Source organism: Stenotrophomonas sp. YJH_SMC_8, assembly GCF_059371315.1.
Genome location: NZ_JCAFUL010000002.1, coordinates 281389 through 396731, shown reverse-complemented (window position 1 = coordinate 396731; position 115343 = coordinate 281389). Strand labels below are relative to the sequence as shown.

Annotated in this window: 94 protein-coding genes and 1 tRNA gene (1 of these 95 running past the window's edge); 50 read left to right on the top strand and 45 right to left on the bottom strand. The window is 66.8% G+C overall.

Going from position 1 to position 115343, the window contains the following annotated elements; genetic code table 11:
* On the top strand, nucleotides 1–118 hold the 3' end of the coding sequence (locus AC5P88_RS03735; protein WP_049426796.1) for a RidA family protein. 230 nt of this gene lie to the left of the window's left edge; the window shows 118 of its 348 coding nt (coding positions 231–348); its start codon lies beyond the left edge, outside the window; its stop codon occupies nucleotides 116–118.
* Between the two features lie 13 nt (nucleotides 119–131).
* On the opposite strand, the gene rnfB is transcribed toward AC5P88_RS03735, so the two are convergent.
* The 9 genes from rnfB to AC5P88_RS03690 all read right to left on the bottom strand — a co-directional run bounded on the left by rnfB (nucleotide 132) and on the right by AC5P88_RS03690 (nucleotide 9307).
* Entirely contained in the window at nucleotides 132–584 is a 453-nt protein-coding gene (rnfB, locus tag AC5P88_RS03730; protein ID WP_106551107.1) for an Rnf electron transport complex subunit RnfB, read from the bottom strand.
* Between the two features lie 24 nt (nucleotides 585–608).
* Nucleotides 609–1199: an HAD family hydrolase gene (locus AC5P88_RS03725; protein WP_495224324.1), complete on the bottom strand. Its 591-nt coding sequence runs from the start codon at nucleotides 1197–1199 to the stop codon at nucleotides 609–611.
* A gap of 76 nt (nucleotides 1200–1275) precedes the next feature.
* Nucleotides 1276–3357 carry a methionine--tRNA ligase gene (metG, locus tag AC5P88_RS03720; protein WP_495224323.1) on the bottom strand — a complete coding sequence of 694 codons (2082 nt, stop codon included), beginning with the start codon at nucleotides 3355–3357 and terminating at the stop codon, nucleotides 1276–1278.
* A gap of 102 nt (nucleotides 3358–3459) precedes the next feature.
* Nucleotides 3460–3903, bottom strand: a complete 444-nt coding sequence (locus AC5P88_RS03715) for a DUF2147 domain-containing protein (protein ID WP_049426799.1) — start codon at nucleotides 3901–3903, stop codon at nucleotides 3460–3462.
* Between the two features lie 414 nt (nucleotides 3904–4317).
* Entirely contained in the window at nucleotides 4318–4722 is a 405-nt protein-coding gene (gene gloA2, locus AC5P88_RS03710; protein WP_495224322.1) for an SMU1112c/YaeR family gloxylase I-like metalloprotein, read from the bottom strand.
* On the bottom strand, nucleotides 4719–5789 hold the full coding sequence (locus tag AC5P88_RS03705) for a serine hydrolase domain-containing protein (RefSeq protein ID WP_495224321.1): 1071 nt from the start codon (nucleotides 5787–5789) through the stop codon (nucleotides 4719–4721). The genes gloA2 and AC5P88_RS03705 overlap by 4 nt, the downstream gene beginning before the upstream one ends.
* Before the next feature lie 16 nt (nucleotides 5790–5805).
* Nucleotides 5806–7746, bottom strand: a complete 1941-nt coding sequence (locus AC5P88_RS03700) for a DUF885 domain-containing protein (protein ID WP_495224320.1) — start codon at nucleotides 7744–7746, stop codon at nucleotides 5806–5808.
* Nucleotides 7747–7841: 95 nt separating this feature from the next.
* A complete protein-coding gene (locus AC5P88_RS03695) occupies nucleotides 7842–8627 on the bottom strand; it encodes a queuosine precursor transporter (protein ID WP_106550582.1) in 786 nt (261 codons plus the stop codon).
* Nucleotides 8624–9307 carry a DUF502 domain-containing protein gene (locus AC5P88_RS03690; protein ID WP_106550583.1) on the bottom strand — a complete coding sequence of 228 codons (684 nt, stop codon included), beginning with the start codon at nucleotides 9305–9307 and terminating at the stop codon, nucleotides 8624–8626. Before AC5P88_RS03690 ends, AC5P88_RS03695 begins: the two co-directional genes overlap by 4 nt.
* 76 nt (nucleotides 9308–9383) lie before the next feature.
* On the opposite strand from AC5P88_RS03690, the gene AC5P88_RS03685 reads away from it, so the two are divergent.
* The gene (locus tag AC5P88_RS03685; RefSeq protein ID WP_495224319.1) at nucleotides 9384–10700 is read left to right on the top strand and encodes a hypothetical protein; all 1317 of its coding nucleotides are present in this window, start codon (nucleotides 9384–9386) and stop codon (nucleotides 10698–10700) included.
* Between the two features lie 8 nt (nucleotides 10701–10708).
* On the opposite strand, the gene AC5P88_RS03680 is transcribed toward AC5P88_RS03685, so the two are convergent.
* The 5 genes from AC5P88_RS03680 to trxA form a co-directional block, all read right to left on the bottom strand.
* On the bottom strand, nucleotides 10709–11425 hold the full coding sequence (locus AC5P88_RS03680; RefSeq protein WP_495224317.1) for a hypothetical protein: 717 nt from the start codon (nucleotides 11423–11425) through the stop codon (nucleotides 10709–10711).
* Nucleotides 11426–11472: 47 nt separating this feature from the next.
* Nucleotides 11473–11925, bottom strand: coding sequence for a DUF4442 domain-containing protein (locus AC5P88_RS03675; protein WP_049427725.1), 453 nt, complete (start codon nucleotides 11923–11925; stop codon nucleotides 11473–11475).
* A 74-nt stretch (nucleotides 11926–11999) separates the two neighbouring features.
* Entirely contained in the window at nucleotides 12000–13625 is a 1626-nt protein-coding gene (locus AC5P88_RS03670) for a CHASE2 domain-containing protein (RefSeq protein ID WP_106550586.1), read from the bottom strand.
* Nucleotides 13622–15277 (bottom strand): FecR family protein, encoded by a 1656-nt coding sequence (locus tag AC5P88_RS03665; protein WP_495224316.1) that lies wholly within the window; start codon nucleotides 15275–15277, stop codon nucleotides 13622–13624. Before AC5P88_RS03665 ends, AC5P88_RS03670 begins: the two co-directional genes overlap by 4 nt.
* 153 nt (nucleotides 15278–15430) lie before the next feature.
* A complete protein-coding gene (trxA, locus tag AC5P88_RS03660) occupies nucleotides 15431–16288 on the bottom strand; it encodes a thioredoxin (protein ID WP_106550588.1) in 858 nt (285 codons plus the stop codon).
* Nucleotides 16289–16412: 124 nt separating this feature from the next.
* On the opposite strand from trxA, the gene AC5P88_RS03655 reads away from it, so the two are divergent.
* The 9 genes from AC5P88_RS03655 (at nucleotide 16413) to AC5P88_RS03615 (ending at nucleotide 24406) form a co-directional block, all read left to right on the top strand.
* Entirely contained in the window at nucleotides 16413–17015 is a 603-nt protein-coding gene (locus AC5P88_RS03655; protein WP_495224315.1) for a DUF998 domain-containing protein, read from the top strand.
* 105 nt (nucleotides 17016–17120) lie between these two features.
* Nucleotides 17121–19763, top strand: a complete 2643-nt coding sequence (gene leuS / locus AC5P88_RS03650) for a leucine--tRNA ligase (protein ID WP_106550604.1) — start codon at nucleotides 17121–17123, stop codon at nucleotides 19761–19763.
* A 136-nt stretch (nucleotides 19764–19899) separates the two neighbouring features.
* Complete coding sequence (locus AC5P88_RS03645; protein WP_106550590.1) at nucleotides 19900–20484, top strand: LPS-assembly lipoprotein LptE; 585 nt, start codon at nucleotides 19900–19902, stop codon at nucleotides 20482–20484.
* Between the two features lie 9 nt (nucleotides 20485–20493).
* Nucleotides 20494–21531: a DNA polymerase III subunit delta gene (holA, locus tag AC5P88_RS03640; protein ID WP_111112142.1), complete on the top strand. Its 1038-nt coding sequence runs from the start codon at nucleotides 20494–20496 to the stop codon at nucleotides 21529–21531.
* On the top strand, nucleotides 21532–22200 hold the full coding sequence (nadD, locus tag AC5P88_RS03635) for a nicotinate-nucleotide adenylyltransferase (RefSeq protein WP_005410537.1): 669 nt from the start codon (nucleotides 21532–21534) through the stop codon (nucleotides 22198–22200).
* Between the two features lie 58 nt (nucleotides 22201–22258).
* Complete coding sequence (gene rsfS, locus AC5P88_RS03630) at nucleotides 22259–22669, top strand: ribosome silencing factor (RefSeq protein ID WP_005410536.1); 411 nt, start codon at nucleotides 22259–22261, stop codon at nucleotides 22667–22669.
* Nucleotides 22670–22733: 64 nt separating this feature from the next.
* Nucleotides 22734–23204 (top strand): 23S rRNA (pseudouridine(1915)-N(3))-methyltransferase RlmH, encoded by a 471-nt coding sequence (gene rlmH, locus AC5P88_RS03625; protein WP_005418108.1) that lies wholly within the window; start codon nucleotides 22734–22736, stop codon nucleotides 23202–23204.
* Nucleotides 23205–23226: 22 nt separating this feature from the next.
* A tRNA-Asn gene (locus tag AC5P88_RS03620) sits at nucleotides 23227–23303 on the top strand.
* Between the two features lie 149 nt (nucleotides 23304–23452).
* Nucleotides 23453–24406 carry an alpha/beta hydrolase gene (locus AC5P88_RS03615; RefSeq protein ID WP_495224339.1) on the top strand — a complete coding sequence of 318 codons (954 nt, stop codon included), beginning with the start codon at nucleotides 23453–23455 and terminating at the stop codon, nucleotides 24404–24406.
* Nucleotides 24407–24455: 49 nt separating this feature from the next.
* Here the strand turns inward: AC5P88_RS03615 and AC5P88_RS03610 are convergent, their stop codons facing one another.
* The 4 genes from AC5P88_RS03610 to AC5P88_RS03595 all read right to left on the bottom strand — a co-directional run bounded on the left by AC5P88_RS03610 (nucleotide 24456) and on the right by AC5P88_RS03595 (nucleotide 30623).
* Entirely contained in the window at nucleotides 24456–25877 is a 1422-nt protein-coding gene (locus AC5P88_RS03610) for a basic amino acid/polyamine antiporter (RefSeq protein WP_495224314.1), read from the bottom strand.
* Between the two features lie 130 nt (nucleotides 25878–26007).
* Nucleotides 26008–28821, bottom strand: coding sequence for a TonB-dependent receptor (locus tag AC5P88_RS03605; protein WP_495224313.1), 2814 nt, complete (start codon nucleotides 28819–28821; stop codon nucleotides 26008–26010).
* A 197-nt stretch (nucleotides 28822–29018) separates the two neighbouring features.
* Nucleotides 29019–29669, bottom strand: coding sequence for an energy transducer TonB (locus tag AC5P88_RS03600; RefSeq protein WP_495224311.1), 651 nt, complete (start codon nucleotides 29667–29669; stop codon nucleotides 29019–29021).
* A 216-nt stretch (nucleotides 29670–29885) separates the two neighbouring features.
* Nucleotides 29886–30623 (bottom strand): SIMPL domain-containing protein, encoded by a 738-nt coding sequence (locus tag AC5P88_RS03595; protein ID WP_106550596.1) that lies wholly within the window; start codon nucleotides 30621–30623, stop codon nucleotides 29886–29888.
* Between the two features lie 130 nt (nucleotides 30624–30753).
* Between AC5P88_RS03595 and AC5P88_RS03590 the strand changes: the two genes are divergently transcribed.
* The 4 genes from AC5P88_RS03590 to tldD are packed head-to-tail and all read left to right on the top strand — an operon-like array spanning nucleotide 30754 to nucleotide 38232.
* Nucleotides 30754–31362, top strand: coding sequence for a Maf family nucleotide pyrophosphatase (locus AC5P88_RS03590; RefSeq protein WP_111112145.1), 609 nt, complete (start codon nucleotides 30754–30756; stop codon nucleotides 31360–31362).
* Nucleotides 31355–32842, top strand: a complete 1488-nt coding sequence (gene rng / locus AC5P88_RS03585) for a ribonuclease G (protein WP_099555021.1) — start codon at nucleotides 31355–31357, stop codon at nucleotides 32840–32842. Before AC5P88_RS03590 ends, rng begins: the two co-directional genes overlap by 8 nt.
* Before the next feature lie 30 nt (nucleotides 32843–32872).
* Nucleotides 32873–36727 carry a YhdP family protein gene (locus tag AC5P88_RS03580; protein ID WP_495224310.1) on the top strand — a complete coding sequence of 1285 codons (3855 nt, stop codon included), beginning with the start codon at nucleotides 32873–32875 and terminating at the stop codon, nucleotides 36725–36727.
* 59 nt (nucleotides 36728–36786) lie between these two features.
* Nucleotides 36787–38232, top strand: a complete 1446-nt coding sequence (gene tldD, locus AC5P88_RS03575) for a metalloprotease TldD (protein ID WP_106550599.1) — start codon at nucleotides 36787–36789, stop codon at nucleotides 38230–38232.
* Nucleotides 38233–38273: 41 nt separating this feature from the next.
* Here tldD and yjgA read toward each other — a convergent pair whose 3' ends face one another.
* Entirely contained in the window at nucleotides 38274–38861 is a 588-nt protein-coding gene (gene yjgA, locus AC5P88_RS03570; protein ID WP_106550600.1) for a ribosome biogenesis factor YjgA, read from the bottom strand.
* Between the two features lie 68 nt (nucleotides 38862–38929).
* Between yjgA and pmbA the strand changes: the two genes are divergently transcribed.
* Both pmbA and AC5P88_RS03560 read left to right on the top strand, forming a co-directional pair.
* The gene (pmbA, locus tag AC5P88_RS03565) at nucleotides 38930–40297 is read left to right on the top strand and encodes a metalloprotease PmbA (RefSeq protein ID WP_049428314.1); all 1368 of its coding nucleotides are present in this window, start codon (nucleotides 38930–38932) and stop codon (nucleotides 40295–40297) included.
* Between the two features lie 87 nt (nucleotides 40298–40384).
* A complete protein-coding gene (locus tag AC5P88_RS03560) occupies nucleotides 40385–40759 on the top strand; it encodes a DUF4870 domain-containing protein (RefSeq protein ID WP_106550602.1) in 375 nt (124 codons plus the stop codon).
* A gap of 81 nt (nucleotides 40760–40840) precedes the next feature.
* On the opposite strand, the gene AC5P88_RS03555 is transcribed toward AC5P88_RS03560, so the two are convergent.
* The 5 genes from AC5P88_RS03555 to AC5P88_RS03535 form a co-directional block, all read right to left on the bottom strand.
* Nucleotides 40841–41719 (bottom strand): polyprenyl synthetase family protein, encoded by an 879-nt coding sequence (locus tag AC5P88_RS03555; RefSeq protein WP_106550603.1) that lies wholly within the window; start codon nucleotides 41717–41719, stop codon nucleotides 40841–40843.
* Nucleotides 41709–41969 (bottom strand): exodeoxyribonuclease VII small subunit, encoded by a 261-nt coding sequence (locus tag AC5P88_RS03550; protein WP_005410522.1) that lies wholly within the window; start codon nucleotides 41967–41969, stop codon nucleotides 41709–41711. Before AC5P88_RS03550 ends, AC5P88_RS03555 begins: the two co-directional genes overlap by 11 nt.
* A gap of 36 nt (nucleotides 41970–42005) precedes the next feature.
* Nucleotides 42006–43292, bottom strand: a complete 1287-nt coding sequence (gene tilS / locus AC5P88_RS03545; RefSeq protein ID WP_286073969.1) for a tRNA lysidine(34) synthetase TilS — start codon at nucleotides 43290–43292, stop codon at nucleotides 42006–42008.
* A gap of 538 nt (nucleotides 43293–43830) precedes the next feature.
* Nucleotides 43831–44376 carry a WG repeat-containing protein gene (locus tag AC5P88_RS03540; RefSeq protein WP_286073968.1) on the bottom strand — a complete coding sequence of 182 codons (546 nt, stop codon included), beginning with the start codon at nucleotides 44374–44376 and terminating at the stop codon, nucleotides 43831–43833.
* On the bottom strand, nucleotides 44373–46079 hold the full coding sequence (locus tag AC5P88_RS03535) for an alkaline phosphatase (protein WP_111113552.1): 1707 nt from the start codon (nucleotides 46077–46079) through the stop codon (nucleotides 44373–44375). The genes AC5P88_RS03540 and AC5P88_RS03535 overlap by 4 nt, the downstream gene beginning before the upstream one ends.
* A gap of 153 nt (nucleotides 46080–46232) precedes the next feature.
* On the opposite strand from AC5P88_RS03535, the gene AC5P88_RS03530 reads away from it, so the two are divergent.
* Nucleotides 46233–47567 carry a dicarboxylate/amino acid:cation symporter gene (locus AC5P88_RS03530; protein ID WP_142806487.1) on the top strand — a complete coding sequence of 445 codons (1335 nt, stop codon included), beginning with the start codon at nucleotides 46233–46235 and terminating at the stop codon, nucleotides 47565–47567.
* 509 nt (nucleotides 47568–48076) lie between these two features.
* On the opposite strand, the gene AC5P88_RS03525 is transcribed toward AC5P88_RS03530, so the two are convergent.
* The gene (locus tag AC5P88_RS03525) at nucleotides 48077–48850 is read right to left on the bottom strand and encodes a C40 family peptidase (RefSeq protein ID WP_053091939.1); all 774 of its coding nucleotides are present in this window, start codon (nucleotides 48848–48850) and stop codon (nucleotides 48077–48079) included.
* A 131-nt stretch (nucleotides 48851–48981) separates the two neighbouring features.
* Nucleotides 48982–49521, bottom strand: a complete 540-nt coding sequence (locus AC5P88_RS03520; RefSeq protein WP_049430125.1) for a C40 family peptidase — start codon at nucleotides 49519–49521, stop codon at nucleotides 48982–48984.
* Nucleotides 49522–49632: 111 nt separating this feature from the next.
* Here AC5P88_RS03520 and AC5P88_RS03515 point away from each other — a divergent pair, with 111 nt between their 5' ends.
* From AC5P88_RS03515 to AC5P88_RS03485, 7 genes are all read left to right on the top strand, one after another.
* On the top strand, nucleotides 49633–50115 hold the full coding sequence (locus AC5P88_RS03515) for an FKBP-type peptidyl-prolyl cis-trans isomerase (RefSeq protein WP_099554997.1): 483 nt from the start codon (nucleotides 49633–49635) through the stop codon (nucleotides 50113–50115).
* Between the two features lie 99 nt (nucleotides 50116–50214).
* Nucleotides 50215–51459, top strand: coding sequence for a DUF418 domain-containing protein (locus AC5P88_RS03510; RefSeq protein WP_286073967.1), 1245 nt, complete (start codon nucleotides 50215–50217; stop codon nucleotides 51457–51459).
* A gap of 3 nt (nucleotides 51460–51462) precedes the next feature.
* A complete protein-coding gene (locus AC5P88_RS03505) occupies nucleotides 51463–52713 on the top strand; it encodes an FAD-dependent oxidoreductase (protein ID WP_495224307.1) in 1251 nt (416 codons plus the stop codon).
* The gene (gorA, locus tag AC5P88_RS03500; protein WP_495224306.1) at nucleotides 52710–54068 is read left to right on the top strand and encodes a glutathione-disulfide reductase; all 1359 of its coding nucleotides are present in this window, start codon (nucleotides 52710–52712) and stop codon (nucleotides 54066–54068) included. The genes AC5P88_RS03505 and gorA overlap by 4 nt, the downstream gene beginning before the upstream one ends.
* 158 nt (nucleotides 54069–54226) lie before the next feature.
* Nucleotides 54227–55147, top strand: coding sequence for a DMT family transporter (locus tag AC5P88_RS03495; RefSeq protein WP_495224305.1), 921 nt, complete (start codon nucleotides 54227–54229; stop codon nucleotides 55145–55147).
* Nucleotides 55144–55482 carry an MGMT family protein gene (locus tag AC5P88_RS03490; RefSeq protein ID WP_224329410.1) on the top strand — a complete coding sequence of 113 codons (339 nt, stop codon included), beginning with the start codon at nucleotides 55144–55146 and terminating at the stop codon, nucleotides 55480–55482. Before AC5P88_RS03495 ends, AC5P88_RS03490 begins: the two co-directional genes overlap by 4 nt.
* Before the next feature lie 93 nt (nucleotides 55483–55575).
* Nucleotides 55576–56250, top strand: a complete 675-nt coding sequence (locus tag AC5P88_RS03485; protein WP_005410509.1) for a rhomboid family intramembrane serine protease — start codon at nucleotides 55576–55578, stop codon at nucleotides 56248–56250.
* Between the two features lie 179 nt (nucleotides 56251–56429).
* Here AC5P88_RS03485 and AC5P88_RS03480 read toward each other — a convergent pair whose 3' ends face one another.
* The 7 genes from AC5P88_RS03480 to AC5P88_RS03450 form a co-directional block, all read right to left on the bottom strand.
* Nucleotides 56430–58013 carry a phytoene desaturase family protein gene (locus tag AC5P88_RS03480; protein ID WP_495224304.1) on the bottom strand — a complete coding sequence of 528 codons (1584 nt, stop codon included), beginning with the start codon at nucleotides 58011–58013 and terminating at the stop codon, nucleotides 56430–56432.
* Between the two features lie 77 nt (nucleotides 58014–58090).
* Nucleotides 58091–58585, bottom strand: coding sequence for a VOC family protein (locus AC5P88_RS03475; RefSeq protein ID WP_495224303.1), 495 nt, complete (start codon nucleotides 58583–58585; stop codon nucleotides 58091–58093).
* 126 nt (nucleotides 58586–58711) lie between these two features.
* Nucleotides 58712–60721 carry a M13 family metallopeptidase gene (locus AC5P88_RS03470; RefSeq protein WP_111113546.1) on the bottom strand — a complete coding sequence of 670 codons (2010 nt, stop codon included), beginning with the start codon at nucleotides 60719–60721 and terminating at the stop codon, nucleotides 58712–58714.
* 493 nt (nucleotides 60722–61214) lie between these two features.
* Entirely contained in the window at nucleotides 61215–63317 is a 2103-nt protein-coding gene (locus AC5P88_RS03465; protein WP_106548857.1) for a M13 family metallopeptidase, read from the bottom strand.
* 170 nt (nucleotides 63318–63487) lie between these two features.
* A complete protein-coding gene (locus AC5P88_RS03460; RefSeq protein WP_106548853.1) occupies nucleotides 63488–65515 on the bottom strand; it encodes an alpha/beta hydrolase family protein in 2028 nt (675 codons plus the stop codon).
* A gap of 91 nt (nucleotides 65516–65606) precedes the next feature.
* Nucleotides 65607–68579 (bottom strand): TonB-dependent receptor plug domain-containing protein, encoded by a 2973-nt coding sequence (locus AC5P88_RS03455; RefSeq protein ID WP_106548852.1) that lies wholly within the window; start codon nucleotides 68577–68579, stop codon nucleotides 65607–65609.
* A 382-nt stretch (nucleotides 68580–68961) separates the two neighbouring features.
* Nucleotides 68962–71769 (bottom strand): TonB-dependent receptor plug domain-containing protein, encoded by a 2808-nt coding sequence (locus tag AC5P88_RS03450; protein ID WP_049433599.1) that lies wholly within the window; start codon nucleotides 71767–71769, stop codon nucleotides 68962–68964.
* A gap of 212 nt (nucleotides 71770–71981) precedes the next feature.
* Between AC5P88_RS03450 and apbC the strand changes: the two genes are divergently transcribed.
* Nucleotides 71982–72836 carry an iron-sulfur cluster carrier protein ApbC gene (apbC, locus tag AC5P88_RS03445; protein WP_106548851.1) on the top strand — a complete coding sequence of 285 codons (855 nt, stop codon included), beginning with the start codon at nucleotides 71982–71984 and terminating at the stop codon, nucleotides 72834–72836.
* A gap of 72 nt (nucleotides 72837–72908) precedes the next feature.
* Here the strand turns inward: apbC and AC5P88_RS03440 are convergent, their stop codons facing one another.
* Nucleotides 72909–75968: a TonB-dependent receptor gene (locus tag AC5P88_RS03440; protein ID WP_495224301.1), complete on the bottom strand. Its 3060-nt coding sequence runs from the start codon at nucleotides 75966–75968 to the stop codon at nucleotides 72909–72911.
* A 421-nt stretch (nucleotides 75969–76389) separates the two neighbouring features.
* Between AC5P88_RS03440 and dcd the strand changes: the two genes are divergently transcribed.
* Entirely contained in the window at nucleotides 76390–76962 is a 573-nt protein-coding gene (gene dcd, locus AC5P88_RS03435) for a dCTP deaminase (RefSeq protein WP_005410499.1), read from the top strand.
* 94 nt (nucleotides 76963–77056) lie between these two features.
* On the opposite strand, the gene AC5P88_RS03430 is transcribed toward dcd, so the two are convergent.
* The 3 genes from AC5P88_RS03430 to AC5P88_RS03420 are packed head-to-tail and all read right to left on the bottom strand — an operon-like array spanning nucleotide 77057 to nucleotide 78330.
* A complete protein-coding gene (locus tag AC5P88_RS03430) occupies nucleotides 77057–77224 on the bottom strand; it encodes a LiaI-LiaF-like domain-containing protein (RefSeq protein ID WP_005410498.1) in 168 nt (55 codons plus the stop codon).
* A 15-nt stretch (nucleotides 77225–77239) separates the two neighbouring features.
* A complete protein-coding gene (locus AC5P88_RS03425; RefSeq protein ID WP_106548850.1) occupies nucleotides 77240–77662 on the bottom strand; it encodes an HIT domain-containing protein in 423 nt (140 codons plus the stop codon).
* Nucleotides 77659–78330, bottom strand: coding sequence for a dienelactone hydrolase family protein (locus AC5P88_RS03420; RefSeq protein ID WP_033834542.1), 672 nt, complete (start codon nucleotides 78328–78330; stop codon nucleotides 77659–77661). The genes AC5P88_RS03425 and AC5P88_RS03420 overlap by 4 nt, the downstream gene beginning before the upstream one ends.
* Before the next feature lie 203 nt (nucleotides 78331–78533).
* On the opposite strand from AC5P88_RS03420, the gene rimO reads away from it, so the two are divergent.
* Nucleotides 78534–79895 (top strand): 30S ribosomal protein S12 methylthiotransferase RimO, encoded by a 1362-nt coding sequence (rimO, locus tag AC5P88_RS03415; protein WP_495224300.1) that lies wholly within the window; start codon nucleotides 78534–78536, stop codon nucleotides 79893–79895.
* Nucleotides 79892–80728 (top strand): DUF3025 domain-containing protein, encoded by an 837-nt coding sequence (locus AC5P88_RS03410; protein WP_495224299.1) that lies wholly within the window; start codon nucleotides 79892–79894, stop codon nucleotides 80726–80728. Before rimO ends, AC5P88_RS03410 begins: the two co-directional genes overlap by 4 nt.
* 157 nt (nucleotides 80729–80885) lie before the next feature.
* Here AC5P88_RS03410 and greB read toward each other — a convergent pair whose 3' ends face one another.
* Complete coding sequence (greB, locus tag AC5P88_RS03405; RefSeq protein ID WP_111112469.1) at nucleotides 80886–81392, bottom strand: transcription elongation factor GreB; 507 nt, start codon at nucleotides 81390–81392, stop codon at nucleotides 80886–80888.
* A 125-nt stretch (nucleotides 81393–81517) separates the two neighbouring features.
* Nucleotides 81518–83023 (bottom strand): helicase HerA-like domain-containing protein, encoded by a 1506-nt coding sequence (locus AC5P88_RS03400; RefSeq protein ID WP_099554939.1) that lies wholly within the window; start codon nucleotides 83021–83023, stop codon nucleotides 81518–81520.
* A 122-nt stretch (nucleotides 83024–83145) separates the two neighbouring features.
* Between AC5P88_RS03400 and AC5P88_RS03395 the strand changes: the two genes are divergently transcribed.
* Together AC5P88_RS03395 and AC5P88_RS03390 are read left to right on the top strand one after the other, a co-directional pair.
* Nucleotides 83146–84750, top strand: coding sequence for a transglycosylase SLT domain-containing protein (locus tag AC5P88_RS03395; protein ID WP_106548845.1), 1605 nt, complete (start codon nucleotides 83146–83148; stop codon nucleotides 84748–84750).
* 24 nt (nucleotides 84751–84774) lie between these two features.
* Nucleotides 84775–85122, top strand: a complete 348-nt coding sequence (locus AC5P88_RS03390) for a ribonuclease E inhibitor RraB (protein ID WP_111112472.1) — start codon at nucleotides 84775–84777, stop codon at nucleotides 85120–85122.
* Between the two features lie 129 nt (nucleotides 85123–85251).
* On the opposite strand, the gene asd is transcribed toward AC5P88_RS03390, so the two are convergent.
* Nucleotides 85252–86094, bottom strand: a complete 843-nt coding sequence (gene asd, locus AC5P88_RS03385) for an archaetidylserine decarboxylase (RefSeq protein WP_106548843.1) — start codon at nucleotides 86092–86094, stop codon at nucleotides 85252–85254.
* A complete protein-coding gene (locus tag AC5P88_RS03380; protein ID WP_106548842.1) occupies nucleotides 86091–86741 on the bottom strand; it encodes an SCO family protein in 651 nt (216 codons plus the stop codon). Before AC5P88_RS03380 ends, asd begins: the two co-directional genes overlap by 4 nt.
* Before the next feature lie 122 nt (nucleotides 86742–86863).
* On the opposite strand from AC5P88_RS03380, the gene prmB reads away from it, so the two are divergent.
* From prmB to AC5P88_RS03315, 13 genes are all read left to right on the top strand, one after another.
* The gene (gene prmB, locus AC5P88_RS03375) at nucleotides 86864–87793 is read left to right on the top strand and encodes a 50S ribosomal protein L3 N(5)-glutamine methyltransferase (protein ID WP_495224298.1); all 930 of its coding nucleotides are present in this window, start codon (nucleotides 86864–86866) and stop codon (nucleotides 87791–87793) included.
* Nucleotides 87790–88893, top strand: a complete 1104-nt coding sequence (gene aroC, locus AC5P88_RS03370; protein ID WP_099554931.1) for a chorismate synthase — start codon at nucleotides 87790–87792, stop codon at nucleotides 88891–88893. The genes prmB and aroC overlap by 4 nt, the downstream gene beginning before the upstream one ends.
* The gene (locus AC5P88_RS03365) at nucleotides 88886–89923 is read left to right on the top strand and encodes a 2-hydroxyacid dehydrogenase (protein WP_106548841.1); all 1038 of its coding nucleotides are present in this window, start codon (nucleotides 88886–88888) and stop codon (nucleotides 89921–89923) included. Before aroC ends, AC5P88_RS03365 begins: the two co-directional genes overlap by 8 nt.
* A gap of 93 nt (nucleotides 89924–90016) precedes the next feature.
* Complete coding sequence (locus tag AC5P88_RS03360) at nucleotides 90017–91045, top strand: aspartate-semialdehyde dehydrogenase (protein WP_012511725.1); 1029 nt, start codon at nucleotides 90017–90019, stop codon at nucleotides 91043–91045.
* Between the two features lie 130 nt (nucleotides 91046–91175).
* Nucleotides 91176–93218, top strand: a complete 2043-nt coding sequence (locus AC5P88_RS03355) for a motility hub landmark protein FimV (protein WP_495224296.1) — start codon at nucleotides 91176–91178, stop codon at nucleotides 93216–93218.
* A gap of 26 nt (nucleotides 93219–93244) precedes the next feature.
* On the top strand, nucleotides 93245–93607 hold the full coding sequence (locus AC5P88_RS03350) for a VOC family protein (RefSeq protein ID WP_049429540.1): 363 nt from the start codon (nucleotides 93245–93247) through the stop codon (nucleotides 93605–93607).
* A gap of 32 nt (nucleotides 93608–93639) precedes the next feature.
* Nucleotides 93640–94410: a tRNA pseudouridine(38-40) synthase TruA gene (truA, locus tag AC5P88_RS03345; RefSeq protein WP_049429514.1), complete on the top strand. Its 771-nt coding sequence runs from the start codon at nucleotides 93640–93642 to the stop codon at nucleotides 94408–94410.
* A complete protein-coding gene (locus tag AC5P88_RS03340) occupies nucleotides 94407–95063 on the top strand; it encodes a phosphoribosylanthranilate isomerase (RefSeq protein ID WP_049429515.1) in 657 nt (218 codons plus the stop codon). Before truA ends, AC5P88_RS03340 begins: the two co-directional genes overlap by 4 nt.
* A 168-nt stretch (nucleotides 95064–95231) precedes the next feature.
* Nucleotides 95232–95903 (top strand): hypothetical protein, encoded by a 672-nt coding sequence (locus tag AC5P88_RS03335; RefSeq protein WP_495224294.1) that lies wholly within the window; start codon nucleotides 95232–95234, stop codon nucleotides 95901–95903.
* Nucleotides 95903–97921 (top strand): flotillin family protein, encoded by a 2019-nt coding sequence (locus tag AC5P88_RS03330; protein ID WP_495224293.1) that lies wholly within the window; start codon nucleotides 95903–95905, stop codon nucleotides 97919–97921. Before AC5P88_RS03335 ends, AC5P88_RS03330 begins: the two co-directional genes overlap by 1 nt.
* An 84-nt stretch (nucleotides 97922–98005) precedes the next feature.
* Complete coding sequence (locus AC5P88_RS03325; protein WP_495224292.1) at nucleotides 98006–103402, top strand: DNA repair ATPase; 5397 nt, start codon at nucleotides 98006–98008, stop codon at nucleotides 103400–103402.
* Nucleotides 103402–104106: a hypothetical protein gene (locus tag AC5P88_RS03320; RefSeq protein WP_495224290.1), complete on the top strand. Its 705-nt coding sequence runs from the start codon at nucleotides 103402–103404 to the stop codon at nucleotides 104104–104106. Before AC5P88_RS03325 ends, AC5P88_RS03320 begins: the two co-directional genes overlap by 1 nt.
* Nucleotides 104107–104146: 40 nt before the next feature.
* Entirely contained in the window at nucleotides 104147–105256 is a 1110-nt protein-coding gene (locus tag AC5P88_RS03315) for a toxic anion resistance protein (RefSeq protein ID WP_106548836.1), read from the top strand.
* Between the two features lie 77 nt (nucleotides 105257–105333).
* Here the strand turns inward: AC5P88_RS03315 and AC5P88_RS03310 are convergent, their stop codons facing one another.
* On the bottom strand, nucleotides 105334–106221 hold the full coding sequence (locus tag AC5P88_RS03310; RefSeq protein ID WP_495224289.1) for a LysR family transcriptional regulator: 888 nt from the start codon (nucleotides 106219–106221) through the stop codon (nucleotides 105334–105336).
* Nucleotides 106222–106317: 96 nt separating this feature from the next.
* On the opposite strand from AC5P88_RS03310, the gene trpB reads away from it, so the two are divergent.
* The 6 genes from trpB (at nucleotide 106318) to AC5P88_RS03280 (ending at nucleotide 112207) form a co-directional block, all read left to right on the top strand.
* Complete coding sequence (gene trpB, locus AC5P88_RS03305; protein WP_088435905.1) at nucleotides 106318–107535, top strand: tryptophan synthase subunit beta; 1218 nt, start codon at nucleotides 106318–106320, stop codon at nucleotides 107533–107535.
* Nucleotides 107532–108212, top strand: a complete 681-nt coding sequence (locus AC5P88_RS03300; protein ID WP_495224288.1) for a hypothetical protein — start codon at nucleotides 107532–107534, stop codon at nucleotides 108210–108212. The genes trpB and AC5P88_RS03300 overlap by 4 nt, the downstream gene beginning before the upstream one ends.
* 1 nt (nucleotide 108213) lies before the next feature.
* Entirely contained in the window at nucleotides 108214–109023 is an 810-nt protein-coding gene (trpA, locus tag AC5P88_RS03295; protein WP_495224287.1) for a tryptophan synthase subunit alpha, read from the top strand.
* Between the two features lie 207 nt (nucleotides 109024–109230).
* Complete coding sequence (gene accD / locus AC5P88_RS03290) at nucleotides 109231–110106, top strand: acetyl-CoA carboxylase, carboxyltransferase subunit beta (protein WP_005410473.1); 876 nt, start codon at nucleotides 109231–109233, stop codon at nucleotides 110104–110106.
* Nucleotides 110106–111467: a phosphoglucosamine mutase gene (glmM, locus tag AC5P88_RS03285; protein WP_106548832.1), complete on the top strand. Its 1362-nt coding sequence runs from the start codon at nucleotides 110106–110108 to the stop codon at nucleotides 111465–111467. The genes accD and glmM overlap by 1 nt, the downstream gene beginning before the upstream one ends.
* Before the next feature lie 257 nt (nucleotides 111468–111724).
* Nucleotides 111725–112207 carry an RcnB family protein gene (locus AC5P88_RS03280; RefSeq protein WP_106548831.1) on the top strand — a complete coding sequence of 161 codons (483 nt, stop codon included), beginning with the start codon at nucleotides 111725–111727 and terminating at the stop codon, nucleotides 112205–112207.
* Nucleotides 112208–112226: 19 nt separating this feature from the next.
* Here AC5P88_RS03280 and galE read toward each other — a convergent pair whose 3' ends face one another.
* The 3 genes from galE to AC5P88_RS03265 form a co-directional block, all read right to left on the bottom strand.
* Nucleotides 112227–113267: a UDP-glucose 4-epimerase GalE gene (galE, locus tag AC5P88_RS03275; RefSeq protein ID WP_111112483.1), complete on the bottom strand. Its 1041-nt coding sequence runs from the start codon at nucleotides 113265–113267 to the stop codon at nucleotides 112227–112229.
* 68 nt (nucleotides 113268–113335) lie between these two features.
* The gene (locus AC5P88_RS03270; RefSeq protein ID WP_005410470.1) at nucleotides 113336–114193 is read right to left on the bottom strand and encodes a polysaccharide deacetylase family protein; all 858 of its coding nucleotides are present in this window, start codon (nucleotides 114191–114193) and stop codon (nucleotides 113336–113338) included.
* Nucleotides 114186–115331 carry a glycosyltransferase family 4 protein gene (locus AC5P88_RS03265; RefSeq protein ID WP_495224286.1) on the bottom strand — a complete coding sequence of 382 codons (1146 nt, stop codon included), beginning with the start codon at nucleotides 115329–115331 and terminating at the stop codon, nucleotides 114186–114188. The genes AC5P88_RS03270 and AC5P88_RS03265 overlap by 8 nt, the downstream gene beginning before the upstream one ends.
* Nucleotides 115332–115343: the final 12 nt, after the last annotated feature.

The window sequence follows — 115343 nt, the reverse complement described above, 5'->3', positions numbered from 1 at the left end:
CAAGGCATGGGATGAGTGGGTGGTGGAAGGTGCGACCCCGGCGCGCGCCACGGTCGAGGCCAAGCTGGCCCACGCCGAGTGGAAGGTCGAGATCGTAGTGACGGCAGCGGTGCCGTAACCGTCTTGCGGGGTCAGATCCCTTTTCCTCCGGAAAAGGGATCTGACCCCAGCTGCACGGGCAGCATCTCGATGCAGTCCACCGGACACGGCGGGATGCACAGCTCGCAGCCGGTGCACAGGTCGGCGATCACCGTGTGCATGTACTTGGCGCCGCCGACGATGGCGTCCACCGGGCAGGCCTGGATGCACTTGGTACAGCCGATGCAGTCGGCTTCCACGATCAAGGCCACCTGCGGCGCCTTGTGCTGGCCGCGCGAGCGATCGAACGGAATCGCCGGGACACCCAGTACCTGTGCCAGCGCACGTGCACCGGCATCGCCACCCGGTGGGCAGCGGTCCACGCCTGCCTCGCCACGCGCCATCGCCTGCGCATACGGGCGGCAACCGTCGTAGCCGCATTGCCCGCATTGGGTCTGCGGCAGCAGGCGGTCGAGGCGTTCGGTCAGGGGCGGGATCAGGCTCATGCGTGGCGAAGGCTGCGCGTTGTGTTACTTCAGGGGTTTGCCGCGGAACCAGCGCTCGTGGGCCAGCGCCAGCATCGGCTTGTCTTCGGAACTGTCACCGTAGGCATGGATGCGCACGCAACGCGACAGATCGAACTGGCGACGGATGTGCTCGACCTTGCGTGGGCCGCAGTCGCCACCGGCATAGCGGCCGGTCAGGCGGCCGTCCTGGCTTTCCAGCCGGTTGCAGATCAACTGCAGGCCCAGCTGCTCGCACCACGGCCGCAGGTACAGGTCCAGCGAGCCGGACACGATCACCACGGTGTGCTGCTGTTCCTTGTGCCAGCGGATCTGCTCCAGCATTTCCGGGCGCACCACGTCGGGCAGGAACTCGCGCGAGAAGCCGGCGGCCAGGGTGGCGATGTCGTCACTGTGGCGGTCGCTGAAGGTCAGGCGGGTGACGCGCGCGCGGATGCGTTCGGCCGAGATCAGCTTCAGCTTGTACGCGAGCAGCCACGGGCCGACCTTCCACCACGCCTGCGCCAGTTGTTCGGCGGTGGCCACGCGGCGCAGGAAACGGCCGTAGGTATCGCAGGTGGTCACGGTGTGGTCGAAGTCGAACAGCGCCAGTTCCATTCCGTTGCCTCCCATCGCGTTGCCCCGTGGCCGGTGCCGCCGGCGGGCGTGGCCGCAACCACGCCCGCTGCAGGCATCAGCGGACCGGCATGCCCGGCTGTGCGCCGCTGTCGGCGTCCAGCAGCGCCAGCGCGCCACCGTCGAAACCGGCCGACAGGATCATGCCTTCGCTCAGGCCGAAGCGCATCTTGCGCGGGGCCAGGTTGGCGATGAACACCACGCTGCGGCCGACCAGCTTCTCCGGCTCGCCGTAGCTGGCACGGATACCCGAGAAGATCTGGCGCTTGCCCAGTTCACCGGCATCCAGTTCGAAGCGCAGCAGCTTGTCCGAACCGTCCACGAACTCGCAGACCAGCACCTTGCCGATGCGCAGGTCGAGCTTGGCGAAATCGTCGATGCCGATGTAGGCCGGGGCGTCGGCGCTCCTGGTTTCTTCCTTGGCCGGTGCCGGTGCGGCCGGCTTGACCGCTTCGGTCTTGGCGGCGGGGGCGGCGGCAGCGGCCGGCTGCAGGGTGTCCTTGGAGGCGTCGATCATGGCGTCAATCTTCTTCGGGTCGATACGGGTGAACAGCGGGGTGTAGTCGGTGATGCGGTGGCCCAGCAGCGGCTGCGCCAGCTCGGTCCAGTCGCTGACCGGCGCGGTCAGGAAGGCCTCGGCCTGTGCGGCGGTGGCCGGCAGCACCGGCTTCAGGGCGGTGACCAGCACGCGGAACAGGTTCAGGCCCTGGCTGCACACGGCCTGCAGCTGCGCGTCGGCGCCTTCCTGCTTGGCGATCACCCACGGCTTGACGTCGTCGATGTAGCGGTTGGCTTCGTCGGCCAGGGTCATGGTCAGGCGGATCGCCGCGGCCGGGTCGTTGCGCTCGTAGGCTTCACGGATCGGCGCCAGGCCGTCGACGAAGCGCTGGTACTGCGCCGCATCGGGCAGCTGCGCGGCCAGCTGGCCATCGAAGCGCTTGCTGATAAAGCCGGCGCAGCGGCTGGCCAGGTTGACGAACTTGCCGACCAGGTCGGCGTTGACGCGGGCGATGAAGTCACCCAGGTTCAGGTCGAGATCGTCGACGCCACCGCCGGACTTGGCCGCGTAGTAGTAACGCAGCGCTTCCGGTTCCAGCCCGGCGTCGAGGAAGGTGCGCGCCATCACGAAGGTGCCGCGCGACTTGCTCATCTTGGCGCCGTCCACGGTCAGGTAGCCGTTGACGTGCAGGCGGGTCGGCGCGCGGTGGCCGGTGCCGTGCAGCACCGCCGGCCAGAACAGGCCGTGGAAGTTGACGATGTCCTTGCCGATGAAGTGGTGCAGCTCGGTGCTGGTACCGGCGCGCAGGTGCGCCTCGAAGTCCTCGCCGAGCCTGCCGCACAGGGTCTGGAAGCTGGACAGGTAGCCGATCGGCGCGTCCAGCCAGACGTAGAAATACTTGCCCGGCTGGCCGGGAATCTGGAAGCCGAAGTACGGCGCATCGCGCGAGATGTCCCACGCGCGCAGGCCACCTTCGGCATTGAGCCATTCACCGAGCTTGGCCTTCACGCCCGGCAGGGCGACGTCGCCGGCCAGCCATTCGCGCAGGAACGCGTCGAAGTGGCCCACCTCGAAGAAGAAGTGCTCCGAATCGCGCATTTCCGGCGTCGCACCGGAGATCACCGAACGCGGCTCCTTCAGGTCGGTCGGTGCATAGGTGGCGCCGCACACTTCGCAGTTGTCGCCGTACTGGTCGGGGCTGCCGCAGTTCGGGCAGATGCCCTTGACGTAGCGGTCGGGCAGGAACATGCCCTTGGCCGGGTCGTAGAACTGCGCCACCGAACGACGGCTGATGTGGCCGGCCGCTTCCAGCTTCAGGTAGAACTGCTCGGTCAGCGCCTTGTTGGCCGCCGAATTGGTCGAGTCGTAATGGTCGAAGGCGACGCCGAACGCGGCGAAGTCACGTTCGTGGCTGGCCTGGATGTTGGCGATGAAGGTTTCCGGGGTGACCCCGGCCTTTTCCGCAGCCAGCATGATCGGCGTGCCATGGGTGTCGTCGGCGCAGACGAACCAGGCCTTGCCGCCGCTCATTCGCCGTGCACGCACCCAGATGTCGGCCTGGATGTAGCCGACCAGGTGGCCCAGGTGCAGCGGGCCGTTGGCGTAGGGCAGGGCGGTGGTGACGAGGGCGGTACGGGTCATGGTCGCGGGGTGAAGCCGAGGGGAACCGCAGAGTATCGCATGCCCGCAACGAGGTGACCCGGCCGGGGCCGGGTCACGGGGATGGAGCGGGGGCCAGGACGCTTATTCGCGCTGCCAGGTCTGCGCGCGGCAGATGAAGGCGATGCAGCCGGACACGTCAAGCCTGGTGCCGCCGGGCTGCAGTTCCATCTTCGACTTGTAGGTCTTGCCATTGGCCGGATCGAGGATGGTGCCGCCGGACCACTTGTTGGCGCCGTCGGCCTTCAGGTTCCAGAGGATGGTCATGCCCTTCACCGGCTTGTTCTTGTTGGCACCTTCACAGCCGTCACAGACCGGGTTCGGGCCCTTGTCCGAGTGCAGGATGTCGACCACCTTGCCGGTCAGGGTGCCGTTGGCGGCCTGGGTGATCTCGACGATCGACTTCACCTTGCCGGTCTTGTCGTCGATGGTCTTCCAGCGGCCGGCGGCACCATCGGCGGCCTGCGCCGAGAGCGCGGCCAGGCACAGCGGCAATGCCAGCAGCAGGGTCTTGAAGGTCTTGCGCATGGTCCCCTCCCAGGGTTCATTCCGGCACGATGCCGGTACGGGTCGACTGTATACCCATTCGGCGGGGTATGGGGAAGAGGGGCGTTGGCCGGGTTGCACCCGGCACCCGCAGAGGCGAAGGCAACAGCAACAGCCAGCATTCCGCGGGATGGCGGGGTGGGTCCGGTTGCGGGGGACGCCGTGAACCCGTCCCTGGGGGCTTGGCCGCGGCATCCATGCCGCGGACACCCCCGCAACCGGACCCATCCCGCCTTCGACAGTTTCCGGAGATCTGTCGGAATGGCACGGCCTCTCTTGGTGGGTGTCGACCTTGGTCGACACGTAGATCCATGCCGCGCGTGGATGGCGTTTCCGGTGGCGGCGATGGGGTCAGATCCCTTTTCCGACGGAAAAGGGATCTGACCCCGAGGGGCATCAACCGGCTTCGTACAGCTCCAGCGGCAGGCCGTCGGGGTCGGCGAAGAAGGTGAAGCGGGCGCCGGTGTATTCATCCACGCGGATCGGTTCGCAGTCCACGCCGTGGCTGGCCAGGCGTTCGATGAACGGCTCCAGCGCAGCGACCCGGAACGCGAGGTGGCGCAGGCCCTGGGCTTCGGGGCGGCTGGGCCGGGGCGGCGGCGCGGGGAAGGAGAACAATTCCAGCTGGCTACCATCGGGCAGCGCGAGGTCCAGCTTCCAGGAGTCGCGCGCGGCGCGGTGGTTCTCGGCCAGTACGCGCAGGCCGAGGATCCGCACGTAGAAGTCTTTCGAACGCGCGTAGTCGCTGCAGATCAGTGCGGCGTGGTGGATGCCCAGCAGGGCGTCGGAAGCGGCAGTCATTGCAGGGTGTCCAGCCAGCGCTGGGCAATCTTCAGCGCCAGCGGATAGGGTTCGGGGTCGTTGCGGTTGGTCAGCACGATCACGGTCAGGTGCTTTTCCGGGTGGCGCACGATCACGTTGCGGAAGCCGATGCTCTCGCCGCTGTGCCATTGCGCCGGACCGTTCAGGCGCCAGCCGAAACCGTAATGCGGCACGTCCGGTTCCGATGTGGTCGTGGCCGGGCTGAACATCGCGCGGCGCGAAGCCTTCGACAGCAGGCGGTCGTCATACAGCGCGGCGTCCCAGCGGGCGAGATCGTCCAGCGAGGAATAGATGCCACCATCGCCGAGCACGGCGCTGGTGGTGCTCTGGTCGGTGCGCTGCCAGCGGCCGTCGATCCAGCTGTAGCCGTAGGCACGTGCTGGCACCGTATCGACACCGTCCTGATGGGCCACGGTGTGGGCCATGCCGAGCGGCGCGAAGATGCGCTGCTGCAGGAAGGTGGCGAAATCCTGGCCGGACGCGCGGCCCACGATCAGTGCCAGCAGTGCATAGCCGCTGTTGCTGTAGCGGTACTGCGTGCCCGGTGCGAAGTTCAGCCGGTCCTGGCGCGACAGCAGGGCCAGCACATCGGCATCGTGTACCTGCCGTGTGTCCGCCGGGTCCATCAGGTCTTCGTAGTCGAGCAGGCCGCTGGTGTGCGACAGCAGCTGGCGCAGGGTAATGGCCGCTGCGGCCTGCGGCAGTTCCGGAAGCCAGCGCCGCGCCGGCTGGTCCAGCCCGAGCCGGCCGTCTTCCACCAGCAGCAGCACCGCCGCAGCGGTGAACTGCTTGCTGACCGAGGCCAGCCGGAAGTTGCTGGCGGCGGTCACGGCAGTACCGTCTTCCACCACCGCCAGGCCATAGCCGCGACGGAACACCGGTTGCCCGTCGTGCAGTACCAGCACTGCGGCGCCGGGCACCTGGCCATCGTAGGCCTGCATCAGGCCGTCGATGCCGGCATCCGGTGGGGTCAGCACCGGTGCGGCGGAGGTGGCCAGCGGCAGCAGGCCCAGCACGACGGCGAACAGGACGACGGCAGGGCGCATGGCGGCTCCGGAAGGGTCAGGGGGAAGGTGTGGGTGTAGCGCTGGCCGGCTGCGCCATCCAGCGCTCCATCTTGCGGTCCAGCACGTCCAGCGGCATTGAGCCGTCCTTCAGCAGTTCGGCATGGAACCGGCGCAGATCGAAGGCTGCACCCTGGCGTGCCTTGGCCTTGTCACGCAGGGCAACGATGGTGGTCAGGCCAGCGACGTTCGACAGTGCCTGGCCGGGCTGGGCCATGATCCGCTCGACTTCAGCGTTGGCATCATCGCTGCTCATGTCCACCGTCTTCTGCAGGTAGGCCACGGCCTGCTGCTTGCTCCAGCCCTGTGCATTGACGCCGGTGTCGGCGACGACGCGCGCGGCGCGCAGCAGGCGTGAGTACAGGTAGCCGATACGGTCGTAGGGATCGGTGTAGACGCCGAGGTCTTCACCCAGCGTTTCGGCGTACAGACCCCAGCCTTCGACGAACGCAAGATCGCCACCGAGGCGACGGAAGCGCGGCAGCTTGGCCAGTTCCTGCTGCAGGCCCAGTTGCACGTGATGGCCGGGAATCGCTTCATGCAGGTACTGCACCGGCACGCTCCAGCGCTTGCGGCTGGGCAGGTCGCGGGTGTTGATGTACAGCACGCCCGGCTGCCCGGCCGGTGACGGCTGGTAAGCGGCCGCGGCGGCGGTCAGCGCACGTTCCGGTTCCACCGCACGCACTTCCAGTGTGGACTTCGGCAGCGTATCGAGCACTTGTGGCAGGCGCGCATTGACCTGCTGCTGCACCTGGCGGTAGCGGCTGATCAGCGCATTGGCATCGCTGTACTGGAACTGGCGATCGTTGCGCATGCTGCGCAGCAGCTTGGTCGGCGTGCCGCGCAGCTTGGCGTCCTTCATCACCGTGGCGATCTGTGCCTGCAGTTCCTGCACGCGTTGCTCGCCCAGCGCGTGCAGCTGCGCGGCGGTCTGGTCGCTGGCGGTGGTCTGCACGATCAGGTTGGCGTACCAGGCCTGGCCGTCGGGCAGCGCGCCCATGCCGCTGCTGGCGCGGGTGGCCGGCAGGTACTCGGTGGCGATGAAGCCGCGCAGCGCGCGGTAGGCCGGCATGATGCGCAGCTCGATCATGCGCTTGTATTCGGCGCTGATGCGCGCCTTGTCTTCGGCTGCAATCGTGTTCGGCATGGTGCGGATCGGCGACCAGAAGATGCTCTCTTCAGCGGTCGGCTTGATCACCGCATCCAGCTGCGGCAGCACCTTTTCCATCAGGTCGCGCGGCTGCACCACGCCGGCCTTCATGCCCTGGCGCATGTTGTCGATGGCCTGGTCGAACAATTCGGGAATGCCGAGCGAGCGGCGCGACCAGGTGTCGTAGTCCTGCACGGTGTTGAACGGCTGCGCGCCGGCGCCGGAGCCGAGGATCGCCATGATGCTGCCGATGTTGTAGTACTGGCTGATCGGCATCATCCAGCTTGGGTAACGCTCGGCAGCCAGCGAGGCGCGCGCGTCACGTACGAAGATCTCGTAGCTGAGCAGGTCCTGGCCCTGCAGGCCGTCGCTGCCGAGTTTTTCGACCTTGCCCAGCCACTGCGTGGTGAAGTCGTGCGACTGCTGGCGCCAGGTGGCGGACAGGATGTTGGGCAGCTGGTCGTTGTAGCGCGGTTCGCCCTGGAACGTGGCCTGCAGCGGGTTCAACCGCATCGAGGCATCCCAGTACTCGTCATACAGGCGCTCCAGCTGTACCTGCTTGGGCACGGCACGGGCCGGTGCGACCGGACGCGGCGCAGCGCGGCGCGCCGAACTGCCACGGGCCGGTGCGGTGGCCCGGGCGGGCCTGGCCTTGGGCTTGGCGGCCTGGCGGGTCTGCGCAGCGGCAGGGCGGCTGGCCTTCTTCTTCGCTGCTTCGGCCGGCGGCACGGCACTGAACAGGAACAACGCAGCAATGGCAGCGGCCAGGACGCGGGGGGAATACGGCATCAAGAAGCTTCCGTGGAACACAGACCGTGGAGCTTGCACGATCCGCGCGCGTACGGCCAGCGTGAAGGCGCAGTCAGCTTGGTGGCGCTGGGGCTTCAGTCAGCCGCGGCGGCGGCACGCAATGCCGCCGCGCGATCGGCGCCCAGGTAGCGGGTGATCGCACGCCGCATCAGGTACAGCAACGGAATCAGGGCGATCGCAAAGCCCATCTTGTACACGTAGTTGACGCTGGCGACCGCAAGGAACAGCGAGGTTGGCCAGTGCTGCGGGCCCAGCACGAAGGCGATCCAGATCACCACGAAGCTGTCCACCACCTGCGAGACTGCGGTGGAACCGGTCGCGCGCAGCCACACATGGCGTTCGCCGGTGGCCTGGCGGATGCGATGGAACACCGCCACGTCGATCAGCTGGCCCAGCAGGAATGCCACCAGCGAACCGGCAATGGTCCACATGCCCTGGCCGAACACGGCTGCGAATGCGGCCTGGTAATCGGGCACGCCGTGGCCGTCCATCGAGGTGACCCACCAGCTGGCCGGCGCCAGCGAAATGGCGGCGAAAGCGAACAGGAAACCGTAGCCGATCAGCACCACCGCCAGCCACGAGATGAAGCGCACGCCGCGCTTGCCGAAGAACTCGTTGATGGTGTCGGTCATGATGAACACCACCGGCCACAGCAGCGTACCGGCAGTGAAACTGAGCGAGCCGGTCTGGCCGAACAGGTTCCAGTTCAGCGGATCGATGCCGAGGGTATCTTCCAGCGCGAAGATCTTCACGCCGATCAGCTCGGCCAGCACCGCATTGCCGCAGAAGAACGCGGCCAGCACGATGAACAGCAGCACCGCTCGGTCCTGCAGCGGGCGCTCGATCGGCGCTGCGGTCATTCGTCGCGTTCGCCGGCGCGGGTGAACGGCACGCTGGACGGTGCGACGGCGCCGCCGGAAATGATGAAGCTCATCGCCTGGTCAACGGTCCAGTCGGTGGGCGTCAGCAGCTCCACCGGCACGATTTCCAGGTAGCCCGAGGTCGGGTTCGGCGTGGTCGGCACATACACCGCGGCCAGCTCACGGTCGGTGCCGTGTTCCTTGATCACGCGGGTGACCAGACCGACCGACTTCATGTCGCGGTGCGGGAAGTCGATCAGCACCACGCGCTGGGTGCTGCCCGGCTCGGTCTGCAGCATGTCCAGCAGTTTCTTGGCGCTGTCGTAGATGATGCTGGCCAGCGGGATGCGCTTGATCACCGCGCCGACCCAGCGCAGCAGGCGCTGGCCCAGCACGCGGCGGCTGGCCACGCCCACCGCCAGGATCACCAGCAGGGTGGCCAGCAGGGCGATGGTGTCCTGGATCCACTCGGCGCGGACCCAGCCCAGATAGTGCGGGAAGCTGGTTGCGATCTGTTCGGACAGCGGCACCACCAGCGGGCTGGAGATGCCCGACAGCAGTACGAACACGAACTTGACCACGACCCAGGTCAGCCAGATCGGCAGCAGGGTCAGCAGGCCGGTCAGGAACAGGCGCTGCAGGGAGGGGCGGGGGACCAGGGCGGGGGCTTCGAGCGACATATGCGCATTGTAGCGGTCACTGCCGGTCGATTACGCTGGTGGATCGACTGCGGCAACGAGCCATGGAAGGGAAGCTGTGTTGAAGATTCTGCGCGGACTGGGATGGACCCTGGCGGGCCTGCTGGTGCTGGCCATCGTGGTGTGGTGCGCCTCACGCATGTGGCCGGTGCCGGAATCGCGGTTGCAGGCGCAGCAACGGCTGGAAGCGCGGCTGCCGGCGGGCGGGCGCAATGGCTATCCGCTGTTGTGGACACTGGCTTTTGACGACCTGGATGCCGGCCAGCGCGAGCAGGCGTTGGCCGAGGATGTGCGGCGCTGGGACGCCGACCCGCACGGTAGCAGTGTTGCCCACCCTCATCAGGCCGCCGGCCACGAAGGATTGCGCTCACGGGCGGCCGCCGGTTGCGGGCCGGCTGCCCGCGATTGCCTGGCCCAGGTACGCGCCGACCCGCAGCGCTTCGTCGACGCCCATGCGGGCCATCGCCAGTTGCATGCGCGGTTGGATGCGCTGGCCGACGCGGACCACTTCGTGTCGCCGTTCCAGCCGAAGCGGGAGGGCATCCTGGTGCCGATGCCGACCTACGGGCTGGTGGTCGATGCCACCAGCGCACGCGCGCTGGCGTTCGTACAGGGCGACATCGACGGTGCGCTGCGCGGCAGCTGCCGGGGAGTGCAGCTGGGCCGGCGGCTGGTGCCCGGTGGCAGCTATCTGGTCGACAGCATCATCGGCGCCAGCCTGGTGCAGGCCAATGCGCAGCTGCTGGCCGACATGCTGGTCGAACTGCCTGCCGATTACCCGCTGCCGGCCGAATGCGAACAGGCCATGCAGCCGATGCGGGCCGACGAGCAGAGCCTGTGCCGTGCGATGCAGGGCGAGTATGCGATGAACCAGGTGGCGATCGAGACCTCGGCGCGGGAATTCGGCGGCGTGCTGGTGCTGGACCGCAGCAGCACCCTGGCCCGTGCGGCCGGCAATCTCGGCTGGGCCTGTGGCGCGACGGCGACCGCTGCGCTGGAGGCGGACCGTCCGTTGCCGGTACCGGCGCCGCCGCAGCGTGACTTTGGTTGCCTGTCGAACCTCATGGGTTGCCTGTTGACCGACATTGCGGGTCCGGTCTATCCGGCCTATTCGTCGCGCCCCCAGGACGCGGCGGCGATGCTGCGCCTGCTGGGCGCACAGCGCTGGCTGCGGCAGCAGCCGGGGGATCCGGTGGATGCCCTGCAGCGGTTGCCGGCGCAGTTCGCCTCGCCGGTGCGGGCGCCGCAGGTGTCGGCGGATGGCCGCCATCTGCAGGTGCCACGCCGCTCGCCGTCCCGCAGCAACGACGAAAGCCCGTGGCTGTCGGTGCCGTTGGTGGCCGGCGCCGGCTCAGCGTCGGCTGCCCGCGACTGAGCCGCGGGTCAGTCGTCGCCGGCCTGCGGATCGAACGCCCAGCCATCACCAACGGTCTGCAGCGTCCAGCGGCGGCTGCCGCGCAGTGGCTGCCAGCGCACGCTTTCCTTGTCGTCCTCGATGCTGCCCTCGGTATGCTTCACCTTGCGCGTGGAAAAATTCACGCTCACCGAGGTGGCCTGTCCTGAATTGCGCATCACCGAGTTCTGGTCGTAGCCGATCAGCGCGAAGGCATCGTCCTGCCAGCGGAAGGTGAAGGCGGTGGTACCCATCGACCAGCTTCCCGCGCTGGAGAAGGAAAACAGCGCCACCCTCAACGTGCCGCGCTGGATGCTGACACCGCCATCTTCAAGCGGGTCGCTCATCACCGGGTTGTCCGGGCGAGGAATCAGCTGGTGGTCCTGCACTGCCAGCACATAGCCGGCCGGGCGTGACCACGCCACGGCGAGAATGCGCGGGTTGCTGTCGTAAGGCGATGGGCCGAAGCCATCGTGCTCGATGACATTGCGCGGATCCTGCTGGCGCAGCACCAGCACCAGGTCCGCGCGGCCATCCCGGTCGAGATCGCCTTCGATGCTGGAATCCAGCGTCCAGCCCTCGGGTACGAAGCCGGCGGCAGTGGCAGCCTGGGCCGGCAGCGTCGGGTACTGCACCGGCGGCAGGTCGAGTGCATGGGCCGCGCACGGCAGGGTGCCCAGCAGTGCTGCAAGGGTGTAGGGACGCATCGGAGCCTCCATGGCAGGGGGCCAGAGGATAGCGCCTGTGCGGTGGATCAGCGCGCGTGCGGCTTCAGGCGCAGGTACACCTGCTTGCGGACCTGTGCGACCACCTCGCCGCTTTCATCCACCACGTCGTTGCTGAACCAGCGCAGCACCTTGTCGCCGCTGGCGGCCTCGGCGCGAAGTTCGTCCAGCAGCGCGTCGTCGATGCGGAATGATGTGCGTACGGTGCCACGGCCGGGCTTGAGGAAGTCGATGGCGCCTGCGCGGTCCCACACGTAGTAATCGCGGCCGAGGATGTGCAGCAGGCCGAGCATCCAGAACGGATCGGTCATCGCGAACAGGCTGCCACCGAAATGGGTGCCAACGTAGTTGCGGTTCCATGGCCGCAGGCGCAGCTCGACATCGATCTGCCGGTAGTCGGGAGTGATGCGGGTGACGTGGATGCCGGTGAACAGGAAGGGCGGCCAGAGGTTGATGCCGAAGCGGAACAGGCGGGCATTCATGCGGATCCGGGGACGCTGGGCGAGGTGTCCAGTCTAACCATTCGCATGCGTATGTTGCACCCCGCTGGCGCCGGTCACGCGCCGCGGTCGATCACATACCCGTCGCGCCCATTCGCTTTGGCCTGGTACAGCGCTGTGTCGGCCCCTTCGACGAAATGGTGCGGTTGCAGCTCGCCTTCCGGTACCCGGGTGAACACGCCGACGGTGAGCGTCACCCGGTCGTCGCTGCCATCACCATGTACCGGCAACGCACGCACGCAGTTGATCAGGTCCTGGATGACAAGCCGTGCGCCCTCGGCCGGGGTATCAGGCAACACCAGCGCGAATTCATCGCCACCGTAACGCGCGGCCATGTCGCGCGGGCGCCGCGCATGCGCGCCGATCAACCGGGCGACGTCCCGCAGCACGCGGTCGCCGACCTGGTGGCCATGGCGGTCGTTGTGGCGCTTGAAGTGGTCGACGTCGATCAGCGCCAGGCTCAGTGGCTTGCCGTTGCGTCGCGCGGCGTCGCATTCCTGCTGCAATGCCTGTTCGAAGCGCAGGCGATTGCCAAGGCCGGTCAGTGCGTCGCGGTTGGCCTGCCGGTGCCAGGCCGAAATCCGCCAGATCGCCCAGGCCAGCAGTACCAGCAGGACGCCCAGCAGGGCGGTGGCCGGCGCCCACCAGAGGTTGCTGGTGCGCAACAGCAGCCAGCTCAGCAGAGGGGCAAGCGGCAGCGAACACAACGCCGCCAGCCACGGCAGGCGCAGGCCGAGCAGGATCACGCACAGCGCCACCAGCACAGCACTGATGGTGTGCTGCCAGAAGCGGGGCAGCACCTCGATCTGCTTGTGCTGCAGCAGCATCGAGGCGATGTTGGCCTGGTACTCGCTGCCGCTCATCCAGAACTCGCGGGTGGTCGGGGTCAGCAGGCGCGGCGCGATGCCGCTGGCGGTCATGCCGACGATGATGCGGCGGCCATGCAGCATCGCCATGTCCACGTGGCCATCGAGTACGTCTGCGTAGGAAACCTGCGGCAACTGCTCGGGGGGACCGGCATAGCGCACCCGCACGTAGTCGTTGCGCCGCCATTGGTAGGGCGAACCCACCTCGGGATCAGGGTCGGGCAGGCCGCGCACCGCGCCCGCGGGCAGGCCGGTCAGGGCCAGCCCGAGCGCCGGCCAATGCGCCTTGCCGATGCCTGCATGCAGGTAGATGCCGCGGGCGACGCCGTCACTGTCCACCTCAACATCGGTGTGGCCGATGGCGGCGGCACTGGCCGCGATCTGCGGAACCGGCAGCATTTCCTCGGCCATGCGATCACCGGCTGCCGGTGCGGCCAGCACCGGCAGCACCACCCGGCCATTGCGACGGATGGCTGCGGCCAGCGCCTCGTCCTGGCGGCTGTCACGGCGGTCCGGCTCGGACAGCATCAGGTCCAGCGCGACCCGTTCGGCACCGGCATCGGTCAGGCGATCCAGCAACCGGGCGTGGACCGAGCGCGGCCACGGCCATTGGCCGATGCGTTGCAGGCTGCCTTCGTCGATGGCCACGATCAGCACGCTCGGGTCGGGTCGATAGTCCCAGTTGCCGACCATCGCGTCGTAGGCGGCCTCGTCCTGCCGCCACAGCCATTGGCCTTGGCTGGCGACGATGGTCAGTATCCCGGCCAGCATGGCCAGCAGGATCCGCTTCGACCACGGCAGCGGCGAACGCCTCACAACAGCAGCCACAGCAGCAGGGCACCACCGCCGGTGCCATAGCAGAGGCGACACGGCAGGGCGATCTGCTGGGCAGGCGAGAACTCGCCGGCATGGCCATCATCGTCGATGTACTGCACGCGCACGTGCAGGGTGCCGCGCCACGGACGCTTGAAGCTGACCTGCGGTTCGGCCACGGTTTCGTCGACCAGTGGTGCCTTGAAGTCGCTGCGGCGGTCGACCTGCACGCGATAGCGCTGGCCTTCGCTGCCGGCCTGCCAGCGCAGGGTCAGTTCACCATGCGCGGCCTCGGGCGGTTGCAGCGCAGGATCGACCGGTTCGTTGCTGAGCTGCAGCGGCAGGGCCTGGCCATAGCGTCCCTGGTGGCCGTTGGCATCGCGGGAGGCGACCCGCCAGAAGTAGTGACCCGGCGGCAATGGCTGCGCCAGGCGCAGATCGGTACCGGTGCTGGTCTGTTCCTGCAGTGGCTGTACGAAGGTGGAATCGGCCGCGATCTGCAGCACGCTGCTGCGCGCACCGGGGGCCTGGCTCCAGCGGAAACGCGGGCGGTCGCTGTTGATTGTCTGTCCATGCAGCGGGGCCAGGGTCAGCGGCGGTGGGGGCTGGTCGCTGAGTTCGAAGTCGGTGCTGGCGTCGATGCCTTCCACACCCTGCGCATCGACCGCGCGCAGCAGGATGCGCAGCTGGCCCGGCGGCAGATCGCCGATGGCCAGGCGCGTATCGGTGGTGGTGGCAGCGAACAGCAGGATCTCCGGCGTGGCGGCCTGTACCACTTCAACGCGGTAATGGGCGGCGCCGGTGACCGGAGTCCATGCCAGCAGCGTCGGCAACGGGGCCAGGCGCAGTTCATCGCTGCGCAGCTGCGGTGCCGGCAGCAGTGCGGAGACCGCATCCGGTGCGGCGTCGGCGCTGGCGCTGCGGGTGGCCTGTCCCGGCTGGACCATGCGCTGGCCATGGGTGTTGCCGACCTGCACCTTGCCCTGCAGGACTTCGGTGGCCGCGACATCACGACCGTCGCCGGCACTGACCCGGAAGACGGTACCGCGCACGCTGCTGGTGGCGGTGGGCGCATCGATGATGTAGCGCGATGCCGGGCCGCGCGCGGGCGTCACCCGATTGCTGGCGCGGCCCTGCTGCAGGCGCAGGCGGGTGTCGACCATGCCGGTGTGGCCATAGCGGCTGAGCTGGTCCAGGCGCAGGCGCGAGTACTCACGCAGCTGCAGGCGCGAGGCATCGGCAAATTCCAGCGTGACGCTGGATTCGCCCTCGGTCTGCACGGTGTCACCGATGTGCAGCTGCTCGCCGGCCTGGATGACGCGGCTGGCGCTGCCGTCTCCGCCGGACAGTTCGACCTTGCCGCGGACCGAGAGCACCCGCGCCGGCGCCGGTTCGGTGCGCAGCCAGCTGATGGGAAAGCGCAGCAGCTGGCCGGGCGGCAGCCGGTAGGGGTTGTCGATGCGGTTGTGCTGCTGGAGCTGTTGCCAGCGCACCGAGGGTTTCAGATACACGCCACCCAGATCCCACAGGGTGTCGCCGGGACGGACCCGGTAGTTCCAGTCCTGCGCGGCGGCGATGGCCGGCAGCAGGAGGAGGGCAAAGAACAGGGCGCCCTGGAAGCGCATGGCAGACGACAGCGAGCGGACGAAGGTCACAGTTTTGCAATCCCGGCAATGCGGGGGTGCAGCTGCAAGACCCCATGGCCCCGACCTCATCCCCCCGAACGGATCGTGGCGGCCGTACGGCCGCCATCGCGCGCATTATTGCCTGCGTCCAGTGCAGGGATTCTGAACGAACCCGGCTCCCGTTCAGAACAGCAGGGAGGCCATCCTGCGGCGGTACTGCCCGACCAGGTCCTCGTCGGAGATCACATTGAAGGCGTCGATCAGCGCCTTGCGCGGCAGGCCTTCCTCGAAACTCCGGTCGATCCGCAGCATTTCCAGGAACTGCGCCAGCGCCGCTTCGTCATGGCCGCCGAGCAGCAGCTGCACGCCGCGCAGGTGGCGGGCCTTGAGGTCCTTGCCGTCGGCGGCGATACGCGCGTCCAGCACCTCGGCGGCCGGGGCGTCCTTCAGCGCCGCAGCAAAGGACAGGCGGGCGCGGGCGCGCACGGCGCGGTCGTCGGTGGCCAGGTTGGCGGGCAGGCCGTCGATCAGCGTGCCGGCTTCGTCCACGCCGCCGATCTGCAGCAGGGCCAGGGCCAGGTCGAGCTTCAGCTCGTCCTTGTCCGGCTCGGCGGCGATCTGCGCACGCAGTACATCCACCTGTGCCTGCGGATCCAACGGCGCTTCGTCCTCGGCGGCAGTGTCACCAATGTCGGCCGGCACGATGCCGTGCTGGGCCAGGAATTCACGCAGCTGGCCTTCCGGAATGGCACCCGGGAAGCCGTCCACCAGCTGGCCGCCCTTGACCAGGAACACGGTCGGCACCGAGCGGATCTGGAAGGCGGCCGCGATCTGCTGTTCCTTGTCGACATCGACCTTGGCCAGCTCGAAGGCGCCGTTGTATTCGGCGGCCAGCTTTTCCAGCATCGGGCCCAGGGTCTTGCAGGGGCCGCACCACGTGGCCCAGAAGTCGACCAGCACCGGCGTCTGCAGCGACTTCTGCAGGACTTCGGCCTCGAAGGTCGCAGTGGTGGCGTCGAATACGTAGGTCGTCTCGGTCATGGGGGAGGCATCGATTGGCATCTGGAGACCGATTCTATGGTGACGATCGATGCCCGTCTCAACCCGGACTGCGGCAAATGCCCGACAATGCGTCGTTCCCGCCGCCGTTGCTCCCGGAGCCTGCATGACCTCCCTGCCTTCCCTGTTGTGCCTGTCCGGCCTCGCCGCCGCACTGCTGTTCGTGCTGGCGGTGCTGGGCTTCGGCGCCGGCCTGGACGGCTATGCACAGGCCCGCCACCCGGTGGCCCTGCTGGGCGCACACGGCGTGCCGCACGCGCTGGCCTTCAATCTGCTGGGCTTCGTGTTGCCCGGCCTGCTGGCGGGGGTGGTGGCCGAGTGCCTGCGCCGGCGGCTGCCTGCCACGGCCGGCTGGGCGCCGCGGGTCGGCAGCCAGATGCTGCTGCTGGCCGGGCTCGCATTCGCTGCGATGGGCCTGCTGCCGCTGGATGTGGACGACCTGCACGGGCCGGCCAGCCAGCTGCATGCCAGCGCCTGGATGATCTGGGTGCTGGGCTTCGTCGCCGGCACCCTGCTGCTGGGCATTTTCAACGTGCGCCAGGGGCACGGGCGTGTCCAGGGGGGACTGTTGGTGGCCTGCGGGGTGCTTGCGGCACTGGCCGCCTTCGCCCTGCAGGGCCTGGTGCCGGCACCCCTGGCACAGCGCGTGGCCTTCGCCTGCTGGGCGCTGTGGCTGGTGGTTGCGCTGCCGCTGTCGCGACCGCGCTGAGACGGATCGTGGGTGCCGGCGGCGGCACTGGCCGGCGGCCGGGATTGGAGCCCCATGCCGCACTGCGGTACGCTGTACCGCTTTGCCGCCGCATCCGCGTGTTCCATGACCAGCGCTGAAACCAACGCCTACGACCCGCAGCAGGTTGAATCCGCCGCCCAGCAGTACTGGGACGCCACCCGTGCCTTCGAAGTGGACGAGTCTTCGGACAAGCCGAAGTACTACTGCCTGTCGATGCTTCCGTACCCGTCCGGTGCGCTGCACATGGGCCACGTGCGCAACTACACGATCGGCGACGTGATCAGCCGCTACAAGCGCATGACTGGGCACAACGTGCTGCAGCCGATGGGCTGGGACGCGTTCGGCCTGCCGGCAGAGAACGCGGCAATCAAGAACAAGACCGCACCTGCGGCCTGGACCTACAAGAACATCGAGCACATGCGTGGCCAGTTCAAGGCCATGGGCTATGCGGTGGACTGGTCGCGCGAATTCGCCACCTGCCGCCCGGACTACTACGTCCACGAGCAGCGCATGTTCACCCGCCTGATGCGCAAGGGCCTGGCCTACCGCCGCAATGCGGTGGTGAACTGGGATCCGGTCGACCAGACCGTGCTGGCCAACGAGCAGGTCATCGACGGCCGTGGCTGGCGCTCCGGCGCGCTGGTCGAGAAGCGCGAGATCCCGCAGTGGTTCCTGCGCATCACCGATTACGCCCAGGAGCTGCTGGACGGCCTGGATGAACTGGACGGCTGGCCGGACTCGGTCAAGACCATGCAGCGCAACTGGATCGGCCGCTCCGAGGGCCTGGAAATCCAGTTCGACGTGCGTGACACCGACGGCGGCGTGCTGGATCCGCTGCGCGTGTTCACCACCCGTCCGGATACCGTGATGGGCGTGACCTTCGTGTCGATCGCCGCCGAACATCCGCTGGCGCTGCACGCGGCGAAGAACAACCCGGAACTGGCTGCGCTGCTGTCGGAAATGAAGCAGGGCGGCGTGTCCGAGGCCGAGCTGGAGACCCAGGAAAAGCGCGGCATGGACACCGGCCTGCGTGCCATCCATCCGGTCACCGGCGAGAAGGTGCCGGTGTGGGTCGCCAACTTCGTGCTGATGGGCTACGGCACCGGTGCGGTGATGGCTGTTCCGGGCCATGACCAGCGCGACAACGAAGTGGCCAACAAGTACGGCCTGCCGATCGTGCAGGTCATCGCCCTGAAGGACCCGCGCAACGACGACGAGCGCACCTGGGACGGTGCCCGCTGGCAGGACTGGTACAGCGACAAGAGCCGCCAGACCGAACTGGTCAACTCGGCCGAATTCGATGGGCTGGATTTCCAGGGCGCCTTCGAAGCCCTGGCCGAACGCTTCGAGCGCAAGGCCCAGGGCCAGCGCCGCGTCAACTATCGCCTGCGCGACTGGGGCGTGAGCCGCCAGCGCTACTGGGGCTGCCCGATTCCGGTGATCTACTGCGACAAGTGCGGTGCGGTGCCGGTGCCGGAAGAGCAGCTGCCGGTGGTGCTGCCGGAGGACGTGGCGTTCTCGGGGACCGGTTCGCCGATCAAGACCGATCCGGAATGGCGCAAGACCACCTGCCCGGAATGCGGCGGCGCGGCCGAGCGCGAGACCGACACCTTCGACACCTTCATGGAGTCAAGCTGGTACTACGCCCGTTACACCTCGCCGGGCGCCCGTGATGCGGTCGACAAGCGTGGCAACTACTGGCTGCCGGTCGACCAGTACATCGGTGGCATCGAGCACGCGATCCTGCACCTGATGTATTTCCGCTTCTACCACAAGCTGCTGCGCGACGCGCGGATGGTGGACAGCAACGAACCGGCACGCAACCTGCTGTGCCAGGGCATGGTGATCGCCGAGACCTACTACCGCCCGAACCCGGACGGCTCGAAGGACTGGATCAACCCGGCCGATGTGGAAGTGCAGCGCGACGAGCGCGGCCGCATCACCGGCGCCACGCTGATCGCCGATGGCCAGCCGGTGGTGGTCGGTGGCACCGAGAAGATGTCCAAGTCGAAGAACAACGGCGTGGACCCGCAGGCGATGGTCGACAAGTACGGTGCCGACACCGTGCGCCTGTTCTCGATGTTCGCTGCCCCGCCGGAGCAGTCGCTGGAGTGGAACGAGGCCGGTGTGGACGGCATGGCGCGCTTCCTGCGCCGCCTGTGGGCCCAGGTGCAGAAGCACGCCGCTGACGGTGCCGCACCGGCGCTGGACGTGGCCGCGCTGGACGCCAACCAGAAGGCGCTGCGCCGCAAGACCCACGAGACCATCGGCAAGGTCGGCGACGACTACGGCCGCCGCCACAGCTTCAACACCGCCATCGCGGCGGTGATGGAACTGATGAACGCGCTGGCCAAGTTCGAGGACAGCAGCGAGCAGGGGCGTGCGGTGCGCCAGGAAGCGCTGCAGGCGATCGTGCTGCTGCTGAACCCGATCACCCCGCATGCCAGCCACGCCCTGTGGCAGGTGCTGGGCCATGGCGAAACGCTGCTGGAAGACCAGCCGTTCCCGCAGGCCGACGCCGGTGCGCTGGTGCGCGACGCGCTGACCCTGGCCGTGCAGGTCAACGGCAAGCTGCGTGGCACCATCGAGGTGGCCGCCGATGCTGCACGCGAGCAGGTCGAAGCACTGGCCCTGGCCGAGCCGAATGCGGCCAAGTTCATGGAAGGCCTGACGGTGCGCAAGATCATCATCGTGCCGGGCAAGATCGTGAACATCGTCGCTGCCTGATGCATCCTGGGCCGGCCACCTCCGCGGTGGCCGGTACCTTCCCGGTGCGGGGCCATGCACTTGATGGCCCTGCATTCACGCGGCTTCGGGCAGGCTGTGTGTTGCCGTGATCGCCCGGCTCCGCCAGACTGTCTCCATGACCCGAATCCTGCTTGCCCTCGTTCTTGTCCTCGGCCTTGCCGGCTGCGGTTTCCATCTGCGCAACAAGCTGATGCTGCCGACCGACACGGCGCCGGTGAAGGTGGTCTCCACCGCGCCTTACAGTGAACTGGTCAAGCTGCTCAATCGCAGCCTGCTGGCATCCGGTGCCAAGCTGGCAGACGAGGACAGCAAGGGGCCCAGCACCCAGCTTCAGGTGCTGTCCGAACGCTGGGGTGACCTGCCGATCGCCATCGACTCGCAGGGCCGTGCGCAGGAGTACAGCCTGCGCTATGCGGTGATCTTCATCTTCCGTCGCGAGGATGGCAGCGAGCTGGTGCCGCAGCAGGTGATCGAACTGTCGCGCGACTACGTGTCGCCGCCGACCGACGCCACCGGTACCACCACCGAACGCGAAATCCTGGCCGATGAGCTGCGACGGGAAATGTCCGCGTCGATCATCCGCCGCATCGACAGCGTGGTGCGTGCCGAGATCGAGAAGGGCGGCAGCCTGACGGCGCCGAAGGCCAAGCCGGTTGAAGGCGCGGAGCCGGCCGAGCCGGTTCCCGCAGCCAAGCACTGAGTCGCGACGATGGAACTGCGTCCGGAGCAGCTGGCCAGCCAGGGCGCTGACACCCCGCTGGCGCCGGTCTACCTGATTGCCGGCCCGGAAACCCTGCGCGTGCTGGAGGCGGCTGACGCCATCCGTGCGCGCGCGCGCGCTGCCGGAATCGGCGAACGGGAAGTGTTCGACGCCGATGGCCGTGATTTCGACTGGAACCAGCTCGACGCCAGTTTCAATGCGCCCAGCCTGTTCAGTGCCCGCCGCCTGGTCGAGGTGCGCCTGCCCAGTGGCAAGCCGGGCAAGGATGGCGCCGAGGTGATCAGCCAGTTCTGCGCCAACCCGGCACCGGACGTGGTGCTGATGATTACCGCCAACGAATGGAGCAAGGCCCATCAGGGCAAGTGGGCCGAGGCGGTCAACCGCATCGGCGTGCTGTCGGTGGCCTGGGCGATCAAGCCCCACGAACTGCCGGACTGGATCGAGCGCCGCCTGCGTGGCAAGGGCCTGCGTGCCGACCCTGCCGCGGTGCAGCGGTTGGCCGAGCGGGTGGAAGGCAACCTGCTGGCCGCCGCACAGGAAATCGACAAGCTGGCGCTGCTGGCCGACGGCCAGCCGCTGGATGTGGAGCGGATGGAATCGCTGGTGGCCGACGCCGCGCGTTATGACGTCTTCCGGCTGCTGGAAGCCACGTTCTCCGGCCAGCCGCCGGCGGTGCTGCGCATGCTGGCGGGCCTGCGTGGCGAAGGCGAGGCGGTGGCCGCACTGATGCCGATGGTGATCCGCGAGCTGTTGGCCGGTGCCGGCCTGGCCCGGGTACAGGCGCGCGGCGGCAATCTGGCCGCCGAAATGAAATCGCGCGGCATCTGGGAATCGCGGCAAGCGCCCTACAAGCGTGCGCTGCAGCGGCACCCCGAGGGCAAGCGCTGGGAACGTTTCGTGGCCGAGGCCGGACTGGTCGACCGTATCGCCAAGGGGCGCGCCGACGGCGACGCCTGGCTGGCGCTGGAACGCCTGCTGGTAGCCGTGGCCGAACCGCGTGCCGTGCGCCTGCTGGCGCGGGCCTGAGTGATGAGCCTGCGGATCTATTACGGGGGCACCTTCGATCCGGTGCACCTCGGGCACCTCGCCATCGCACGTGCTGCCCGTGATGAACTGCAGGTCGCTGTACGCATGCTGCCAGCGGCTGATCCGCCGCATCGCGCGGTGCCGGGTGCAACCGCTGACCAGCGCTTCACCATGCTCTCGCTGGCCATTGGCGATGAGCCTGGCCTGCTGCTGGACCATCGTGAACTGGACCGTGCCATACGCTTTCCCGGCCGCCCGTCCTACACCGTCGACACCCTGCGCGAACTGCGCGGCGAGCTGGGCCCCAGCCGGCCATTGGCCTGGCTGGTCGGGGCCGACAGCCTGCTGGGCCTGACCCGTTGGCATGAATGGGAGGCGCTGTTCGGGCTGGCCCATTTCGTGGTGGCCGAGCGCCCGGGCAGTCCCCTGCAGGCCTCGGTGGATGGCGAACTGGGCCGCGCGCTGGAAGGGCGCTGGGCCGACAACGAGCAGGCCCTGTTCGCCAGTCCGGCCGGGCGCATCCTGCGCCTGCATCACCCGCTGCGCGAGGAATCGGCCAGTGCCGTGCGTGCGCAGATCGCCGCCGGCGGACCCTGGCGGGCGTTGCTGCCGCCGGCCGTGGCCGACTATGTGGCCGCGCATGGCCTGTACCGCTCCCCTACGCCGTGAATGCCGCCGCCCCGGCTTGCCCGTATAATCGCCCCCACGTTTATCGAGTCGATCCACTTTGAGCAACCAGACCCAGCCCCAGACCATCAAGGTCGATCTGCCCAGCCCGCCGCCGTCCGTGCCGGAACTGCTGGCCAGCGTCCGCCAAGCCACCGAAGACCTGAAGGCCAAGGACCTGGTCGAGATCGATGTGCGCGGCCGGTCCAGCGTTGCCGACTACATGATCGTCGTTTCGGGCACCTCGACCCGCCACGTCAAGTCGATCGCCGATGAAGTCGTGCGCTTCGCCAAGAATCTCGACGTGATGCCGCTGGGTGTTGAAGGCGAGCGCGAAGCCGAGTGGGTGCTGGTCGACCTGGGCGACGTGATCGTGCATGTGATGCTGCCGCGCGTGCGTGAGTTCTACGCACTTGAGCGCCTGTGGACCGTTGGCGACCAGCCGCCGTCCAGCGACGACGAAGTGGCCTGAGCCGCACGTTGATGCATCCCTTCGACGGCGCCGATGGCGCCGTCGACGTTTTGGAGGACCGTTGATGAAAGCCCGCCTGATTGCTACCGGTGAACGCGCACCCAGTTGGGTGGCGCAGGGTTTCGCCGAGTACCAGAAGCGGCTGTCGCACTGGCTGCCGTTCGAGCTGGTGGAAATCGAGCCTGGCCTGCGTGGCAAGGGCCGTGATCCGCGCCGCGCCACTGAAGACGAAGGCAAGCGCGTGATCGCCGCACTGCCGAAGAATGCCTATGTGGTCGCGCTGGATGTGCCGGGCCGCCAGCTCAGTTCCGAGCAGCTGGCACAGCGCCTGGAGCATTGGCGCGGGCAGGGCAGGGACCTTGCCTTCCTGATCGGCGGCCCGGAAGGGCATTCGCCGGAAGTCTCCGCGCTGGCCGATGAGAAGTGGTCGATCGGACCGTTGACGTTGCCCCACATGCTGGTGCGCCTGGTGGTGGCCGAGCAGTTGTACCGGGCCGCCGCAATGATTGCGAATCACCCCTACCATCGCGCGTGAAGAGTGGTTATACTAGTCGTCTGCCCGAATAGCTCAGCCGGTTAGAGCACTTGACTGTTAATCAGGGGGTCGTTGGTTCGAGTCCAACTTCGGGCGCCACATTGAAGAGACCTGCATCGCAAGATGCAGGTCTTTTTTTTGCCGTGTTGTAGAGCCGAGCCCATGCTCGGCTTCGAGGATGCAGCCGAGCATGGGCTCGGCTCTACAATCTGCTGCTCCAACCATGGAAGTTGATCGTGCGCGCACTCCTGTCCCTGGGTTCTCTGCTGCTTGCGATGTTGCCGTTCGCTGAAGCGAACGCAGCACCACCAACCTGGCATCCGCCGCAGGGCACCACCGAGCTGCCGTTGTGGCCGCAGGGCACGGTGAAGGCGCCGCCAAAACTGAAAGGTCCCGAGCAGGTTGGCAAAGCAGTTTCCAAGGCCAGCGGAGAACGCTGGACGATGCTGCAGAACGTGGCCGTGCCGACACTCACCGTGTTTCCGCCGAAGGGACCGGCCAATGGCACCGCGGTGATGGTGGTGCCCGGTGGTGGTTACCGGGTGCTGGCGATGGACCTGGAAGGCAGCGAAATCTGCGATTGGCTGAACGCGCAGGGCATCACCTGCGCGCTGCTGAAATACCGCGTGCCGGCGTCCGGCCCGAGCTGGGATCCCGACTGCAACTGTCGCGACAACCCGACGGTGCCGATGGCCTTGCAGGACGCGCAACGCGCAATGGGCCTGCTGCGCGCGCAGGCACAGCGCTGGAACATCGACCCGAAGCGGGTGGGGGTGATCGGCTTTTCGGCGGGTGGTCACGTGGTGGCGGGATTGAGCACGCACGCACGTCGCAGCTACACGGCGGTCGACGCGGCCGACTCACAGTCCAGCCGCCCGGATTTCGCGATGGTGATGTACTCCGGCCATCTGTGGGCCGGGCATGGCAAGGGGCTCTCGCTGGTCAGGGACATAGTCGTGGACGACACGGTGCCGCCGACGTTCATTGCGCAGGCGACCGATGATCGCACCGATGATGTGCGCGAATCACTCGCCTACTACCAGGCACTGATCGACGCAGGCGTACCCGTCGAGATGCATCTGTTCGCCCGCGGCGGCCACGCGTTCGGGCTGCGCATGAAGGATGCACCGGTCACTGCGTGGCCGCGGCTGGCCGAGCGCTGGATGCAGGATATCGGCATGCTGCCGGAACGCCAGCTGTAGAGCCGAGCCATGCTTGGCTGCCTGTGCCAAGCCGAGCGTGGGCTCGGCTCTACAGTGCCAGCTCACCTCTGGAGAACGCGACCAGCGTAGCGATGGCCACCACCAGAATGGCACCGAACAGCACCCATTCCCAACGCGTAAATACCTGCTCACCGCGTTGGAGCCGGGTCATTGCGAACACCACCACACCGGGCACATACAGCAGGACCGACAGCAGCAGGTTGTCGAGACCGCCGGCATACACCAGCCACAATGCATAGGCGCTGGCCAGCAGGGCAATGACGAAATCGCGCCAGCGCACACCCGGTTCACCCGCATAGGCGTGGCCACGCCAGGCCAGCTGCACGCCGAACGCGGTCGACAGGAAGTAGGGCACCAGGCTCATCGACGCGGCCAGCAGCACCAGGCCTGTGTAGCTGCCGGAGTTGACCAGCACCAGCAGCAGGAACAGCTGGATCAGCCCGTTGCTGAGCCAGAGCGCGTTGGCCGGCACGCCGCGCGCGTTCTCGCGGCCCAGGAAGGCCGGCATGGTGCCGTCGCCCGCAGCGGCGTACAGCACTTCGGCACACAGCAGCACCCAGGCCAGCAGCGCGCCGAGTACCGAAATGATCGAGCCGATGATGATTACCGTCGCGCCCCACTCGCCAACGATGGCGTGCAGCACGTAAGCCATCGACGGATTGGGCAATCCGGCCAGTTCGGCCTGCGACAGCACGCCCATCGACAGCAGGCTGACCAGCACCAGCAGCAGCCAGACACCGAGGAAGCCGATCACCGTGGCGCGGCCGACATCGGCACGGCGGGCCGCGCGGCGCGAGTAGATGCTGGCGCCTTCGATGCCGATGAATACCCACACGGTCACCAGCATCATGCCGCGCAGCTGCTGGCCGAGGTCGCCGAGTGCGGGCGTGCCCAGGGAATCGGCGCGGAACACATCCATGCGGAAGGCACCGGCGGCCAGGATCAGGAACAGCGTGATGGGCAGCAGCTTGGCCACCGTCACCAGGCCGTTGACGATGGCGGCAGTGCGCAGGCCGCGCAACACCAGCAGGTGCACGGTCCAGAGGAGCAGCGACGAAGCGGCCACGGCGGCCGGGGTATTGCCTTCACCGAAGATGGGCATGAAGTGGCCGAGGCCACTGAAGATCAGCACGAAGAAGCTGGCGTTGCCGAGCACCGAGGCAACCCAGTAGCCCCATGCGGCGGAGAAGCCGATGTAGTTGCCGAAGCCCTCGCGTGCGTAGGCGTAGATGCCGGTATCGAGGTCCGGCCGGCGGTTGGCCAGGGCCTGGAACACGAAGGCCAGCATCAGCATGCCCGCGCCACTGACCGCCCAGCCGAGCAGCGCCGCTGCCGGCCCGGCGCTGCGCGCCACGTTCTGCGGCAATGAAAAGATGCCGGCGCCGACCATCGAGCCGACCACCAGTGCGGTCAACGCGGGCAGCCCTAGGCGTTGTGAGGTCGTGGCCATGATGTCCCCTGCGGCGGTGATGCCGCTACCCCACGGTAGCGGCGTGCCCGTGAACATGCACGCAAGGGGGCCGCAACGACGAAGGCCCGGGCAGATGCCCGGGCCTTCGAAGGTGGTGCGATGAACGGTATTACTTGAAGGTGTACTTGGCGCCGACGGTGAAGTAACGGCCGATGGCGCCGCTGAAGTGCAGCGGGTTGTAGTTCACGCCACCGTAGGTGGTCGGGTCGAGCGGAGCGATGCGATCGAACACGTTCTGCACCGAGGCATTCAGCTCGAAGGCTTCGGTGATGTTCCAGCGGCCGGACAGGTCGAAGGTGGTGAACGAGGAGATCTTGGTGACGTCGGTACCGTCGAAGTACGAGAACTGGTACGAGCCCTCCGGACCACGGAAATCCTTGTTCTCCATCTTGGAGATGTAGTTGGCGACGCCGCTCACACTCCACGGACCCTGGCGCCAGGTGGTGCCGAAGTTGATGCGATCCTTCGGCGTACCGATGCAGTTGGTCACGTCGCAGTTGCCGTGGGTGCCGGCGTAGTCGCGGGTGACGTCGGCATCGGTGCGCTCGAACTTGAGCACATGGCTCCACTGCAGGTCCATTTCCAGCTGGCCCGGGCCGATATCGAAGGTCTGGCGGATATCGGTATCGATACCGCGGACGCGGGTCGATGCGGCATTGATGTACGCCGTGTTGACGGCCAGGATGCTGCCGGTGCCCGGGACGCCGTTGAGCAGGTTGTTGTCACGCAGCACATTGCCTGCCGCGATCGCCGCACCCGTGTCGCCCTGGGCGATTTCATTGGTGCGCTTGATCTGCCATGCATCCACGGTCAGCGAGGTGGTGGAAGTCGGCTGCAGCACGATGCCCACCGAGTAGCTCTTCGACTCTTCCGGCTTCAGGTCCTTGTTCGGACGGGTGATGATCGCGACCGGCAGGGCGCCGCAATCGTCGGAGGTCGCACCTGGTGCGGGGTTGCCGCCCGGGCAGCGCACCGGGTCGGCAGCATTGGAGAAGGCAGCCAGGCCACCATCGCCGTTCTCGGCCGGGTTGGGCGCGCGGAAGCCTTCGGCGTAGCTGGCACGCAGGGCGATCCAGTCAGCCGGGGTCCACTTGATGCCCAGCTTCGGCGTTGCCTTGCCTTCGCCGCTTTCGTACTTGTCGTAACGCAGCGCGCCGGACAGTTCCAGCTGTTCCAGCACCGGTGCCGACAGTTCCACATAGCCGGCGTAGACGTTCTGGGTGCCGTCGTAGGCCGAATAGCCCAGGCCGATGATCTGGCCCTGGTCGGTGAAGGTCTGCGGGGTCAGGCTGTTGCTGGTCTTGCGCCACTCGGTACCGATCGCCAGGCCCAGCGGGCCACCCTTCAGGTCCATCAGGCTGCGCGACACGGTGAAGTCGAACATGTCCAGGGTCGACTTGGCACGTGCACTGATCCGCGGCGAGATGAAGTCGTACAGCGCCTGCGAATTGAGGTTGGCGTTGTCGCCGATGCGCCACACACCACCGGCACAGTTCGGATTGGCCAGGGCGCAACGCACGTTGTCGTAGTTGAGGAAGCCGGTGCGCTTGTTGACCAGGTCGGTGCCGGAGTGCAGGTAGGCGGTATCGTAGCTCCAGTCACCCCAGTTGCCCTTGACGCCGACCAGGAAGCGGGTGAACTCGTTGGAGTTGTCGGTCACGCGCGGGCCGACATCCCAGGCCGAGTAACGCAGGCGCGAGGCCTGGCCCGGGATCGGGTTGTCCGGATGGTTCGGGCCCAGCACGGTGGCGCCATCGCCACTGTTGGCGTTGATCGGGCCACCGGGGTAGCCCCAGCCACCGGAAACACCGGACGGCGTGTTGCTGAAGGTGGTGTCCTTCTTCGAGTAGCCGATCTCGGTGTAGATCTCGCCGCCTTCGCCGAAGGCGAAGCTGGCACGACCGAACACGTTGACGTACTTCTCTTCCGGGGTCAGGTCACGGTACAGCTGGTTCGGATCCCACAGGCAGCCCTGTGCCTGGGCGGTTGCGTCGTTCTGGCCGGGAATGGTGGTCAGGCCGGCACAGCCCGGCAGGGCGACCAGATGGCCGGTGCCGTCGTACACCGAACCATTCGGACCTACGCCGCCGCGGGTACCGCCGCTGAGGAAGGCGCCGCCCAGGAACTGAGCGTTGTTGCCGTAGCCCCACGGGCGGGTGTCGCCGGTGCCGATCCACTTGCGGTTCTTGCGATCGCTGATCTTGATCGCGTCGGTCTTGCCGACGTCCAGGCTGAAGAAGGCATTCCAGCCGTCAGTGGCCAGATCGCCGGTACCGGCGGTCAGGGTGGCCTTCTTTGCGTTGCCGTCGCCGTCGCCGGAGGTGCCGTACGAAGCGCGCAGGATCGCGCCCTGGAAGTCACTGCGCAGGATGATGTTGACCACGCCGGCGATGGCATCGGAGCCATAGATCGCCGAGGCACCATCCTTCAGCACTTCCACGCGTTCAACCGCGTCGAGCGGAATGGTGCTCAGGTCGGTGAAGACCTTCTGGCCGTCATCGGCCAGGCCGTAGGTGGCCATGCGGCGGCCGTTCAACAGGACCAGGGTCGAGCCCGCGCCCAGGCCACGCAGCGAAATGCCGGCACCACCGCCGGCGAAGCCGTTGCCGAAGGTCTTCGGAATGGAGCCGGAACCATCAGCAGTCAGGGTCTGCAGGTATTCGGCAACCGTGGTCTTGCCGGTGCGGTCGATTTCCTGGCGGGTCACCACCTGCACCGGGGACGGTGTTTCGGTGTTGGTGCGCGGAATGTTCGAACCGGTGACCGTGATGCGGTCCAGGTTGGTGGCCTTTTCCTGCGCGAAGGCGGAGGTGGAAGCCACGGCGCCAACCAGCAGCAGGGTGCCGCCGGTAAGGATGTGGGTGATGGACGATGCCAGGGTGCAGCGGCGGCGGCTGGCGGGCCGTTGGATCAGGTGTTTCACAGCTTCTCTCCTAACTGGAAAACCGTAGCGTTGAGGGCTGTCTCCGGAGTGTCCGGGACGGGCCAATCTAGGTTTCCGACGGGTGACGAAGACGTGAAATTTTGCTTAATCCGTAACGTTTGAGGTCGAACTTTGCCGAGTTTGGCATTTCGATCTCGAAGGCCGGTCCGACAGGCGGTCGGACCGGCCCCGGATCGTCAGTCCGGCAACGAGAACTGCACCGGCACCAGGCCGATGGCCGGTACCGCTACGCCATCACGCTGGGCCGGTTCAAAGCGCCAGCGCTTGAGCACCTGCTGGCGTGCGGCCTGGTCCAGGTGGCGCGAGCCACTGCTGCGCTCGATGCTGACCGCGACCGGCTGACCGCTGTTGTCGACCTCCACCCGCAGCAGCACCGTGCCCTGCTCATGGTTGCGCAGTGCGGCGACCGGGTAGGCCGGTGGCGGTGCACTGCGGTACTGCAGCTGGGCGCCGGACAGCGGTGTATGGGTGTCGATGCTCGGCGCAAGTTGCGGTGGGGCCTGTTCAGCGGCCGGCAGCGTGATGCCCTGGGTTTCCTCCACGGTCGCGGTAGGGGCCGGCAGTGGCGGTGTCGCCGGCTGTGCGTGCGGTTTCGGCACGACCCGGGCGACTTCCTTCGGTTCCTGCAGCACCGGAGGGGGCGGCGTTGGCGGGATCTTCTCGATCAGCCTGACCGTGGTCTTGTCACGCGGGACCTGCACGGCCTGGTAGGTCGCCGGAATCAGCAGCAGCAGGAACGCGAGCAGATGCAGGGCGATGGCCGCGCTCCAGGCGGCAACGCGGGCGGGGTCGAAGTGCGGGGATGCAACGGGATACGTACGAACCATGGTCCACCTCCATGCCAGTGACGAAGTCCTCAACGCACCAGGGCCCGTGGCGGGGTTGCCGCACGCGGCTGGCAGTCAATCATTAACGCCAGGGCCCGGCCACTGCCTAGAGGCAGGGGCAGGATCGTTGGGCTGGCCTTCAGCCAGCCGCCCCGGCCCACATGAAAAAGGCGGGCCCCCCGCGGGACCCGCCTCTGTCTAACGGAAAGGATGGGATCAGCGACCCAGTTCGAACACCACGTCCAGATTGACCGACACAGTGGATTCACCCGGTGCGACGGGGGTGGCCTTGTCCATCGCCGCGCCGGCCGACATGGTCCGCATCATCGGCATCGGGCGGTAGCCGCCGCCGGCGTTCTCGGAGATGCTGACGATGCGGCGCACCTGCAGGCCCAGCGACTTGGCATAGGTCTGGGCACGGGCCTGGGCCTTCTTCAGCGCGGCGAGGCGGGCTTCGTCATAGACCGGTTCCGGCTGGTCGATCTCGAAGCTGGGGCCGTTGATCTGGTTGGCACCCTGCGCGGCCAGCGCGTCGAGCACCTTGCCGAGCTTGGCGATGTCGCGGACCTTCAGGCTGACCGTGTTGCTGGCCTGGTAGCCGGTGATCTTCGGCGCTTCGTTGTCCGCATAGCGGTATTGCGGGTTGAGGCTGACGCCGCTGGTCTGCACGTCACGCTCGGCGATGCCGGCGGCCTTGATCGCGGCCAGCACCTTGTCCATCTGCTGGGCGTTCTGGCGCATCGCGCTGTTGCCATCGGCGGCCTGGGTGACCACGCCTGCCGACAGGGTGGCCACGTCCGGCACGCGAGTGGCTTCGGCATTGGACGAGATGTTCAGCAGGGTGCCTTCGGCCGCGGCGGCGATCGACGGCGACGACGGGGCGGCATGGGCGGTCATCGAGGTTCCAAGGGCGAGGGACAGGGCGAGCAGCAGCGGGGTGGCGGTCAGGCGCATGGGATCTCCTTGTTGTGCGGATGAGGGTGGTGTCGTAGCGATGAACGCGCTGTGAGCCCGTTCGGGGTTGTGTGCGTTCCTCGACAGGTTGCCGACGATTCAGGTGACGGGCTCAGGTTATGCTGTGCCGATGCTCTATCTTGCTTCCCGCTCCCCCCGACGCAACCAGTTGCTGGCCCGACTCGGACGCCCCTTCCAGGCCCTGGACCTGGAGGTCGTCGAGCAGCGCGCCGCGACCGAGAGTGCCGAACAGTATGTGTGCCGGGTCGCCGCCGACAAGGCACGCGCCGGGCTGGCCCGGGTGCTGGCCGAAGACCCGCAGGCGCAGGTGCTCGGTTCGGACACCGAGGTGGTGCTGGACGGTGAAGTGTTCGGCAAGCCGGCCGACGCCGCCGACGCGCGCGCGATGCTGGCGCGACTGGCCGGGCGCACCCATCAGGTAATGACCGCCGTGGTGGTGGTCGGTGCGGATGGTCTGGACAGCGAACTGGTCATTTCCGAAGTGACCTTCGCGCCGATCGACGACGCTGACATCGCCGCCTACGTGGCCACCGGTGAGCCGCTGGACAAGGCCGGCGCCTACGCCATCCAGGGCGGGGCCGAACGCTGGATCGAACATCTTTCCGGCAGCTACTCCGGCGTGATGGGACTGCCGCTGCTGCACACCGATCGTCTGCTGGCGCGCTGCGGCGTGCCGGCCCCAACTGCTGATGCCGCCAGGGAGGCTGCCGATGTCTGAGGAAATCCTGGTCAATGTGACCCCGCGCGAAACCCGGGTCGCGGTGATCGAAAACGGCATGCTGCAGGAACTGCACATCGAGCGCGGCTGGCGCCGTGGCGTGGTCGGCAACATCTACAAGGGCAAGGTGCAGCGGGTCATGCCCGGCATGCAGGCCGCGTTCGTCGAAGTGGGTCTGGAGCGCGCCGCGTTCCTGCACGCCAACGACGTGGTGCGCCCGGCGCCGGTGGCCAGTGCCGACACCGAGAACACGACCCTGCCGCCGCCGGCCAGCGTGCCCATCGTCGAGCTGCTGCGTGACGGCCAGGACATCGTGGTGCAGGTGGTGAAGGACCCGATCGGCACCAAGGGTGCACGCCTGACCACGCAGATCAGCATTCCGTCGCGCTACATGGTGCTGCTGCCGCAATCCAAGGTCGTGGGCGTGTCCGCGCGCATCGAGGATGAAACCGAGCGCGCGCGGCTGAAGGCACTGGTGACCGAGCTGTCGGCCCAGCATGGTGGCTACGGCTACATCGTGCGTACCAACGCCGAAGGCCAGCCGGCCGAAGCCATCGCCGAGGACATCGCCTACCTGTCGCGGGTCTGGAACGTGGTCGAGCGACGGGGCCGCGAGGCAGCCTCGTGCAGCAACATCTATGAGGACCTGAGCCTGCCGCTGCGTTCGGTGCGCGACCTGATCCGCAAGGACGTGGACAAGGTGAAGGTGGATTCGAAGGAGACCTTCGGCCAGCTGCAGGCCTTCGTTGCCAAGTACATGCCGGTGCTGGCCGAGAAACTGGAGCTGTACGCCGGTGATCGCCCGATCTTCGACATGTTCGGGGTGGAGGACGAGATCGGCCGTGCGCTGGACAAGCAGGTGCCGCTGAAATCCGGTGGCTACCTGGTGATCGACCAGACCGAGGCGATGACCACCATCGACGTCAACACCGGTTCGTTCCTCGGCCAGCGCAACCTGGAAGAGACGGTGTTCCGCACCAACCTGGAAGCGGCACAGGCGGTGGCACGGCAGCTGCGGCTGCGCAACCTGGGCGGCATCATCATCATCGACTTCATCGACATGGATGATGCCGAGCATCGCCGCCAGGTGCTGCGCACGCTGGAAAAGGCGCTGGCCCGCGACCATGCCAAGACCACGGTGTACGACTTCTCGCCGCTGGGCCTGGTGGAAATGACCCGCAAGCGCACGGTCGAAAGCCTGGAGCGCCAGCTGTCGGAAACCTGCCCGCAGTGCAGCGGCCGTGGCAGCATCAAGACCACCGAAACGGTGACCTACGAGATCTTCCGCGAGATCACCCGTGCCGTGCGCCAGTTCGATGCCGCGCGCCTGCTGGTGATCGCCTCGACCAAGGTGGTCGCGCGCATCACCGACGAGGAATCCTCGGCTGTGGCCGAGCTGGAGGAATTCCTCGGCAAGAGCATCCGCTTCCAGGCGGACGAGCAGTACCTGCAGGAGCAATTCGATGTCGTTCTGCTCTGATCCTCGCCGGCCGCAGGCCGGCGGTGGCCGATGAGCGCGCCGCCGCGCCTGCGACTGCGAAGGATCCGCCGTCATTTCATTGCCGCCTGCGCGGTGGGCCTGGTCGGGCTGGCACTGCTGGTGGGCACCCTCAGCCAGCTGCTGCCGCTGGCCGAGCGCCATCCCGACAGGATTGCCGCCTGGTTGAGTGAACGCGCCGGCCAGCCGGTGCATTTCGACCAGCTGCAGACGGCCTGGACCCGGCGTGGCCCGCTGCTGCAGCTGAAGGGCCTGCGCATCGGCGCCGGCCAGGGCCTGGCCATCGGCGAGGCCGAGGTGCTGGTGTCGATGTACAGCGGGCTGCTGCCCGGCCGCTCGTTGACCGAACTGCGCCTGCGTGGCCTGGCACTGGACCTGCAGCAGGGCGAGGACGGCCGCTGGTCGGTGCGTGGCCTGCCGCAGTCCAGTACCGGCGGCGACCCGCTGGACGCGTTGCGCCGGCTGGGCGAACTGCAGGTGATCGGTGGCCGCCTGGGCGTGCATGCGCCGGGCCTGGGCATCGACACCACGCTGCCGCGCATCGACCTCCGCCTGCGCGTCAACGGCCAGCGCCTGCGGGTGGGCGTACGGGCATGGGCACAGGCCGATGCGCTGCCTTTGACCGCGGTACTGGACGTGGACCGCGCAGGCGGCAACGGCCAGGCCTGGCTTGGCGCAGACCCCGTTGATTTCCACGCCTGGTCGCCGCTGCTGGCGGCCGGGGGCATCCGCCTGCGCGAGGGCAAGGGCGAACTGAACCTGTGGCTGACCCTGCGCGATTTCGCGCCGGTGGCCCTGACCACTGATTCGGACCTGCGTGACGTCCGCATCGACGGCGCACCGATGCCCGACGTGGCTGCTCCGCAGCTGCAGCTGCAGCGCGTGCAGGCCCGCCTGCGCTGGCAGCGCCAGGCCGATGGCTGGGCGTTGCAGGTGCCGCGCCTGCGCCTGAAGTCGGCGGACGGTGAACAACAGCTCGATGGCCTGCACCTGCAGGTCGGCAAGCAGTTGCGGGTTGGTTCCGGCGAGGTACAGGCCGGTACCGCGCTGCGCGCCCTGGCGCTGAGTGATCGCCTCGACCCCGGCCTGCGCCATTGGTTGTTCCTGTCCAAACCGCAGCTGGATGTGCGTGAGCTGCAGCTGGCCGGCGAACGTGATGGCCCGTTGTGGGTCCAGGGTGAGCTGCAGTCGCTGGGCTTCGCCAGCGTGGGTCACTCACCGGGCCTGCGTGGCCTGGGGGGACGCTTCGAGGGCGATGCCGATGGCTTCAGCCTGCAGCTGCAGCCGCAACGTCAGCTGCAGTTCGATTGGCCGACGGGCTTCGGCGTGCGCCACGACCTGCATCTGGCCGGGCAGGTGGTGGGCTGGCGCGACGAGGCCGGTGGCTGGCGCATCGGCACCGCGGCGATGCGGGTGGAAGGTACCGATTACGCGGCCGATGTGCGTGGCGGCGTCTGGTTCCAGGGTGACGGCACGCGGCCGTGGCTGCAGCTGGCGGCCAAGCTGGACGATGTGCCGATGACCGCGGCCAAGCGGTTCTGGATCCATTCCAAGATGAGCAAGGGTGCTACCGACTGGCTGGACATGGCACTGGCCGATGGGCAGGTGCGCAACGGTGTCGGCCTGGTCAGTGGTGACCTGGATGACTGGCCGTTCGACAACCATGATGGCCGCTTCGAGGCCACCGGACACATCACCAATGGCGAGATCCGCTTCCAGCACGATTGGCCGCTGATGCGCCAGGTCGATGCCGATATCGCCTTCATCGGCCCCGGCTTCGACATGCGTGGGCGCGGCGATCTGGCCGGCGTGGCGGTACAGGCATTCGAAGCGGGCATTCCGGACTTCGGCCAGCAGCCGCTGTATGTGCGCGCGGATGCGCCCAGCGATGCGGGCAAGCTGCTGGCGATGCTGCGGCAGAGCCCGCTGCACAAGGACTATGGCGATACCCTGGACAACCTGGTCGCCAGCGGCCCGGCGCACGTGACCTTCGACCTGCTGCAGCCGCTGCACCACGATGAAGGCGGCGGTCACCTGCAGGGCACGGTCGACCTCAATGGTGTGAAGCTGGTGGACAAGCGCTTCCAGCTGGCCTTCGACAACATGCATGGGCAGGCGCGCTACAGCAATGGCGGCTTCGGTGCTGAGGAACTGGCGGTGCGCCACCTTGGTCAGGACGGCCGCCTGAGCCTGCGCGCCGGCGGCTACGTGCACGACAGCAGGCTGGCGTTCGAGTCGCAGCTGACGGCCAACCTCGACGCCGGCGTGCTGATTGACCGCGCCCCGGAAATGGCGTGGCTCAAGCCCTATATCGCCGGTACCTCGCCATGGACCATTGCGGTCAACCTCCCCAAAGTGGCACCGGGAGCGCCCGCACCGCCCAGCGAGCTGCGCCTGAGCTCGGATCTGGTGGGAACCCGCCTGGACCTGCCGGCGCCCCTGGACAAGCCGGCCACCGAGCCGCTGGCGACCACGGTGGCCGCGCAGCTGCCGATGGGCGCTGGCCGCATCGATGTGGCCTTTGGCCAGCGTCTGGCCCTGGCCGCGCGCAGCCACAACAACCGCACCGGTGTGCAGGTCACCCTGGGCAGCGACCATGCCGATCGCGAGCCGCCGCCGAGCGGACTGTCCGTCAATGGCCGCAGCCCGACCCTGGATGCGCTGGAGTGGATCGGCCTGGCCCGCGGTGGCAACGACGATGACGGCATGCCGCTGCGTGCCGTGGACGTGCAGGTCGGCAAGCTGATGCTGATCGGCGGCGTCTTCGAGCAGACCCGCCTGCAGCTGCAGCCGGGACCGCAGGCGCTGGATGTGCGCCTGGATGGACCTTCGCTGGCTGGTCGCCTGACCGTACCCAACGCCGAAGGAGGCACCATCAGTGGCCAACTCGATCGCGTGCACTGGCAGTCGCTGCCACCGGCACCGGGTGCGGCCGCGCCAGCGCGGGTGCAGGCCGGTGCCAATGACATGGACCCGGCCAAGCTGCCGCCGTTCGCGCTGGACATCGCCGACCTGCAGTTCGGCAAGGTCGTGCTCGGCCAGGCGGTGCTGCGGACGCGGCCACTGGCCAACGGACTGAACGTGGACGAGCTGCGCTTCCGCGCGCCGGACCAGGAGATTGACATCAGCGGTCGCTGGCTGGGCCGCACCGGTGGTGCCCGCACCGAACTGACCGCGCAGGTGCGCAGTGAGGACCTGGGCGGACTGATGCAGAACCTCGATTACGGCGGCCAGCTGCGCGGCGGCTCCGGCCAGGCGCAGCTGCAGGCGTCGTGGAGTGGTGGCCCTTCGGACTTCCAGCTGGCCAACCTGCAGGGCCGCCTGGACCTGCACGCGCGCAATGGCCAGCTGCTGGAGCTGGAGCCGGGCGCCGGTCGTGTGCTGGGCCTGCTCAGCGTGACCCAGCTGCCGCGGCGCCTGATGTTCGACTTCCGCGATTTCTTCTCCAAGGGCTTCGCGTTCAACCAGGTCGACGGCAGCGTGCAGTTCGGACAGGGCATGGCCCGCACCGACAAAGTACTGATCGAAGGCCCGGCGGCAAACATCACCATCCGCGGCCAGGCCGATCTGCGCAACCAGCAGTTCGACCAGACCATCGATGTCAACCCGCGCGCCGGCAACCTGCTGACCGTGGTCGGCGCGGTGGCAGGTGGCCCGGTGGGCGCGGCGCTCGGCGCGGCCACCAATGCGGTATTGTCCAAACCGCTCGGCGAGATCGGCGCCCGCACCTACAAGGTGACCGGCCCCTGGAAGGAGCCGAAGGTGGAAGTGATCGAACGCAGCCGCGACAAGACCCCGCCAGCGCCCGTGCCGCGCCCGGCCCCGGCCGTTCCGCCGACCGTTACCGACCTGCCACGCTCACGCTGAGCGTGGACCTCCTGTTCACGGGGCTTGCCTGAGCGCCCCCGCACCCCCAGATCGAGACCATGACTGATATCGCCCTGACGCTTGCCCAAGACCGCCTGCTGCGCCCCGGTGGCCTGGATACCGCTGGCCTGGAGCGCACCTTCGGGCAGTTGCTCGGCCCCGGAGTCGACTTCGGAGACCTTTATTTCCAGCATGCCCGCCGCGAGAGCTGGAGCGTGGAGGATGGCATCGTCAAGGACGGTGCCCACTCCATCGAGCAAGGCGTGGGTGTCCGCGCGATTTCCGGCGAGAAGACCGGTTTCGCCTATTCCGATGACATCCATGCCGACGCGCTGCTGGCCGCGGCGCAGTCGGCGCGTGCGATCTCGCGCGAAGGTGGCGCGCAGGCCGGGCGCTCGCTGCTGCGCGGCAATGCACGCGCGCTGTATCCGGCGCTGGATCCCATCGATGGCGTCGGCAACGAGGCCAAGGTCGAGGTGCTCAAGCGCCTGGACGGCTACCTGCGTGCCGCCGACCCGCGCGTGAAGCAGGTGATGGTCAGCCTGTCCGGGGGAGTCGACACGGTGCTGATCGCCCGCAGCGACGGCGTGCTGGGCGCTGACGTGCGCCCGCTGGTGCGCCTGAACGTGCAGGTGATCGTCGAACACAACGGCCGCCGCGAGTCCGGCTATGCCGGCGGTGGTGGCCGCTATGGCTATGAGGAACTGTTCGCGGATGGCCGCCCGGAAGCGTTCGCGCGCGAGGCCCTGCGCCAGGCGTTGGTGAACCTGGATGCCGTGCCGGCACCGGCCGGCGTGATGCCTGTTGTGCTGGGCCCGGGCTGGCCCGGCGTGCTGCTGCACGAGGCGGTCGGCCATGGCCTGGAAGGCGATTTCAACCGCAAGGGCACCAGTGTCTACGCTGGCCGCATCGGCGAACGCGTTGCCGCCCCGGGGGTGACCATCGTTGACGACGGTACGCTCGACGGCCGTCGCGGTTCGCTCAACATCGACGACGAAGGCCACCCGAGCCAGTGCACCACGCTGATCGAGGACGGCATCCTGGTCGGCTACATGCAGGACAGCCTCAATGCACGCCTGATGGGCATGGCACCGACCGGCAACGGGCGCCGCGAATCGTTCGCGCACCTGACCATGCCGCGCATGACCAATACCTACATGCGTGCCGGCCAGCACGATCCGCAGGAAATGATCCGTTCGGTGAAGAAGGGCCTGTATGCGGTCAACTTCGGCGGCGGCCAGGTCGACATCACCAGCGGCAAGTACGTGTTCTCGGCCACCGAGGCCTACCTGATCGAGGATGGCCGCATCACCGCGCCGGTGAAGGGCGCGACCCTGATCGGCAACGGTCCGGAGACCATGCAGAAGGTACGCATGGTCGGCAACGACCTGGCCCTGGATGAGGGCGTGGGTATCTGTGGCAAGGACGGGCAGAGTGTGCCGGTGGGTGTCGGCCAGCCGTCGCTGTTGATCGAGGGCATCACCGTCGGCGGTACCCAGGCCTGAGCCGGGCGATGGCCAGCGCCACCGCCCGCGCCGGCGCGGACTCAGTCCTCGTCGGCTTCGTCGGTCTCGACGTGGCCGGCGTCCTCGGCGCTGGCCTTCAGGCCGAGCGCCGCCGGCAGCATCAGTGCGCGCAGCACCTGGTAGATCTCGCGGTAGGCACGCGGCGGCTTGTTCTTCGCCTTCTCGGCCTGCGCATTGCGCACCAGCGTGCGCAGCTGCTGGCGGTCGGCCTGCGGGTAGTCGTCCAGCAGGGCGGCCAGCGCCTTGTCACCTTCGGCCAACAGGCGCTCGCGCCAGTCTTCCACGCGGTGCATCATCGCCACCTCGCGGCGGCCGGTTTCGCTGTTGGCATCCAGCGCATCGCGGATCGCATCCAGCGTGGCGTCTTCTTCGCGGCGCATGTGCTTGGCCAGGAACGCCAACTGGCGCTTGTGGGCGATGTGGGCGGTGATGCGCTTGCACTCGGCGATGTGCGGCAGCAGGTCTTCCGGGATCGGCAGGCGCGCCAGCTGGGCCGGTGTCAGCGACACCAGTTTTTCGCCCAGGGCCAGGACGTCGAGCGCGTCGCGCCGGTTCTGGCTGCGGCTCTTGTCGTGGAATTCACCGGTTTCTTCGTCGCGTCCGCGCATCGTCCATACCTGATTTCAAAAAAAGTCGCCCGGCGTGATGCCGGGCCCAACCCGTACAGGATAAAGCATTGAACGTGATCGCCCCTGAAGCCGCCGTCGGCGACGACAGCCCGGCCCGGCTGGAACGGCTGGCCGACCTCTCCCAGCAGCTGCTCGACCGCGCCCGCGCGCTGGGCGCCAGCCAGGCCGAAGTCAGCTGCAGCGAAGACCGTGGGCTGGAGGTCAATGTCCGCCTCGGCGAGGTCGAAACCGTGCAGTCCACCCGCGACCGCGGCATCGCCGTCACCGTGTACTTCGGCCAACGCAAGGGCAGCGCCAGCACCGGCGACCTGAACGAGGCCAGCCTGGCGGCCACGGTCGAGCAGGCCTGCGCCATCGCCCGGCATACCGAGGACGACCCGGCCGCCGGCCTGGCCGAGGCGGACCTGATGGCCACCCACTTCCCGGACCTGGACGGCTGGCACCCGTGGGCGCTGCAGGCCGACGAGGCGGTGGACCTGGCCCTGGCCTGCGAAGCCGCAGGCCGTGAGGCCGATGCGCAGATCCGCAATTCCGACGGCGCCTCGGTGTCGAGCATGCAGAGCCTGTCGGTCTATGCCAATTCGCATGGCTTCATCGGCCGTGAGCGCGGCACCCACCACTCGGTCGGTTGTGCGCTGATCGCCGGGCAGGGCGATGGCATGCAGCGTGACGGCTGGTACACCAGTGCGCTGGCTCGCGAGGACCTGGAGGACGTCGGCCTGGTCGGTCGCCGTGCCGCCGAGCGCACTGTCGCCCGCCTGCAGCCGCGATCGCTGGCCACCGGCAGCATGCCGGTGCTGTTCGCCCCGGAAGTGGCGCGCAGCCTGGTCGGGCACCTGCTGTCGGCGGTGTCCGGCGGTGCCCTGTACCGCCAGGCCAGCTTCCTGCTGGACAGCGTTGGCCAGCGCCTGTTCCCGGAATGGATGCAGATCGAGGAGCTGCCGCACCTGCGCCGTGGCCTGCGCTCGGCAGCCTTCGACGGCGACGGCGTCGCCACCCGGGCCTCGGCGCTGGTCCGCGATGGCGTGCTGCAGCGCTATGTGCTGGGCAGCTACTCGGCACGCAAGCTGGGCCTGCAGACCACCGCCAACGCCGGCGGCGTGCACAACCTGCAGTTGGCGGCCAATGCCGGCTCCCTGCAGGACATCGCGCGGCAGATGGGCGACGGCCTGCTGGTGACCGAGCTGATGGGGCAGGGCGTGAACGGCGTGACCGGCGACTATTCGCGTGGCGCGGGTGGCTTCCGGGTCGAGAACGGCGAGATCCAGTACCCGGTGGACGGCATCACCATCGCCGGCAACCTGCGCGAGATGTTCAGCAGCATCGAGGCGGTCGGCAGCGACGTCGATCCCCGCTCGCACATCCGGACCGGTTCGATCCTGTTGGGGAGGATGACCATCGCAGGTAATGATTGATGCCGTCGATGGCGTAAGCTATGCCCGCCTGACGCAATCAGCTGGGTGCTGGTTGGTCAAGACCACCCAATGAAAAGGAGTTTTGTCGTGAGTGAATTCGATAACGTCCCGCCGCCGCCGCCGGCCACCACCGACGTCCCGGCCGACCAGCGCACCATGGCCCTGGCCGCGCACCTGCTGGGCATCTTCACCGGCTTCATCGGCGCGCTGATCATCTGGCTGATCAACAAGGATGACGCGGGCAAGGCCTTCGTGACCGACCAGGCCAAGGAAGCCCTGAACTTCCAGATCACCGTGACCATCGCCATGGTCATCAGCATGATCCTGATGATCGTGATCATCGGCGGCATCCTGGCGCCGATCGTCGGCATCATCAGCCTGGTGTTCAGCATCATCGCTGCGGTCAAGGCCAACAACGGCGAAGCCTACCGCTACCCGTTCGCGCTGCGCCTGATCAAGTAAGATCGTCCGCACGCGGAACTGAAAACGCCCGGCATTGCCGGGCGTTTTCGTGTGCGGGAAATGCCGGGCCGCGTGCAGCGATCAGTGATCGCGTTCCACTGCCAGCGTCGCCAGTGCGCGCAGCGCATCGGCCTCGTCGCCATACCCGGCCAGCAGGGCCTGCATGCGTGCCGCCAGTTCCTGCAGCTGCGCCTTCGCACCGTCCATGCCGAGCAGGGCGGGGAAGGTGCTCTTGTCCTGTGCCTGGTCCTTGCCGGCGGTCTTGCCCAGCTGTTCGGAACTGGCTTCGACATCGAGGATGTCATCGCGCACCTGGAAGGCCAGGCCGAGCGCATCGGCGAAGCTGTCCAGCTGGGCCAGCTGCGGTTCGTGGGCCTGGCCGCACAGCGCGCCCAGGCGTACTGCCGCCCGGATCAACGCACCGGTCTTCAGGGCATGCATGCGGGTCAATGCTGCCAGCGTCTGCTGCTGGCCGGTGGCATCGATGTCCAGCGCCTGGCCGCCGCACATGCCTGAAGCACCCGAGGCATGGGCCAGGGTCTGCAGGCAGGCCACGCGCAAGGTGGCTGGCAGCGGAGCATCGGCCAGCAGGCCGAAAGCACGGGTCTGCAGCGCATCACCGGCAAGGATCGCGGTGGCTTCGTCGAAGGCGATGTGGGTGGTCGGCTTGCCGCGACGCAGGGCATCGTCGTCCATCGCCGGCAGGTCGTCATGCACCAGCGAATAGGCGTGGATCAGCTCGACGGCCATCGCAGCGGCGTCCAGGTGTTCCAGTTGCGCGCCGAACAGGTGACCACTGGCGTACACCAGCAGCGGCCGCATGCGCTTGCCGCCACCGAGCACCGAATAGCGCATGGCCTGGTGCAGGCGCTGCGGCGCCTCGGCAGGCGAGGGCAGGGCGGCATCGAGCTGGCTTTCGATACGGTCGCGCCAACGCGCGAACAGGACCTCAGCCGTCATGGCTGGGTGGATCGAAAGGCTCGGAGGCTTCCGGCTGCGCCGGATCGCTGAGCAGGCGCACGCGCAGTTCGGCCTGCTCCAGCGCCTGCTGGCACTGGCGGTACAGACCGACACCACGCTCGTAAGCACTGAGCGAAGCTTCCAGGCTCAGCTCGCCGGTTTCCATCTGCTCCACCAGCTGCTCCAGCGATTCGAGCGACTGCTCGAACTGGGCGACCGGGGAGGCGTTTTCGGGGGACTTCTTGGCCATGCGGCAAGTGTGGACGGGCCGCGCGCGGGGGTCAATTCACCAGCCGCCGGGACGCCACCGCAGCTGTGCCTCGTTCGCCTGCAACCAGGCCTGCAAGGGCGCGGCGATGACCACGTCGGCGGCGGCCAGCAACTGCGGGCCATCGAAGATCAACGGCAGCTGCGCGCGCCGCCATGGGGCAAGGCGCTCACGTTGCAGGCAGTCCTTCAGCGCGTGCGAATGCTGGCGGCCGGGCAGCAGGATGCGCTCACCGCCCACGCGTGCACGGACCTGCAGTGGCTGTTCGAACGCGCTGGCGCCAAGCAGGCTCAGCTGGCCACCGTCGGGCAATGGCAGCGGTGCACGGCCATCCCAGGCCGCCTGCCAGTCTAGAGGCAGCGAGGGCAGCCGGGCTGGCAGCAGGTAGGCATGGTCACGCCATTGCTGGATCACGTGATCCTGCCAGCGCACACGCGCCTGGCGGTCGGTGTCGGCCGGCAACAGCTCCTCCAGCGCCTGCTGCAACACCGTGGCCGGCAACGGTGCTGCGCCGTTGCCGATCACCCAGGCGCGCAGCACGCGTGCCGCGCGCCCCGGTGATACCTGACGCAGCAACTGCAGCGACAGCACGCGCGGTGCCACTTCCAGGTGCGCGATCAGCTCGGCGTCTTCCTCGTCCAGCAGTTCGCGGGTCTGCCGGCAATGCGTCGCGCTGCCGGCCAATGCCGCCGCCGCGTGCGGCCAGCGCTGGCGCAGCAACGGCAACACCTGCAGGCGCAGGAAGTTGCGATCGGCGTGGTCTTCGGCGTTGCTGGGGTCTTCGATCCATTGCAGCGCGTGCTGCTGGGCGTAGTCGAGCAGCGCGGTGCGCGGCGTCGACAGCAGTGGTCGCCACAGGTGATGTTCGCCAAGACGGCTGCGTGCGGACATCGCTGCAAGGCCATCGACGCCCGAACCGCGCAGCGCGCGCAGCAGGAAGGTCTCGGCCTGGTCGTCCTGGTGCTGCGCCAGTGCCAGCGTTTCACCTTCGCGCAGCTCGGCCGCGAAGGCGGCACGTCGTGCCTGGCGCGCCGCGCCTTCGAGGCCCAGGCCTGTGGTGTCGTCGACCTGTACGTGGTGCACGGCCAGCTCGATACCGAGGGCCGCGCACTGCTGCTGGCAATGCCGTACCCAGTCGTCGGCGGCTGGCTGCAGACCGTGGTGTACGTGCATCGCACGCAGCGGAGTGCCGGAGGCCTGGGCGCAGCGCCACAGCCAGTGCAGCAGCACGGTGGAGTCGACACCGCCGCTGTAACCCACCAGCAGCGGCGCATCCAGCGGAACGAGGGCGGGGAAGGCAGTCACGGCGGCAAGTATAGGGTGGGGTTTACTTGGCAGGGCTGCGCCCTGCACCCGCTACGAGCCAGAGCAACAGCAACAGCAACAGCTGGTCAGCTGAGGGATGGCGGGGTGGGTCCGGTTGCGGGAGACGCCGTAAACCCATCCTTGGGGGCTTGGCCGCGGCATCCATGCCGCGGACACTCCCGCAACCGGACCCACCCCGCCTTCGACAGTTTCCTGCGAACTGTCGGAATTGCTCTTGGGGTCAGATCCGTTTTCCGCAGGAAAACGGATCTGACCCCGGATTCAATTCGATATCTGACAGATGTGATCCACGCAAAGCGTGGATGGTCCAACCGTCACCGGGAACCTGTCGAAGGCGGGGCACTGTGGGTTTGCGGGGTGTGAGCCGCATGGATGCGGCGACCAAGCCCCCATGGATGGGTTTACGGCGTCCCCGCAAACCCACAGTGCCCCGCCATCCCACGGAATGCACGCTGTTGCTGTTGCTTCGGCCGTTGCCGTTGCGTCTGCAGGTGCAGGGCGCAGCCCTGCCGAAAACCTACTTCACCCGACGACCCGAACGGTCAATGCGGAACCGCTCTCCGCCTTCCATCGGCGTGTGGCCATCGCCATCCGGCGTGCCGCGACGACAGCCGTTGCAGACCTCGGCCACGCCATCTCGGAACGGCCAGGCGAAATCGAAGGTGCCCGGCACCACCTGGCGGAATGTCAGATCGAAGTAGCCCACGCGATTGCCGACGCGCCCGCGCAGCAGGCCTTCCTCCGGTGTCTCCGGGCCGTTGTCCCAGGTCAGCACCGGCAGGCTGCGGCCCTTGCGGTCGACGTAGTGGAAACCCTGGTCGGCATACACCACGGCCAGGCCGTGGTCATCAAAGTTCAGGTCTTTCAGCGTGTCCGGCTGGATCTTCGGCCGGTGGTCGACCACTTCGCAGTTGGGCAGCGGCCATAACCCGTGTTCGTCGGTCAGCAGCTTGCACGCCGGTGCCTGCGCCAGCGCGCTGGAACTGGCCAGCACGCCGAGCAGGGCCAGCGGCCGCGCGAAGCGGCCGCTGGCAGGGGCAGGGCGGGCCTGCCTCACGATCACTTGGCCTCGGCCTTGCGCTCGAAGGCCGTCGGTGCCGGCAGCTGCACCGGCACGCCCTTGTCGTCGCAGGTGCCGGCCTGGCACAGGCGCTCGCGCAGGGCCGGGGTGGCCTGCACGATCATGTGGTAGATCGCGTTCTGTTCCAGCGTGCCGCGGATCGCCTTGCTGCCCGGGCCGCGTGCCCAGATGCCGACATCCTCACCGCCGTGCGATTCGGACTTCATCGGCACCAGCGCCTCCTGCATGTAGTCGGGGTGCTCGGTGTCGACCTCGCGCAGGTTTGGGCGGCCGTTGGCCGGTTCGAAGCTGCTCGGGTTGTGCGGGTAGCGCTTGGGGCCGGCCGGCTGCTGGTTGCTGGCGCCGGTATGGCCCGGGCCGTTGGCGTAGGTCAGGGTGGTGTAGGGCTGGCCGCTGCCGTCCAGCGCATAGTCGAGCTTGCCGGCACCGTCTTCGCCGCCCTTGTCCTTCACCTTGCCCAGGATCGGGTTGCCGCGTGCCGGGTAGCCGACGAAGTTCAGCGTGTGCGAGTGGTCGGCGGTAACGATGATCAGCGTGTCATCGGCCGAGGTCAGTTCGTTGGCCACGCGGACCGCGTCGGACAGCGCCACGGTCTCGGTCAGTGCACGGTAGGCATTGCCGCTGTGGTTGGCGTGGTCGATGCGCGCGCCTTCGATCATCAGCACGTAGCCTTCCTGGTGCTTCGACAGATTCTTGATCGCTGCTGCGGTCAGTTCGGCCAGGCTCGGCTCACCGCCCGGATCCTGCGGGCGCTCGTACTCGTAGCGCATGTGGTCCGGTTCGAACAGGCCAAGGATGGCCGGCGCATCCGCGGCGGCGGCCAGCTGCTTGCTGTTCCACACGTAGGCACCCTGCGGGTGCGCCTGCTGCCATTCCTGCACCAGGCTGCGGCCATCCAGGCGCTGGCCGACCTTGTCGTCGTACTCCGGGTCGCGCTCTTCCACCGTGGTGAATTCACCACGGCCGCCGCCAAGGGCAACCAGCGGGCCACGCCCATAGCGCGAGGTCGACAGCAGCTGCTGGGCGATGTCCTTGCAGCCTGCGGCCTTCGCCGCGTCGGTCAGGTCGGTGTCGTTTTCCCAGTTGCGCTCGGGCGAGTGCGCATAGGTGGCGGCCGGGGTGGCATGGGTCAGGCGCGCGGTGGATACCACGCCGGTAGCCAGGCCGGCGCTGTCGGCCAGCTGCAGCCAGGTCAGCAGGCCCTTGGACAGGCTGTCGGCACAGTCGGTGCGGCTGCCGGCACTGACGCCGATCGCACCCATGTGGGTCTTCACGCCGGTGGTGATGGCGGTCATGGTGCCGGCCGAATCGGGCGTCTGCGAATCGGTGTTGTAGGTCTTGCTGAACGCCGTGGCCGGGAAGCGCTCCCAGGACAGCAGGTTCTCTTCGCCGGAGCCGCCCTTCTGCTGGCCTTCGTAGATGCGCGAGGCGGCCACGGTGGTCAGGCTCATGCCGTCGCCGAGGAACAGGATGACGTTCTTGGCCTTGCCGGACATCGCGCCGTTGGCGGCGGCCTGGGCGGCGCCGCTGCGGTACCACCACTGCGGTGTCTCGCCGGCCGGGTGGGCGACGGGATCGACGGCGACCTTCAGGCCGGCCGGAGCGGACGCGGGGGCGGTGCTGGCGCAGGCGCCCAGCAGCAGGGTGGTGGCGCAGGCGGCCAACAGGGAGACGGAACGGCGCATGGACGCTGGGATCTCACAAACTGTAACGGGACGTTCATTATGCCCGCCCTCGCAAGGCACGCCGATGACACACTGATTTGCCGGCCGGGCGGTCGTTCCCCAGCCGTTGTTGGGCTATCGTGCCAGCATCCCTTCCTTCCCTCTGGATTGCCTATGAAGCTGGTCTCTGCCTGGCTGCGGATTCCATTCTGGCAGCGCGTGGTCGGTGGCTTCGTGCTCGGCGCGCTGGCCGGCTGGGCGCTCGGCCCGGCCGCGGAAACGTGGTTCGGCCCGCTCGGCGAGCTGTACGTCACCCTGATCAAGATGATCGCGGTGCCGCTGGTGTTCTTCGCGGTCATCAATGCGATCTCGTCGCTGCACGGCCAGAAGTCGGTCGCCGCGCTCAGTGGCCGCACCTTCCTGTGGTTCGTGATCACCGCCGCGCTGGCGGTATGCGTTGGCCTGGCCGTAGGCACGGTGCTGCAGCCCGGCGCGGGTGGCCTGCAGTTGTCGATGGCCAGCAACTATGTGCCGCGCGAAGTGCCCAGCGTGGTGCAGGTATTGCTGGACGTGGTGCCGGCCAATGTCTTCTATGCGCTGTCCGGCATCGGCACCAAGGTCAATGCCGCGGGTGAAACCGTGCTGGCCGCCGGGCGTGGTTCGATCCTGCCGGTGATCTTCTTCGCTGGCCTGGTCGGCTTCGCCATCGTCAAGCTGGGCGAGAAGGTGACCGAGGCGCGCAAGCTGGTCGGCCAGATGAGCGACATCATGATCCAGGTGACCCGCTTCGTGCTGGAAGTCACCCCGATCGGTACCTTCGGGCTGATCGCCGGTCTGGTCGGCAGTTACGGGTTCGAGAAGCTGCTGCCGCTGGGTCATTTCGTGCTGGCCCTGTATGTGGCCTGCGCCCTGCACATCGTGGTGGTCTACAGTGCGCTGCTGCTGGCGCATGGCCTGAATCCGCTGAAGTTCTTCCGCGGTGCGGCGCCTGGCATGCAGGTGGCCTTCGTCAGCTCGTCCAGCTTCGCCGCGATGCCGGTGGCGCTGCGTTCGATCACCCACAACCTGGGCGTTAACAAGGACTACGGTTCGTTCGCGGTGCCGCTGGGCGCCAGCATCAAGATGGACGGCTGTGGTGCGATCTATCCGGCGCTGTGCGCGGTGTTCATCGCGCAGTACAGCGGTGTGCCGCTGACCCCGGAACAGTACGTGGTGGTGCTGATCGCCTCGGTGCTGGGAAGCTTCGGTACCGCCGGCGTGCCGGGTACCGCGGTGATCATGGCTACGGTGGTGCTGAGCGCGGCCAACCTGCCGCTGGAGACGATCGGCTACCTGTATGCCATCGACCGCATCCTGGACATGATGCGCACGATGACGAACGTGACGGGCCAGATGCTGGTGCCGGTGATCGTGGCCAAGGAGACCGGGCTGCTCGACCAGGCGGTGTATGACAACCCGTCCAGCAACGTGGGCGTGGATGATCCCGACCCGACGCCGCCACGCGCCTGAGGTTGTGTGTAGATCCACGCCATGCGTGGATGGCGGCAGTGCCGACCAAGGTCGGCACCCACCACGGCGGGCCCTCGTCCGGGCAAGCCAAACCCACCAGGCCGAGCCCCGGTAGATCCACGCCACGCGTGGATGGCGGCGGTGCTGACCAAGGTCGGCACCCACCAGGGCATGCACCGGGCCGGGCCGGCCAAACCCACCAGGCCAGGCTCCGATAGATCCACGCCATGCATAGATGGAGGCAGTGCCGACCAAGGTTGGCACCCACCAAGGCATGCACCCGACCGGGCCGGCCAAACCCACCAGGCAGACCCCGGTAGATCCACGCCATGCGTGGATAGCGGCGGTGCCGACCAGGGTCGGCACCCACCAAGGCATGCACCCGACCGGGCATGCACCCGATCGGGCCGGCCAAACCCACCAGCGCGGGTCCCCCATTGCAGGCCCAACAAAAAAGCCGCTGCAGGGCAGCGGCTTCTTGCATCAGGCAGCGCGGTGGCGCCAGCGGGTCAGAGGTCGACCCGGCGAGCCTGCATGAACTTGTTGCCCCAGTAGCCACTGAGCAGGGTGTCCACGCGGACGTCCTTGCCCGAGCTCGGCGCGTGCAGGAAGCGGCCATCGCCCACATAGATGCCGACGTGGTCAACGCGGCCTTTGCGGCCGAAGAAGACCAGGTCACCGGCGGCCAGCGCGGTACGGTCGTTGATCAGTTCGGCGTTGTCGTCATGGGCCATTTCGCGCGAGACGCGCGGCAGCTCGATACCCAGGGCCGAGCGGAACACGTAACCGACCAGGCCACTGCAGTCGAAGCCGCTGTCCGGGTTGCTGCCGCCCCAACGGTACGGGGTGCCCAGCAGTGTCATCGCACGGCGCAGCAGCGACTGCACCTTGCCGTTGTCGGCCGCGGTGCCGACAACGCTGCCATTGGCAGCGCTGCTGGTGTCGTAGTTGGCGAGGAGGCGGCTGAGGTCACCGGCCACCACGGCCGAGCGGTCCATCAGCGGAATGGTGTCGTTGGCGGCCAGGTGCGGCAGCAGGGCGGCCAGGGTAGCGCTGGCGGCGGCGTCGACGCGGCTGCGCTGCGGAGCGGCAGCCTCGGCCTTGGCGGCCGGTCGGGCGGTACTCTCGGCCACCGGGGCCGGGGTTGCATCGGAACGGTTCGGAGCAGTCTGCGACCAGGCCGGGAGGCTGGTCAGACACAGTGCCAGGCCAAGCAACAACGGGCGGGCACTGCGTGAAGATACGGAAGTCTGGCCTTCGCTTTTCAGGTCGTCAGTCGTCACGCGTCGGTCACAGGAAAAAAACGATGGGGCATCATGCCCTGTAAAAGCGCGGATAAGTTAAAAATTCCGTTAGTAATCCGTTAGTTTCAAGGTGATGCGCGTCACAGTTTTGAACATATCGCCTGTTCATCTTAGCGAAGGACACGTTTCGCGCCTGTGTAGTGGTCCTTCCAGTAGGGACCGCTGAGCGAGTCCAGCCGCACGGTGCCACCGGTACTCGGCGCGTGCACGAAACGCCCTTCACCTACATAAATGCCGACGTGGGTGACGCTGCCGCGGCTGCCGAAGAACACCAGATCGCCGGTGGCCAGGCGCTGCGGATCGATCTTCGGGCCCTGTACCGCCGCCAGATCGCGCGAAGTACGTGGCAGCTTCAGGTCCAGCATCTCGCGGTAGACATAGGCGACCAGGCCGCTGCAGTCGAAGCCCGAATCGGGGGTGTTGCCGCCATAGCGGTAGGGGGTGCCGACCAGGCTGATGGCGCGCATCAGCACCGAGTTGGCCGCCTCCGGGTTGTCCGGCACGGTCTTCGGCCAGTTCGCCGTTGGCGGCGGAGGTGCAGGGCGGGTGGCCTTGCCACCGCCGCAGGCGGTCATCAGCAGGGGCAGGGCCAGCAGCAGGGCCGGGGCGAGAAGCCGGCGCAGGCCGGACGAAACTGGCGTGATGTGCATGATCTCCGGATAATGCGCCACCTTGGATTGGCCGTCATGATGGCGGCGTCCCCGCCGGGCGACAACCCGCCCCAACCCGCCTGCCTCCGGCAGATCCAGACAGAGTTGCGCATGAAGATCGAAAAAGACCGCGTTGTCCGCTTCCACTACACCGTTTCCGAAGTCGGCCAGGAGCCGATCGAATCGTCCAAGGACCGCGGCGAGCCGCTGGCGATCCTGATCGGCCACGGCAACATCATCCCGGGCCTGGAAAACGCCATGATGGACAAGGAAGCCGGTGCGACCTTCAGCGTCGATGTCAATGCTGCCGACGCCTACGGCGAGCGCCGTGAGGGCCTGTCCCAGCGCGTGCCGAAGAAGCACTTCGGCAACACCAAGCTGGCCCCGGGCCAGCAGGTCGTGCTGCAGACCAACTTCGGCCCGCGTGCGGTGACCGTGCAGAAGGTCGGCATGAGCGTCGTCGACGTCGACCTGAACCACCCGATGGCTGGCAAGGACCTGCACTTCGACGTGGAAATCGTCGATGTGCGCGAAGCCGGCCAGGAAGAGATCGATCACGGCCACGTCCACGGCGACGGTGGTCACCACCACTGATCGCAGCGCGATCGTGATGCCAGCAACGGCCCGCTTCGGCGGGCCGTTGCGTTTCTGGAACACGGCGCGCCCATCCACGGCGTGCGGGCCGGCGGCATAATGACGGACCTGCCCGACGGATGCCCCGTGAACGCCGCTTCTCCTTCCCTGCAGCCGATGGCCTCCGGCGAACGCATCGCCGTGCTGGACGTGCTGCGCGGTGCCGCGCTGCTGGGCATCCTGCTGATGAACATCGAGGCCTTCAGCGGGCCGCTGGACCTGGCGTTCACTGCCATCGACGTGCATTGGCATGGCATTGACTACTGGGCCGATGCCTTTGTCTATGTGTTCGTGCAGGGCAAGTTCTTCACCCTGTTCTCGCTGTTGTTCGGCGCCGGCTTTGCGGTGATGGCGCAACGCGCCGAGCTGGCTGGGCGTGATTTCACCCCGTTCTACCTGCGTCGCAGCGCCGGTCTGCTGCTGATCGGCCTGTGCCATGCAGTGCTGGTCTGGTCGGGCGACATCCTGGTGCTTTACGCGCTGATCTCGCTGCCGCTGCTGGCCTGCCGGGAGGCGCCGCGCAGCTGGCTGCCGTGGATGGGCGCGACGGTCTACCTCGGCGGCGTGGCGATGATGCTGCTGGTCGGCGCGATGGTGTCGATGGCCTCGGCGGACGAGGTGCGGGAAATGCTCACCGAGGCGCAGCAGAGCATCGATCTTCAGCGCCAGGTGTACGGGCACGGCAGCTGGATGCAGGCCACCGTGCAGCGGGTGAATGAGTTCGGCGCGTCGATGGGGGCGCTGCTGATCACCGGTCCGGAGGTGCTTGGCATGTTCCTGATCGGGAGCTGGTTTGCCGGCAGCGGCGCGTTGGCCACACCGGAGCGCTTCCCGCGGTTGTACGCGGTGTTGCGTTGGGTGGCGCTGCCCCTCGGCCTGCTGGTCACGCTGCTGGGTGTTGCCTGGAAACCGTATCTGGCGCCGGGCGCCTACGATCTGCCGGTGACGGCGGCGATGGCGCTGGTGACGATCGGCGGCCTGCCGATGTGCCTGGGCTACCTGGCTTGGATCGTGCACTGGCGCGCGTGGCTGGGCTGGCTGGCGCCGGTCGGGCGCATGGCGTTGACCCATTACCTCGGCCAGTCCCTGCTGTGCACCTGGTTGTTCTACCACTACGGCCTGGGCGCGTTCGAAATGATGCCACGCAGCGTGCAGCTGCTGTTCGCGCTGCTGCTGTTCACCGTGCAGGTGGGCATCTCGCACGCCTGGCTGCGCCACTTCCGCTTTGGGCCGATGGAATGGCTGTGGCGCGCGATGACCTACCGGCAGTGGCCGCCGATGCGGCGCGGAGCCGGGCAGGGCTGATCGATGCCGGGCGCGCGCGAGGATGTGATCGTGGTGGGCGCCGGTGCCATCGGTCTGGCCGCCGCGCTCGCACTGCGTGCGCAGGGGCGGCAGGTGCGTGTTATCGATCGTGGCCGCATTGGTGCGGCAACCTCGCACGGCAACTGCGGCACCGTCACTCCCAGCCATGCGCCTCCACTGGCCGCGCCTGGCGTGCCACTGCGCGCATTGCGCTGGATGCTCGATCCGCGTGCGCCGCTGTATGTGCGCACCCGCCTGGATCCGGTGCTGTGGCGCTGGTTGCTGCAGTTCGGTGCGCGCTGCAACGCGCGTGACTGGCTGCAATCCACGCGGGCACGGGGTGCACTGCTGAACGACTCGCGGCTGCGCCTGGCCGATTGGGTGCAGGCGCATGCACTGGAGTGCGAGTTCGATACGCGCGGGCTGGACTATGTGTTCGGCGATGCGCGCAACTTCGACCACTACGCGGCCGAGTGCGAAGCACTGAACAGGCAGGGTATCGCCACGGCCTGCATCGACGGGGCCGGCTACGCACGTGCCAATCCGGCCTTCCACGACCGTCTGGCCGGCGCGATCCACTTTCCCGGTGATGCGCAGCTGCGGCCGGACCGCTACACCGCGGAGCTGGCACGTGTACTGCGCGCGCAGGGCGTGGTGATCGACGAGCAGAAGGACGTGCAGGGCTTCAGCGACGACGCACAGGGGGTACGCGTGCAGGTCGGTGGGCAGGCCCTGCGGGCACGTGAGCTGGTGCTGGCCACCGGCCCGTGGTCGCGCGACTGGGCACGGCAACTGGATCTGCGCGTGCCGATCCAGCCCGGCAAAGGCTACTCGCTGACCTGGTCGCGACCGGCGCAGGTGCCACGGCGTCCGGTGGTGCTGAAAGACCATTCCGTGTTCGTGATCGCCTGGCGCGAAGCGCTGCGGCTGGGCGGCACCATGGAATTCGCCGGTGCCGATCCGCAGCTGCGCATGGCCCGCCTGCAGGCTTTGCAGCAGGCCGCCGACCACTACCTGCGCGCGCCACGCGGTGCGCAGCTGCAGGAGCAGTGGTGCGGGTGGCGCCCCATGAGCGTGGACGACGTGCCGTTGATCGGCCGCGCACCCGCGCATCCTCACGTCTGGCTTGCAGCGGGGCATGGCATGCTCGGCATCAGCATGAGCGCCGGCACCGGCCAGCTGATCGCCGATCTCGTCTGCGGCCGCACGCCAGCGATCGATCCTGCCCCTTACCGACCCGAGCGATTCCGATGAGCACTGCACCCTATGATTACGACCTGATCGTCCTTGGCGGCGGCTCCGCCGGCCTGGCCGGTGCGATCCGCGCGACGCAGCATGGCAAGCGCGTGGCGATGCTGGAGCCCGGCGAGCTGGGCGGTACCTGTGTCAATGTTGGCTGCGTGCCGAAGAAGGCAATGTGGCTGGCGGCCGACCTGCACGAGCGCATCGGCCTGGCCAATGCGATGGGCTTCGATGTCGAGGCACGCCCGTCGTTGTCGTGGAAGGAACTGGTGATCCATCGCCAGGCCTATATCAGCAACATCCACACCAGCTACCACAAGCGTTTGGATGAAACCGGCGTGGTGCGCATTCCGGCGCGCGGCCATCTGCTCGATGCGCATACCGTCGCCTGCAGCGATGGCGTGCGTTACAGCGCCGAACACATCCTGATCGCCACCGGCGCGCACCCGCTGCGCCCGGATGTTCCCGGTGCCGAACTGGGCCTGGTTTCCGATGACTTCTTCGATCTGCGCGCGGCACCGGCCGAGGTCGCGATCATCGGCGGTGGCTACATTGCAGTGGAACTGGCCGGCCTGCTGCAGGCGCTGGGCAGCAGGGTGAGCCTGCTGGTGCGCGGAAAGCGCTTGCTGGAACGCTTCGATTACGAGCTGACCGACCAGCTGGCCGAGAACCTGAAACAGCAGGGCGTGCGCATCCATTTCGACTACCGCCTGCGCGAACTGCAGCGCGAGGGCGAACGCGTGCGTGCGTTCGGCCATGACGGCCCGCTCGACACCGTGTTTGATGCAGTGTTCTTCGCCACCGGCCGGCGCGGCAACAGCCGTGACCTGGGCCTGGAAGCGCTGGGCATCGGCATCGGCGAGCACCAGCAGGTGGAGGTGGACGAATGGCAGACCACCAGCGTGCCGAGCGTGCATGCGGTCGGCGACATCGCCGGCAAGGTCGGCCTGACCCCGGTGGCGGTGGCCGCATCGCGGCGCCTGATGGACCGCCTGTTCGGCGGCCGCCCGCAGTCGAAGATGGATTATGAGAACGTGGCCAGCGTGGTGTTCTCGCACCCGCCACTGGGCGCGGTGGGCATGAGCGAAGAAGAGGCGCGCGCACGTTTCGATCAGGTGAGCGTGTACCACAGCCGCTTCCGCCCGATGCTGCAGGCGCTTGCCAACGGTACCCAGCGCAGCCTGTTCAAGATGGTCTGCGTGGGCCCGGAAGAGCGGGTGGTAGGCATCCATCTGCTGGGTGAAGCGGCCGACGAGATCCTGCAGGGCTTCGCGGTGGCGGTGAAGATGGGCGCGACCAAGGCCCAGTTCGACGATATCGTGGCGATCCACCCGACCTCGGCCGAGGAAGTCGTGCTGATGCGCTGAGCCGGGCCATTGTAGAGTCGAGCCATGCTCGGCTGCTTTTCGCCCAGGGGTGGCGAAGCCGAGCGCAGGCTCGGCTCTACAGGTCAGCGGGCGCCTCCATGCGACAATGACGCCCCCACGCCTTTCCGGGCCGCCCCGCGCGGCCCGCCGTCGTCCTGATGTCCAGCCCCGTTTCCCGCATCGCCACCGCTTCCCCACGCATCGCACTGGGTGGCATCGGCCTGGCCGCGATGGGTGCGATCGCCGCCTCCGGCAAAGCCATCATCGTCAAGCTGGGCCTGCGTCATGGCGTCGATGCCACCACGCTGCTGGCGCTGCGCATGCTGATGGCGCTGCCGTTGTTCGTGTTGATGGCGCTGTGGGCCGCACGCCGGGCCGAGCCGTTGTCGTGGGCCGACCGCGCCCGCGTGCTGTGGCTGGGCTTCACCGGCTACTACCTGTCGAGCCTGCTCGACTTCCAGGGCCTGCAGTACATCAGCGTGACGCTGGAGCGGTTGATCCTCTACTTGAACCCGACCCTGGTGCTGCTGATCAACGTGCTGCTGGCGCGCCAGCGCCCCGGCCGCTGGCAGATCGGCGCGCTGGTGCTGAGCTATCTGGGCGTGCTGCTGGCCTTCGGCCATGACCTGCAGCGCGAGGGCGGGCAGATCATCGTCGGCAGCCTGCTGGTGCTGGGCAGCGCGCTCAGCTACGCGCTGTACCTGTTCGGCAGTGGGCAGGTGGTGGCGCGCATCGGTGCGGTGCGGCTGACCGCCTACGCCAGCTGCGTGGCCAGCGTGCTGGTGCTGCTGCACTTCGCGGTGACCCATCCGCTGCCGCTGCTGTGGCAGGCGCCGGCACCGGTGCAGTGGCTGTCGCTGGTCAATGCCACCGTGTGCACGGTGCTGCCGGTACTGGCGATCATGCTGGCGGTGCAGCGCGTGGGTTCGTCGCTGGCCGCGCAGGTCGGTATGCTGGGCCCTGTTTCCACGATCGTGATGAGCCTATGGCTGCTCGACGAACCGATGGGGCCGGCGCAGATCGCCGGCACCGTGCTGGTGCTGATCGGCGTACTGCTGGTGACCCGCCTGCGGCGCTGACGCCGGAGCAGGCGCGTGCGCGCATCCTGGCGGTGATCCGCGCGATCCCTGCGGGGCAGGTGATGGGCTATGGCCAGGTGGCGATGCGTGCCGGCCTGCCGGGGCGTGCACGCTTGACCGCACGCATTCTCGGCCAGAACGACGATCCCGACCTGCCCTGGCATCGCGTGCTGCGTTCGGATGGGCGAATTGCCATGGAAGAAGGGTCGGCCGGCTGGCGCGAGCAGTCACAGCGGCTGCGCGCCGAGGGCGTGGTGGTGGAGAACGGCCGGGTGCGGATGCCGGCCACCGATCCAGCCGCGGCGCTGGATGCGGCCGTGTGGGGCCCGGGCTGAGCACCGCTGGCGACTGAACAGGCCACGCCTGCGGGTCGCCAACAAGACACGGTGCTGCGGCTATGATGGAGGCCGTTCCATGCCGGTGCTCCCATGTTCCCGCGACTGCCAACCGTCACCAAGGCCCTGCTGATCGCCAACGCGATCCTGTTCCTGCTGCAGCAGCCGTTCCTGCTTGGCATGCAGACCTTCGAGCCGTTCATGCTGCAACCGCTGCAGCAGGGTTTCGATGCGTTCTCGCCGGGCGGCAACTTCCAGCCGTGGCAGCTGCTGACCTATGGCTTCCTGCATGGCAGCTTCGGGCATCTGTTCTTCAACATGCTGGCGGTCTTCATGTTCGGTGCGCCGCTGGAGCAGACCTGGGGCGAGAAACGCTTCCTGCTGTACTACCTGGTCTGCGTGGCCGGTGCCGGTGTCTGCCAGTTGCTGGTGGGTACGTTGCTGGAGAATCCGGCCACGGTGCTGGGCGCTTCCGGCGGCGTGTTCGGCCTGTTGCTGGCCTACGGCATGCTGTTCCCGAACCAGCGGGTGATGCTGCTGTTCCCGCCGATCCCGATGAAGGCGCGGACCTTCGTGATCCTGTTCGGCGTGGGTGAGCTGGTGCTGGGCATGACCGGCTGGCAGCCGGGCGTGGCCCACTTCGCGCATCTGGGTGGCATGCTGTTCGGCTGGTTGCTGATCCGTTACTGGCGCGGGCAACCGCCGTTCAACAAGCGCCGACCGCCGGGTCCGCCGAAGCGCCCGAACCATCTGCGCAGCGTCAAATGATCCGAAGGATCATTTGACGCGGTAGGTGCCAACCTTGGTTGGCACGCCTTGTCCCACGCGGGTAGGTGCCAACCTTGGTTGGCACGAAACGAGAGGGATGATTGCCAACCCCGGTCGGCACCCACCAACGGCAGGTCATGCATGCGGCGGGTACGCGCGCATCCACGCACGGCGTGGATCTACAGATCCTGCAACACCACCTGCGCGGCATTGTGCCCGGGCGCACCAGTGACGCCACCACCGGGGTGGGTACCCGAACCACACAGGTACAACCCGGGCAGGGCACCGCGATAGCCGGCCTGGCCAACCATCGGCCGTGCCGAGAACAACTGGTTGGCACTCAGTGCGCCGTGGAAGATGTCGCCACCGACCAGGCCGAACGTGCGCTCCAGGTCGAGCGGCGACAACGCCTGCCGACCGAGGATGCTGTCAGCGAAGCCAGGCGCATAACGTTCGACGGTGGCGATCATCAGGTCAGCCACCGTATCCCGATGATCATCCCAATGGCGGCCCTCAGGCAGAACCGGTGCCACGTGCTGGCAGAACAGGCTGGCGACATGCTGTCCGGGTGGTGCCAGCGAATCGTCCAGCGTGCTGGGAATCAGCATTTCCACGATCGGCTCGCGTGACCAGCCATCGCGGCGCGCATCCAGCCAGGCGCGGTCCATGTAGTCCAGGCTGGGCGCCATGATGATGCCGGCGCTGAGGTGATTGCCGGGGCCGGGCAGGGCACGGAACTCCGGCAGCCGCGACAGCGCCACGTTCATCCGGAAGGTGCCGGAACCGCAGCGCCAGTTCTTCATGCGCTCGCATGTTGCAACCGGTACCTGTCCCGGCTCCAGCAACTGTTCGTACAGCGGCTTCGGATTGACGTTGGCGACTACGGCGCGTGCACGCAGGGTTTCGCCGTTGGCCAGTTCCACCCCCACGACGCGGCCCTGTTCGGTCAGTATCCGTTGCACGCCGGCATCCACGCGCAGTTCGGCCCCGGCCTCGCGCGCCGCGCTGGCGATGGCCTGGCTGATCGCGCCCATGCCACCAATCGCATGGCCCCAGGCACCCTTCACGCCATTGCACTGGCCGAACACGTGGTGCAGCAGTACGTATGCGCTGCCCGGAGCGTACGGACTGGCGTAGTTGCCGACGATGCCATCGAAACCGAACAGCGCCTTGATGGGGGCGCTCTCGAACCAGCGGTCCAGGTACTCCGCCGCCGACAGCGTGAACAGGTCCAGCAGCTCCTGCCGCAGCGGTGCATCCAGTGCCGCCAGTTCGCGGCCGAGTTTCCCCATCTGCCACAGTGCGGGCAGCGCGCGCCAACCGCCTGCTACACCCAGGTCGGGCGGCGCACGCAGGGCCCACGCGCGCAGCACGTCGGCGAAGATCTCCAGGCGCGCTTCGTATTCGGGTAGCCGCTGCGCATCCCGCTCGGAAAACTTCGCGACCTCGGCCTGGGTGCGGCCCGGTGCCGACAGCAGGTAACGATCATCCTCCAGCGGCAGGAAATTGTTGGCCGGGCGATTGACGATGCGCAGCCCATGCGCATGCAGCTGCAGGTCGTCGATCACCTTCGGCTGCAGCAATGACACCGTGTAGGACGCCACCGAGTTGCGGAAGCCGGGATGGAATTCCTCGGTGACCGCCGCTCCGCCGAGCACGCCGCGGCGTTCAAGGACCAGCACCTTCTTTCCGGCCTTCGCCAGATAGGCCGCGCAGACCAGGCCGTTGTGGCCGCCACCGATGATGATCGCATCCCAGGACATCAGCACCTCGGGAAAAAGGGGACGGAGGGGATTAAGTCGCAATTCGCATGGGGTCACCGGCAATGGGGAGAAACGACTTAATCCCCTCCGTCCCTTTTTTTGATTGCCGCTTCGATGGTCGCGATGTCGATCTTCTTCATCGGCATCATTGCGTTGAAGGCACGCTTGGCCAGCGCCTTGTCCTTGCTGGTCACCGCGTCGATCAGCATGCGCGGGCTGATCTGCCAGGAGATGCCCCAGCGGTCCTTGCACCAGCCGCATTGGCTCTCCTGTCCGCCGTTGCCGACGATGGCGTCCCACAGGCGGTCGGTCTCGGCCTGGTCTTCGGTCTGGATCTGGAACGAGAAGGCTTCGCTGTGCCTGAACGCGCTGCCGCCGTTGAGGCCGACGCAGGGGATGCCGCAGACAGTGAATTCGACCGTCAGCACGTTGCCTTCCTTGCCGTCCGGGTAGTCGCCCGGCGCGTGATGCACGGCGGTCACCGCGCTGTCGGGCAAGAAGCTGGCATAGAAGGTGGCGGCCTCGAGCGCGCCATTGTCGTACCAGATGCAGATCGTGTTCTTGTGTGCCATGTCGGGGCTCCACGTTGGACGAAGCCGCAGCGATAGCATGCCCGGTGTTAACCCGGGATCGTGCTGCACCCGCAAAAAAGAAGGGCGCCCGAAGGCGCCCTCTGCATTACCAGTGCAGCAGGCAGCTCAGCGCCAGACCTTGATCTGCTCGGCTTCGCTGCGCTGCATCGGCTGGCCGGCCTTGCAGCTGAAGGTGGCACCGAACGCCGGCAGATTGGCCAGCGTGCCGTTGCTGCGCCACAGGCCCGGTGCACGGATGTCGGCGGTCAGGCGACGCACGGCCTCGTTCGGCGACAGCTGCTGCGCCCACAACGCCGACCACGCGCGGAAGAAGCCCTGCTGCTGTGCCTGCTTGGCCTTCGGCTCCTGCGCGGTGTACGCGGCCCAGGCCAGTTCCAGGCCGGCGATGTCGGCCAGGTTCTCTTCCTGGGTGAGCGTGCCGTTGACCTTGGCACCCTTCACACCCGGGAAGTCGTAGGCGCTGTACTGCGCGGCCACGCGATTGCCGAGCAGGGTCCAGGCGGTCTTGTCTGCCGGGGTCCACCAGCTGCGCAGTTCGCCCTTGGCGTCGACCAGCGCACCCTTGGCATCGATCGCGCGGGTCAGCTCATGGCCGACCAGGCCACCGAAGCTGCCGAACTTGTCGGCGGCGTCGGCCTTGGCGTTGAACACCGGGCCCTGCAGGATCGCAGCGGTGACGATCAGGCGGTTCTGCGCCAGGTCGTAGGCCAGCGACGGCTGCTGCGGCAGCACGTCCCAGCGACGGTCAGCGTTGCCCTTGCCGATGCGCTTCATTTCCTCGCGATGGCGCCAGGTCGAAGCAATCAGCATGTTGCCGCCGAACGAGCCGCGGCCCATCGGCTGCACGCTGTAGTCGAGGTCACGCAGCGGGGTGCCGATCTCGATCTTCAGCGCGGCCAGCTTGGCCTGCGCTTCGGCCTTGGCTTCGGCGCTCATCCAGCTGCTGTTCTTGACCGCTTCGATCTGCACTTCGCGCACCTTGTCGACGATCCACGCCGCCTGGCGACGATCTTCGGCCGACAGGTAACGGGCGGCGTACTCGCGGCCGACCATCGGGCCAGCGGCCACGTTGATCGCGTCCAGCACGTCTTCCCAGCGCTGCGGCGGCAGGGTTTCGCCACGCAGCACACGGCCGCGGAATTCGAACTCGGCGTCGCGGTAGGCCTTGGACAGGTACGGTGCCATCGAGTCGCCCACGCGCCAGCGCAGGTAGGCCTTCCACTGGTCCGGCTTGAGCTTGGTGACCATGCCGTCGAGCTGCTTGAACAGGCCCGGGTCGGCCAGCGAGACCAGGTCGTCGTCCACGCCCTGTGCCTTCAGGAAGGCATCCAGCTGCAGGTTGCGGTAGCGGCTGTTGAGCTCCTTGGTGGAGATCGGCGCGTAGTTGTTGAACGGGTTGTTGATGCCGGCCAGCGACTGTGCGTTGCGTGCCAGTTCGGTTTCCAGCGCGATCACCGATTGCGACTCGGCATCCAGCTTGGCGGCCGGGGTGCCGGTCAGTGCCAGGATCTGCTTGACGTAGTTGCGGTAGCGGCCCATCAGGGCCACGGTATCGGCATCGGTGCGGGTGTAGAACGCCGGGTCCGGCAGGCCCATGCCGCCCTGCATGAAGTAGCCGATGTGGCGGTCCAGCGCCTTCAGATCGACGTCGGGGCCGAAGTTGAAGGCGACCGGGATGCCCACCTGGTGCAGCGCGGCGATCGAGGCCGGCACATCCTTGGCCTTCTTGATGGCGTTGATGCGGGTCAGCAGCGGGGCGATCGGATTGGAGCCGTCTGCTTCCACGGCAGCTTCGTCCAGGCCGCTGGCCCAGAAATCGCCCAGCAGTTTCTGCACGTTGCCCTGCGGTGACTTCATCGCTGCGTCGAGCAGTTCACGCTGCTGCTGGCGGCTGCGGTCGACCAGCTGGCCCAGCGCGGTGGTGGCACCGGTCTGCGGCACCGGGTTGGCCTTCAGCCAGCCTGCGTTGGTGGCGTCATAGAAGTCGCTGCACTGGGCACTGACAGCCGGGGCGCGGGCGGCCTTCTTCTTGGCGGCGGCGAACGCATCGTGGGTCGGGACCAGGGTCGCCAGGCTGATGCCCAGGGCGATGGCAAGCGGACGGAAATTGGGCATGTGGAACGAATCCGTGATGGATTGAGGGCGCGCGCACTATAGCAAGCCGGGCATGGACGCGGGATGCACGCGTCGCGGTGCTTTCGCCGGGCATGGCCCGGCGCTACCGGGGCGGGCGGCATGGACGCGGGATGCATGCGTTGCGGTGCTTTCGCCGGGCATGGCCCGGCGCTACCAGGGCGGGTGGCATGGACGCGGGATGCATGCGTCGCGGTGCTTTCGCCGGGCATGGCCCGGCGCTACCAGGGCGGGTGGCATGGACGCGGGATGCACGCGTCGCGGTGCTTTCGCCGGGCATGGCCCGGCGCTACCAGGGCGGGCGGCATGGACGCGGGATGCACGCGTCGCGGTGCTTTCGCCGACCACGGTCGGCAGCTACCGGGGAGCACCGGGATCAGTAGATCCACGCCATGCGTGGATGACATTCACCGCCAAAAACAAAGGCCCGGGAATTCCCGGGCCTCTGCAGGTCTGCAACAGCGTCAGCCGTGGCTTACCAGATCACCACCTGCTGGTCGCCGCTGCGGGCCATCGGCGAACCGGCCTTGCACTGGAAGGCGGCCGCGAAGGTCGGCAGGTTCGACGGCGCACCCATGGCGCGGAACTGCGCCGGGGCGTGCGGGTCGGTCGCCAGGCGGACCTTGGCGTTCTCCGGGGTGTACTTGGTACGCCACACGGTGGCCCAGTTGAAGAAGAAGCGCTGGTCGCGGGTGAAGCCGTCCACCTTCGCGTCTTCCTTGCCTGCGCTGGCCTTCTGCAGTGCGTCGTAAGCAGTGGCCAGGCCGCCCAGGTCGGCGATGTTCTCGCCCAGGGTCAGGTGGCCGTTCACCGCCTGGCCGTCGACCTTGTACTGGTCGAACTGCTTGACCAGCTTGCCGGTCAGGCCTTCGAAGTTCTTCTTGTCAGCGGCGGTCCACCAGTCTTCCATGTTGCCGGTCGGCCCGAAACGTGCGCCCTGGTCGTCGTAACCGTGGGTCATTTCGTGGCCGATCACCGCGCCGATGCCGCCGTAGTTCAGCGCGTCGTCGGCCTTCGGATCGAAGAACGGCGGCTGCAGGATGGCGGCCGGGAACACGATCTCGTTCTGCAGCGGGTTGTAGTAGGCGTTGACCGTCTGCGGGGTCATGCCCCACTCGGTCTTGTCCACCGGCTTGCCGATCTTGGACAGGTTGAACTTGTAGTTGAACTCGTTGGCCGCGCGCACGTTGCCCAGGAAGCTGTCGCGCTGGGTCTGCAGGCCCGACCAGTCACGCCACTTGTCCGGGTAGCCGATCTTCGGGGTGAAGGTTTCCCACTTGGCGATGGCCTTGGCCTTGGTCTCATCGCTCATCCAGCTCAGGCCCTGGATGCGTTCCTTCAGCGAGGCGGCCAGGTTCTTCACCAGCTCTTCCATCTTCGCCTTGGCTTCCGGCGAGAAGGCCACCTTCACGTACAGCTGGCCGAAGGCTTCACCGGCGTCGTTTTCAATGGTGCCCAGCACGCGCTTCCAGCGCGGCTTCTGTTCCTTCTGGCCGTTGAGGGTCTTGCCGTAGAACTCGTAGTTCTCCTGCACGAAGGCGTCGGCCAGGTACGGCGAGGCGCTGTCCACGGTGTGGAAGCGCAGGTAGGCACGCCACACAGACGGATCGGTGTCGCCCAGCGCCTTGCTCACTTCCTCATGGAAGGCCGGCATGGCCAGCGAGAACTTCTCCGGTGCGGCTACGCCCTGCGACTTGAAGAACTCGGTCCAGCTGAAGTTCGGGGTCAGCTTGTCGGCGTCGGCCAGGGTGACCGGGTTGTAGTACAGCTCGACGTTGCGCGACAGTTCGACGCGCGACTTGGAGGCCTTGGCCAGGCGGGTCTCGAACTTGACCACTTCCTCGGCCTGCTTGGCAGCGTCGGCAGCGGCAACACCGGACAGCTCCAGCACCTTGGCGACGTGTGCCTGGTAGGCCTTCAGCTTGTCGGCATTCTTGGCGTCGGTGTAGTAGGTGCTGTCCGGCAGGCCCAGGCCGCCCTGGCTGGCGTAGGCCAGGTTCACGGCCGAGTTCTTGAAGTCGGCTTCAGCGCCGAAGCCGAACAGGACGTTGTCACCCTTGGCCGCGCTGGTGCGCAGGTAGTTGGCAATGGCCGCCTTGTCCTGCAGCCCATCGATCGCGGTCAGGTCGGCCTTCAGCGGCTCGATGCCCTGGGCGTTGATCTTGGCCTCGTCCATGCCGGTGGCCCACAGGTCGCCGACGATCTTTTCGATGTGGTTCGGGGTCTTCACCTGCGCCACCTGCTCGGCCAGCTGGTGCTGCACGGCCACCGAACGCTCGTCGAGGATGGTGAAGGCGCCCCAGCTGGTGCGGTCGCCCGGGATTTCATTGGCGGCCAGCCACTTGCTGTTGACGTAGTCGCCGAAGGCGCCACAGGCGTCCTTGCTGGTATCGAGGTCGCTGGGCTGGAAGGCGTTGTAGGCCGGCAGCTTGCTCTCGTCCAGGGTGTAATGGGTGGCTTCGGCGGCAGCCGGCGTGGAGGCGGTGGCGTCCTTGGCCGGGGTTTCGTTCTTGCCGCAGCCAACCAGCGCGGCCGAAACGGCCAGGGTCAGCAGCACGATCTTGGGAGTACGGGTCACTTTGATGGCCTCCAGGCCGAGTGAGTCAGGGAAGGGCCGCAGGGACGGCCGTGGGCCGAACGATACGCCGCCTGCCTGCCCTGCAAGGGTGTCGAAGGTCATGGCCGGGCGCAAGGGCCAGAACGAGCAAGGGCGCCCGCTGGGGCGCCCTTGCGTGGGTAACGCATCGATTACAGGCCGCCGCCGCCGCAGCCCTTGCCCAGGTAGTCGTCGATCAACCTGAGCTGGTCGCCCATGATCGCGCGGGTCCAGGCCGGCCCATGCGCATAGTCGGCGATGGCGTGGAACTCGACCGGCTGCCCCGAGCCCTTGGCCTTGTTCACGAACCACTCCGACTGCTCGATGGGAACCGTACGATCGCGGTCACCGTGGTAGACCATCAGCGGGATCTTCATCTCGCCCGCCTTGTCCAGCGGGTTCAGGCCCGCCACGGTCGGTGCCTGCGCCTGGCGGAAGAACGGATTGGTATAGAAGCGCGACCAGATCTTCTTGATGTCCGAGACGCCGGCGCCAGCAATGGCACATTTGTACAGGCCGTTCGGGCGCACCGAGGCCGCAAACGCCGAGTAGCCGCCATAGGAGAAGCCGAACATGGCGATGTGGCCGGGGCGGGCGATCTTCTGGTCGATCATCCACTGCGCGCCGTCGTCCTTGTCATCCTGCATCTTCTGGCCCCACTCGGCGTCACCGGCCATCCACAGCTTGCGGCCCCAGTCGGCCGAACCGCGGAACTGTGGGCGCAGGACCGCCATGCAGCGCGATGCCATCAGCGGCACCCACATCGAGCCATCGAAGTCCATGCCGTCGCGCGCCCATGGGCCGCCGTGCGGATGCACCACCGCCTTCCACGGGCCAGCACCGCACAGTTCGGTGTTCGGTGTGGTCAGGAACGCCGGAATATCCAGCCCATCGCGGGCCTTGTAATAGACCAGCTTCGTATCGCCGAGGGCCGCAGGCTGGATGTCCGGATAGGTCTTGGCCAGCAGGGTCAGCTTGCCGTTGCGCAGCAGGTGGTACTCGGGCGGGTTGGACGGGCCCGACGTGGCCACCAGCACGGTGGACAGGTCGGGGGTGTAGTCCACCACCTGGTAGCTGCGGCCAGTGTCGTAATTGGTGGTGAAGCGCTGGCCATTGGCGGTGTCGACCATTTCCAGCGGTTGCTGCTGGATGCCCAAAGCCTGGCGAAGGCCCTGGTCCAGCGCCTTCATCCGCGGCGACGTCCACTGCAGGTCGTCACCGCGCGGGCCCGCATAGCGGATGCCGAGGATCTCGCCGAACGGAATCGCGCCGTTGCGATAGCGGTTGATCGACATAGAGCTGGCGTTGAACAGCTTGTGTTCGTACAGCACTTCCTTCTGCTTGCGTGCGGCGATGTCGTACTCGTACACGATCGCCTTGTCACGGCCGACGTTGCTCAGCACGAAGGCGATGTTCGGGTCATCGGCAAAGCCGATCACCTGGTTGATGTCGCGGTTCTTCACATAGGAGCGGAAATGCTCTTCCCACGCACCGCTGCCGGTGTTGCGGAACTCGGTGGCGACATAGGCGCCGGTACCGTCCACGTCCTGGCGCAGGCGTGCACGCAGATCGCTGTTCAGGTCGGTGACATAGCCGGCAACTCGTTCTTCGGTCTTCTGCACGCGCTGCGAGGTGAAGCTGCGCAGGTCGACCTTGTAGACATCGCCGGAGCTGCCACCGCTGCCGTTGATCACCAGGATGTGGTCCGGATCATTGGGAAGCGTGTCCAGCACCGTCGGGTTCGACAGTGCCTGCTCGAGTTCCTCATTGCGGCTGCTGGCACGTGGCGGCGTGATGGGCTCCTTCCACTGCTTGCCCTCGATGTCGGTGATGAAGAACTTGCTGACGAAGGTCTTGGTGACACGGTCGGCGCGCAGGTCGAAAGGTTGCCACAGCACCACGGCGAGCTGCCCGTTCTTGATGAACGACACGCTCTGGAACTTCATCCGGTTGGCACCGATCACCGTGGGCGCCTTGTCCAGCGCATCGGTGCGCCAGACCACGATCACGCGTTCTTCGCCGTTGGCGCGCAGGCCGGCGATGTGCTGCCCGTCCGGAGAAAGCGACAGGCTGGAGATGGCAGGGAAGGCCGCCAGCTGTTCGACGGTGGGGGCGACAGGCTTGGCATGCAGCCAGGGGGACATGCTGGCCAGGGCTGCCAGCAACAGGGTTCGCTTCATTGCTTGCCTCGATCTCAGGGCGATCCCGGCGCAAGGCCGGGGCCGGAAACGAAACCGCCGCCCCGAAGGGCGGCGGTGGGTAACGTCAGGATCAGAACGAACGTGTGATGTTCACGAAGTACGTACGGCCGAAGTAATCGAAGCCGCTGTACAGGGGCGCGTTGCCAACCGTGCTCAGCACGCCCTGCGAAATGGTCGGCGGCTTCTTGTTGGCGAGGTTGCGCACGCCACCGGTGACCGACCACTTGTCCGCTTCATACTGCAGCGAGGCTGCCTGGATGAAGTAGTTCGGGGTGTACATCTTGTACTGGCTCGTGGCCGGATCGAACAGGCCCGGGTTGCGCTCCTCGTAGTAGGCGTAGCTGTCCATGTTGTCGATCCAGTCCAGACCGTAACGGACGCGCCAGTTCTTCCACTTGTAGTTCAGGTCCAGGGTGGCGGTGTTTTCCGGCGAGCCGATCATGCCGGCCGAGTCGACCTTCGGATCGTCCGAGAACAGCTGGCTGGTCTGCTCGAAGTAGTGCGTGCCCTGCAGGGTGGCACGGAACTCGCCCGGGCCGATGTCACGCACATAGCGCAGGGTGAAGTCCAGGCCGCGGACCTTGTTGGTGGAGACGTTGATGAAGCCGTTGGTGACCGTCAGCTGGTTGGTCAACGGGTTGCGCTGGATCAGGCGGCACAGTCCGTTGCCGGCGGTGAAGTCGGCGGTGGAGCTGTTGTAGCAGTTACGCAGGATGGCGGCACCGCCGGCGTCCTGCACACCGTTCTCGACCTTGATGTCGAAGTAGTCCAGGGCCAGCGACAGATCGCCGAAGGCCGGGCCGAACTCCGGCTGCAACACAACGCCGAAGGTCTTCGAGGTGGAGGTTTCAGCCTTCAGGTTGTTTTCCGCGCCACCCTGGGTGTAGACGGTGATGCCCTGCAGCTGGGTGAACTCCGGATCCAGGCCCAGCGATGCGCAGTTCTGGTAGCGCATCGATTCCGGGCGGGCTTCGATGTAGTTGTCGCACGGGTCGAAGGACTGCGACAGGAAGCCGGTGGTGGCGCCCAGGAACTGTTCGAACAGGGCCGGTGCGCGGTACGAGGTGCCGTACGATGCGCGGAACGACAGCCACTTCACCGGGGTCCACAGGGTGCCGATCTTGTAGGTCTCATCGGAGCCGTAGGACTTGTAGTCGGTGTAGCGGCCGGACAGGTTGAGCGACAGTTCTTCGGCGCCGGTCACGCCGGACAGCAGCGGCAGTTCCAGTTCGCCGTAGGCTTCGAACACCGAGTCGCTGCCGCGGGTCGGCGAGGAAGCGGTCAGGTTGTACAGGTCCTGGTCAATGGAGTACTGCGACGGGCTGTCGTCGATGCGGGCCTTGCGGTACTCCACGCCGAACGCACCACCGGCCGAGCCATACGGCATGTCGAACAGCGGGCCGTTGACGTTGAAGTTGACCGTGGTTTCCTTGTACAGCGTGTTGCCGGTGACCGGGACGAACACCCAGTCCTTCCAGTCCTGCGGCAGGCGGCCGCCGATGGTGTTGTTGTTCACCGGGGGGGCGGCGACGCAGCCGTTGGAGGCATCACGGCAGACGAAGCCACCGGCGCCGTTGGAGACCACATCCAGGCTCTGCGCCAGGCGGCTGGTCAGGAAGCTCTGGAAGGTGTAGTCCGCATCGCTGCGCGAATGCATGATGTTGAAGTCGTAGTTCCATTCCGAGCTCAGGTGGCCGCGAAGGCCGGCGTTGAAGCGCAGGAAGTCGACCTTCTGCTTGCTCTGGTCGTTGCCGAAGCCGATGAAGGCACGTACGCCCATCGGCACGCCATTGGTCTGGTCGGTGGCCGGACCGGCGACGCTGTCGCGCAGGTTGGCCGGGATCAGCGGGTTGCCGACCGCATAGTCAAGGGTCAGCTGGCGGTAGCCGGTCTGGGTCGACTTGCGGTGGTTGCCAAGGAACTCGTAGTACAGCTCGGCGTCACCCAGCGCGTTCAGGTCGAAACCGCCCTGGAAGTACAGGGTGTGGGTCTTGACCGGCGAGATCAGCGACTGGTTGAGCATCTGCGGGTCGAAGGTGTCGCGGTTCAGAGCGCCCACGCCTTCATAGCCGACCAGGCCGGTGGTGACCGACGAATTCGGGCGCCAGCGGTTGAAGCGGGTGCCGCTGCCACCCGGCGCGGCGACGCCGGTACGGGTGTTGGTACCTAGCGTGTTGATGGTCACGCCGCCGCCATCAAGGGTGTAGCACTTGGACTTGCCGGTCAGCGGATCGATGAAGTCGCCGCTGCCCCAGTAGTCGCCAGCATCGATGTCGCGGTACTTGTCGGTGGCACAGCGGGTCCAGTCGCGGTCGCTGAGGTTGAGCGCATTGCGTACCGTGTATTCGTACGAACCGGAGAAGTGCGAACGCTCGCCGGTGTTGCCGAAGGTCAGCGCATAGCGACGCTCGTCGCCGCCGCCGCCATCGGTCGCGTTGTGCTGACCTTCGAAGGTGACACCGTCGACCTTCTTCTTGGTGATGATGTTGATCACGCCCGCGACCGCGTCGGAGCCGTAGATCGAGGACGCGCCGTCCTTCAGGATTTCGACGCGGTCGACGATCGAGTTCGGCAGCACGTTCAGGTCGGTCGAGCCGACCGAGCCGCGCGAGCCGGCCGGCGAAACGCGACGGCCGTTGAGCAGGATCAGGGTACGGGTCGGGCCGAGGCCGCGCAGGCCCAGGGTGTTGGCGCCGGGGCCGCCATCGGTGACGTAGCCGCCGTAGGCATTGTTGATCTGCGATGCACCGGCAGTGACGGCCGTGCTCTGCAGCGCCGCGGTGGTCGAGTTGAAGCCGGCCAGCGTGGTTTCTTCACGGGTCACGACCTGGACCGGGGACACCGAGTTGAACGTGTCGCGGCTGATGCGCGAACCGGTGACGGTCACCGTGTCCAGGTTGGTGGCCTTGGTCTTGGCCGCTTCCTCGGCCGTCTGCGTCGAACCCGCGTCCTGGGCGAATGCCGGAGCGGCTGCGATGAGCAGCACGGCAGAAGCGAGGGCAAAGCTCAGCGGATGCCTGCCGAGCGACTTGCGATTGATCATCTGAAATCCCCTTGAATCCAATGATGGCGTCGTACACCGGGGACATTGCCTCGCGGGCGTCTCCGTGTGCCCCTTGCCCGGTGTTGGCAGTGGTTCTGCCCCCGGTTGCACCGGCTTCACGGGCCGGTAACTCGAGATTAACATGACATTAACCGAGCCTGTCAAACGTTCATTGCGCAGTCATCAAATTTTTGCAAAGACGCTTTCCGTCCCCGGGAAATTCGCCTGTCTTTGTTATATCTATTTGATTTTCAATAAATTTTATTGATACGCTCGATGGTGTCTGGATGCTGAATGGACGGGCGATCGGAGCCCGTCCCCAAAAAAAAGGCCCCGCCGAAGCGGGGCCTGGTCCAGACACGAAGTCCGGAAAACGACGGGATCAGAAGTTGTACTTGACCTGGGCCGAGATCTGGCGGCCGTAGACGCTGTAGAAGCCGTCATTGAACGGGGTCGATTCGTTGCCCGGGTAGTTGTAGCGCTGGCCTTCCGGCAGCTTGTTGAACACGTTGTTGACCATCAGCGACAGGACCAGATCGTCCTGTGCCTGGTAGTTCATGCTCAGGTTGTACGTGGTGTACGAACCCCACTTGCCGGCCTTGGCGCCGGACGAGTGGACGTAGCCGTAGCTGCGGCCGGTGTAGGCCAGGTAGTTCGGAGTGCTGCCGACGTAGTTGGCGTACACGGTGGTGGTGAACTTGGCGATGTTCCAGGCCACCGACAGATCGCCACGGACCTTGGCGAAGTTGTCGTAGTACCACATGTTGTACGGATCGCTCAGCAGGTCGAGCTTGGCGGCGCCCGGCATCGGCTGCACTTCACGCTTCAGCATGTTGGTGTAGTTGCCGGAGAACATCAGCGAGCCGAAGCGACCGATATCCTGCTGGTACTTGGCCGCCACCGTCACCGCTTCCAGGTTCTGGCTGGCGACGTTGAGCTTCGGCGTGTACACGCGGGTCAGGTTGCCGCCGGCATCGCGCGACACCCAGTCGGTGACGTTCTGGCAGCTGGCCGAGGTGTTGTTCGGCAGGCCGTTGTGGCACTGGTACTCGGCCAGCAGCAGCTGGTCGGTGCTCAGGGTCTTGACCTCGTTCTTGATCTTCCAGTTGTAGTAGTCGGCCGACAGCGAGAAGTTGCTCACAGGGGCCCACACCACGCCTGCGCTCCACACGTCGGCGGTGATCGGCTTCAGGTCCGGATTGCCGGACTTTTCGCTGTACACCGAGGTGTTCTTGTAGAACGAGCAGGCCTCGTCACGCAGGCCGTAGCCCAGCTGGCTGCAGCGGTAGTAGTCGTTCTGGCCGGACGAGTACGAGCCGCTCATGCCCTGGAAGGCATCGGACAGGGTCGGTGCACGGAAGGCGGTGCCGTACTTGCCGCGCAGCAGCAGGCTCTCGATCGGACGGAATTCCAGACCGATGCTGTAAGTAGCCTTGTCGACGGTCTTGTCGGCGATCTTGAACGCGTCATAACGGCCCGAGGCGCTGACGGTCAGCTTCTCCAGCAGCGGCATGCGCAGTTCGCTGGTGACCGCGTAGTTGCTGCGGTGGCCGGCACCGGCGACGGCGGTGGTGCCCCACACGTTGCCGTCGACGAAGGCCTGGTCCGGCGAGTAGTCCCAACCTTCGCTGCCACCTTCCAGCACGACGGCCAGGCCGGCGTCACCGCCCGGCAGGCTGAACAGCGAGCCGTTGGTCACCTGCACGCGACCCAGGTTCTGCCAGGTCTTGCTGCGGTGGGTACCGTAGCCGGTGAAGCTGGCGAACTGGTCCGGGGTGATCGGCGAGTAGAAGGCAGCGTAGTTCGGGTTGTAGATGCCGAACGTGGCGGTCGGGTCCTTCGGGTCGGTGTAGGTGCCCAGGCGCGGGCCCAGCACGGTCTGGCCGAAGAAGTCCTCGATCTTGTCCTTCCAGCGCACGAAGCGGTTCTGGTCCAGGCGGTACTCGCCACGGGTGAAGCTGGCGCTGTAATCCCAGTCGCCGACCATGCCCTTGCCGCCCAGGGTGACCTGGTAGGCGCGGCTCTCATCGGAGTTCAGGATGTTGTTGTAGTCGCCCGCGCCGATCTCCTCCGGCGCGAAGGCGCGCTGCAGGTTCACGACCTTGCCGGCGCCCTGGTCGTAGAAGCCGCCCATGACCGACTTCGTGCCCCACCACAGGGCGCTGGAGCCGGAGGTGAACTCGGTCTTTTCCTTGCTGTACAGCACGTCGGCGAACAGCTGGAAGTTGTCGTTCACGTCGAAGGTCATCGACGAGTAGAACTGGCCGCTGTTCTTGCCGTTCTTCAGGGTCTTGTAGCCGGCGCTGTACACCGAACCGCAGGACTCGCCCGACGCGCGCTTGCCGACGACGGTGGTGCCGTCGTATAGGCCTGCCACGTTGGCGCAGCGGCTCGGGTCCATCATCAGCAGCTTGTTGTCTGCATTGGTGATGACGGCGAAGTCGTTCGACGGCACCTGCGCGGTGTAGCCGACCGGGTTGTTCTGCTTGGTGATGTCACGCTGGTAGCCCCAGATCGGGCTGCCGTTCTCGATCTGCACGTTGACCAGCGCGTGGAAGCGGTCGTCGAACGCGTTGAAGCCCTTGGCTGCGCTGAAGCGGATGTTGCTGCCGCCGCCTTCGGTGTAGGTGCCGCCACGGACGGTCATCGTACCGCCGTCCATGCGCTCCTTCAGGATGATGTTGACCACACCGGCGATCGCGTCCGAGCCGTACAGCGAGGACTGGCCACCCGGCAGCACTTCGATGCGCTCGACGATGTCGATCGGAATGCCGCTGATGTTGTTGAAGGTGTCGCTACCGTTGTACAGCGCCGGATACGAGAGCATCGGGCGGCCGTTGATCAGGTACTTGGTGTAACCCGGGTTCAGGCCGAACATGCCGGCTGCTTCAGCGCCCTGGGTGAACGAACCCGAGGTCTGGCCGCCCTGCAGGCCGCCGGTGGTCAGCGACGACTGCTGCAGCACTTCAGCAACGCTGCTGAAGCCGCGGGTCTGGATGTCTTCGGCGGTGATGGACATCACCGGGGTCTGGGTTTCAACCTGGGTCTGCGGGATCAGCGAACCGGTGACGGTGATCTTGTCCAGGTTGGTCGCCTTGTCCTGGGCCATTGCCGGGGCGGCGGCCATCAGGGCGGAAATCAGGGCGACAGCGAGCGTGTTGCGACGTGCGGTGTTGCTTACGTATTTCATGTAGTTCCAATAGAGAGCAAAAACAAAAACGGCACTGCGCATGCGCCATCGTGCGCGCTGGGAACCAGCTTCGCAGCCCAAAACAGTGCTTCAGGAACGTAACATGAACTTAACAATCTGTGCACGAATCTGTAGCAATCCTGAATTTCAGTCAGGCTACGTCCAGCTTGTATGATGTTGGGTTATTCCCCCTGATACAGCTGGTGCCCGTTGTGAACAGTTCCCCCCGCCGCCCCCATGCCAGCCAGGTCCAGAAGGGACTGACGCCACATGCCCGCATCCGCAATGTCATCGCGGTCGGCTCCGGCAAGGGCGGCGTGGGCAAGTCGACCACCGCGGTCAATCTGGCCGTCGCGCTGCAGCAGCTGGGCGCACGTGTTGGCGTGCTGGACGCGGACATTTACGGCCCCAGCGTGCCCGCCATGCTGGGCTTGTCCGGCCGGCCGGAAAGTCCCGACAACAAGAGCATCGAACCGCTTCGCGCGTTCGGCGTGGACACCATGTCGATCGGCTACCTGATCGAAGAGGACACGCCGATGATCTGGCGCGGTCCGATGGCCACCTCGGCAATGACCCAGCTGTTCAACGACACCCTGTGGGACGATCTGGATTTCCTGCTGATCGATCTGCCGCCAGGCACCGGTGACATCCAGCTGACCCTGACCCAGAAGATCCCGCTGGCCGGTGCGGTGATCGTCACCACGCCGCAGGACATCGCCACGCTGGATGCGAAGAAGGCGCTGAAGATGTTCGAGAAGGTCGAGGTGCCGGTGCTGGGCATCGTCGAGAACATGGCGGTGCATACCTGCAGCAACTGCGGGCATGTCGAGCACCTGTTCGGTGAAGGCGGCGGCGAGCGCATGGCGGCCCAGTACGGCGTACCGCTGCTGGGTTCGTTGCCGCTGCAGATCGGCATCCGCGAGCAGGGCGATAGCGGTACCCCGATCACCGTGGCGCAGCCCGATTCGGTACCGGCCCAGGCGTACCGCCATGCCGCGCAGCGCCTGGTCGAGGAAGTGGGCAAGCGCCCGCGGGCATCGATCCCGATCCTTTCGTCGCTGCTCTGACCGCGGCCGCAAAGAAAAAGCCGCCGGCGCGAGGCCGGCGGCAATCAGAGGCGTTCCTGGAGAGGAAGCGGCTTACCAGTCGTACTGGACCTGGAAGCGGACGTAGCGCGGATCGTTGAAGTACTTCGGCGTGTTGTAGTTGTAGTAGGTGCGGATGGTCGGTGCCGAGCTCGGTCGGCCGTACTTTGTTTCGTACACCTGCACCGGCTTGATGTTGTTGAATGCGTTGATCACCGACATCTGCACGCTCAGGCCCTTCAGCCAGTTCGGGGTGTAAGTGATGTTCGGGCTGACCGTGAACTGCCACGGGGTACGGCCGGCGCTTCCGACCTTTGAGATATCGTCAGCCGGTTGGTTGCCATTGAGTTCGCAGCTGTGGAACACGCCAGAGTAGCCATACTCGGTATCGAAGCTGCCCCAGCCGCCACCCAGGCAGCTCTTCGGTGCACCGGACTGTGCCAGCATGTTCAGGCCGACCGACCATTCATCCGTGAACTTGAAGCCACCGTACAGCTTGATGCTGTGGCGATGGTCATTGAACAGATATCCGTCCGAGCCATACATGATTTCGGCAAAATCGAAGTCGGACGTGGTGCCGGTGTCATCCTGGCCGTTGGTGCTCTTGACCAGACCTTCGTAATTGCCTTCCAGCTTGGACCAGGTATACGAGAAGCTGGCGTACCAGCGCTCGGTCTGCTTGTCCGCACTGAGGGTTACGGCCTTGTACACGCGCTTGGCCTTCGGGCCCAGACTTGCCCCCGGCACTGTGATGTCGTCGACCTTGCCATCACCATCCACGTCCAAGGTGACTTGCAGGTCACTACCCGGGTTGTAGATCCAGCAGCCCGGCAGCCCTTCCGGCACGGTCCAGGGATCGGCCCAGTTGGAAAGGTCATAGCCGGCGGCTACCGCAGCGTTGTAGAGCGAACGAGAATCGCAGGTATCGTCGATGACCTTGTTGGCACGGCGATAGGTCGCTTTAATGCCGACGGTCCAATCGTTGAAGAAGTCGATCGAGGAGTTGATCTGCTGCTGGTAGCCAAGAATCACTTCATCCTGGGTGTAGGGCTTCAGACCTTTGGAGGCCACCGCGCGAGGATCCGGGGTGACACCGCTCTCACCGTTGACGATGTTGTCATATGCACCATCTTCGTAGCTGCCAGTGATGATTGGCGAGCCGTTCGGATTGATGCCGTCGTAGGTGAAGTATTGGTCCAGGTAGTACGACGCGCTGGCTGCGCGAAGCGCAACATTCGCAGCAATGGGCAGGGAGTAGCGGCCGGCCGATGCGAACAGCTTGCTGCGGCCGTCACCCAGAATGTCCCACGAGAATCCGAAGCGCGGCTGCCAGATATCATCCTGCTTTACGAAGCTGATACCGTCGGAATTCTTGTTGTCGAACGAGTCGTTGCGGATGCCGGCGTACAGCATGAAGTTGTCGGTAATCTGCCAGTTGTCCTGCACATACCAGGACTTCTGCTTGATTTCGATCGAGCCGCCATTGCGGAAGTTCACGCGGTTTGCGTAATCATCTTCCAGGTACCACAGCGCACCCGCGGAGTAGGAGGTGCCCTGCACCGAAGTCCACTTCTCGTCGCTGTAGCCGAAGCCGATCTTGTGGTCGCCCAGCTGCCAATCAAAGTCGGCACGTGCGCCTTTGCGCTCGTTGCGGCCGCCGAACATTCCTACCGTGCTGGCGACGGCGCAGCCGATACGACGGCCGGTGCCGCCGGTCTCCGAGCGGTAATCCAGCACGTACGGGCACGCGCCTTCAGGGCTGTTGATGTTGCCGTCATAGAAGCTGGTCACACCATCGGGGCTGATCGTGTGCTCCGAACTGCGGTTGCGCATCTGGCCGTACTGGATCGAGCCTGTCAGATTCTCGGTCAGGTAGCTGGTCCACTTGAAGATATCCGTCTGACCACCGGTCTTGCCGATCAGTTCGCCGAGATCATTCGTGCGTGCAGGTTCGCCACCAGCGTCGGCCTTGTCATAGAGTGCATTGAAATAGTTGTAGCTGTAGCGACGGCTGTTGTCGAAGCCTGTGTATTCCAGGTGATTGTTCTCGTTGAGATACCAATCGACCTTCAGCAGCCAGTACGGCGTCTTGGACTCATAGTCGTAGCCGGTCGTTGACAGCGCAGCAGCAGTCGGTGGTCGGCCGTTGGTGGTGTACTGCGAGCCGCGGTTGCTGTAGCTGCCGGTCTTGGAGTTGCTGAACTGGCCCATCGCGAACACGAACAGCTTGTCCTCGATCAGGGGGCCGCCAGCCCAGACACTGTAGACGTTCGAACTGCTGCTGTTCTTGTCGTAGGAGCGGAAGATCGAGCCGTCGTTGTAATAGGTGTCCGGTTCGTTTTCGCGTAGCGAGTCAGGAGCCCCCGTCCAACTGAAGCCACCCTTCCATTCATTGGTGCCGCGCTTGACATTGACGCTGGTGACGCCGCCGGTCGAGAAACCGTACTTGGCGCCATAGCCACCGGTCTGGATATCCAGCTGGTCGATGGCCTGGTACGGAATCTCCGAGAACGACAGGCTGTCGTACAGATTGGTGACGTTGAAGCCATTGACGTAGTAGCTGTTCTCGGCTGCCGACGCACCGCCGAACGAGGCGGGGCCGAAGTATCCGCTGGACGATACGGTGCCGGGAGTCAGCAGCGAGACGCTCGTGACATCGCGGGCGACCGGCAGCGAGTTGAGTTTGTCGGCGGTGAACGTGGTACGAGATTCGACACTGCCCAGGTCAATTGCGTTTGCTGCTCCCAGTGCGCGTACATTCACCGTATCCAGGGATGTCGCGCTACCAGAGGACGCGGACGCGAACGTGGCCATCGAGGACTGGCCGGCGACCACGGTCACCCGGGTGGTCGCGATGGGGCTGCCATTGTTGACCGTTGTGACCTCATAGGTGCCGGTTGGCAGCTGCGAAACACGGAAACGACCGTCGCCACTGACGTTCACTTCACGCGTCGTGCCCGACGCCAGACTCTTGACCTGGATCTTGTCTGCCGAGGTCACGCTGCCGACGATATCGCCGGTGGTGCTCTGGGCGTAGCTGGTGCCGGCCAAGGCACCTAGAACCAGCGCAAGCGCAGTGCGCTTCAGCGTGCGGCCATTGAAGTTCAGATTCATCGTGTTCCTTTGCGGTTGCAGAGGGGAAGCGGTTCAATTCAAACGGACCTGAACGAATTGTTCAGGATGAATGAAACCGTAACGATGAAGTTTTTCTCGCGCAATGTTCATCTGGCGCTCATGAATCGCGAAGCGCTGAAAAATGATCTCAGGTTGTTGAATTAAAAGATATTTTATTTTTTATTTCGGTTTGTTTCGTGTCTGACGAGATGATTGAAAGTGACACAAATGTATGCTAAGTGATCAATATTGCGACGATAAGTCTCATTTGTTATTCACGATTGTGGGGCATCGATCTTGCGCGCGGTGCCATGAAGTGGCTCGCTGGGCCGAGGAGCAAGCATGGCCGCCACAGGGAGGCCACCTGTAGAATCGCCGCCTCGGGCGCAGCCCGTTTCCCCCTCGTTCAACAGGACAGAGCATGAGCATCAAGAGTGACCGTTGGATCCGCCGCATGTCCGAGCAGCACGGCATGATCGAGCCGTTCGAGGCAGGGCAGGTCAAGCAGGCCAACGGCGAGCGCATCGTCAGCTATGGCACGTCCAGCTACGGTTACGACGTGCGCTGCTCGCGTGAGTTCAAGGTGTTCACCAACATCAACTCGACCATCGTCGATCCCAAGCATTTCGACTCGGGAAGCTTCGTCGACATCACTGCCGACGAGTGCATCATCCCGCCGAACAGCTTCGCGCTGGCGCGCACCGTGGAGTACTTCCGCATCCCCCGCGACACCCTGGTGGTGTGCCTGGGCAAGAGCACCTATGCGCGCTGCGGCATCATCGTCAACGTGACCCCGCTGGAACCGGAATGGGAAGGCCACGTCACCCTGGAGTTCAGCAACACCACGCCGCTGCCGGCGCGCATCTATGCCAATGAGGGCGTCGCGCAGATGCTGTTCTTCCAGGCCGCGGCCGATGACATCTGCGAGACGTCGTACCGCGATCGTGGCGGCAAGTACCAGGGCCAGACCGGCGTGACCCTGCCGCGGACCTGATCGCCCGCGTCATCGCATGACGAAAACGCCGGGCATGCCCGGCGTTTTCGCATGGGTCACGCGGTGCGTTCGCCGGGCATGGCCGGGCGCTACCTTACTTCCCGCGGCCGAACAGCATTGCGATGCCGACACCCACCAGCGCCACCGGCCACCAGGTCAGCAGCAGCTTGGACAGGTTCAGGTGCGTCCAGCCGAGGTTGCTGGCGAGCATGAACAGGCCGATCAGGATCAGCAGGATGGCGGCAACGAGGTTGAATCGCATCGGGTCGGCGAAGGCTCAGGAGTGGGCCGGATATCCTAGCCGTTCCTTCCAGTAGGCGACATGCTGGTCCAGTGCGGCCGCTTCGTAGCGGTGCGCGGGACCGCTGCCCCAGACCGGGCCCGGCCAGGCCGGATCACCGTCATGGCGGCCGATCACGTGGAAGTGCAGCTGGCGCACGATGTTGCCCAGTGCACCGATGTTGATCTTCTCCACCCCGTCGGAGCCCTTCAGCGCCTTGCAGGCGCGGTTGAGCTCGGTGCGCAGCTTGTCCTGCTGCTCGCCGTCCAGCTCGATCCACTCGGTGACCCCGGCCAGGCGCGGTACCAGTACCAGCCACGGGAATCGTTCGTCGTTCATCAGCCGCACTTGCGACAACGGTCCTTCGGCCACCAGCACGCTATCGGTGGCCAGGCGTGAATCGAGTTCGAATTCGCTCATCCAAGATGCTCCGAGAAGAAGTCCAGGGTGCGTTGCAGCGCCAGGGCGGCGCTGTCTGGATCATACGCATGTCCGACCTCCCGGTTGAAGGCGTGGTCGGCCGGATAGACGAAGGTTGCCATCTGCGGCAGCTTTTCGCGGTGGGCCTGGACGGCCTCCGGCGGGATGCTCCTGTCCTGGGCGCCGAAGTGGAAGATCACCGGCGCCTTCGGCGTCTCATCGAGGAACTGGACATTGCGCGCACCGTAGTAGCTGACAGAAGGCAGGCCCAGGCGTACTGCGGACAGCATCGCCACCGTACCGCCCCAGCAGTAGCCGACGGTGCCGACCTTGCCGTAGGGGGCCAGGCGGGTGGCCGCCGCGCGGACCACTTCCAGCGCCCGTTCCATGCCCAGCGCGGCCACCCGTTCCAGGCCCTGCTTCACCCCGTCGGCGTCGTAGGGCAGGGCATCCGGATCGGCCTCGGGTCCATCGACCAGGTCGAAGAACGAAGGTGCCAGCACCGCATAGCCTTCGGCGGCGAAGCGCTCGGCCACGCTGCGGATATGCGGGTTGGCGCCGAAGATTTCCTGCACCACCACCAGCCCGCCGCGCGCGGTGCCCTCGGGGAGTGCCTGCCAGGCCCGTACCGCGCCGTGGTGCGTATCCAGGGTGATCCACTCGGCCATCGCTTGTACCTCGTTGCAGGGAACAGGGCTGCATTGTCGGTGCTGTGCGGGTTAGCGCGGTGTCAGCGGCTGTGCGTGATCGGGCGGCTGGCCGTTCAGAGCGAGGCCGCCAACCCCGGTATACTGGCGCCCTTTCAGGCCCCGGCCCCCAGGAACCCCTGCCATGCCGGCAGGGGCCCAGGCCCCCAGAGTCCCGCGATTCCATGTCCCAGCTGAACCCCAAAGTCGGCTTCGTCAGCCTTGGCTGCCCGAAGGCCCTCGTCGATTCCGAGCGCATCCTCACCCAGTTGCGGTCCGAGGGATACGACATCGTTCCGTCCTACGACTCGGCCGACGTGGTGGTGGTCAACACCTGTGGCTTCATCGATTCGGCGGTGACCGAGTCGCTGGACGCGATCGGCGAGGCGATGAACCAGAACGGCAAGGTCATCGTCACCGGCTGCCTGGGCAAGCGCCCGGAGCAGATCCGCGAGGCGTACCCGAACGTGCTGGCGGTGTCCGGCCCGCAGGACTACCAGAGCGTGATGGAGGCGGTGCACGAAGCGCTGCCGCCCAAGCACGATCCGTTCGTGGACCTGGTGCCCGACTACGGCATCAAGCTGACCCCGCGCCACTACGCTTACCTGAAGATTTCCGAAGGCTGCAACCACAAGTGCAGCTTCTGCATCATTCCGTCGATGCGCGGCAAGCTGGTCTCGCGCCCGGTTGATGAGGTGCTGCGTGAAGCCGAGCGCCTGGTGCGCGGCGGCGTGCGTGAGCTGCTGGTGGTGTCGCAGGACACCTCGGCCTACGGCGTGGACGTGAAGTACGCCGAGAAGATGTGGCGCAACAAGGCCTACCAGACCCGACTGAAGGCATTGTGCGAAGGCCTGTCCGAACTCGATGCGTGGGTGCGCATGCATTACGTCTACCCGTACCCGCACGTGGACGAGGTGGTGCCGCTGATGGCCGAGAACCGCATCCTGCCGTACCTGGACATTCCCTTCCAGCACGCGAGCCCGCGCATCCTGCGCCTGATGAAGCGCCCCGGCGCGGTCGAGAAGACCCTGGAGCGCGTGCAGAACTGGCGCCGCATCGCGCCGGACATCACCGTGCGTTCGACCTTCATCGTCGGCTTCCCGGGCGAGACCGAGACCGAGTTCGAAGAATTGCTGTCGTTCCTGGATGAGGCACAGCTGGATCGCGTCGGTGCGTTCGCCTACTCGCCGGTCGAGGGCGCAACCGCCAACGACCTGCCCGACGCTGTGCCGGAAGAAGTGAAGCAGGAACGCCTGGCCCGTTTCATGGAGAAGCAGGCGCAGATTTCCGCCGCGCGCCTGGAAGCGAAGATCGGCACCGTGCAGCAGTGCCTGGTCGATGCCATCGAAGGCGATATCGCCGTAGCCCGCTCCAAGGCCGATGCACCGGAGATCGACGGTCTGGTGCACATCCAGAATGCCGACCAGGTGCCGCTGCGCGTGGGCGAATTCGTCGACGTGGAGATCACCGAGAGCGACGAGCACGACCTGTACGGCGATGCGCTGGCGGCTGCGGGCCGCCCGGCGTTCGACCTCAAGGTGCTGTGACCGCAACGACGACCGCCGCTGGCGACGGCGGCGGTTCCCGGCGCTTCGTGCCGCCGCCGCGTGCGACGGTCGATCTGCAGGTGTTTGAACATCCGCTGTTTGCCGGCTTGCAGGACTTCCGTGATCTGCTGGACGATGCAGCATGGCCGTCCATTGCTGCGCTTGATGCGCGGCTCGCGTTTCCCGGCAAGCGCCTGGTGGAACAGGATGCCGCGCTGCTGGCCGACGGCCTGCATTACGAAGCGCGCATCGCGCAGGGGCATATCGCCACCCGTGCCGGCAACTGGCATGACCTGTTCAATGCGCTGGTGTGGGCATGCCACCCGCAGCTGAAGCAGGCACTCAACGCACAGCAGTGCCTGCATATCGATGCCATGCCGCCCGGCCAGCGCAATCGCGCACAGGCGGCGCTGACCCAGTTTGATGAAACCGGCGTGATCGTGCGCGTGCGCGATGAGGCGGTGCTGGCGGCCTGGGATGCGCACGCGTGGCCGACGCTGTTTGAACCGACGCATTGGCGAACTGGTGCTGTGGCCATCGCGACGGTGTTCGGTCATGCGCTGATGGAACAGGCGCTGCTGCCAGGCCGCCTGCTGGTCGGCAAGTGTGTGGTGGTGCAGGGCGACGATGACGACGCCTGTATCGCCGAGGTCGCCGTGGCCATCCGCGAGGGCCGGGCGCTGACCGATCCGTTGCAGCTGCGACCGCTGCCCCTGGCGGGCATTCCGGGCTGGCATGAACGGCAGGATGCCGCCTTCTACGCCAACGCCGATTACTTCCGCCCGCTGCGTGCCGGGCGTCAGTACCCGCCGCCGTTGCACATGGCCCTGTAGAGTCGACTGTCAGTCGACTGCGCTTCGTTCCGATGTCATGAACGCTTGACAGATGGCTTCGGTGAGTCATCAACCGCGATGGGGATCGCGGCGCGTTTGCCGTCCGGCGGCGGAGGTTTGTGCCGCGCTTCGCGCGGTAGTCGACTGACAGTCGACTCTACATCCGCTCGTATTCCACGCTGATCACCGCGAAGGTGAACTGGCCGCCGGGCAGCTCCACTGAAAACTCGTCATCCAGCCGCTTCTTCAGCAGCGCACGCGCCAGCGGCGAATCGATGCTGATCCAACCCAGTCCGGCGTCGGTCTCATCCGGTCCGACGATGCGATAGCGGCTGGTGTCGCCGCTGTCCACGTTCTCCAGCTCCACCCACGCACCGAAGAACACCGCCTGCGGATCGGTTGGCGTGGTATCGACCACGCGCAGCGATTCCAGCCGCTTGGTCAGGTAGCGCACGCGGCGGTCGATCTCGCCCAGCTGCTTTTTGCGATAGGTGTATTCGGCGTTCTCGGAACGATCGCCTTCCGCGGCAGCGGCGGCCAGTGCCTTCACCACCTCCGGGCGGCGCACGCGCCACAGCTCATCCAGTTCGGCTTTCAATCGGGCATGGCCGGAGGCGGTGATCAGGGCGGTGCTTTTTTCTGCGGGTGGACGCCAACGGGACATGCAGTACGACTTCTTTTCAGGATGACGAAGGGGGAGAGGGGTCGGAGCCCTTCCTTGCGGAAGGGATCCGACCCCGGGGTCAGAGCCCTTTCCCACGGAAAGGGCTCTGACCCCACGAAGCGATCTCAGCGCTTGCCGCCGAAAATGCCACCCAGGATGCCGCGCACGATCTGGTTGCCCAGCTTGGTGCCGACGGTACGCGTGGTCTGCTTGGCCATGGTCTCGATCATGCCCTGGCGGCGCTTGGTACCGAAAATCGCATCCTTGATGGACTGGCCGAAGCCTCCCTCCTGCGCCTCGTCCTGCTCGCGACTGCGCGCGGCAGGTGCCTCGGCCTTCTCGACCGCCTTCTGCGCGCGCTGGGCCAGCAGTTCGGCGGCCGATTCGCGGTTGATCGCGGTGTCGTAGCGGCTGCCGACCGGGCTTCCGGCACGTACCTGCGCACGCTCGGCGTCGGTGATCGGCCCCATCCGGCAGCGCGGCGGCGCGATCATCGTCTGCTGCACCGGCATCGGCACGCCCTTGTCCTGCAGCGTGGACACCAGCGCCTCGCCGGTGCCGAGCTGGCTCAGCACCTTGGCCACGTCCAGCTTCGGGTTCGGCACGAAGGTCTCGGCAGCGGTCTTTACCGCCTTCTGGTCGCGCGGGGTGAAGGCGCGCAGCGCGTGCTGCACGCGGTTGCCCAGCTGGCCGAGGATGTTGCCCGGCACGTCATCGGGGAACTGCGAGCAGAAGTACACGCCCACGCCCTTGGAGCGGATCAGTCGAACCACCTGCTCGATGCGCTGCACCAGCGACGCGGGCGCGTCGTCGAACAGCAGGTGCGCTTCGTCGAAGATGAAGACCAGCTTCGGCTTGTCCAGGTCGCCCACTTCCGGCAGCTGCTCGAACAGTTCCGACAGCAGCCACAGCAGGAAGGTCGAATACAGCTTGGGCTTGAGCACCAGCTGGTCGGCGGCAAGGATGCCGATCATGCCGCGGCCGTCGTGATTGACCCGCATGATGTCGGCCAGTTCCAGTGCCGGTTCGCCGAAGAAATTCTCGCCGCCGTCCTGTGCCAGGCGCAGCACCGAGCGCTGGATCGCGGCGATCGACTGCGCGCTGACCAGGCCGTACTCGGTGGAGATGTCCTTGCGCTCCTCGGCCACCAGGCCGAGCAGGGCACGCAGATCGTCCATGTCCAGCAGCAGCAGGCCACGGTCGTCGGCCAGCTTGAAGACGATGTCGAGCACGCCGGCCTGGGTATCGTTCAATTCGAGGATGCGCGACAGCAGGGTCGGGCCCATCTCGCTGACCGTGGTGCGCACCGGGTGGCCGAGCTTGCCGTACAGATCCCAGAAAATGGTCGGGCTGGCGGCCGGCGCATAGTCCGCCACGCCGATCTCGGCGGCGCGCTGCAGCAGGTTCTCGGCGCCGGTGCCAGGCACGGCCAGGCCGGACACATCGCCCTTCACATCGGCCAGGAACACCGGAACGCCCAGCCGCGAGAAGCCCTCGGCCAGGGTCATCAGGGTCACCGTCTTGCCGGTACCGGTGGCGCCGGCCACCAGGCCGTGGCGGTTGCCGAGTTTCGGCAGCAGGGTGACGGCAATATCGTCGGTAATGCCTTTGCCGAGCAGAATCGGATCCATGGTCCAGCCCTTGTGGTGAATAGCCCAATGTTAACCGCCGGCGGTGACGGGCCGAAGGTCGGCTTGCCCGGACCTTGGCGGCGCCGCTACTCTGCCTGCCTGTTTCGCACACAGTGCCATCAATGCCCGTTCCTGTCCTGATTTCCCGTGGTTGGCCGCTGCTGGCCCTGGCCGGCCTGGTTTCCCTGGCGCCCGACGCCCATGCGCAGCGGGTTTCGGCCCGGGACAAGGTGAAGGTGGATGCGCTGCAGCAGCGCATGACCGCCGCCGAGAAGCGCTACAGCGACGCCCTGTTGCTGGTCGCCAATTCCGACCCGAAGGGCAGCAACGAGGCCGATGCCGCGCTGGAGGACATGGAAGACGTCCTCAATGACTGCGTGAAGCAGAAGGGCTGCCAGATGGGCACCCTGCTGGCCAGCTACAAGCGCCTGCTCAAGCACGACGCCGATGCGGCGGGCAGCGATGAGGTGACCGACGAGAGTGGTGACCGCCTGGAAGCCGACCCCGACCATATCGGCCCGCTCACCGCCGATGTGCCCGAGGCCGCCCGCGCCGCCGCGCTGCTCAACGACAAGCGGCATGCCTTCGACACCATGGTCGAGTACAACCCGGCCGTGCAGGCCGGCATCCGCCGCTGGCTGACCGACATGCGCCCGGCGTTGCTGACCAGCTACGAGAACTACCAGAACCTGCGCGCGGTGATGTGGCCGGAGTGGGAAAAGCGCGGCCTGCCCGAGGCGCTGCTGTTCGGCATCATGGCCAAGGAATCCAACGGCCGCGTGCATGCCTCCTCGCGCGCGGGCGCGGCGGGCCTGATGCAGTTCATGCCGGCCACCGGCCGCCGCTTCGGCCTCGGCCCGGACGGCACCGGCTTCGATACGCGCTTCGATGCACGCAGCGCCGCCGAGGCCAGCGCCAGCTATCTCAACGAACGCCTGCGCGAACTGAACAACAACGTGGAAATGTCGGTGGCCGCCTACAACGGTGGTGAAGGCCGTGCGGCGCGCGTGTTCAAGCAGAGCGGCGGGCAGAGCTTCTGGACCGACAGCGTCTACAACCAGTTCCCCGGCGAGACCAAGGACTACGTGCCGATGGTGATCGCCGCGGCGTGGATCTTCCTGCACCCGCAGCAGTACGGCGTGGAGTTCCCGAAGATCAGTGCGCAGCCGGCCACGCTGCGCCTGGCCAAGTCCACCACCATCTATGAACTGACCATCTGCCTGGGCAGCCATGGCACCCGCGATGGCTACATGCGCGCGCTGCGCAACCTCAACCCGCGCTATGAAGCCGACGGCTGGATTCCGGCCGGCACGTTGATCAACGCCACCACCCGCATCGCCGGCCTGTACCAGCGCAACTGCGTCAGCGGCCCGCGTGCGGACCTGGCCCGCACCCTGATCACCGCCGATCTGAACGCAGCCATCGTCCGCCCGACCGCCGCCAGCTACACCGGCAGCGTGGCCGTGGGTGGTGTGGTGCCGGTGGCGGACGCTGCTGCATCCACCAGCGTGCCGACCACGCCGGTCGCTCCGGTGGCTACGCCGCGCCCGGCGGCGCGGCCGAAGCCGGTACGCAGCCACAAGGTGGGCAAGGGCGAGACCCTGGGTGCCATTGCGGCGAAGTTCCAGTGCGACGTGCCGACCCTGGCCCGCGCCAACGGCCTGAAAGCCCCGGCCTACAGCCTGCGCCACGGCCAGACGCTGAAGCTGCAGGGCTGCGACAAGTAATCCCCCACGACCCCTGGAATCCGCATGGACCTCGAAGACACCCGCAACCTGTTCGCCAACCTCCGCGAAAACACCGACTGGGACATCACCGGCCCGTTGCTGTGGGGGTATTTCTTCGTCCATTCCACCGCTGAGCCACTGCAGGCGCTGGCTGACCATCTGCAGGCGCAGGGCTACACCTTCGTGGAACTGTTCGAGCAGGAGCCGGAAGAGGGCGACGCGCCGTTCCACGTGCTGCATGTGGAGCGTGTGGAGATTCACGACGAAGCCTCGCTGGACCGTCGCAACCAGGAGTTCGCGGCGCTGGCCGCGGAGAAGGGCGTTGAAGACTACGACGGCATGGACGTCGGCCCGGCCCCGGCCCTGCAGTAACGCGTTTCTGGCTGTAGAGCCGAGCCCATGCTCGGCTGTTTTTGCCGGCAGCCGAGCATGGGCTCGGCTCTACAGATCCGGTAGTACGTCATTCCGTTGAATTCATCCACGCATGGCGTGGATCTACGGTCAGCGCAGCTTCGCCAGGGCCTGGCCCAGCTGCACCGGGCTCTCAGCGCCCAGCTGCGGGGCGAACTCGGCCACGCCCGGAGGCAGCAGCACGATCACGGTGGAACCGTAGTTGAAGCGCGCCATCTCGGCGAAACGCTCAAGCTTGATGCCCTGGCCGCGGTAATCCTTGCGGGTGATGCGGTCACCGTAGGCCGGGATCTCCTCACCGCTCCATACGGTCTCCACGCCGGACACCAGCAGTGCGCCGACCATCACGCTGACCATCGGGCCGAAGCTGGTGTCGAAGTGGCAGACCAGGCGCTCGTTGCGGGCGAACAGGCGCGGCACGCCGTTCACTGCGGCCGGGCCGACGCTGAACAGGCGGCCCGGCACGTGCACGGTCTCGCGCAGGGTGCCGGTCCACGGCATGTGCACGCGGTGGTAATCGCGCGGCGACAGGTACACGGTGGCGTACAGGCCGTCGTTGTACGGCTTGGCGTCTTCGTCGCTGCCCAGCAGCTCGGCGGCGGTGAACGACTGGCCCTTGGCCTGGAAGATGCGGCCGGCCTCGATCTTCCCCAGCTGGCTGATGCGGCCGTCGGCCGGCATCACCAGGCTGCGCGGATCGGCATCGGCCACGCGCGCGCCCGGCTTCAGCGCACGGGTGAAGAACTGGTTGAAGGTGGCGTAGCTGCGCGGGTCCGGGTTGGCCGCTTCGTCCAGATTGACGTTGAACTTGCGGGTGACCGTGTCGATCAGCCAGCGCGACACGCGCGGATCGTCCGAGTACGCCAGCGAACGCGCCATCGAGGACAGCAGGCGGTGGGGCAGGGCGTACGTCAGGGCGGTGGTGAGGCTCATGGGGCGGTTTTCTCGGTCAGCTTCTGCAGGTCGCGGGCAATGGCCGGCGCATTGAACGGGGGGCGCACCAGGCCGGCAAGGCGGCCCTGCGGATCGAGCACGGCCAGGCTGGCCGAATGCTCGACGGTGTAGTCCTCGGGGTTTTCGTCGAAGTGCTTGCCCGGCACCTTCTGGAACACGAAGCCCAGCGAGGTGGCGAAGCGTTCCAGCGAGGGCACATCGCCGGTGGCGGCCAGGGTGTCCTTGTGGAAGCCGTGCACGTACTCGCCCAGCCGCGTGGCGCTGTCGCGGTCGGGGTCGACCGAGATGAACAGCACCCGCGGGCGCAGCGTGTCAGGCAGGGCTTCCCACTGGTTCTGCGCGCCGGCCAGTTCGGCCAGGGTGGTCGGGCACACGTCCGGGCAGAAGGTGAAGCCCAGGAACACCAGGGTCCAGTGGCCCTTCAGTTCGCCCGGGATCAGGCGGGTGCCGTCGGACTGGGCCAGGTTGAAGTCGGGCAGTTCACGCGGCTGCGGGTACAGCGTGACCGCTTCGGTGGCCGGGGCGTTGGCCGGCGGCTTCGGCGCAAACACCTGCTGGGCGGCCAGCAGGCCCAGGCCTGCCGCCAGGGCGATCAGCAGGATGATGCCGGCGTTGCGATTGAACATGGGTGCCCCCGCGCGAAGTGGGCTCCATCATACCGGCTGCGGCCCGATCGTTTCCGCCGCAACGGATGCCGCCGCGGGCGCCAGCCCCTATAATCGAGGGCCACTTTGCCCGCAGTACCGCCATGACCGCTGAAACGGCCGCCGAACTCCACACGATCATCGATCTGATCCGCTACGGCACCAGCCGTTTCAACGAAGCCGGGCTGACCTTCGGTCACAGCTACGACAATTCGCTGGACGAGGCCACCCAGCTGGTGCTGCACAGCCTGCACCTGCCGCACGACCTCGGCCCGGCGTACGGCCAGGCGCGCCTGCTGCAGGCCGAGAAGCTGCGCGTGCTGGAACTGTTCCAGCGCCGCATCGACGAACGCATCCCGGCCGCCTACCTGACCGGCGAGGCCTGGTTCGCCGGCCTGAGTTTCAAGAGCGACAAGCGCGCCCTGGTGCCGCGCTCGCCGATCGCCGAACTGATCGAATGTGGTTTCGAGCCGTGGCTGGCCGGCCGCGATGTCAGCCGTGCGCTGGACCTGTGCACCGGTTCGGGCTGCATCGCCATCGCCATGGGCCACTACTACCCGAACTGGGAAGTGGATGGCGTCGACCTCAGTGACGACGCACTGTCGCTGGCTGAAGAGAACAAGGAACGCCTGCAGGCGCACAATGTCACCCTGCTCAAGTCGGATCTGTTCAACGGCCTGACCGGCCGCCATTACGACCTGATCGTCACCAATCCGCCGTACGTCACCAACGACGAGACCGATGCCCTGCCGCAGGAATACTCCTACGAGCCGGAAATGGGCCTGCGTGCCGGCGACGACGGCCTGGACCTGGTGCTGAAGATCCTGCGCGACGCCCCGCTGCACCTGAGCGAAGACGGCCTGCTGATCTGCGAAGTGGGCGAATCCGAGCAGCACCTGATCAAGCTGCTGCCGGAAGTCGATTTCGCCTGGATCGAGTTCAAGGTCGGCCAGATGGGCATCTTCGCGGTCGAGTGCCGCGAGCTGATCGCCCACAGCGCGCGCATCACCGAACTGGCGGCGCAGCGCCCGTGAGCTCCAATTCGTTCGGCAAGCTGTTCACCGTCACCACGTTCGGCGAGTCGCACGGGCCGGCCATCGGCTGCGTGATCGATGGCTGCCCTCCGGGGCTGGCGCTGGACGCGGCCGAATTCGCCCACGACCTGCAGCGTCGCGCTACCGGCAAGAGCCGCCACACCTCGGCGCGGCGCGAGGCCGATGAAGTCGAGATCCTGTCCGGCGTATACGAGGGCCTGACCACCGGCACCCCGATCGCGCTGCTGATCCGCAACACCGACCAGCGCAGCAAGGACTACGCCAACATCGGCCAGCAGTTCCGGCCGGGTCATGCCGACTACAGCTACTGGCACAAGTACGGCATCCGTGACCCGCGCGGTGGCGGCCGTTCCTCGGCACGCGAGACCACCATGCGCGTTGCCGCCGGCGTGGTCGCCAAGAAGTGGCTGGCCGAGCGCTTCGGCGTGACCGTGCGTGGCTACCTGTCGCAACTGGGCGACGTCACCCCGGCCGGTTTCGACTGGTCGGCGGTGGAAGACAATCCGTTCTTCTGGCCGCACGCCGCACAGGTGCCCGAGCTGGAGGCGTACATGGATGCGCTGCGCAAGTCCGGTGACTCGGTCGGTGCGCGCGTGGACGTGGTGGCCGACAACGTGCCGCCGGGCTGGGGCGAGCCGATCTACGGCAAGCTCGATGGTGAACTGGCCGCTGCCCTGATGAGCATCAACGCGGTGAAGGGTGTGGAGATCGGCGATGGTTTTGCCAGTGCCGCGCAGAAGGGCACCGAGCACCGCGACCTGCTGACGCCACAGGGCTTCGCCAGCAACCATGCCGGCGGCATCCTCGGTGGCATCTCCACCGGCCAGCCGGTAGTTGCGTCGATTGCCCTGAAGCCGACTTCCAGCCTGCGCCTGCCGGGCCCGTCGCTGGACACGGCCGGCAACGTGGTCGAGGTGGTCACCACTGGTCGCCACGATCCCTGTGTCGGCATCCGCGCCACCCCGATCGCCGAGGCGATGGTGGCGATGGTGCTGATGGACCAGGCGCTGCGCCATCGTGCGCAGTGCGGCGATGTCGGCACGATCACCCCGCGCATTCCCGGGCAGATCGATGGCTGACACGCGGCCGACCGTGTGGGTGAGCCAGCCGCTGATCGACGCGGCCATCGCGCCGTTGCGCGATCGCGTACAGCTGCGCAGCACCGACACCGTCACCGCCTGGACGCCCGCGCAGATCGCCGATCAGCTGGCCCGCGCCGACGGCGCGATCATCACCCTCAACGAGCGCATCGGTGCGGCCCAGGTGGCCGGCGCCGCGCAGCTGCAGGTGATCGCCAATGTCGGCGTCGGCTACAACAATCTGGATGTCGACGCGCTCAGTGCGGCCGGCATCCTCGCCAGCAACACGCCGGACGTCCTGACCGAGACCACCGCCGATCTCGGCTTCGCGTTGCTGATGGCCACTGCGCGCCGGATCACCGAGTCCGAGCGCTGGCTGCGCGAAGGCCAGTGGCAGCAGTGGTCGTTCCAGACCATGCTGGGCGCGGATGTCCATGGCAGCACGCTGGGCATCCTCGGCATGGGCCGCATCGGCCAGGGCATCGCACGCCGCGGTGCACACGGGTTCGGCATGAAGGTGCTGTACCACAACCGTTCGCGGTTGCCGGCCGATACCGAGGCGGCGCTTGGCGCGACCTACGTGGACCTGGACACGCTGCTGGCGCAGTCCGACCACCTGGTCACGGTACTGCCCTACACGTCGGCCTCGCATCACATCATCGATGCGGCGGCACTGGCGAAGATGAAGCCCTCAGCCACCCTGGTGAACATCGCCCGCGGCGGCATCGTCGACGAACTGGCGCTGGCTGACGCACTGGCCCACGGCCGGCTGGCCGCTGCCGGCCTGGATGTCTACGAGGGCGAGCCGACGGTGCGTCCGGAGCTGCTGGCGCTGCGCAATGTGGTGCTGACCCCGCATATCGGCAGTGCCTCGCTGGCCACGCGCACGGCGATGGTACAGCTGGCCGTCGATAATCTGGTTGCCGGGCTCGGCCTGGATGGCGCACCCTCGTGCATGCCGAGCGCGATCAACGCTGACGCGGCCATGGCTGCGCGTGTGACCCTGGGCAAAAAAACCGGGAAACGATAGGGAGCCTCCGCGCGCCCCGCCTGAGGAGGTTCCCCGAACCCAGCTGTCGTGCGTGTTTCTTCCCCATTCCCGTTTTCGTGAGAGTTTTCCCCCATGAGCAATGCACAGCGCAGTTTCCACGTTGCCGTCGTCGGTGCCACCGGTGCGGTCGGCGAGACCATGTTGTCGATCCTGGCCGAGCGTGATTTCCCGGTCGGCACCCTGAGCGTCCTCGCTTCGGAACGTTCGGCCGGCGGCGAGATCGAGTTCAACGGCCAGAAGGTCAAGGTGCAGGACCTGGCCACCTTCGATCCGAGCGGTGTCGAGATCGCGCTGTTCTCGGCCGGTGGCAGCGTGTCCAAGGAATACGCACCGAAGTTCGCCGCTGCCGGTGCGGTGGTGATCGACAACTCCTCGGCCTTCCGTTACGACGATGACGTGCCGCTGGTGGTGTCCGAGGTCAATCCGGAACAGGTGGCCAACCGTCCGCGCGGCATCATCGCCAACCCGAACTGCTCGACCATGCAGATGCTGGTGGCGCTGGCGCCGCTGCACCGCAAGTACGGCATCGAGCGCATCAACGTCTCCACCTACCAGTCGGTGTCCGGCGGTGGTCGTTCGGCCACCGAAGAGCTGGGCAAGCAGACTGGCCAGCTGCTCAGCTTCCAGGAAATCGATCCGCAGCGCTTCCCGGTGCAGATCGCCTTCAACCTGATCCCGCACATCGATGACTTCCAGGACAACGGTTTCACCAAGGAAGAGATGAAGCTGATCTGGGAGACCCGCAAGATCCTCGGCGACGACAGCATCCTGGTGAACCCGACCGCGGTGCGTGTGCCGGTGTTCTACGGCCACTCCGAGTCGGTGGCGATCGAGACCCGCGACAAGGTCACCGTGGCCGAAGCGCGCGCGCTGCTGGAGCAGTCGCCGGGCATTGAAGTGGTGGACCGCCATGAAGCCGGTGGTTATCCGACTCCGGTCACCCATGCCTCGGGCACCGATGCGGTGTATGTCGGCCGTATCCGTGAGGACCTGTCGCATCCGCGCGGCCTGAACCTGTGGATCGTGTCGGACAATGTGCGCAAGGGCGCGGCGTTGAATGCCGTGCAGCTGGCCGAGCTGGTCGCCGCCGAGCAGCGCTGATGGAGAGGCCGGGCAATGCCCGGCCTTTTCTGCAGGGCCGGACCCACGCTTGGCTCAGGCCATGCAGCCGGGCACGTGCTCGGCTCTACATGGGTGCGGACCCCGGTCCGCACGCTTTATAGTGTCGCCCATGAATAAACGGGCCAGGGGCGCAAAGCGCCCGCTCCTCTATCTTTACACCGCGCTGCTGGCCCTGGCCAGCAGTTCGGCACTCGCATTGGGCCTGGGGGACATCCGTGTCCTGTCCAAGCCGGGGCAGCCGTTGCTGGCCGAAATCCCGGTGGTGTCGGCTGACCCGTCCGAGCTGGAGAACCTGCGCGTCGCACTGGCCTCGCCGGTTACCTTCGAACGCGTCGGCCTGCAGCGGCCGACCGGGCTGGTCAGCGAGCTGCAGTTCGAGCTGACCCGCAATGCGCAGGGCAGGGCGGTGGTGCGGGTGACCTCGCAGGCGCCGGTCGAGACCCCGTCGCTGAGCTTCCTGATCGAAGCCGACTGGGGCCAGGGCCGTCTGGTGCGCGAGTACTCGGCACTGGTCGATGCGCCGTCCAGCGCGCTGGCCGTCACCGAGCCCGAGATCGTGGCGCCGGCCGGCACCCTGTCCAACACCATCGCGCGCGAGCCGGCACCCGCGCCTGCTGCAACGGTGCCCGATGTGCCATCGCGGGCGCCTGCTGCGGCACCTGCAGCCACGCCGGCTCGGCCGCGTGCGGAACCTGCACCGGTTGCGGCAGCGCCGGCCGACGGCAGCATCACCGTGCAGCGCGGTCAGACCCTGTCGCAGATCGCCAGCGCGGTGGCGCGTGGCAACCAGGTCAGCCGCGACCGCGCGATGATCGCCCTGCTGCGCGCCAATCCCGAAGCCTTCATCCGTGACAACGTCAATCTGCTCAAGCAGGGCGCGGTGCTGCGCATGCCGGGCAGCGATGCGCTTGCCGCTGTCGATGCCGCCGAGGCCGCTGCGCTGGTGCGCGAGCACGCTGCGCAATGGCGGCAGGCGCGTACCGTGCCGCAACCAGCGGGTGCGGTCGCGCCGGCCGCCAGGGCGGCAACCGCGAACGCTTCTTCCCCGGCTGCCGCCAACGGGGCACGACTTGAGATCGCTCCGGCGCTGGCGTCCGACGCCGCGCACGCGGGCACAACCACCGGCACCGCTGCCGGCAGCGAGGGTGACATGCTGGGCAACGAACAACTGCGCCAGGCGCGTGAGGACATCGCCACCCGCGATGCCGAGATCGGTGAACTGAAGAAGCGCGTGGCCGATCTGGAGAAGCTGAAGGAGCAGCAGCAGTCGTTGATCGCGATGAAGGACAACGACCTGGCTGCCGCGCAGCAGCGTCTGGCACAGGCGCCGGGTTCCCGTGATGCAGTGACGCCGTGGTACTGGCTGGGCCTGCCGGTGCTGCTGCTGGCAGCAGGCGCAGCCTGGTTGCTGCGCCGTCGCAAGCCTTCGCCGCTGCCCCCGCTGCGCGAAGAGGGTGACGCCGCCGGGCTGGCTGCTGCGGTTCCTGCGGGTGCGGCACTGGACACGCTGGCCGAGCAGTCTTCATGGTCGTCGGCGGTGGCCGATGGCGGCCGCCAGGAACCGGCGATGCCAGCCTGGGCGAGCGAGCCCGAGGGCCATGCCGAAGCAGCGCTCGATCCGATCGCCGACCACGCGGTGCAGGCCGACTGGAAGGCTGACATGCTGCGCGACGAAGACGTGGTCGTACTGCCCGAGGCGGTGACCGATCTGCCGCGCTGGGACGAGCCCGCGACCGCACGCGAAGATGTTGTTGAGGCGCCGGTACAGGATGAGCCGGCCGCACCAGGGACGCCATCTGAAGTGGCGGTGCCGGACTACGCGCTGCATGCCGAACAGCAGCCGCAGTTCCGCGGCGTGTTCGATCTGCCGGCCGAAGCGCATCAGAACGAGTTCCCGGTTGATGCCAGGCATCATGACGGAATCGACGGTATCGGCACGTCGCATCCCGAGGAGACTGCGGCGAGCGCGGCTGCGGACAACGGCGATGCCGGCTGGCTGCCGCGTGCCGGCCAGGAGCGCCTCGAGCTTGCCATCGCATACCTGGACCTGGGCGACGCGCAGACCGCGCGTACCCTGCTGCTGGAGGTCGCCGAAGGCGGCGATCCGCACAGCCAGGCCCAGGCCCGCGAACTGCTGGCCCGCCTGCCGTGACCGAACCTGCCGACAAGGACCCTGCCATGAGCCGCGAGCGCCGCATCGACTACGTTGAATTCGCCTCCAGCGACCCGGCCGCCAGCCGTGCCTTCTTCGAGAAGGTGTTCGGCTGGTCGTTCGTCGACTATGGCAGCGACTACACCGCGTTCGACGATGGCCGCCTGCAAGGGGGCTTCTTCCGCGGCCAGCCCCAGCGGGCCAGCGACAGCGGCGCACCGCTGCTGGTGCTGTATGCCGACCAGCTGGTGCCGGTCGAAGCGGCGGTGCGCAACGCTGGCGGTGAGATCGTGCGGCCGGTGTTTTCCTTCCCCGGCGGCAGCCGCTTCCAGTTCGTCGAGCCCGGTGGCAACGAACTGGCGGTCTGGTCCGAACGCGATCCGGCCTGAGCGCCGCCCCATACGCAATATCGAGGTAGCACATGCGTTACGCGCTTGGCGTCGAGTACGACGGCAGCGATTTCAGGGGCTGGCAGAACCTGGGCGAGGGCGGTCCCAGCGTGCAGGCCAGCCTTGAGCAGGCCCTGTCGTCGGTGGCCGATGCGCCGCTGCAGGTGGTCTGCGCCGGCCGCACCGATGCCGGCGTGCATGGCCAGTGCCAGGTCGTGCATTTCGATACCGACGTGGTGCGCGATCCGCGCGCCTGGATGCTGGGCACCACCACCCGCCTGCCGCGCTCGATCGCGGTGCGCTGGTGCGTGCCGGTGGCCGATGACTTCCACGCCCGCTTCTCGGCACGCGCACGCCGCTACCGCTACCGCCTGCTCAACCGCGAGGTGCGGCCAGCGCTGGACCGGCAGACCCTCAGCTGGGAGCGCCGGGCGCTGGACGAGACCCTGATGCACGCCGCCGGCCAGGCCCTGATCGGCGAGAACGACTTCAGCGCGTTCCGCTCCGTGCAATGCCAGGCGCTGCATGCGCGGCGTGAGCTGCAGTCGCTGCAGGTCAGCCGCCAGGGCGAGGTGATTGAAGTGGCCGTGCAGGGCAATGCATTCCTTCATCACATGGTCCGCAATATCGTCGGATCGTTGATCCTGGTGGGCAGCGGCGAAAAACCGGTGGACTGGATCGCCGAACTGCTGGCCGGGCGCGATCGCACCGTAGCCGGTCCCACCGCACCGCCGCAGGGCCTGGTGTTCCTTGGGCCCCTGTACCCCGACAACTGGCATCTGCCCGCCGAGGTTACGCTATGAGCCGCTCCTACTACCGCACGCGCATCAAGTTCTGTGGCATGACCCGTGCAGGCGATGTCCGCCTGGCCGGTGAGCTGGGCGTGGACGCAGTGGGTTTCATCTTTGCCCGCGAGAGCAGCCGCCGGGTTGCTCCTGCCGAAGCACGCGCGATGCGCCAGGCGATCGCGCCGATGGTCGATGTGGTGGCCCTGTTCCGCAACAACAGCAAGGAAGAGGTGCGCGAGGTGCTGCGCACGGTGCGGCCGACCCTGCTGCAGTTCCACGGCGAGGAAGACGAGAGCTTCTGCCGCAGCTTCAACATGCCCTACCTGAAGGCGATTGCCATGGGGGGCCGGGAAGAGGTCAATGCGCGCACGTTGCAGCTGCGTTACCCCAGCGCGGCGGGGTTCCTGTTCGACAGCCACGCCCCCGGTGGCGGTGGCGGTACCGGCGTGGCCTTCGACTGGGGCCGTATCCCGACCGGCCTGCATCGGCCGTTCCTGCTGGCCGGTGGCCTGAACCCGGAAAACGTCTACGATGCCGTGCTGGCTACCCTGCCGTGGGGCGTGGACGTGTCCAGCGGCATCGAACTAGAGCCGGGCATCAAGGACGGCTACAAGATGCGTACCTTCGTCGAGGAAGTGCGCCGCGCGGACTGCACGGTCCTGGAGTGATTTGCGTCACCATTTGCCGTGATCTGGACCTGGATTTGAGCCTGCACGTATTCTTCACATAGGATGGACCCAAGCGCGCCAGCCATGAGGGCCGGCGCGGGGATCCACGGGGCGCGCTCTGCGCGTTCCGAACGGGCGATCGCCGCCCACAGCCCAGGAAGGCAAGCGATGCAGGAGTTCCTCAGCGTTGTGTTCGGTTTCCCGACCCTGCCGTACAGCATCGTGCTGGCGGTATCGCTGATCTATTGGGGGCTTGCCGCATTTGGCCTGGTCGACGATGGCTTCGGCGACCTTGGCGCCGATGGCGCCCTGGACGGCGGCAACGATCTCAGCGGCCTGTCGGCCCTGCTGCAGCGCTTCGGCCTGGGCGGAGTGCCGGTCATGGTCGTGGTCACGCTGCTGGGCTTCTTCGGCTGGGCGCTGACCTATTTCATCCATCTTTTCGTGCTGCTGCCGTTGCCGGACCTGCTGCGCTGGACGATCGGCGCGGTCGTGGCCGTGCTGGCTCCCCTGCCTGCGGTGCCGGTCACCGCGCTTCTGCTGCACCCCGTCCGTCGGTTCCTGCTGCGCCTGCGGCCGGTGGCCCAGGCCTCGTTGCTGGGGCGCATCGGTGTGGTCGCCTCGCCGAAAGTGGATGCCCGCAGCGGCCACGCCACCTTCGATGACGGTGGCGCCGGGCTGGTGCTGCAGGTGCGCAGCGACATTGAACTGCAGCGTGGCGAGCGCATCGTGCTGGTCGAGCACGTGGCCGCACAACACCATTACCGGGTGGTCCGCGCCGATGCGGTCGCCCTCGACTTCCAGGACAACCTGCTTCCGGGCAACAAGGAGAATCACTGATGACGTTGGCAACCATGGCCCCCTTCCTGATCGGCGTCGCCGTCCTGCTGGTCGGGCTGCTCGGCCTGGCCGGCCTGTTCAAGGCCTTCTACCGCAAGGTCGACCAGGGCGTGGCCCTGATCGTCAACGACATGAGTTCCACGCCCAAGGTGCACTTCACCGGTGCGCTGATCATCCCGGTGCTGTACCGCGCCGAGCTGATGCGCATCAGCCTGATCACCCTGCAGATCGACCGCCGCGGCAAGGAAGGCCTGATCTGCCGCGACAACATGCGTGCCGATATCGCCGTGGCCTTCTACCTGCGGGTCAATGAAACCCAGGCCGACGTGCTGCGCGTGGCCAAGGCCATCGGCGCCGATCGTGCCTCGGACAAGCACGCGGTGGACGAGCTGTTCAACGCCAAGTTCTCCGAAGCGCTGAAGACGGTGGGCAAGAAGTTCGACTTCACCGAGCTGTTCGAGAAGCGCCAGGAGTTCCGCGACGAGATCATCGCGGTCATCGGCAACGATCTGAACGGCTATGTGCTGGAGGACGTGGCGATCGATTACCTGGAACAGACCCCGAAGTCGCTGCTGGACCAGTTCAACATCCTCGACGCGCAGGGCATCCGCAAGATCACCGAGCTGACCGCTGCGCAGAACGTGGTGACCAACGAGCTGGAGCAGAACGAGAAGCTCGCCATCACCAAGAAGAACGTGGAAGCGCGTGAGGCGCTGCTGGCGCTGGAACGCCAGCAGGCCGAAGCGGAAGCCCGCCAGAAGCGCGAGATCGAGACCATCCGCGCGCGCGAGGAAGCCGAGACCGCCAAGGTGCAGGAAGAACAGCGCCAGCTGTCCGAGAACGCCCGCATCGAAGCGCAGCAGCTGATCGAGATCCGCGACCAGAACCGCCTGCGCGAAGTGGAAGTGGCCGAGCAGAACCGCCAGCGTGCGGTGGCCATCGAAGCCGAGCGCGTCGAGCGCGCACGCCAGCTGGAGCAGGTCACTACCGACCGTGAAGTGCAGCTGCAGGGCGTGGAACGCGACAAGGTGGTCGAGCAGGGCAAGATGGACGTGGCCAACATCACCCGCGAACGCATCTCCATCGACAAGACCGTGGCCCAGGAAGAAGAGCGCATCAAGGAAGTGCGCGAGGTCTCCGAAGCGGACCGCCAGAAGCAGGTGCTGATCCTGGAAGCCGAGGCCAAGGCGCAGGAATCGCTGGTGCGTGAAGTGAAGGAAGCGCAGGCGCGCGAAACCGCCTCCAAGCATCGTGCCGTTGAACTGACCACGCTGGCCCAGGCCGAGCACGAAGCGGCCGGCAAGCAGGCCGAAGCCAAGCGCCTGCTGGCCGACGCCTACCGTGCCGAACAGGCTGCGCCGGGCCTGGCCGAAGCGCAGGTGCGTGAAGCCTCGGCACTGGCCATCGAGAAGGTCGGCATCGCCGAAGCGCGCGTGATCGAGGCCAAGGCCGAAGCCAGCCTGAAGCAGGGCAGCAACGAGGCCCGTGTGCTGGCCGAGACGCTGCAGGCGCAGGCCCAGGGCGAAGAAAAGATGGGCCTGGCGCGCGCCACCGCCACCGAATCGCTGGGCAACGCCGAAGCCGGCGTGGTGCAGAAGAAGCTGCTGGCCGAGGCCGAGGGCCTGGTGCGCAAGTTCGAGGCGATCGCTTCGCTGAGCGACCAGGCACGCGGCCACGAAGAGTTCCGCATGATGCTGGACAACAGCCTGAAGCAGGCGCTGGCCTCGATCGAAGCCGGCAAGGAAGTCTCGCGCGAGAACGCCAACGTCATCGCCAGCGCGCTGCGCAACGCCGACATCGATCTGGTCGGCGGCGACGGCGGCATGTTCGAGAACCTGGTCAAGGCGGTGTCGCTGGGCAAGTCGATCGAGGGTTTTGCCGGCAAGAGCCCGATCGTGCAGGAGCTGATGCAGCGCTACCTGGGCGTGGCCGTGGCGGAGCCGGCACCGCGCCAGATCGCCGAGGACGCCGAAGCGGTGCCGACCGTGTCGGCCACCGTGGTCGACAGCGCCCGTTGATGCATCGGGCGATGGCCACGCCGCCATCGCCCGCCCGCGCCGGCCGCAACCGCGGCCGTCCGCCCGTGAGCCGGAAGCCTGCTGATGTCTGAAACCCATCCGACCGCCGAACCCACCGCAGCGGAGGCCGGCGGCAACACCGTCGACCAGGCCGTTGCCCAGGGCGGTGCCTACGAAGTCCTGCGCCGCCGCCTGGCCGAACAGGGCCAGCGCCTGCAGGGCCTGGCCGAAACGCTCAACCGCCAGCGCCTGGCCGAGTTCGGCGACAGCCGGCTGGAAGTGGTCGGGCGTTTCCGCATCCGCAGCGAGAACAACTGCGTCGGCCGCGACATCGTGCAGGTGGGCCCGGACCGCCTGCTGTTCGGCTACAACGTCTTCATCGGTCTGAAGACCCAGACCCGCATCGAGGATGTGTTCGGCCTGTACCGGCTGGTGCAGGGCAGTGACGGCTACGACGTCGCTGCGCTGGAGCTGAAGGGCAGCTTCCTCGACCAGCCCGGCTTCGTGCACGACTTCAACGAGCTGTACGCCTACTACAAGCACGCGCGCCTGCTGCAGCTGATCGTGGTCGGCGACAAGCTGCTGGCCTCGTTCCAGATCGGCGAGCGCAGCAGCGATGTACGCGTGTTCCGCTGGGCGCTGTCGCGCGAAGGCGAGCTGACCTACCTCGACGCGCGTGGCGAACGCGATATCGCCCTGCCGCCGCCGTTCGATTTCGAATGGACCCGGGCCACGCGTGACCTGGCGGTCAGCGGCCGTCATTCGCACCTGAACATCCTCGATACCCTGTTCGTGGAAACCACCGGCGGTGACCTCACCATCAAGGTGGAGAACAACACCGAGACCGGGCAGGGCATCTACAGCGAACCGGTGGAGGACAGCACGCAGTCGCTGGACGATGCCCAGTTCGAGTTCGCCCGCGTCGGTTCGTTGCTGCTGTTGAAGGTGCTGCCCTATCGCGAAACCGTGTGGCGTGGGTTGATCTACAACACGCTTACCGGTGACATCGTGCGCAACGATGCGATCGTGCAGGCCTGCGTGCAGCTGCCCGAAGACCACGGCGTGATCTTCCCGGGCGGCTATTACCTGCAGGGCGGCGAGCACAAGGCGTTCGACGCCTCGATGGCCGGCATGCAGTTCAAGCGCAGCATCCGCTCGCCCAACGGCGAGGACGTGCTGTACATCTTCTACGAACGCGAGGGCGGTCGCTCGGCGCTGTTCGTGTACAACACCATCCAGCGCGTGCTGCAGAACCCCGTGTTCGGCCACGGCTATGCCTTCCTGCAGGATGGGCGCATGGTGTTGTTCCATGCCGAGGGCGCCGAACCGACCCGCATCCATCCGATGCAGGTGTGGCAGACGCCGTTCAGCAGCGACGAGTTCGCTGCCAGCCGACCGCCCGGCAACACCTTCATGGGCCGCATCGGCAATGCCGAACTGGTGCGCGGCATCTCCAACCTGTTCAACCTGGCGCGCGAGATCGACGGCCAGGACGTGTCGGTGCAGCGCTACCAGCGCCTGGTGGCCGATACCCGTCGCCTGTTCGACACCCACCACTGGCTGGGCGACGAGGCCTGCGATGGTGCCGAGGCGCTGCTGCGGCAGATCAGCGCCACCGGCGAATCGGTGCTGGACGAATACGAGAAGGTGCAGTCGATCCGCCAGCAGTCGGCGCAGGCGATGGTCGATGCCGAGGCCACGCACAAGGCCCTGCTGGGCCGCCTGCAGCCGCAGAACTGGAACGAGGTGCAGGCCTTCGTCGAGGCGCTGAACGAAATCACCGCGCTGCGCGGGCGGCTGCTGACCATCCGCGAGCTGCGCTATATCGATACCGCGCGCATCGAGGCCATGGCTGCCGAACTGGTGCAGGCCCAGGACCGCGTCGGTGCGGCAACCGGTGAATTCCTGGCCGGCGATGCCGCACTGGCACCGCTGGGCAGCCGCCTGCAGGCGCTGGACGAAGCCGCCCAGCAGGCCAGCAGCGCGCGCCAGCTGGACGAGCAGCTGGACGGCATGCGCGCCATGGCCGCCGACCTGGACATGCTGTCCGAACTGATGGCCGGGCTGAAGGTGGACGATGCCACCGCGCGCACCCGCGTGGTCGAATCCATTTCCGCGCTGTACGGACGGCTGAACCAGGCGCGCACCCGCGCCGAACAGCGCCGCCGCACCCTCGGTTCGGCCGAGGCCGTGGCGCAGTTCGCCGCCCAGTTCGCGTTGTTCTCGCAGTCCATCACCAGCGCGCTGGCGATGGCCAACGATCCGGAAAGGGCCGACGAACAGCTGTCACGCCTGCTGGTGCAGCTGGAAGAACTGGAGAGCCAGTTCGGCGAGCATGAGCAGTTCCTCGGCGACATCCTCAGCAAGCGCGAAGAACTGGTCGAGGCCTTCGAAACGCACAAGCAGGCGCTGCTGGACGACCGCCAGCGCAAGGCACGTTCAGTACTGGATGCGGCCAACCGCATCCTCGATGGCCTGGCCAAGCGCACCGAGCGTTTCGCCACCGCCGATGAACTCAATGCGTTCTTCGCCGGCGATCCGTTGATCCTCAAGCTGCGCGAGCTGGCCGAGCGGCTGCGCACGCTGCGCGACAACGTCAAGGCCGATGACATCGAGGCGCGCCTGAAGGGCGTGCGCGACCAGGCCGTGCGCCAGCTGCGCGACCGCAGCGACCTGTACGAAGCCGGTGGCAACGTGGTCCGGCTCGGGCCGCGCCACCGCTTCAGCGTCAACACCCAGGCGCTGGACCTGACCCTGTTGCCGCGCGGCGATACGCTGGCCATCCACCTGACCGGCACCGACTTCCTGGAAACCCTGCACGACCCGGAACTGGAGGCACTCAAGCCGTTCTGGCCGGTGACGCTGGATTCGGAATCCGATGCGATCTATCGCGGCGAATACCTGGCCGGCAGCCTGCTGCTGGCCGCACAGCAGGGCCACGATGGGCTGGACCTGGCCCAGCTGCAGCATGATGTCGCCACACCCGAAGCACTGGACCAGCGCGTTCGTGCCTTCGCTGCGCCGCGCTATCGCGAAGGCTACGAGCGCGGTATCCATGACCACGACGCCGCGCTGATCCTGCGCGCGCTGCTGCCCTTGCAGCAGTCTGCGGGCGCGCTGCGTCACGCCCCGCGGGTGCGCGCGCTGGCCCTGCTGTTCTGGGCGGTGCAGCAGCGCGAAGAAGCGGTACTGCAATGGCCCAGTCGCCAGGCCGGAGCGGAAACCATCGCTCGCCTGTTCGGCTCCGACGAAGGGCGTGACGCCCTGCGCGTGGAAATGGCTGCTGCGCTGAGTGCGTTCGCGCAGTCACAGTCATTGCCCTTCGACGAAGAAGCCGCCGAGGCGGCGGCCGCCTATCTGGGCGAAGAACTGGTCAACGGCGAACCCGTGTTCAGCACCAGCAAGCATGCCCAGGCCCTGCTGGAGGCCCTGGCCCATCAGCTGGACCAGGCCGGGCAGCGCGAAGTACTGGAGCGTGCCCTGGAACGTACGCAGGACCCGCTGGCCGCGCGCTGGGCACTGGCCGGGCAATGGCTGCGCGCGCTGGCCGGCCTGCCTGCACAGGCCGCGCATGCCGGTTATGCCGACGAGGCCGCTGCGCTGCTGCTGGTGCAGCGCCAGCTGCGCACGCGGGCCAGCGATGCGCCGCTGCGCGTGGACGTGCCAGGCCTGCTTGGCGAACACCCGCGCATCCACAACGGCTCGCTGTCGTTGTCGCTGGATGACTTCCTAGCGCGCCTGCAGCACCATCTCAAGCGCTTCGTGCCGGATTTCCACGCCTACCAGGCCGTGCGCCAGGGCATCATCAACCGCGAGCGGCAGACCCTGCGCCTGTCCGAATTCAAGGCGCGGCCGCTGTCTTCGTTCGTACGCAACAAGCTGATCAACGACGTCTACCTGGGCGTGATCGGCGACAACCTGGCCAAGCAGATGGGCACGGTCGGCGAGAACAAGCGCAGCGACCTGATGGGCCTGCTGATGATGATCTCGCCACCGGGCTACGGCAAAACCACGCTGATGGAATACGTGGCGCACCGCCTGGGCCTGGTTTTCATGAAGATCAACGGCCCGGCGCTGGGTCACGAGGTGCGTTCGCTGGACCCGGCACAGGCGCCCGATGCCACCTCGCGGCAGGAACTGGAAAAGCTCAACCTGGCGCTGGAGATGGGCAACAACACCATGCTGTATGTCGACGACATCCAGCACACCCATCCCGAGTTCCTGCAGAAGTTCATTTCGCTGTGCGATGGCACGCGCCGCATCGAAGGCGTGTGGCGTGGCCGCACCCGCACCTACGACATGCGTGGCAAGAAGTTCTGCGTGGTCATGGCCGGCAACCCGTACACCGAGTCCGGTGAGGTGTTCAAGATTCCGGACATGCTGGCCAACCGTGCCGACATCTACAACCTCGGCGATGTGCTGGGAGGCATGGAAGCATCGTTCACCCTCAGCTACATCGAGAACAGCCTGACCTCCAACCCGGTCCTGGCGCCGCTGGCCACGCGTGACATGGCCGACCTGTACGTGCTGGTCGATCGTGCGATGGGCAAGGACGTGTCCACCAATGGCCTCAGCCACGCGTACAGCAGCGCCGAGATCAACGAGATCACCGCCACTCTGCAGCGCATGCTGCGCGTTCGCGACGTGGTCTACCGGGTCAACCAGCAGTACATCGCCAGCGCCGCGCAGGACGACCGTTACCGTACCGAGCCGCCGTTCCGGCTGCAGGGCAGCTACCGCAACATGAACAAGCTGGCCGAGAAGATCTCGCCGGTGATGAACGAGGACGAGCTGCAGCAGCTGATCTCCGACCACTACCTGGGCGAGGCGCAGCTGCTGACCACCGGTGCCGAGGAGAACCTGCTGAAGCTGGCCGAACTGCGCGGCGTGCTGGATGAGGTGCAGTCGCAGCGCTGGGCTCAGATCAAGCGTGATTTCCTGCGCAACAAGGCCATGGGAGCCGACGACAGCGATGTGGGTGGACGCGTGGTCGCGCAGTTGGCCGACATCGCCAGCGCGCTGCAGTTGCCGCCGGCGGCGCCGGAGGTGGCGCCCGTTGCCGTTGCCGATCCAGCGCCGTGGCCGGCATTGCTGGAGGCCCTGCAGCGCCTCTCCGAAACACGCCCTGTACCCGCTGCGCCGGAGCCGGTCGCGGTTGCCCGCAGCGCGCCGGCCACGCTGCTGGCCGAAGATCTGCAGGCCGGGTTGGCGCCTCTGGTCGAACTGCTGGTGGCATCACAAGCGCAGCAGGCACAGGTGTCGCAGACCCTGGCAGCGTTCGCCGGTTGGGCGCGGCAGCAGGTCGAGCGCGGTGGCTCCAGCGGCGCGGTGCCGCCGCGTGCACGCGTACGCCGTGCGACGACGCCGGAAGAACGCGCACTGGATGAAGCGCTGATGCGCCACTTCTACGGCGAGTCGCTGCCGCCGGAAGACAGCGAGGGCGGCCTGGCATCGACACCGCAGCCGCCGCCGCTGCCGTGATGCCGCAGGCGCCACTGCCGTCACCGGTGTTGCCGGACACGACCGATATCGCCGTGCTGGCCGATTACGGTACGCCGCTGCTGCGGGCACTTGCGCAGCGGGCCGTCACGCTGCCCTCGGTTGCGGGCGAAGGCCTGGTGGCCGCGCTGGCGCGTATCGCTCTGGCGCTGCAGGCGGGGAGTCCTGCGCAGATCCGGCGACAGGAAGGCTGGTGGGGGCGCCTGCTTGGGCGCGATGTTGACCGCGAAGCGGAAGGCCGTGCGCTGCAGTCGCAACTGGGAGTGCTGGCCCTGCAGGCGCGCGAGCAGGCCCAGCACCTGCAGCATTGCCAGCAGCAGCGAGCCCTGGCCATCGTTGAACGTTCAGAGGCGGCCACAGCACTGGACGCCTGGGCCGAGCTGGGCGCATCACGGCTGGCGCAGTGTGATGCGTCCGGGCATGCCGCGCTGTCGGAACGGCTGGATCACCTGCGCCGGCTGGCGACCCTGCATCGCGCCGAAGCCGGTCAATCGCAGCTGCTGCTGGACCAGGACACTGTGCTGCTGCAGCGTTTCGCGCGCATCCATGATGTCCTGCTGCCCGCCTGGCGACAGGCCGCACTGGCCGGCCAGAGCGCCGCAGGTGCTGCATTGACGGGGAAGGCGGCTGCGTTGCACGCCCAGATCGATGACGAGGTTGCGGCCGCTCAGGCTAGACTGCGCTGAATCGGCTACAACCGCTTACCTACTTCAAGGAGATCGCCCGATGGTCCAGGACAGTCAGAGCCCCGGCACGCTGGTACCCGCCAACGCTGCCGTTTCCACGCTCGACGAAGGCACGCTGAAGGCACTTGGCCTGGTCCATGAGGATCTGCCGCGCATCGCCGAGATCCGCCGTGAGCTGGATGACCTGCGCCCGGGCAACCTGCAGGTGTTCGGTCGCGACGCCGCCAACCGCACGGCCGCGTTCTCCAGCCAGCTGCTGGACCAAGTGCGCAATCGTGATCTCGATGCCAGTGGTGAAAAGCTGGGTGAAGTCGTGCGCATCGCGCGCAGCCTCAAGCTCGACGGATTCGCGCAGCGTTCCAGGGTGCCATTGATTGGAGGCCTGATCGATCGGTTGCGCGCATCCAAGGGTGAACTGGTGCAGAAGTTCAGCGACACCAATGCGCAGATCGAACAGCTGCTGGGAGACGTCGGCGCGCAGCAGGTGCTGATGGGCAAGCGTGTGGGCGAATTCGACCGCATGCACGATATCGTCCGTGAGGAACGCCATGCTCTGGGCCTGTACGCCGCTGCGGGCAAGCAGCGGCTGGCCGAACTTCAGACCGAGCAGCTGGCCGGGCAGGGCAGTGAGGACCCGCAGCAGCGGATCCGCCTGGGCGAGGTCGAAAATGCGATCCGCCTGATCGACAAGCGGGTGTCCGACCTGCAGCTGATGCAGCATGCCGCCGACCAGTCGCTGCCGATGATCCGCCTGATCCAGGCCAATGCACTGCAGCTGATCGAGAAGTTCAACACGGTCCGCGAGATCACCATCCCGTCGTGGAAGCGCCAGTTTGCGATCCAGCTGTCACTGGGCGAGCAGAAGACCGCCGCGGAACTGGCCAGCGCCATCGACGACGCGACCAACGAACTGATGCGCCGCAACGCGGACCTGATGCGCCAGGCCTCGGTGGATACCGCACGCAGCAACCAGCGCGGCGTGATCGACGTGGCCACGCTGCGCCATGTTCACGACCAGCTGATCGCCACGGTGGAAGAAGTGCGCAGCATCCATCGTGAGGGGATGCAGCAGCGGCAGCAGGCGGAAGTGGAACTGTCGCGCCTGCGCGAAGACCTTCAGCAGCGACTGGCCACCCCGGCAGCCAGCTGAAAAAAAAAAAGGGGACGGAGGGGATCAAGTCGTAAGTGGCACAAACGACTTGATCCCCTCCGTCCCCTTTTTCATTGTCAGCGCAGCTGCTGGCTCGCCCAGTCCGCCAGTGCTTCCACGCGCGAGTTGGCCGGGCCATCCGGCCATGCCAGTACCCAGAAGCCGCCGGTGGCGGCAACCCCCCAGGGCGCGACCAGGCGGCCTGCCGCCAGGTCCTCGGCCACCAGCGGCTCCGGCGCGATCGCCGGGCCCAGCCCGGCTACCGCGGCTTCCAGCAGGTAGTACAGGTGCTCGAAGGCGGTGCCCAGCTGCAGCTTCGACACGTCCAGGTCGTGCGCCTGTGCCCATGCCGGCCATGCCTGCGGCCGTGAGCTGGTGTGAAGCAGCGTCTCCTGCAGCAGCGCCGAGGGCGGTGCATGCCGCAGGCGCTGCGCCGCCGGATGCGATGGCGCCACCACCACGCCAACCCGTTCCGGTGCCAACTCGCGTACCTGCCAGCCCCGTGGCCACGGGCCCTGCGCCAGCAGCAGCACGGCGTCCAGCGCCGCCTGCGCTTCGGTGAAACTGCCATCCAGCGCCGACCACTGCAGGCGCACGCCGGGCAGGGCGGCCTGCAGTGCTGGCAGGCGTGGAATCATCCAGCGCGCCAGCACGCTGCCACTGCAGCCCAGTACCAGCGCTGGAGAGGCTGCCGGCCGTCGCAGTTCGCGCACGCAGTCTTCGATGCCGCTGAATGCCTCGCCGCAGGCTGCCTGCAGGCGGGTGCCGGCGACGGTCAGGCGCAGGCCACGACCGGCCCGCTGGAACAACGCCAGGCCAAGGTGATCCTCCAGCAGCTTCAACTGCCGACTGACCGCACCGTGGGTGACGTGCAGGTCCTGCGCGGCGCGACCAACGCCGCCGAGACGGGCCGTGGCCTCGAACGCGCGCAGTGCATTGAGTGGAGGCAGTAGGGAACGGCTCATGTGAGATTTCCTGACGATATGCGCCAGATAATATCCATTTTCCGGTCACGACCCGTGCGCTAGAGTATCCACCTGTCTGAACCACCGGTCGTATCCATGTCTGCCTCCCCCATTGCCGACTATCACGCTTTCCCGGATGCCCAGGGCCACTTCGGCCGCTACGGCGGCAGTTTCGTTGCCGAAACCCTGGTCGGCCCGCTGCAGGAACTGGCCCAGGCCTATGACCAGGCTCGCCAGGATCCCGCATTCCAGCTGGCCTACGACCGCGACCTGGCCCATTACGTGGGCCGGCCGAGCCCGATCTATCATGCCCAGCGCCTGAGCGATCACGTCGGCGGCGCGCAGATCCTGCTCAAGCGCGAGGACCTGAACCACACTGGCGCGCACAAGATCAACAACACCATCGGCCAGGCCCTGCTGGCGGCGCGGATGGGCAAGAAGCGCATCATTGCCGAGACCGGCGCCGGCCAGCATGGCGTGGCCAGCGCCACCGTCGCCGCGCGGCTGGGCCTGGAATGCGTGGTGTACATGGGCGCCACCGACATCGAGCGGCAGAAGATCAACGTCTACCGCATGAAGCTGCTCGGCGCGACGGTGGTGCCGGTCACCTCCGGCTCGGCCACCCTGAAGGACGCGCTCAACGAAGCCATGCGCGACTGGGTGACCAACGTGCAGGACACCTTCTACATCATCGGCACCGTGGCCGGCCCGGATCCGTATCCGCGCATGGTCCGTGACTTCAATGCCATCGTCGGCCGTGAGGCGCGCGAGCAGATGCTGGCCGAGTACGGCCGCCTGCCGGATGCGATCACCGCCTGCGTGGGCGGCGGCAGCAATGCGATCGGCCTGTTCCATGCCTTCCTCAACGACCGCCAGGTCGAGATCGTCGGCGCTGAAGCGGCAGGTGATGGCATCAGCACCGGCCGTCACGCCGCCTCGATCGCTGCCGGTCGCCCGGGCGTGCTGCACGGCAACCGCACCTATGTGCTGTGCGATGACGACGGCCAGATCATCGAGACCCATTCGGTGTCGGCAGGCCTGGACTATCCGGGCGTCGGCCCGGAGCATGCGTTCCTGGCCGATACCGGTCGCGCACGCTATCTGGGCATCACTGACGAGGAAGCGCTGCAGGCATTCCATCTGCTGGCCCACACCGAAGGCATCCTGCCGGCGCTGGAGTCCAGCCACGCGCTGGCGCAGGCGATCAAGCTGGCGCGTGAGCGTCCGCGCGACCAGATCGTCCTCTGCAATCTGTCCGGCCGTGGTGACAAGGACGTGCATACGATTGCCGCGCGCGAAGGGCTGGTCCTGTGAGCGCGCTGCTGCGGAACAGCGGCGTGCTTCTGCTTGCACTGGGCCTGGCCGCGTGCCAGCCGCCGGAACCACCAGTGCTTGCGCCGGCTGCCAAGGCCACCACGCAGCCCGCACAGCAGCCGGCCGCCAATGATGACCTGGATCCGATGGCGCGTACGCCCATCGTCGATCCGCCGTCGGTGGAAGATACGGACAGCGATGACGCGCCAGCGGTGGCTTCGGTGGCGCTGGACCATGCCGGCGAGGTATTGATCGGGCAGCACATGACCGATCTGAAGGCCTTCGGGCCGTGGACGGCACAAGGGGCCGTCGAAGCCATCGGCGGTAGTTGCGAATACTACGACGGCAAGGCGCTGCCGCCCGGCGTGTCGATGATGACCGATGAAGATCGGGTGGTCCGTTTCGACCTCGGCCTGGATCCGGAAAGTGGGGCGCCGACCCAGCAGCCAGGTCCATTCGGCCTGCGCGTCGGCATGACCCGCGCCCAGGCGGTTGCCCGGTTCCCGAAGCCGCCTGTGTCCAGCCCGCATGCCTATGATGGTGAGCAGGGCGAGTATCTCACCTGGCAGGACCCGGGCTCGGCCCTTGGCATCCGAGTGGAACTGTTTGAAGGGAAGGTCATCCAGATGTACTGGGGGACCAGTGATGCGATTGAACTGATTGAAGGATGTGCCTGAGATGCCTGTATCCCGACTCGATGCCTGTTTCCAGCGCCTGCGCGAGCAGCAGCGCAAGGCACTTATCCCCTTCGTCACCGCCGGTGATCCCTCGTTGGAGGCCACTGTGCCGGTCATGCACGCGCTGGTCGGGGCCGGTGCCGATGTGATCGAGCTGGGCGTGCCGTTCTCCGACCCGATGGCGGATGGCCCGACCATCCAGCGCAGCTCCGAACGCGCGCTGGCGCGGGGAGCCGGCAGCCGCTACGTGGTGCAGGCCGTGGCGCAGTTCCGCGAGCGCGACGCGCAGACGCCGGTGGTACTGATGGGCTACCTGAACCCGGTGGAGATCCATGGCTACGCGGCCTTCGCCAAGGCGGCCGTGGAGGCCGGCGTGGATGGTGTGCTGCTGGTCGACCTGCCGCCGGAAGAAGCCGGTGAAGCGCAGCAGGCCTTCGATGCAGCCGGCCTGGCGCTGGTGCTGCTGGCCTCGCCAACCACCAGCGAGGCGCGTGCCGACAAGCTGCTGGCGCTGGCCCGTGGCTATCTCTATTACGTCAGCTTTGCCGGTGTCACCGGCGCTTCCGAGCGCCTGGACAGTGATGCCGCCAGTGCCCGTCTGCAGGCGCTGCGCGCGCGCGCCTCGGTGCCGGTGGTGGCCGGCTTCGGCATCAAGGATGCCGACAGTGCCGCGGCCATGGCCCGCCAGGCCGACGGCGTGGTGGTGGGCAGCGCGCTGGTGGCGGCGCTGGCCGAAGCGGATTCGGCCGAAGACGCAGCCCTGCGCGCTCGGACCTTCCTGGCCCCGCTGCGGCAGGCGCTGGACGCGTAATGGTAGCGCCGGGCCATGCCCGGCGGTGCGGCAGGCGGGACATCCGCCGGGCATGGCCCGGCGCTACCCAGCACCTAAACGTACGTCCCAGCATGGTTTTTTCCAGCACCCCCATGCCCGGCAAGGGGGTGCACGGGCAGGGAAAGCGGAGCTAGACTGTCCGCCTTTGCGGCCCCCGGGCCGCCCTGAACGGAAGTGTCCTCCCGCATGAGTTGGCTCAGCAAGTTGATGCCGTCCGGCATCCGCACCGACAACACCCCCAGCAAGAAGCGCAGTGTCCCCGAGGGCCTGTGGGAAAAGTGCAGCAACTGCGGCAGCGCGTTGTACCGTCCGGAACTGGAAGAAAACCTGGAGGTCTGCCCGAAGTGCGGCCATCACATGGCGATCCGCGCGCGCGCGCGCCTGGCTGCCCTGTTCGACGCCGACAGCACCACCGAGATCGGTGCGCGCCTGGGGCCGACTGACCTGCTCAAGTTCAAGGACCAGAAGAAGTACAGCGAGCGCATCAAGATCGCGCAGAAGAACACGGGTGAGTACGACGCGCTGATCGCCATGCGCGGCCTGCTCAAGGGCCGTGCGCTGGTCGCCTCGTCGTTCGATTTCGCCTTCATGGGCGGTTCGATGGGCTCGGTGGTGGGTGAGCGTTTCGCGCTGGCTGCTGAAACCGCAGTGGAGATCGGTGCGCCTTACGTGTGCTTCTCGCAGAGCGGCGGCGCGCGCATGCAGGAAGGCCTGTTCTCGCTGATGCAGATGGCCAAGACCTCGGCCGCGCTGGGCAAGCTGCGCGAAGCTGGCCTGCCGTACATCTCGGTGCTGACCCACCCGACCACCGGTGGCGTATCAGCGTCGTTCGCGATGCTGGGCGACATCAACATCGCCGAACCGCAGGCGCTGATCGGCTTTGCCGGCCCGCGCGTGATCGAGCAGACCGTGCGCGAGAAGCTGCCGGAAGGCTTCCAGCGCTCGGAGTTCCTGCTGGAGCACGGTGCTATCGACCAGATCTGCGACCGCCGCGAGATGCGCGACCGCCTGTCCGATCTGCTGGCCATGCTGGGTCGCCAGCCGGCGCCGGAGGTGGCTTGATGGGAGGCCGCAAGTACTTCGGTACTGACGGCATCCGCGGACGGGTCGGCCAGGGTGTGATCTCGGCTGACTTCGTGCTGCGCCTGGGCAATGCCCTGGGCCGTGTCCTGGTGGCCCAGCGCGGCCAGGACGGGCGCCGACCGATCGTGGTGATCGGCAAGGACACCCGCATTTCCGGCTACATGTTCGAGGCGGCGCTGGAGGCCGGCCTGGTCGCGGCCGGTGCCGATGTGCAGCTGCTGGGGCCGATGCCGACGCCGGCAGTGGCGTTCCTGACCCGCACGCTGGGCGTGGACGCCGGCATCGTCATCAGTGCCTCGCACAATCCGCATTACGACAACGGCATCAAGTTCTTCTCCGCCCAGGGCGAGAAGCTCGACGATGCCACCGAACTGGCCCTGGAAGCGGCACTGGACGTTCCGTTCACCACGGCCGAATCGGAAAAGCTGGGCAAGGCATCGCGCGCGCGCGAGGCGGTCGGCCGCTACATCGAGTTCTGCAAGGCCAGCGTGCCGCGCACATTCGACCTGCGTGGCCTGCGCCTGGTGCTGGATTGCGCGCACGGAGCTACCTACCAGATCGCGCCGCTGCTGTTCCGCGAACTGGGTGCCGAGGTGATCGGCATCGGGGCCGAACCCAATGGCGTGAACATCAACGCCGGCGTGGGTTCCACCCATATCGACAACCTGGCGGCCAAGGTCCGCGAGACGCGTGCCGATCTCGGCATCGCGTTCGACGGTGATGGCGATCGCGTGCTGATGGCTGACGACCAGGGCAACCCGGTGGACGGCGATGACCTGTTGTACATCCTGGCTCGTGCGTGGAAGGCCGAAGGCCGCCTGCGCGGCCCGGTGGTCGGTACGCTGATGAGCAATTACGGTGTGGAAAAGGCGTTCGCCGACCTGCAGATACCGTTCGTGCGCAGCAACGTCGGTGATCGCTACGTGCACCAGGCGCTGGTCGAAGGCGGGGGCGTACTTGGCGGTGAGGCCTCGGGCCACCTGCTGTGCCTGGACCGGGCGACCACCGGCGACGGTATTGTCAGCGCCCTGCAGGTACTGGTGGCCCTGCGCAACAGCGGCCAGACCCTGCGCCAGGCGCTGAAGGGCCTGGAGCGGGTACCGCAGAAAACGGTCAACGTGCGATTGGGCAATGTCTCGGCCAAGGCCACGGTGCAGGCCGGCAGCGTGCAGGCCGCGCTGGCGGCCGCGCAGCAGTCGGTGGCCGGTCGCGGTCGCGCGTTCCTGCGCCCGTCCGGTACCGAGCCGGTGGTGCGGGTTACCGTGGAAGCCGATGACGCCACGCTGATGCAGGAAACGCTGGATCGGCTGTCTGCAGCGGTGCGCGAAGCCGCTGCCTGAGTCGCGGTGGCGGTACAAGCTGGAACATCAACATGGCCGCGTTTGCGGCCATGTTGCTTTCCGGCGGCCGTGGCTGAACGATGCGCGACCGGTGACCATGTTCAGCTGCGGCTGGGCTCTTTGTGACGCGTCATGAACGACGCGCAGCGTATTCCCGGTACCAGGCTCCTTGCAATCACGCAGGGCTTGCGCAGGCAGGGAACCGGTCGGAGCGGACTGCGCTCCATCCTTCTTCTTTCGTTGCAAGGACCCTGACCATGAATACCTCACTGCGCTACAGCCGCTGCCTGCTGGCAGGGGCGCTGCTGGTGATGCCGTTGCTGGGTGGTATCTCCATCGCCAGTGCCGAGCGCCGCCCCGAAGGAGGGCCGCATATGTCCGCACCGCGCGAAGAGCCGATGCGGGCGCCCTGGGGCTACCCACGGATGGAGCGCCCACGCGAACTGGGCAATGCGCGGCCGGCCTTCCGCGATGAGTACCGGCACAACTTCCGCGCCGATCATGCCTTCCGCATCGGGCCTTACCATCCGCCGATCGGCTATGCCTACCAGCGTTGGCACTACGGCCAGATCCTGCCGCGCCCGTACTGGGTCGGGGACTACATCCTCAACGACTTCTGGCTGTTCGGCCTGGACATGCCGCCGATGGGCTACGAGTGGGTGCGCTATGGCCCGGATGCGCTGCTGATCAACACCGGCAATGGTGAGATCGTGCAGGTCGTGTACGGGCGTTTCTTCTGACCATTGGCGCCTGCCCGCATCAGCGCGCGGGCAGGTGCGCTGGCATTGCACCCTGCGCGGCCTGTGCCATCGCCCGCTGCCACTTCCATGTGTCCCGGCACATGTCGGTGAGATCGTGGCGGGCCTTCCAGCCCAGCTCGCGCAGGGCCAGCGAGGCATCGGCGAAGCTGACCGCGATGTCGCCATTGCGTCGCGGCACGATGCGGAACGGAATCCGTATGCCGGTGGTGAGCTCGAAGGCCTGGATCAGTTCCAGCACGCTGTGGCCCTGGCCGGTGCCAAGGTTGAGGGTGATGCTGCGCCGCTGGTCGCGAAGGAACTGCAGGGCCAGCACGTGGGCGCTGGCGACGTCCTGCACATGGATGTAGTCGCGCACGCCGGTACCGTCATGGGTCGGATAGTCATCCCCGAAGACCTGCACTTCCGGCAGCAGCCCGGCGGCAACCTGTGCGATGTACGGCATCAGGTTGCTCGGCGTGCCATGCGGCAGCTCGCCGATCAGCGCGCTGGCGTGGGCGCCGACCGGGTTGAAGTAGCGCAGCGTCGCGATATGCAGGTCCTGGCCCGTTGCCGCCAGGTCGGCGAGCAGCTGCTCGACCACCAGCTTGGTGCGCCCATAGGGCGTCATCGCACAGGTTGAAGCGGTCTCGGCCACCGGGCAGTGGTCCTGGTTGCCGTACACCGTTGCCGAAGAGCTGAAGACCAGCAACTGCACGCCTGCATCCTGCATGGCACCGAACAGGGCAATCGAACCGCTGATGTTGCTGTCGAAGTACTGCAGTGGAATCTTCTGGGATTCGCCCACGGACTTGAGCGCTGCGAAGTGCAGCACGGCATCGATCGCGTGTTCCTGCATCAAGGCGGCCATGCGCGGTCGATCCCGGATGTCAGCCTGCACGAACACCGGTGCCGTGCCGGTGATCCGTCCGATGCGCTCGACCACGCTGGCGTCGCTGTTGCACAGCGAGTCCACGATGACCACGCCGTGCCCCCGCTGCTGCAGCTCCACGCATGCATGCGAGCCGATGTAGCCAGCACCGCCGGTCACCAGTACGTTCATTGCCTTCACTGTTCCTTGGAGTCCATTCGAAAACCGGGTGCTGCCGTGATGAGGATGGACGTGGCCTCTTACGGGCCAGGCACCATCTTCTTCTGCCGAGCCTTGAAGCCGTTGAAGATCGGCGCGATCAGCGGGTTGTAGCTCCATGCGATGCGCTTGCGCAGCCAGCTGGCCGGCCGGTTGCGGATCGCGAAGCGATAGATGCGCTCCGGATCGCCACCGATCACGTTGCGGCCGAACGGGTGGGTGGTGTGCAGGTAGCGGAAGCCCTGTTCGCGTGCCACTTCGATGTAGTCATCGTCGAAGTCACCATAGGGCCAGCACAGCGTATCGGAGACTTCGCCGAGCTTCTCCAGCAGCGTCTGCTTCGCCATGGCCAGGTCGCCGCTGATGCCTTCGCGGCGCTGTGCACGGTCCAGGTCATCGCGCTTGAGCCAGCGGGTGTGGCTGTGGGTGTGGCAGTGGACCTCGAACGTGCCGGCTTCGATTGCCGCACGCGCTTCGCTCCAGCGCATCATTACTTCGTCGCTGCGGCCCTGCTTGTAGATCAGGTCTTCGCAGGCGCGATGTTCCGGCGTGGCCGGCAGCTCGGCGCCTTCGATGCCTGCATGCGGGCGGATCGGGCCTTCGTGCATCCAGCCGGTGACCACGAACACCACCGCATGCATGCCGTACTTCTGCAGGATCGGATGGGCATAGACCCAGTTGTCCAGGTAGCCGTCGTCGAAGGTGATCACGATCGACTTGCGCGGCACCGGCTTGCCGGCCAGGAAGCCGGCGTACTGGTCCAGCGTCAGCGAGGTCCAGCCGGTGCGTGCGAGCCAGGCGATCTGGCTCTCGAAGTTCTCCGGGGATACGGTGATCATGCCCGGCGAGTTGCTGACATGGTGGTGCATCAGCACCGGTACGGTTCTGGCGTTAGCCATGACCCAGCTCCTTCAACCATTGGAGGTAGTAGTTTTCGGTGGCCTCTCCGTGGCCGGCCGCGCTGAACTGCCTGGCGCTGCGGATCCAGTCCCAACCGGCGCGGCCCATCTGCCGCCGACGTTCCTGATCATCCACCAGCAGCCGCAACGCGCCAGTGAGGGCGGCGTCATCACCCAGCCGGGTGAGGATGGCATTGCTGCCTTCCACCAGCATTTCAGGCACGCCGCCAACGTGATGCGAGACGATCGGCAGCGCCGCCTGTGCAGCCTCGAGGAACACGGTGCCCGAGGCTTCCTTGTGGGTGGCCAGGGCGAAGATGTCGAAACCGGCCATCAGCCGGTGGGCATCGCTGCGGAAGCCGAGCAGGTGGACCTGCTGCTCCAGGCCGAGTTCGCTGCGCAGGGCCTGCAGGCGGCCCATCACCGGCTCGCCGTCACCGACCACGGCCAGGTGCAGGTCGGGATTGGCCTTGCACAGTGGTGCCATGGCGCGCAGCAGTTCGGCATGGCCCTTGGGCTCGCGCAGCACGGCGACGCAGCCGACCACGATGTCGCGCTCGGCGAAACCGAGTTCGGCGCGGACCTGTGCACGGGTGTCCTGCAGGTTCTTCCAGGGATCGCCCTGCTCGGTCATGCCCCAGCGCGGGGGCGTCGCCATGGGGGGCACGATGCCGATGTGCCCGGCGGCAATGCCGCGGTCGACCAGCAGCCGCTTGACGAAATCGCTGACGGTGATGATCCGGTGCGGAAGTCCGGTATAGGTCAGCAGCGAATTGACCGGGCTCATCAGGTGGCGCGAGCGCACCACCAGTGGCGTGCCGCCCAGGCGTGCACCGGCCGCGGCGATCAGTGCATCGCGGCGGCTGGTGGTGTTGACCACGTCGTAGCGCTCGCGGCGCACCAGGCGTGACACCGACCAGATGCCGCGCAGCAGCCGTGCCAGGCCGCCCATGCGCAGGGTGTGCACGGTGAAGCCATCGTCGCGCGCGAGTTGGGCCAGGCGGGCATCGGGCTGGCACAGCAGCGACACCTGGTGCCCACGCGCACGCATCACCTGCATGTGGCGGAAGATGTAGATCTCCTGGCCACCCATTCCCCGGGCAGCTTCGGTATGCAGGATCCGCAGCGAGCGTTTCATGGAATCCATCCT

Bases quoted from the DNA above. Each gene is read 5' to 3' on its own strand.
- AC5P88_RS03425 (WP_106548850.1), bottom strand. From the start codon at position 77,662: ATGAGCGAATTCGAACTCGATTCACGCCTGGCCACCGATAGCGTGCTG.
- AC5P88_RS03495 (WP_495224305.1), top strand. From the start codon at position 54,227: ATGTCCAGCCCCGTTTCCCGCATCGCCACCGCTTCCCCACGCATCGCA.
- AC5P88_RS03390 (WP_111112472.1), top strand. From the start codon at position 84,775: ATGGACCTCGAAGACACCCGCAACCTGTTCGCCAACCTCCGCGAAAAC.
- gloA2 (WP_495224322.1), bottom strand. From the start codon at position 4,722: ATGACTGCCGCTTCCGACGCCCTGCTGGGCATCCACCACGCCGCACTG.
- AC5P88_RS03695 (WP_106550582.1), bottom strand. From the start codon at position 8,627: ATGACCGCAGCGCCGATCGAGCGCCCGCTGCAGGACCGAGCGGTGCTG.
- AC5P88_RS03595 (WP_106550596.1), bottom strand. From the start codon at position 30,623: ATGCGCCTGACCGCCACCCCGCTGCTGCTCGCCCTGTCCCTCGCCCTT.
- asd (WP_106548843.1), bottom strand. From the start codon at position 86,094: ATGAGCCTCACCACCGCCCTGACGTACGCCCTGCCCCACCGCCTGCTG.
- AC5P88_RS03380 (WP_106548842.1), bottom strand. From the start codon at position 86,741: ATGTTCAATCGCAACGCCGGCATCATCCTGCTGATCGCCCTGGCGGCA.
- yjgA (WP_106550600.1), bottom strand. From the start codon at position 38,861: ATGCGCGGACGCGACGAAGAAACCGGTGAATTCCACGACAAGAGCCGC.
- AC5P88_RS03715 (WP_049426799.1), bottom strand. From the start codon at position 3,903: ATGCGCAAGACCTTCAAGACCCTGCTGCTGGCATTGCCGCTGTGCCTG.
- AC5P88_RS03505 (WP_495224307.1), top strand. From the start codon at position 51,463: ATGCCGGGCGCGCGCGAGGATGTGATCGTGGTGGGCGCCGGTGCCATC.
- AC5P88_RS03520 (WP_049430125.1), bottom strand. From the start codon at position 49,521: ATGCACATCACGCCAGTTTCGTCCGGCCTGCGCCGGCTTCTCGCCCCG.
- dcd (WP_005410499.1), top strand. From the start codon at position 76,390: ATGAGCATCAAGAGTGACCGTTGGATCCGCCGCATGTCCGAGCAGCAC.
- AC5P88_RS03675 (WP_049427725.1), bottom strand. From the start codon at position 11,925: ATGAATGCCCGCCTGTTCCGCTTCGGCATCAACCTCTGGCCGCCCTTC.
- AC5P88_RS03395 (WP_106548845.1), top strand. From the start codon at position 83,146: ATGCCCGTTCCTGTCCTGATTTCCCGTGGTTGGCCGCTGCTGGCCCTG.
- trxA (WP_106550588.1), bottom strand. From the start codon at position 16,288: ATGACCGAGACGACCTACGTATTCGACGCCACCACTGCGACCTTCGAG.
- AC5P88_RS03455 (WP_106548852.1), bottom strand. From the start codon at position 68,579: ATGATCAATCGCAAGTCGCTCGGCAGGCATCCGCTGAGCTTTGCCCTC.
- AC5P88_RS03330 (WP_495224293.1), top strand. From the start codon at position 95,903: ATGACGTTGGCAACCATGGCCCCCTTCCTGATCGGCGTCGCCGTCCTG.
- AC5P88_RS03550 (WP_005410522.1), bottom strand. From the start codon at position 41,969: ATGGCCAAGAAGTCCCCCGAAAACGCCTCCCCGGTCGCCCAGTTCGAG.
- prmB (WP_495224298.1), top strand. From the start codon at position 86,864: ATGACCGCTGAAACGGCCGCCGAACTCCACACGATCATCGATCTGATC.
- AC5P88_RS03515 (WP_099554997.1), top strand. From the start codon at position 49,633: ATGAAGATCGAAAAAGACCGCGTTGTCCGCTTCCACTACACCGTTTCC.
- AC5P88_RS03355 (WP_495224296.1), top strand. From the start codon at position 91,176: ATGAATAAACGGGCCAGGGGCGCAAAGCGCCCGCTCCTCTATCTTTAC.
- AC5P88_RS03280 (WP_106548831.1), top strand. From the start codon at position 111,725: ATGAATACCTCACTGCGCTACAGCCGCTGCCTGCTGGCAGGGGCGCTG.
- galE (WP_111112483.1), bottom strand. From the start codon at position 113,267: ATGAACGTACTGGTGACCGGCGGTGCTGGCTACATCGGCTCGCATGCA.
- AC5P88_RS03655 (WP_495224315.1), top strand. From the start codon at position 16,413: ATGACCTCCCTGCCTTCCCTGTTGTGCCTGTCCGGCCTCGCCGCCGCA.
- AC5P88_RS03365 (WP_106548841.1), top strand. From the start codon at position 88,886: ATGGCTGACACGCGGCCGACCGTGTGGGTGAGCCAGCCGCTGATCGAC.
- AC5P88_RS03725 (WP_495224324.1), bottom strand. From the start codon at position 1,199: ATGGAACTGGCGCTGTTCGACTTCGACCACACCGTGACCACCTGCGAT.
- AC5P88_RS03340 (WP_049429515.1), top strand. From the start codon at position 94,407: ATGAGCCGCTCCTACTACCGCACGCGCATCAAGTTCTGTGGCATGACC.
- AC5P88_RS03690 (WP_106550583.1), bottom strand. From the start codon at position 9,307: ATGTCGCTCGAAGCCCCCGCCCTGGTCCCCCGCCCCTCCCTGCAGCGC.
- trpA (WP_495224287.1), top strand. From the start codon at position 108,214: ATGCCTGTATCCCGACTCGATGCCTGTTTCCAGCGCCTGCGCGAGCAG.
- tldD (WP_106550599.1), top strand. From the start codon at position 36,787: ATGACTGATATCGCCCTGACGCTTGCCCAAGACCGCCTGCTGCGCCCC.
- AC5P88_RS03315 (WP_106548836.1), top strand. From the start codon at position 104,147: ATGGTCCAGGACAGTCAGAGCCCCGGCACGCTGGTACCCGCCAACGCT.
- glmM (WP_106548832.1), top strand. From the start codon at position 110,106: ATGGGAGGCCGCAAGTACTTCGGTACTGACGGCATCCGCGGACGGGTC.
- rng (WP_099555021.1), top strand. From the start codon at position 31,355: ATGTCTGAGGAAATCCTGGTCAATGTGACCCCGCGCGAAACCCGGGTC.
- AC5P88_RS03450 (WP_049433599.1), bottom strand. From the start codon at position 71,769: ATGAAATACGTAAGCAACACCGCACGTCGCAACACGCTCGCTGTCGCC.
- AC5P88_RS03600 (WP_495224311.1), bottom strand. From the start codon at position 29,669: ATGGTTCGTACGTATCCCGTTGCATCCCCGCACTTCGACCCCGCCCGC.
- holA (WP_111112142.1), top strand. From the start codon at position 20,494: ATGGAACTGCGTCCGGAGCAGCTGGCCAGCCAGGGCGCTGACACCCCG.
- AC5P88_RS03350 (WP_049429540.1), top strand. From the start codon at position 93,245: ATGAGCCGCGAGCGCCGCATCGACTACGTTGAATTCGCCTCCAGCGAC.
- AC5P88_RS03705 (WP_495224321.1), bottom strand. From the start codon at position 5,789: ATGCGCCCTGCCGTCGTCCTGTTCGCCGTCGTGCTGGGCCTGCTGCCG.
- AC5P88_RS03320 (WP_495224290.1), top strand. From the start codon at position 103,402: ATGCCGCAGGCGCCACTGCCGTCACCGGTGTTGCCGGACACGACCGAT.
- trpB (WP_088435905.1), top strand. From the start codon at position 106,318: ATGTCTGCCTCCCCCATTGCCGACTATCACGCTTTCCCGGATGCCCAG.
- AC5P88_RS03440 (WP_495224301.1), bottom strand. From the start codon at position 75,968: ATGAATCTGAACTTCAATGGCCGCACGCTGAAGCGCACTGCGCTTGCG.
- AC5P88_RS03430 (WP_005410498.1), bottom strand. From the start codon at position 77,224: ATGCGATTCAACCTCGTTGCCGCCATCCTGCTGATCCTGATCGGCCTG.
- AC5P88_RS03335 (WP_495224294.1), top strand. From the start codon at position 95,232: ATGCAGGAGTTCCTCAGCGTTGTGTTCGGTTTCCCGACCCTGCCGTAC.
- greB (WP_111112469.1), bottom strand. From the start codon at position 81,392: ATGTCCCGTTGGCGTCCACCCGCAGAAAAAAGCACCGCCCTGATCACC.
- AC5P88_RS03470 (WP_111113546.1), bottom strand. From the start codon at position 60,721: ATGCCCAATTTCCGTCCGCTTGCCATCGCCCTGGGCATCAGCCTGGCG.
- AC5P88_RS03485 (WP_005410509.1), top strand. From the start codon at position 55,576: ATGTTCCCGCGACTGCCAACCGTCACCAAGGCCCTGCTGATCGCCAAC.
- AC5P88_RS03700 (WP_495224320.1), bottom strand. From the start codon at position 7,746: ATGCCGTATTCCCCCCGCGTCCTGGCCGCTGCCATTGCTGCGTTGTTC.
- AC5P88_RS03420 (WP_033834542.1), bottom strand. From the start codon at position 78,330: ATGGCCGAGTGGATCACCCTGGATACGCACCACGGCGCGGTACGGGCC.
- AC5P88_RS03360 (WP_012511725.1), top strand. From the start codon at position 90,017: ATGAGCAATGCACAGCGCAGTTTCCACGTTGCCGTCGTCGGTGCCACC.
- AC5P88_RS03680 (WP_495224317.1), bottom strand. From the start codon at position 11,425: ATGCGTCCCTACACCCTTGCAGCACTGCTGGGCACCCTGCCGTGCGCG.
- metG (WP_495224323.1), bottom strand. From the start codon at position 3,357: ATGACCCGTACCGCCCTCGTCACCACCGCCCTGCCCTACGCCAACGGC.
- AC5P88_RS03530 (WP_142806487.1), top strand. From the start codon at position 46,233: ATGAAGCTGGTCTCTGCCTGGCTGCGGATTCCATTCTGGCAGCGCGTG.
- AC5P88_RS03645 (WP_106550590.1), top strand. From the start codon at position 19,900: ATGACCCGAATCCTGCTTGCCCTCGTTCTTGTCCTCGGCCTTGCCGGC.
- gorA (WP_495224306.1), top strand. From the start codon at position 52,710: ATGAGCACTGCACCCTATGATTACGACCTGATCGTCCTTGGCGGCGGC.
- AC5P88_RS03325 (WP_495224292.1), top strand. From the start codon at position 98,006: ATGTCTGAAACCCATCCGACCGCCGAACCCACCGCAGCGGAGGCCGGC.
- AC5P88_RS03535 (WP_111113552.1), bottom strand. From the start codon at position 46,079: ATGCGCCGTTCCGTCTCCCTGTTGGCCGCCTGCGCCACCACCCTGCTG.
- AC5P88_RS03510 (WP_286073967.1), top strand. From the start codon at position 50,215: ATGACGGACCTGCCCGACGGATGCCCCGTGAACGCCGCTTCTCCTTCC.
- rnfB (WP_106551107.1), bottom strand. From the start codon at position 584: ATGAGCCTGATCCCGCCCCTGACCGAACGCCTCGACCGCCTGCTGCCG.
- accD (WP_005410473.1), top strand. From the start codon at position 109,231: ATGAGTTGGCTCAGCAAGTTGATGCCGTCCGGCATCCGCACCGACAAC.
- AC5P88_RS03270 (WP_005410470.1), bottom strand. From the start codon at position 114,193: ATGGCTAACGCCAGAACCGTACCGGTGCTGATGCACCACCATGTCAGC.
- AC5P88_RS03265 (WP_495224286.1), bottom strand. From the start codon at position 115,331: ATGAAACGCTCGCTGCGGATCCTGCATACCGAAGCTGCCCGGGGAATG.
- truA (WP_049429514.1), top strand. From the start codon at position 93,640: ATGCGTTACGCGCTTGGCGTCGAGTACGACGGCAGCGATTTCAGGGGC.
- AC5P88_RS03480 (WP_495224304.1), bottom strand. From the start codon at position 58,013: ATGTCCTGGGATGCGATCATCATCGGTGGCGGCCACAACGGCCTGGTC.
- AC5P88_RS03610 (WP_495224314.1), bottom strand. From the start codon at position 25,877: ATGGCCACGACCTCACAACGCCTAGGGCTGCCCGCGTTGACCGCACTG.
- AC5P88_RS03310 (WP_495224289.1), bottom strand. From the start codon at position 106,221: ATGAGCCGTTCCCTACTGCCTCCACTCAATGCACTGCGCGCGTTCGAG.
- AC5P88_RS03400 (WP_099554939.1), bottom strand. From the start codon at position 83,023: ATGGATCCGATTCTGCTCGGCAAAGGCATTACCGACGATATTGCCGTC.
- rimO (WP_495224300.1), top strand. From the start codon at position 78,534: ATGTCCCAGCTGAACCCCAAAGTCGGCTTCGTCAGCCTTGGCTGCCCG.
- AC5P88_RS03555 (WP_106550603.1), bottom strand. From the start codon at position 41,719: ATGACGGCTGAGGTCCTGTTCGCGCGTTGGCGCGACCGTATCGAAAGC.
- rlmH (WP_005418108.1), top strand. From the start codon at position 22,734: ATGAAAGCCCGCCTGATTGCTACCGGTGAACGCGCACCCAGTTGGGTG.
- AC5P88_RS03590 (WP_111112145.1), top strand. From the start codon at position 30,754: ATGCTCTATCTTGCTTCCCGCTCCCCCCGACGCAACCAGTTGCTGGCC.
- AC5P88_RS03475 (WP_495224303.1), bottom strand. From the start codon at position 58,585: ATGGCACACAAGAACACGATCTGCATCTGGTACGACAATGGCGCGCTC.
- AC5P88_RS03460 (WP_106548853.1), bottom strand. From the start codon at position 65,515: ATGAAGCGAACCCTGTTGCTGGCAGCCCTGGCCAGCATGTCCCCCTGG.
- AC5P88_RS03580 (WP_495224310.1), top strand. From the start codon at position 32,873: ATGAGCGCGCCGCCGCGCCTGCGACTGCGAAGGATCCGCCGTCATTTC.
- leuS (WP_106550604.1), top strand. From the start codon at position 17,121: ATGACCAGCGCTGAAACCAACGCCTACGACCCGCAGCAGGTTGAATCC.